Annotated in this window: 110 protein-coding genes and 1 riboswitch (1 of these 111 running past the window's edge); of the genes, 80 read left to right on the forward strand and 30 right to left on the reverse strand. The window is 42.6% G+C overall.

Annotated features, from left to right (window positions below; genetic code table 11):
- The 3 genes from LCM09_RS07475 to LCM09_RS07485 all read right to left on the reverse strand — a co-directional run.
- On the reverse strand, nt 1-974 hold a 974-nt coding region (locus LCM09_RS07475), incomplete at its 3' end, for an IS1182 family transposase (protein WP_224880248.1).
- A gap of 142 nt (nt 975-1116) precedes the next feature.
- Nucleotides 1117-1740: a class I SAM-dependent methyltransferase gene (locus LCM09_RS07480; RefSeq protein WP_224880250.1), complete on the reverse strand. Its 624-nt coding sequence runs from the start codon at nt 1738-1740 to the stop codon at nt 1117-1119.
- An 82-nt stretch (nt 1741-1822) separates the two neighbouring features.
- On the reverse strand, nt 1823-2026 hold the full coding sequence (locus tag LCM09_RS07485; RefSeq protein WP_224880252.1) for a hypothetical protein: 204 nt from the start codon (nt 2024-2026) through the stop codon (nt 1823-1825).
- A gap of 158 nt (nt 2027-2184) precedes the next feature.
- Here LCM09_RS07485 and LCM09_RS07490 point away from each other — a divergent pair, with 158 nt between their 5' ends.
- The gene (locus LCM09_RS07490; RefSeq protein WP_224880254.1) at nt 2185-2487 is read left to right on the forward strand and encodes a hypothetical protein; all 303 of its coding nucleotides are present in this window, start codon (nt 2185-2187) and stop codon (nt 2485-2487) included.
- Nucleotides 2488-2551: 64 nt separating this feature from the next.
- On the opposite strand, the gene LCM09_RS07495 is transcribed toward LCM09_RS07490, so the two are convergent.
- Both LCM09_RS07495 and LCM09_RS07500 read right to left on the reverse strand, forming a co-directional pair.
- Nucleotides 2552-3730: a S8 family peptidase gene (locus LCM09_RS07495; protein WP_224880256.1), complete on the reverse strand. Its 1179-nt coding sequence runs from the start codon at nt 3728-3730 to the stop codon at nt 2552-2554.
- A 414-nt stretch (nt 3731-4144) separates the two neighbouring features.
- Nucleotides 4145-7204: an efflux RND transporter permease subunit gene (locus LCM09_RS07500; protein ID WP_224880258.1), complete on the reverse strand. Its 3060-nt coding sequence runs from the start codon at nt 7202-7204 to the stop codon at nt 4145-4147.
- A 256-nt stretch (nt 7205-7460) separates the two neighbouring features.
- On the opposite strand from LCM09_RS07500, the gene LCM09_RS07505 reads away from it, so the two are divergent.
- A complete protein-coding gene (locus LCM09_RS07505; RefSeq protein WP_224880260.1) occupies nt 7461-8339 on the forward strand; it encodes a TetR/AcrR family transcriptional regulator in 879 nt (292 codons plus the stop codon).
- Nucleotides 8340-8461: 122 nt separating this feature from the next.
- Nucleotides 8462-8677 carry a hypothetical protein gene (locus tag LCM09_RS07510; protein WP_224880262.1) on the forward strand — a complete coding sequence of 72 codons (216 nt, stop codon included), beginning with the start codon at nt 8462-8464 and terminating at the stop codon, nt 8675-8677.
- Nucleotides 8678-8740: 63 nt separating this feature from the next.
- On the opposite strand, the gene LCM09_RS07515 is transcribed toward LCM09_RS07510, so the two are convergent.
- From LCM09_RS07515 to LCM09_RS07525, 4 genes are all read right to left on the reverse strand, one after another.
- Nucleotides 8741-9649: a DMT family transporter gene (locus LCM09_RS07515; RefSeq protein WP_224880264.1), complete on the reverse strand. Its 909-nt coding sequence runs from the start codon at nt 9647-9649 to the stop codon at nt 8741-8743.
- Between the two features lie 164 nt (nt 9650-9813).
- A complete protein-coding gene (locus LCM09_RS20730) occupies nt 9814-9945 on the reverse strand; it encodes a hypothetical protein (protein ID WP_263622896.1) in 132 nt (43 codons plus the stop codon).
- Between the two features lie 103 nt (nt 9946-10048).
- A complete protein-coding gene (locus tag LCM09_RS07520; RefSeq protein ID WP_224880266.1) occupies nt 10049-11293 on the reverse strand; it encodes a YeeE/YedE family protein in 1245 nt (414 codons plus the stop codon).
- A gap of 144 nt (nt 11294-11437) precedes the next feature.
- Nucleotides 11438-11833 (reverse strand): ion channel, encoded by a 396-nt coding sequence (locus tag LCM09_RS07525; protein ID WP_224880268.1) that lies wholly within the window; start codon nt 11831-11833, stop codon nt 11438-11440.
- A gap of 111 nt (nt 11834-11944) precedes the next feature.
- On the opposite strand from LCM09_RS07525, the gene LCM09_RS07530 reads away from it, so the two are divergent.
- The 13 genes from LCM09_RS07530 to LCM09_RS07590 all read left to right on the forward strand — a co-directional run bounded on the left by LCM09_RS07530 (nt 11945) and on the right by LCM09_RS07590 (nt 24279).
- A complete protein-coding gene (locus LCM09_RS07530) occupies nt 11945-12490 on the forward strand; it encodes a GrpB family protein (RefSeq protein ID WP_224880270.1) in 546 nt (181 codons plus the stop codon).
- Entirely contained in the window at nt 12483-12701 is a 219-nt protein-coding gene (locus tag LCM09_RS07535; RefSeq protein ID WP_224880272.1) for a hypothetical protein, read from the forward strand. Before LCM09_RS07530 ends, LCM09_RS07535 begins: the two co-directional genes overlap by 8 nt.
- A gap of 33 nt (nt 12702-12734) precedes the next feature.
- Nucleotides 12735-13907, forward strand: a complete 1173-nt coding sequence (locus tag LCM09_RS07540) for a hypothetical protein (RefSeq protein WP_224880274.1) — start codon at nt 12735-12737, stop codon at nt 13905-13907.
- A gap of 29 nt (nt 13908-13936) precedes the next feature.
- Complete coding sequence (locus tag LCM09_RS07545; protein ID WP_224880275.1) at nt 13937-14479, forward strand: GrpB family protein; 543 nt, start codon at nt 13937-13939, stop codon at nt 14477-14479.
- A 133-nt stretch (nt 14480-14612) separates the two neighbouring features.
- Nucleotides 14613-14798: a hypothetical protein gene (locus LCM09_RS07550; protein WP_224880277.1), complete on the forward strand. Its 186-nt coding sequence runs from the start codon at nt 14613-14615 to the stop codon at nt 14796-14798.
- Between the two features lie 364 nt (nt 14799-15162).
- Complete coding sequence (locus LCM09_RS07555; protein WP_224880279.1) at nt 15163-17079, forward strand: endonuclease MutS2; 1917 nt, start codon at nt 15163-15165, stop codon at nt 17077-17079.
- A gap of 108 nt (nt 17080-17187) precedes the next feature.
- Complete coding sequence (locus LCM09_RS07560) at nt 17188-19080, forward strand: M48 family metallopeptidase (RefSeq protein WP_224880281.1); 1893 nt, start codon at nt 17188-17190, stop codon at nt 19078-19080.
- A gap of 207 nt (nt 19081-19287) precedes the next feature.
- Complete coding sequence (locus LCM09_RS07565; protein ID WP_224880282.1) at nt 19288-20541, forward strand: MDR family MFS transporter; 1254 nt, start codon at nt 19288-19290, stop codon at nt 20539-20541.
- 36 nt (nt 20542-20577) lie between these two features.
- Nucleotides 20578-20946 carry a glyoxalase superfamily protein gene (locus tag LCM09_RS07570; protein ID WP_224880284.1) on the forward strand — a complete coding sequence of 123 codons (369 nt, stop codon included), beginning with the start codon at nt 20578-20580 and terminating at the stop codon, nt 20944-20946.
- On the forward strand, nt 20936-21442 hold the full coding sequence (locus tag LCM09_RS07575) for a GNAT family N-acetyltransferase (RefSeq protein WP_224882859.1): 507 nt from the start codon (nt 20936-20938) through the stop codon (nt 21440-21442). The genes LCM09_RS07570 and LCM09_RS07575 overlap by 11 nt, the downstream gene beginning before the upstream one ends.
- The gene (locus LCM09_RS07580; protein ID WP_224880286.1) at nt 21439-22608 is read left to right on the forward strand and encodes a winged helix-turn-helix domain-containing protein; all 1170 of its coding nucleotides are present in this window, start codon (nt 21439-21441) and stop codon (nt 22606-22608) included. The genes LCM09_RS07575 and LCM09_RS07580 overlap by 4 nt, the downstream gene beginning before the upstream one ends.
- Nucleotides 22609-22673: 65 nt before the next feature.
- A complete protein-coding gene (locus tag LCM09_RS07585) occupies nt 22674-23945 on the forward strand; it encodes an MFS transporter (protein WP_224880287.1) in 1272 nt (423 codons plus the stop codon).
- A gap of 127 nt (nt 23946-24072) precedes the next feature.
- Complete coding sequence (locus LCM09_RS07590) at nt 24073-24279, forward strand: DUF6366 family protein (RefSeq protein ID WP_224880289.1); 207 nt, start codon at nt 24073-24075, stop codon at nt 24277-24279.
- A 50-nt stretch (nt 24280-24329) separates the two neighbouring features.
- On the opposite strand, the gene LCM09_RS07595 is transcribed toward LCM09_RS07590, so the two are convergent.
- A complete protein-coding gene (locus LCM09_RS07595; protein WP_224880291.1) occupies nt 24330-25106 on the reverse strand; it encodes a 3-hydroxybutyrate dehydrogenase in 777 nt (258 codons plus the stop codon).
- 226 nt (nt 25107-25332) lie between these two features.
- Here LCM09_RS07595 and LCM09_RS07600 point away from each other — a divergent pair, with 226 nt between their 5' ends.
- The 3 genes from LCM09_RS07600 (at nt 25333) to LCM09_RS07610 (ending at nt 28442) form a co-directional block, all read left to right on the forward strand.
- A complete protein-coding gene (locus LCM09_RS07600) occupies nt 25333-27069 on the forward strand; it encodes a sulfatase-like hydrolase/transferase (RefSeq protein ID WP_404800827.1) in 1737 nt (578 codons plus the stop codon).
- 100 nt (nt 27070-27169) lie between these two features.
- Nucleotides 27170-27661: a hypothetical protein gene (locus LCM09_RS07605; protein ID WP_224880294.1), complete on the forward strand. Its 492-nt coding sequence runs from the start codon at nt 27170-27172 to the stop codon at nt 27659-27661.
- A gap of 277 nt (nt 27662-27938) precedes the next feature.
- Nucleotides 27939-28442 carry a DoxX family protein gene (locus LCM09_RS07610; RefSeq protein WP_224880296.1) on the forward strand — a complete coding sequence of 168 codons (504 nt, stop codon included), beginning with the start codon at nt 27939-27941 and terminating at the stop codon, nt 28440-28442.
- 65 nt (nt 28443-28507) lie between these two features.
- Here the strand turns inward: LCM09_RS07610 and LCM09_RS07615 are convergent, their stop codons facing one another.
- The 3 genes from LCM09_RS07615 to LCM09_RS07625 form a co-directional block, all read right to left on the reverse strand.
- Nucleotides 28508-30031 carry a BCCT family transporter gene (locus LCM09_RS07615; protein WP_224880298.1) on the reverse strand — a complete coding sequence of 508 codons (1524 nt, stop codon included), beginning with the start codon at nt 30029-30031 and terminating at the stop codon, nt 28508-28510.
- A 601-nt stretch (nt 30032-30632) separates the two neighbouring features.
- Nucleotides 30633-30896, reverse strand: a complete 264-nt coding sequence (locus tag LCM09_RS07620) for a hypothetical protein (protein WP_224880301.1) — start codon at nt 30894-30896, stop codon at nt 30633-30635.
- A 28-nt stretch (nt 30897-30924) separates the two neighbouring features.
- On the reverse strand, nt 30925-31107 hold the full coding sequence (locus tag LCM09_RS07625; RefSeq protein ID WP_224880303.1) for a hypothetical protein: 183 nt from the start codon (nt 31105-31107) through the stop codon (nt 30925-30927).
- Nucleotides 31108-31325: 218 nt separating this feature from the next.
- Here LCM09_RS07625 and LCM09_RS07630 point away from each other — a divergent pair, with 218 nt between their 5' ends.
- From LCM09_RS07630 to LCM09_RS07690, 13 genes are all read left to right on the forward strand, one after another.
- Nucleotides 31326-32183 (forward strand): ABC transporter permease subunit, encoded by an 858-nt coding sequence (locus tag LCM09_RS07630; protein WP_224880305.1) that lies wholly within the window; start codon nt 31326-31328, stop codon nt 32181-32183.
- Nucleotides 32180-33208, forward strand: coding sequence for a peptide ABC transporter permease (locus LCM09_RS07635; protein ID WP_224880307.1), 1029 nt, complete (start codon nt 32180-32182; stop codon nt 33206-33208). The genes LCM09_RS07630 and LCM09_RS07635 overlap by 4 nt, the downstream gene beginning before the upstream one ends.
- Before the next feature lie 18 nt (nt 33209-33226).
- Nucleotides 33227-34066, forward strand: a complete 840-nt coding sequence (locus LCM09_RS07640; protein ID WP_224880309.1) for a GNAT family N-acetyltransferase — start codon at nt 33227-33229, stop codon at nt 34064-34066.
- Between the two features lie 21 nt (nt 34067-34087).
- A complete protein-coding gene (locus tag LCM09_RS07645) occupies nt 34088-34714 on the forward strand; it encodes an NUDIX hydrolase (RefSeq protein ID WP_224880310.1) in 627 nt (208 codons plus the stop codon).
- Nucleotides 34715-34760: 46 nt separating this feature from the next.
- A complete protein-coding gene (locus LCM09_RS07650; protein WP_224882861.1) occupies nt 34761-35309 on the forward strand; it encodes a GNAT family N-acetyltransferase in 549 nt (182 codons plus the stop codon).
- A 146-nt stretch (nt 35310-35455) separates the two neighbouring features.
- Entirely contained in the window at nt 35456-35854 is a 399-nt protein-coding gene (merR, locus tag LCM09_RS07655) for a mercury resistance transcriptional regulator MerR (RefSeq protein ID WP_224880312.1), read from the forward strand.
- Between the two features lie 14 nt (nt 35855-35868).
- The gene (gene merF, locus LCM09_RS07660; RefSeq protein WP_224880314.1) at nt 35869-36093 is read left to right on the forward strand and encodes a mercury resistance system transport protein MerF; all 225 of its coding nucleotides are present in this window, start codon (nt 35869-35871) and stop codon (nt 36091-36093) included.
- Nucleotides 36094-36120: 27 nt separating this feature from the next.
- Entirely contained in the window at nt 36121-37770 is a 1650-nt protein-coding gene (gene merA, locus LCM09_RS07665) for a mercury(II) reductase (RefSeq protein ID WP_224880316.1), read from the forward strand.
- Between the two features lie 108 nt (nt 37771-37878).
- Nucleotides 37879-39225 (forward strand): dihydrolipoyl dehydrogenase family protein, encoded by a 1347-nt coding sequence (locus LCM09_RS07670; protein WP_224882863.1) that lies wholly within the window; start codon nt 37879-37881, stop codon nt 39223-39225.
- Nucleotides 39226-39384: 159 nt separating this feature from the next.
- Nucleotides 39385-40110: a MerR family transcriptional regulator gene (locus tag LCM09_RS07675; RefSeq protein WP_224880318.1), complete on the forward strand. Its 726-nt coding sequence runs from the start codon at nt 39385-39387 to the stop codon at nt 40108-40110.
- A 153-nt stretch (nt 40111-40263) separates the two neighbouring features.
- A complete protein-coding gene (locus LCM09_RS07680; RefSeq protein WP_224880319.1) occupies nt 40264-41685 on the forward strand; it encodes an alanine/glycine:cation symporter family protein in 1422 nt (473 codons plus the stop codon).
- Between the two features lie 140 nt (nt 41686-41825).
- Entirely contained in the window at nt 41826-42521 is a 696-nt protein-coding gene (locus LCM09_RS07685) for an ABC transporter ATP-binding protein (protein ID WP_224880321.1), read from the forward strand.
- Nucleotides 42518-43663: an ABC transporter permease gene (locus tag LCM09_RS07690; protein ID WP_224880323.1), complete on the forward strand. Its 1146-nt coding sequence runs from the start codon at nt 42518-42520 to the stop codon at nt 43661-43663. The genes LCM09_RS07685 and LCM09_RS07690 overlap by 4 nt, the downstream gene beginning before the upstream one ends.
- An 84-nt stretch (nt 43664-43747) precedes the next feature.
- Here the strand turns inward: LCM09_RS07690 and LCM09_RS07695 are convergent, their stop codons facing one another.
- Complete coding sequence (locus tag LCM09_RS07695; protein ID WP_224882865.1) at nt 43748-45217, reverse strand: flavin monoamine oxidase family protein; 1470 nt, start codon at nt 45215-45217, stop codon at nt 43748-43750.
- A gap of 207 nt (nt 45218-45424) precedes the next feature.
- Between LCM09_RS07695 and LCM09_RS07700 the strand changes: the two genes are divergently transcribed.
- From LCM09_RS07700 to LCM09_RS07715, 4 genes are all read left to right on the forward strand, one after another.
- Complete coding sequence (locus LCM09_RS07700) at nt 45425-46618, forward strand: hypothetical protein (protein WP_224880325.1); 1194 nt, start codon at nt 45425-45427, stop codon at nt 46616-46618.
- Nucleotides 46619-46785: 167 nt separating this feature from the next.
- Nucleotides 46786-47442, forward strand: coding sequence for a sigma factor-like helix-turn-helix DNA-binding protein (locus tag LCM09_RS07705; protein ID WP_224880327.1), 657 nt, complete (start codon nt 46786-46788; stop codon nt 47440-47442).
- A gap of 15 nt (nt 47443-47457) precedes the next feature.
- Complete coding sequence (clpP, locus tag LCM09_RS07710; protein WP_224880329.1) at nt 47458-48039, forward strand: ATP-dependent Clp endopeptidase proteolytic subunit ClpP; 582 nt, start codon at nt 47458-47460, stop codon at nt 48037-48039.
- A gap of 172 nt (nt 48040-48211) precedes the next feature.
- Nucleotides 48212-48628: a hypothetical protein gene (locus tag LCM09_RS07715; RefSeq protein ID WP_224880331.1), complete on the forward strand. Its 417-nt coding sequence runs from the start codon at nt 48212-48214 to the stop codon at nt 48626-48628.
- Between the two features lie 39 nt (nt 48629-48667).
- On the opposite strand, the gene LCM09_RS07720 is transcribed toward LCM09_RS07715, so the two are convergent.
- Both LCM09_RS07720 and LCM09_RS07725 read right to left on the reverse strand, forming a co-directional pair.
- A complete protein-coding gene (locus tag LCM09_RS07720; protein WP_224880333.1) occupies nt 48668-49627 on the reverse strand; it encodes a sodium:calcium antiporter in 960 nt (319 codons plus the stop codon).
- Nucleotides 49628-49856: 229 nt separating this feature from the next.
- On the reverse strand, nt 49857-50831 hold the full coding sequence (locus tag LCM09_RS07725; protein WP_224880335.1) for a DMT family transporter: 975 nt from the start codon (nt 50829-50831) through the stop codon (nt 49857-49859).
- 99 nt (nt 50832-50930) lie between these two features.
- On the opposite strand from LCM09_RS07725, the gene LCM09_RS07730 reads away from it, so the two are divergent.
- On the forward strand, nt 50931-51512 hold the full coding sequence (locus LCM09_RS07730; RefSeq protein ID WP_224880337.1) for a helix-turn-helix domain-containing protein: 582 nt from the start codon (nt 50931-50933) through the stop codon (nt 51510-51512).
- Nucleotides 51513-51556: 44 nt separating this feature from the next.
- On the opposite strand, the gene LCM09_RS07735 is transcribed toward LCM09_RS07730, so the two are convergent.
- A complete protein-coding gene (locus LCM09_RS07735; protein ID WP_224880339.1) occupies nt 51557-52009 on the reverse strand; it encodes an RrF2 family transcriptional regulator in 453 nt (150 codons plus the stop codon).
- Between the two features lie 191 nt (nt 52010-52200).
- Between LCM09_RS07735 and hmpA the strand changes: the two genes are divergently transcribed.
- From hmpA to LCM09_RS07750, 3 genes are all read left to right on the forward strand, one after another.
- A complete protein-coding gene (hmpA, locus tag LCM09_RS07740) occupies nt 52201-53415 on the forward strand; it encodes an NO-inducible flavohemoprotein (RefSeq protein ID WP_224880341.1) in 1215 nt (404 codons plus the stop codon).
- A gap of 167 nt (nt 53416-53582) precedes the next feature.
- Complete coding sequence (locus LCM09_RS07745) at nt 53583-54023, forward strand: pyridoxamine 5'-phosphate oxidase family protein (RefSeq protein ID WP_224880343.1); 441 nt, start codon at nt 53583-53585, stop codon at nt 54021-54023.
- A gap of 71 nt (nt 54024-54094) precedes the next feature.
- On the forward strand, nt 54095-54718 hold the full coding sequence (locus LCM09_RS07750) for an HAD family hydrolase (protein ID WP_224880345.1): 624 nt from the start codon (nt 54095-54097) through the stop codon (nt 54716-54718).
- A 62-nt stretch (nt 54719-54780) separates the two neighbouring features.
- On the opposite strand, the gene LCM09_RS07755 is transcribed toward LCM09_RS07750, so the two are convergent.
- Nucleotides 54781-54939 carry a hypothetical protein gene (locus tag LCM09_RS07755; RefSeq protein WP_224880347.1) on the reverse strand — a complete coding sequence of 53 codons (159 nt, stop codon included), beginning with the start codon at nt 54937-54939 and terminating at the stop codon, nt 54781-54783.
- 384 nt (nt 54940-55323) lie between these two features.
- On the opposite strand from LCM09_RS07755, the gene LCM09_RS07760 reads away from it, so the two are divergent.
- The gene (locus LCM09_RS07760; RefSeq protein WP_224880349.1) at nt 55324-55761 is read left to right on the forward strand and encodes a cell wall hydrolase; all 438 of its coding nucleotides are present in this window, start codon (nt 55324-55326) and stop codon (nt 55759-55761) included.
- Between the two features lie 93 nt (nt 55762-55854).
- Here the strand turns inward: LCM09_RS07760 and LCM09_RS07765 are convergent, their stop codons facing one another.
- Nucleotides 55855-56439, reverse strand: coding sequence for a cupin domain-containing protein (locus tag LCM09_RS07765; RefSeq protein WP_224880351.1), 585 nt, complete (start codon nt 56437-56439; stop codon nt 55855-55857).
- A gap of 174 nt (nt 56440-56613) precedes the next feature.
- The gene (locus LCM09_RS07770; protein ID WP_224880353.1) at nt 56614-57150 is read right to left on the reverse strand and encodes a hypothetical protein; all 537 of its coding nucleotides are present in this window, start codon (nt 57148-57150) and stop codon (nt 56614-56616) included.
- 92 nt (nt 57151-57242) lie between these two features.
- On the opposite strand from LCM09_RS07770, the gene LCM09_RS07775 reads away from it, so the two are divergent.
- From LCM09_RS07775 to LCM09_RS07795, 5 genes are all read left to right on the forward strand, one after another.
- Nucleotides 57243-57785: a kinase gene (locus LCM09_RS07775; RefSeq protein ID WP_224882867.1), complete on the forward strand. Its 543-nt coding sequence runs from the start codon at nt 57243-57245 to the stop codon at nt 57783-57785.
- 141 nt (nt 57786-57926) lie between these two features.
- The gene (locus LCM09_RS07780) at nt 57927-58193 is read left to right on the forward strand and encodes a hypothetical protein (RefSeq protein ID WP_224880354.1); all 267 of its coding nucleotides are present in this window, start codon (nt 57927-57929) and stop codon (nt 58191-58193) included.
- Nucleotides 58194-58384: 191 nt separating this feature from the next.
- Nucleotides 58385-58603, forward strand: a complete 219-nt coding sequence (locus tag LCM09_RS07785; RefSeq protein ID WP_224880356.1) for a DUF1659 domain-containing protein — start codon at nt 58385-58387, stop codon at nt 58601-58603.
- Nucleotides 58604-58640: 37 nt separating this feature from the next.
- Nucleotides 58641-58859, forward strand: coding sequence for a DUF2922 domain-containing protein (locus LCM09_RS07790; RefSeq protein WP_224880358.1), 219 nt, complete (start codon nt 58641-58643; stop codon nt 58857-58859).
- A 61-nt stretch (nt 58860-58920) separates the two neighbouring features.
- Nucleotides 58921-59070 carry a YvrJ family protein gene (locus LCM09_RS07795; protein ID WP_224880360.1) on the forward strand — a complete coding sequence of 50 codons (150 nt, stop codon included), beginning with the start codon at nt 58921-58923 and terminating at the stop codon, nt 59068-59070.
- 900 nt (nt 59071-59970) lie between these two features.
- Here LCM09_RS07795 and LCM09_RS07800 read toward each other — a convergent pair.
- Both LCM09_RS07800 and LCM09_RS07805 read right to left on the reverse strand, forming a co-directional pair.
- Nucleotides 59971-60153, reverse strand: a complete 183-nt coding sequence (locus tag LCM09_RS07800; protein ID WP_224880362.1) for a hypothetical protein — start codon at nt 60151-60153, stop codon at nt 59971-59973.
- A 130-nt stretch (nt 60154-60283) separates the two neighbouring features.
- A complete protein-coding gene (locus tag LCM09_RS07805; protein WP_224880364.1) occupies nt 60284-61969 on the reverse strand; it encodes a M20/M25/M40 family metallo-hydrolase in 1686 nt (561 codons plus the stop codon).
- Nucleotides 61970-62157: 188 nt separating this feature from the next.
- Between LCM09_RS07805 and LCM09_RS07810 the strand changes: the two genes are divergently transcribed.
- From LCM09_RS07810 to LCM09_RS07845, 8 genes are all read left to right on the forward strand, one after another.
- A complete protein-coding gene (locus LCM09_RS07810; protein ID WP_224880366.1) occupies nt 62158-62835 on the forward strand; it encodes a GntR family transcriptional regulator in 678 nt (225 codons plus the stop codon).
- Nucleotides 62836-62847: 12 nt separating this feature from the next.
- Nucleotides 62848-63294 carry a GNAT family N-acetyltransferase gene (locus LCM09_RS07815; protein WP_224880367.1) on the forward strand — a complete coding sequence of 149 codons (447 nt, stop codon included), beginning with the start codon at nt 62848-62850 and terminating at the stop codon, nt 63292-63294.
- A 32-nt stretch (nt 63295-63326) separates the two neighbouring features.
- Nucleotides 63327-63566, forward strand: coding sequence for a hypothetical protein (locus LCM09_RS07820; protein WP_224880369.1), 240 nt, complete (start codon nt 63327-63329; stop codon nt 63564-63566).
- Between the two features lie 63 nt (nt 63567-63629).
- On the forward strand, nt 63630-63803 hold the full coding sequence (locus LCM09_RS07825; RefSeq protein WP_224880371.1) for a hypothetical protein: 174 nt from the start codon (nt 63630-63632) through the stop codon (nt 63801-63803).
- Nucleotides 63804-63826: 23 nt separating this feature from the next.
- Nucleotides 63827-64723: a DUF4097 family beta strand repeat-containing protein gene (locus tag LCM09_RS07830; RefSeq protein ID WP_224880373.1), complete on the forward strand. Its 897-nt coding sequence runs from the start codon at nt 63827-63829 to the stop codon at nt 64721-64723.
- A gap of 111 nt (nt 64724-64834) precedes the next feature.
- Nucleotides 64835-65239 carry a VOC family protein gene (locus LCM09_RS07835; protein ID WP_224880375.1) on the forward strand — a complete coding sequence of 135 codons (405 nt, stop codon included), beginning with the start codon at nt 64835-64837 and terminating at the stop codon, nt 65237-65239.
- A 205-nt stretch (nt 65240-65444) separates the two neighbouring features.
- On the forward strand, nt 65445-75731 hold the full coding sequence (locus LCM09_RS07840; RefSeq protein WP_224880377.1) for a carboxypeptidase regulatory-like domain-containing protein: 10287 nt from the start codon (nt 65445-65447) through the stop codon (nt 75729-75731).
- 191 nt (nt 75732-75922) lie between these two features.
- A complete protein-coding gene (locus tag LCM09_RS07845) occupies nt 75923-76915 on the forward strand; it encodes an aminoglycoside phosphotransferase family protein (RefSeq protein WP_224880379.1) in 993 nt (330 codons plus the stop codon).
- 66 nt (nt 76916-76981) lie between these two features.
- Here LCM09_RS07845 and LCM09_RS07850 read toward each other — a convergent pair whose 3' ends face one another.
- Nucleotides 76982-78451 (reverse strand): FAD-dependent oxidoreductase, encoded by a 1470-nt coding sequence (locus LCM09_RS07850; RefSeq protein WP_224880382.1) that lies wholly within the window; start codon nt 78449-78451, stop codon nt 76982-76984.
- 193 nt (nt 78452-78644) lie between these two features.
- On the opposite strand from LCM09_RS07850, the gene LCM09_RS07855 reads away from it, so the two are divergent.
- Nucleotides 78645-79244, forward strand: coding sequence for a nucleotidyltransferase family protein (locus LCM09_RS07855; protein WP_224880384.1), 600 nt, complete (start codon nt 78645-78647; stop codon nt 79242-79244).
- 40 nt (nt 79245-79284) lie between these two features.
- Here LCM09_RS07855 and LCM09_RS07860 read toward each other — a convergent pair whose 3' ends face one another.
- Together LCM09_RS07860 and LCM09_RS07865 are read right to left on the reverse strand one after the other, a co-directional pair.
- Nucleotides 79285-80475 carry a NupC/NupG family nucleoside CNT transporter gene (locus LCM09_RS07860; RefSeq protein ID WP_224880385.1) on the reverse strand — a complete coding sequence of 397 codons (1191 nt, stop codon included), beginning with the start codon at nt 80473-80475 and terminating at the stop codon, nt 79285-79287.
- 125 nt (nt 80476-80600) lie between these two features.
- Nucleotides 80601-80702: riboswitch (purine riboswitch) on the reverse strand.
- A 342-nt stretch (nt 80703-81044) separates the two neighbouring features.
- A complete protein-coding gene (locus tag LCM09_RS07865) occupies nt 81045-81878 on the reverse strand; it encodes a YitT family protein (protein ID WP_224880387.1) in 834 nt (277 codons plus the stop codon).
- A 311-nt stretch (nt 81879-82189) separates the two neighbouring features.
- On the opposite strand from LCM09_RS07865, the gene LCM09_RS07870 reads away from it, so the two are divergent.
- From LCM09_RS07870 to LCM09_RS07885, 4 genes are all read left to right on the forward strand, one after another.
- Nucleotides 82190-83356, forward strand: coding sequence for a hypothetical protein (locus tag LCM09_RS07870; RefSeq protein ID WP_224880389.1), 1167 nt, complete (start codon nt 82190-82192; stop codon nt 83354-83356).
- 22 nt (nt 83357-83378) lie between these two features.
- Nucleotides 83379-83804: an NUDIX hydrolase gene (locus LCM09_RS07875; RefSeq protein WP_224880391.1), complete on the forward strand. Its 426-nt coding sequence runs from the start codon at nt 83379-83381 to the stop codon at nt 83802-83804.
- A gap of 30 nt (nt 83805-83834) precedes the next feature.
- The gene (locus LCM09_RS07880) at nt 83835-84041 is read left to right on the forward strand and encodes a hypothetical protein (RefSeq protein WP_224880393.1); all 207 of its coding nucleotides are present in this window, start codon (nt 83835-83837) and stop codon (nt 84039-84041) included.
- A 185-nt stretch (nt 84042-84226) separates the two neighbouring features.
- Nucleotides 84227-84937, forward strand: a complete 711-nt coding sequence (locus LCM09_RS07885) for an Ltp family lipoprotein (protein ID WP_224880395.1) — start codon at nt 84227-84229, stop codon at nt 84935-84937.
- Nucleotides 84938-85045: 108 nt separating this feature from the next.
- Here LCM09_RS07885 and LCM09_RS07890 read toward each other — a convergent pair whose 3' ends face one another.
- Nucleotides 85046-86119 carry an AbrB family transcriptional regulator gene (locus LCM09_RS07890; protein ID WP_224880396.1) on the reverse strand — a complete coding sequence of 358 codons (1074 nt, stop codon included), beginning with the start codon at nt 86117-86119 and terminating at the stop codon, nt 85046-85048.
- A 207-nt stretch (nt 86120-86326) separates the two neighbouring features.
- Here LCM09_RS07890 and LCM09_RS07895 point away from each other — a divergent pair, with 207 nt between their 5' ends.
- Both LCM09_RS07895 and LCM09_RS07900 read left to right on the forward strand, forming a co-directional pair.
- The gene (locus LCM09_RS07895; RefSeq protein WP_404800800.1) at nt 86327-86848 is read left to right on the forward strand and encodes a cupin domain-containing protein; all 522 of its coding nucleotides are present in this window, start codon (nt 86327-86329) and stop codon (nt 86846-86848) included.
- A 179-nt stretch (nt 86849-87027) separates the two neighbouring features.
- Nucleotides 87028-88017 (forward strand): Gfo/Idh/MocA family protein, encoded by a 990-nt coding sequence (locus LCM09_RS07900; RefSeq protein WP_224880398.1) that lies wholly within the window; start codon nt 87028-87030, stop codon nt 88015-88017.
- Between the two features lie 201 nt (nt 88018-88218).
- Here LCM09_RS07900 and LCM09_RS07905 read toward each other — a convergent pair whose 3' ends face one another.
- Entirely contained in the window at nt 88219-89073 is an 855-nt protein-coding gene (locus LCM09_RS07905; RefSeq protein ID WP_224880399.1) for a dimethylarginine dimethylaminohydrolase family protein, read from the reverse strand.
- Between the two features lie 202 nt (nt 89074-89275).
- Here LCM09_RS07905 and LCM09_RS07910 point away from each other — a divergent pair, with 202 nt between their 5' ends.
- From LCM09_RS07910 to LCM09_RS07960, 11 genes are all read left to right on the forward strand, one after another.
- Nucleotides 89276-91204 carry a fructose-1,6-bisphosphatase gene (locus tag LCM09_RS07910; RefSeq protein WP_224880400.1) on the forward strand — a complete coding sequence of 643 codons (1929 nt, stop codon included), beginning with the start codon at nt 89276-89278 and terminating at the stop codon, nt 91202-91204.
- A 415-nt stretch (nt 91205-91619) separates the two neighbouring features.
- The gene (locus LCM09_RS07915; RefSeq protein WP_224880402.1) at nt 91620-92558 is read left to right on the forward strand and encodes a metallophosphoesterase; all 939 of its coding nucleotides are present in this window, start codon (nt 91620-91622) and stop codon (nt 92556-92558) included.
- A gap of 452 nt (nt 92559-93010) precedes the next feature.
- A complete protein-coding gene (locus tag LCM09_RS07920) occupies nt 93011-94204 on the forward strand; it encodes an iron-containing alcohol dehydrogenase (protein WP_224880404.1) in 1194 nt (397 codons plus the stop codon).
- A 19-nt stretch (nt 94205-94223) separates the two neighbouring features.
- Nucleotides 94224-95684 carry a CoA-acylating methylmalonate-semialdehyde dehydrogenase gene (locus LCM09_RS07925; protein WP_224880406.1) on the forward strand — a complete coding sequence of 487 codons (1461 nt, stop codon included), beginning with the start codon at nt 94224-94226 and terminating at the stop codon, nt 95682-95684.
- A gap of 85 nt (nt 95685-95769) precedes the next feature.
- Entirely contained in the window at nt 95770-96294 is a 525-nt protein-coding gene (locus LCM09_RS07930) for a DinB family protein (protein ID WP_224880408.1), read from the forward strand.
- 28 nt (nt 96295-96322) lie between these two features.
- Nucleotides 96323-96709, forward strand: coding sequence for a nuclear transport factor 2 family protein (locus LCM09_RS07935; RefSeq protein ID WP_224880409.1), 387 nt, complete (start codon nt 96323-96325; stop codon nt 96707-96709).
- A gap of 29 nt (nt 96710-96738) precedes the next feature.
- The gene (locus LCM09_RS07940) at nt 96739-97446 is read left to right on the forward strand and encodes a DNA alkylation repair protein (protein WP_224880411.1); all 708 of its coding nucleotides are present in this window, start codon (nt 96739-96741) and stop codon (nt 97444-97446) included.
- Between the two features lie 42 nt (nt 97447-97488).
- Nucleotides 97489-97968: a GyrI-like domain-containing protein gene (locus tag LCM09_RS07945; RefSeq protein WP_224880413.1), complete on the forward strand. Its 480-nt coding sequence runs from the start codon at nt 97489-97491 to the stop codon at nt 97966-97968.
- A 60-nt stretch (nt 97969-98028) separates the two neighbouring features.
- Complete coding sequence (locus tag LCM09_RS07950; protein WP_224880415.1) at nt 98029-98454, forward strand: VOC family protein; 426 nt, start codon at nt 98029-98031, stop codon at nt 98452-98454.
- Between the two features lie 165 nt (nt 98455-98619).
- Nucleotides 98620-99540, forward strand: coding sequence for a DUF6843 domain-containing protein (locus LCM09_RS07955; RefSeq protein ID WP_224880417.1), 921 nt, complete (start codon nt 98620-98622; stop codon nt 99538-99540).
- A 160-nt stretch (nt 99541-99700) separates the two neighbouring features.
- Nucleotides 99701-100468: a TerC family protein gene (locus LCM09_RS07960; RefSeq protein ID WP_224880419.1), complete on the forward strand. Its 768-nt coding sequence runs from the start codon at nt 99701-99703 to the stop codon at nt 100466-100468.
- Nucleotides 100469-100754: 286 nt separating this feature from the next.
- On the opposite strand, the gene LCM09_RS07965 is transcribed toward LCM09_RS07960, so the two are convergent.
- Nucleotides 100755-102248 (reverse strand): M1 family metallopeptidase, encoded by a 1494-nt coding sequence (locus LCM09_RS07965; protein WP_224880421.1) that lies wholly within the window; start codon nt 102246-102248, stop codon nt 100755-100757.
- Nucleotides 102249-102424: 176 nt separating this feature from the next.
- Complete coding sequence (locus LCM09_RS07970) at nt 102425-103174, reverse strand: MurR/RpiR family transcriptional regulator (protein ID WP_224880423.1); 750 nt, start codon at nt 103172-103174, stop codon at nt 102425-102427.
- Nucleotides 103175-103340: 166 nt separating this feature from the next.
- On the opposite strand from LCM09_RS07970, the gene LCM09_RS07975 reads away from it, so the two are divergent.
- The 6 genes from LCM09_RS07975 (at nt 103341) to LCM09_RS08000 (ending at nt 112738) form a co-directional block, all read left to right on the forward strand.
- On the forward strand, nt 103341-105308 hold the full coding sequence (locus LCM09_RS07975; RefSeq protein WP_224880425.1) for a fructose-specific PTS transporter subunit EIIC: 1968 nt from the start codon (nt 103341-103343) through the stop codon (nt 105306-105308).
- Nucleotides 105309-105377: 69 nt separating this feature from the next.
- The gene (locus LCM09_RS07980) at nt 105378-108038 is read left to right on the forward strand and encodes a glycoside hydrolase family 38 N-terminal domain-containing protein (RefSeq protein ID WP_224880426.1); all 2661 of its coding nucleotides are present in this window, start codon (nt 105378-105380) and stop codon (nt 108036-108038) included.
- Nucleotides 108035-109702 carry an alpha-amylase family glycosyl hydrolase gene (locus LCM09_RS07985; protein ID WP_224880428.1) on the forward strand — a complete coding sequence of 556 codons (1668 nt, stop codon included), beginning with the start codon at nt 108035-108037 and terminating at the stop codon, nt 109700-109702. The genes LCM09_RS07980 and LCM09_RS07985 overlap by 4 nt, the downstream gene beginning before the upstream one ends.
- A gap of 14 nt (nt 109703-109716) precedes the next feature.
- Complete coding sequence (locus LCM09_RS07990; protein WP_224882871.1) at nt 109717-110862, forward strand: glycerate kinase; 1146 nt, start codon at nt 109717-109719, stop codon at nt 110860-110862.
- Nucleotides 110863-111027: 165 nt separating this feature from the next.
- On the forward strand, nt 111028-111771 hold the full coding sequence (locus tag LCM09_RS07995) for a hypothetical protein (RefSeq protein WP_224880430.1): 744 nt from the start codon (nt 111028-111030) through the stop codon (nt 111769-111771).
- A 76-nt stretch (nt 111772-111847) separates the two neighbouring features.
- Nucleotides 111848-112738 (forward strand): DUF7662 domain-containing protein, encoded by an 891-nt coding sequence (locus tag LCM09_RS08000; protein WP_224880432.1) that lies wholly within the window; start codon nt 111848-111850, stop codon nt 112736-112738.
- Nucleotides 112739-112791: 53 nt separating this feature from the next.
- On the opposite strand, the gene LCM09_RS08005 is transcribed toward LCM09_RS08000, so the two are convergent.
- Nucleotides 112792-113322, reverse strand: coding sequence for a GNAT family N-acetyltransferase (locus tag LCM09_RS08005; RefSeq protein WP_224880434.1), 531 nt, complete (start codon nt 113320-113322; stop codon nt 112792-112794).
- A gap of 209 nt (nt 113323-113531) precedes the next feature.
- On the opposite strand from LCM09_RS08005, the gene LCM09_RS08010 reads away from it, so the two are divergent.
- On the forward strand, nt 113532-114104 hold the full coding sequence (locus LCM09_RS08010) for a TetR/AcrR family transcriptional regulator (protein ID WP_224880436.1): 573 nt from the start codon (nt 113532-113534) through the stop codon (nt 114102-114104).
- Between the two features lie 78 nt (nt 114105-114182).
- A protein-coding gene (locus LCM09_RS08015) for a bifunctional cytochrome P450/NADPH--P450 reductase (protein WP_224880438.1) crosses the window boundary here: on the forward strand, nt 114183-115343 show its start. 2004 nt of this gene lie beyond the right edge of the window; only the first 1161 of its 3165 coding nucleotides appear in the window; it begins with the start codon at nt 114183-114185; its stop codon lies beyond the right edge, outside the window.

Genomic DNA, 115343 nt, shown 5'->3' on the forward strand with positions numbered 1-115343 from the left:
CAAACATATCGATCGAGGTTCTCATCATACTTGTATTTCCATTTCGGAAGAAATCCTTTTTTACTTTGGTAGCGACGATGAGCGATAACGCCAAATACGTTTCGTTGTTCGAGTCCATGGCAAATAGGGGCTGTTAAGTATCCTGCATCTAAACCGACTGCTTCCACTTTAAAACCGAAGCGTTTTACCTGGCGGTCTAACCGCTGTAAATAAGGTTTGGAGTCGTGAATATTACCTGGAGTAATATGGACGTCGGTAATGATGTTGAATTTCATATCTGTGGTGCGATGATCTAAGTAAAAGAAACCTTCAGGTTTATGTTCTCGATATAAATAACCACTCTCAGGATCAGTATGACTGACTTTAATTTCCTTCGTCTTATTCACCTCCTCCTTTTCTTTTAAAGGCTTTTTTCCATGATCGGACCTGTCCTGTTCCACTGCTTCATTGAGTTCATCTATATAGTCGGCTGTTTCTACATGAACGTCTTTCCTGGAGAACTTTTTCTTATTCGCACTCGCTTTTAGATGTGTGGAATCGGTGTAGAGAACACGTCCTGATACCATTCGATGGTTCATAGCCTGGTGGACGATTTCATCAAAAACCTCTTGGAAAATATTCGTTTCATTAAAACGCATTCTGCGATTCCGGCTTATTGTAGAGTGATGGGGGACAGCGTCGGTTAAATTCAAGCCGAGGAACCACCGGTACGCGACATTGGTTTGAATCTGACGCTCTAATTCGCGTTCAGAGCGAATGCCATAAATATATCCAATAAACATCATTTTAAATAATACTAGGGGATCAAGGGATGGACGCCCGTTGTCTTCACAATAATAAGGACGGACTTTTTCAGGGATAAAGGAGAAATCTATGTAGTGGTCGATCTTACGTAGTAAGTGGTTTTCAGGTACAAGCTCATCAATGGTTACCATTTCTAATTCATTCTGTCGATCTTTCTTAGATTGAAACATTTCATCACCGCCTAAAAAGAATCTACCTATAGCTTAACAAAAGGGCGAGATAAAAAAAGGCAAAAAAAACAGGTTGTCGAGACTTTCTCGACAACCTGAAGGCAAGTCCTCAAAGTGAGGGCTTGCCTTTTTTATAGTTTTATTACTTCACACCTTTAACAGCAATCATGTGATACCCTCTTGACTCAGGTCCTGATAATAGGTCTATCTGTTTAAAACCGCATAGTTTCATAGATGGGATGACTTCTTCATTGATCATTTTGGTGACGCCGCCCTTTTTGCTATCGTTTATTCCATTACATAAGGTGAGTATGACTGTTCCTTTTGGCTGTAGTACTCGATGAATTTCATTAATAGTTTTTGGAATGTCGTCCCAGAAGTAGATCGAATGGATACTAAACAATTTGGAGAAGGAGTCCTGTTTAAACGGAAGGTAATTCACATTCCCTTGAACAAGTGTCACTTTTCCATCATCGACATCTTTCCGATTTCGAATTGCAGCTGTCTTCAAAACAGAAAAAGAAAGGTCGAGAGCATGGATACTCGAAACAGCTTCTTCGTTACAAAGCATTTTAATCGCATAACCTGCCCCGCATCCAAGTTCTAGGATCGTTTCATCTCGATCCAAGTTTAGTTGATCGATTGTCCACATTGTCTCGATTCGATGCTGCTTCACCATCTTTTCACCAAGATACATACCTGTAATCCCAGTTGGCTCGCCGTACTGCTTGTCAATGAACGCTTGTAACGATTTCATTACCCTCATGTGAAGTCTCCTATATCATTAGTTTCCAAACTCTTTAATAAGATACTTATTTTAATAGAACGCTTTTAATACTAAATTTATCTTATTGAAAGAATTGACTGAAGTAAACAACAACCATCATCAGGCAAAAGAAAGCGATAAAGAAATACCCTAAATACCGAATGCCCTTTGGTAACTTTCTGAAGCTCGTTCGATTCGTAGGATACCCTTCAACTTTTGAGAGGTGATCCATCGCATCATTGAAAGGTTCTTTGTGTGGTGAATCGTCACGATCATATCGGTTCATTCGTTTCCCTCCTGTTACGATCTACCTTAAACTTTATCACATACTATCACTTGGAAGAAAAATGAAACGAATAGATAGCCAGTTTCGTAAATGGTAGTAGAACCTGAAGCGTGAAAGAGTTCATACATACACAGGAAAGATACGTACATAGGAGGCTTATGAATACAAAAACATTACTTACTAGGTTAGGATGGATTGGATTTGCTTCATGGATCCTTTATTTTATCCTTACGTTCATCGTGGAGTATCCACACAAGGAATGCGAAATTGACAGCATGGTTGGGGGTGTCATTTTCTTTCTTGTTGTGACTCCAATCTACTTTGTACTCGTCCACTTGTACTTCAATGATAAACAAAAAATGGCTATGTGGAGTTTGGTTTTCCTTGGATTAATTTCAATAGGCATGGCAGTTTTCCTCGGAATTACAACAGATGGAGAGACGAAATGTATAACCTATTGATTCCCGTTTACCAAGAAAAAAGAGGATGCCGAATCGATGGCATCCTCTTAATTAACAGATAAGCTTAGTAATTTACTGCACCTTCAGCGTCAACACGTCCGTTCTGGAATAGTGTACCCGTTCCAGTAACATAATCAGCTGTCTCTTCAAGGGCAGTTCGGATTTCTGATGCGCTGCGTCCTTGTGAAGCGAGTAGTCCAGCTACACCTGCAACGACTGGTGATGCCATTGACGTACCAGAAAGGTTGTCATAGCTGTTGCCAGGCATAGTGGAGTAAACGCTAGAACCAGGTGCAGCGATATCAACCCATGTACCGTAGTTAGAGTAGTACGCGATCGTATCATTTTGATCAGTAGCTGCTACTGCAATCGCGTTCGAGTAGTAAGCAGGGTAGCTTGGCTTCGGCGAGCTTTCGTTACCAGCAGCTGCTACAACCACAGAGCCTTTGTTCCATGCGTAGTTCACTGCGTCTTTCAACGTTTGAGATCCAAGTATACCACCAAGGCTCAAGTTGATAACCTGTGCCCCTTGATCTGCTGAATAGCGGATACCTTGAGCAACGTCATCTAGTGAACCACTACCACTTTCATCTAGAACACGTACTGCTAGGATAGAAGCATTTGGAGCAAGACCAGCGATTCCGATGCCGTTGTTTGTGTTGGCACCAGCAATACCAGCTACGTGCGTACCGTGGTAATGCTCATCCATCGGATCGTTGTCGTTATCAGCGAAGTCATAACCTTTGATAACTTTACCTGAAAGGTCAGGATGGTTGTAATCAACACCAGTATCGATCACAGCGATTTTTACAGATGAGGAGCTTTGCGATACATCCCATGCAGCAGGTGCTTTAACCTTTTGTGGAGCATATTGTTCTGAACTAAAGAATGGATCGTTAGGTGTATAGCTCACATGAAACATGGAGTTCTCTTCAGCATAGTCAACGTTCGGGTTCTTTTCTAACGCTTTAATCGCTTGAGCTGAGTTTCCGTTCACTTTTACAACGAAAAAGTCATCCGTTGTTTCGATAACGTTTCCGCCAGCTTTTTTAACGATCTCCTTTGCATATGTAGAATTGACTGATTCATTAAAATGGACGATCAATTCCTGTGGTGCAACTTGCTGTTGACTCGAATACGTGAATGGTGCTTCTTTTCCTTCCGTTTCCGCAGCTGATGCTGGTAGTGCACTTGAGAATAATAGTGTTGCCGATGTTGCGAGTGCAGCGACTTGCTTTAACATGATTCGATCACTCCTCTAAATTTTTCCCGAAAGCTTTAGCCGGGTTAGTGAGGAGATTCAACAAAATTCTACATAGCCCTTCATTATTTTCAGAAGATAATGAATAATAACTAGTAGAGAATCAAGGATATGGAAACTTTTTAGTTCAAAGTATTTAGCTGTTGGTTCGAAAGGTCTAGACTGTTTTGAATTATGGGTGTGAGGTTTGGCATGGTGGCTTTTTTGGTTGAAAAAGGGAGGAAGAAGCGTATGAATCAAAACAATGTAATCATCTTAGTAGGGTCATTTCATTTAGAAAACGAGGAAGGAATGGAAGAAAAGGATGGAGACGCACGTTTTGCTATTGTTACCATATAATGAAAAAAGAGCCTGAGGAGAATTTCTCCTTAGGCTCTTTCAATGGGTTGAAGCAGGTTATACTTCTTCCTGAGCTGTTTTTCGTCTTCTTAATCTATAGAAAACAAGGTATAGCATCGGCACCATGATCAGCGTCAGAATTGCCGAGAACAGGATACCGGAAATGATCGTAACAGCGAGCGGTGTAAAGAGTGCATCGCCTGATACAGCAACTGGAATCAAGGCAACGATCGATGTGATCGCTGTTAATAGGATAGGGCGTAAGCGTACGCGGCCAGATTCGATGACAGCGTCTTTTACATCCATGCCTTTCTTCAGTGCTTGCTCGATGAATTCAATTAATACAACTGAGTTCCGAACAACGATCCCTGTGAGCGACACCATTCCCATTACACCAAGGAAACTGATTGGCGTTTGGGTTACAAATAGACCGAGTATGGCACCTGCGATTGCAAGATATACTGCAACAAGTACAAGGAACGGTAGGGATAGTGAGTTGAATTGAAGAGCGATCAACAGATACACAAGGAAAAGTACGATAATGAAGAGGACAGTGATTTCTGCGAAGAAATCATTTTGTGCTTCATTTTCGCCACCAAGTGTGATGCTGTAGTCTGCTCCTAGCTCATCGCGCTGTTCCTCGACGATTTCCGTTACGTTCGCTTTGTAATTCTCTTCATTTTCTGGAAAAGCTCGAAGCGTTATCGCGCGTTCGCCATCAATGTGAGGAATGACTTGAAGCTTTTCATCTCTTTCTGTTGTAACGAGCTCATCGAGTGAAATGAGTTCAGGTGGCCCACCTGCAGAAGCGGCTGGAAGCTCTAAGTTTGTTAGATCGACCTTCTCTTCGCTACCTTCGAGCACGATGGTCATATCTCGTTTCACAACACCATTGTCGAACGCTTTTAACGGAATACCTGCTGTCGCAAGGCGGAGTTGCTGACTAATTTGGTTGACCGTTATGCCGTTTTCTTCAAGAGCTTCTCGATCTGGAACATACTTAAGCGTCGGTTCAAAATCACCAACATTGTCCACAACGAGATCGGTTTCTAGGTTTTGTATGTCGTTCGTTAGTTCATCTCTAAGTTCGATTAGTTTATCAATTTCAGGACCAGAAACAGAAACAGTCACTGGAGCACCAACTGGTGGGCCTTGTTGGATCGTCTCCATGAAGATCTTAGCATCAGGGTATTCCTGACGAAGCTTATCTGTCCAGTCGTCGATCAACCCTTGCGTGGTTTGATTTTCTCGGTCGACTCTCGCGACGATCTGCCCTGTGTTTTCTCCGGTATTTGATAGTGAGCTATTAAATAGCCCAGGTGTTCCTGTACCTGTAAAGACGCTCGTTTCATAAACGCCATCGTCTGTTTTCAGTCGACCCTCTATCTCCTGAAGTGTTTCATGCGTTTCCTCAATCGGCGTTCCAATTGGCAGGGTGATGTCGACCGTCACTTCTTCCTTATCAGCTGCAGGGAAGAATTCGAACGGTGTTAAGACAACCAATCCGAAGATCGCAGTTGTGAACACTAGTCCAAGAATTGAGACGAGTATTGGCTTTTTGGAAAATTTCCTAAGCAATTTATCTGCGTACACGTCAGCCAGTTTGTTTAACGGTTTTCCAAGAAGACCAGGTGCATCTGACATTGGTTTCTTCGATCTCTGGCTTAGGAAGTACCGTAAGATCGGTACGAAAATAAGCGCAACAAGTGTTGATGCTACGATCGTCGTTATGAGTACAGTCGGCAATGCGCGGATAAACGCACCGTTCCCACCTGATAGGAAAATGAGTGGAAGGAAGGTGAAGACGATGGCGAGTGAAGATGTCACGATCGACACCCAGATTTCTTTCACGCCATTTACAGCACCCATCAATCCTTTATCTCCAAGCTTGTATCTCCGCTGGATGTTGTCATTGATAACGATCGAGTCATCTACGATAATTCCGAGCGCTATGATGAGACCGATTACTGAGATTTGGTTAAGATCAACCTCTGCGAATGGTAAGGGAATGAATCCCATCAAGACAGAGATCGGAACAGCAAGTGCAACCACAAGTGCACCTGATCCAGATAGTCCGAGTGACGTTGCAACGATAACAGCTAGGACAGAGATCCCAAGTGAAAGGAAAAGCCCATCGAAAATATCAGTAACGATCGATGCTTGAGAGTAATATGACTCTAGTTCAACATCAGAAGGTAATCCTTCAGCGAGCTCGTCTACTTTTTCGCTCACTCGTTCATCAACGGTTGGAATATCCTCACCAGGCTCTACAAACGCTGTAAACGAAATGGAAGGTTTTCCTTCATATGTGATGATGTCTGTTTGCTCTTTCGGATTCACTTCGACGCTTGCTATGTCTTTAAGAAAAATAGAATCGCCTGCTGAATTCTTCCCAACGAAAAGTTCTTCCATCTGGTCAAGCGAATCGTAGTTTTCAACAGAAAGTTGGACGAGTTCATCATCGATTTCCTGTTTGCTAAGCGGTGTAGGGTAATACTCGTTATTGATGGCGTTTTGAACATCGATAACAGTAAGCCCTGATTCTTTCAATTCATCTTGTTTCAGTACTATTTCAATTTGTTCTTCAGGTAGGCCCTTTATCGTAACGCCTGAAACGCCTGATAGTTCGCTAACTTCATCTTTCCAGCGGTTTAATTCTTCTTGTATGGAAAGGAGGTTATCGCGATTATCACTTGTTAGATGATACGAAACAATTGGCATTTTGGCTGTTGATTCGTTTATTTCTGGTTCAAAAGCATCCTCTGGGAAAGATGTGGAAGCATCCGAGACAGCCTGTCTGACGTCACTAAATACTTCTTTCTTGCTTTCACCATCTGCAACTTCCACAACAATGGTGGAAAAACCCGCAGCAGACGAAGAGGAGATTTCAGCAATGCCATCGATCGAATCGAGAGATGACTCGATTGGATTCGTGATGGATCGTTCCACAGTATCGACTGTGGCACCTGGATAGACAGTGTTCACCGTCCCGATGTTAATGGTTGTTTCTGGAATTTCACGCTGGGGGAGTTGGATGAATGTAAACACGCCAACGATGACGAATAATAGGATGAATATGATGAATAGCTTTGATCGTTGTAAAATCCACTTTAGCATATAGAACCTCCTCAAATTAATTCCGACTGATTGGTCAATGTAGTTTGGTTAATACCCTCTATACACCTGAATATAAACTTTTGAACTTCTTGACTCATTAGTCATTTTACCTTGATAATAGAAGATGTCAAGATACGAGTGTGCTCGATAGGATCACTAGTAACGGATCAGTGAAAACATCTTTGAATTCGCTCTTTCTATGAAGAGACGTTATAATTTAGTTCAATGTCGTGTCGTCCACGAAGAGAACGTCGAGGTGAACAAGTTGGATAAAAGGAAAGCAATTTTAGAAGCTGCCGTTGAGCTCATTGGGGCCAAAGGCTATACACATACATCGATGCAACAAATTGCAGATAGCGTTGGCATATCAAAAGGCTCGCTTTATTCATTTTTTCCATCAAAGGAAGATTTGATCATATCGATCTACGAGCATTATCAGCAGCTTGTTTTTGAACGGGCTTTTGTAATAGGTCTTGATGGGGACCTCCCTCCTTACGAGCGATTTGCCAAGCAATTTCAGGTTCAGTTCGAAGGAATCCTTGAATACAAGTCTTATATGAAAATGCACATGCGGGGGGAAACCGCGCAAAGTAGTGAAAAGCTAGAAAGTATGGGGCACCGCATGAGAGGAAGGCTGTTCAGCTGGCTCGAGCGTAATTTGATCGATCTATATGGTGAGAATATATCCCCTTATAAGTGGGATTTAATGTGGATGACGCAGTCGATCTACACATCGTATACCGGATTGATGATTTCTTCAGAAAGTAACCTCAGTCCAAAAGAACTTGGGCAACATATCGTAAGGCAAATCGATATTCTTGCGAACGATTTCCTATCAGGAAACAGCCGTCCGTTACTTGATGACGACATGATGCGTCCATTCTCAGTAGGGATGGACCGAGAAGGCGCGTTCATGTCGTTTGAAAAGAGAGAGGAAGCCTGGAAAGCGATCTACGAGCGGGTTAATACACTTGAAGAGGAGAAGCAATACAACCTTGAAGTGACGAATCGCATCTCAGAGGAGTCGAGAAAATCAAATCCGGACGAGCTTGTGATGAGAGGGTTGTTTCAACTATTGAAGGAAAATCAAAAATTAAAAACAGCAGCAGAGGCATTAGAGGAACAGCTTCTCTAGTAAGGTTTCACAACGAAATGAAGAAAGACTAAAATGATAGGCGAAGAGCGCTACCTGTGAAAGGGTAGCGCTCTTAATATGGTAGAATAAGTTAGGAATCCGTACTTTAGGAGTTGAAACTGTTGCCTTTGCTATTTTTATTTATTGCGTTAGTAACCATGTTCTCTTATGCATTTATGTTATCGCCAATCTTTTTCCTATTGGCGATCGCGAGCGCTGTTTATTATTCGAAAAAGAGGAAGCACATTTTCGCCTCAGTCGTTACGTTTATCGTCAGTTTATTCATTTTAATTTCGATGGGGCTTTTGACACTCATTGTTACGTTTGGTCAAGGTTAATACGAAGTGTGATTAAATAAAGAGCTTGAAATGCATTGCAGCCTTTCAAGCTTTTCTTAATCCCTATGCATTAGCGTTATGGTAAAGTGTCGCATGTCGTTTCTTCGATTCCTGCACGATGATAACCGAACTGATGACCATGATCATTCCAACATACTGCCACAACGACAATGTTTCGTTAAAGATGAAAAAGCCAACAACAGACGCGACGACGGGTTCGATCGTTGCAATGATTGAGGCTCGGCTTGACTCTACATATTGAAGACCTTTCGTATAGAAAATAAAAGGAAGCATCGTAGAAAGAAAGCCAAGGCCTATGACGAGTCCTAGCACTTTTAAATCAGTGAATGTAGAAATCCTCGATCCTATCCCACTGAAAGGAACGATAGCGACCGCAGCAAAAAGAAACGTGTACACCGTCACGGTTAAGGAGTCATATTTCGAAAGGGCGGCCTTACCAAATATGCTGTATAGTGCATAGAAAAAACCAGATCCTAGTCCAACGATCAATCCATAGAGCGAAATGGATGCAGAGGAGCTAGAGAAAATGCCTACCACAAGGGAACACCCTATTAACGTAATCAGAAGTGCTGTAACCTTTCGAGCGGTCAGTGCTTCTTTGAATAGAATCCGAGATAGGATCGTCACAAACGCCGGAGCCGTATAAAGCAAGATAAAAGCTATTGAAATAGAAGACTCTTGCATAGAACTGAACAAACACCAATTGAATAGAACGATACTAATAATGCCGGTACCTATGAAATATCTGGAGTCTTTTACTTTTATTTTGAATAGATGACGATTCTTTATAAGAACATAAGGGACCATGAAGACGGAAGCAGTGAGCACACGCATTGCGACGACTTCAAACGGCGTAAATCCTATTTCATAAAGGTACGTTACGAAAACCCCGATTACTCCCCATAGGGAAGCCCCGATGGCAATGAGTAGCCATGCTGATTTACTGTCCATCAACATCCCTCCAATCTGTAATTCAATACATTCTAACATAGGGGTTAGTTCACAGTCTCAATCAATTCTGAATTAATGAAGTGTAACTAAACGTGTAGGTGTATTAATCAAATCAAAGGGCTATGCATAAAAAAAGCATAGCCCTTAATGGCTATGCCTTCCCTTCAAGATTGGTTCTTTTTAGCTTCCTGTTGCGCACTTTGTTCTTTCTTAGTGTCTACTAAGTCAACTTCGTTCGTATAAGATTTCTTGATAGGTCCTGGTTGATTTCTGAACCTTTTCTTATTCAATTTCATGTGAATCACCTCTAACGATTAGGATGACCCAAGTTGAAATGAACATACGTAAACGATTGAGACAAATTGTGACAAAAACCGGGTGGTGACAGGCACTATGTCGTTAACAGATTGAATCTTTTGGGTTCGGATTGGAGAGTCCGAACAATGGCCTTATGAAGAGTGCGAGGTAGGTTCCTGCCAGAGCCATGATCATCCATACCCATCCGTGTAAGCTTAAGGATGCGATACCTCCAAAGTAAGCACCGATGTTACAACCAAATGCAAGGCGAGCACCATAACCCATCATGACGCCACCGATCAACGCTGCCATCGTTACACCTGGAGTGAATGCTTTTAACTTGAACGTACCTTGAGACGTCGCTGCAATAAATGCGCCTAGGATAATGCCGAAGTTCATCACGCTAGTGGAATCAAATAGCACAGAGTCTGTTAGCTGCTGTGTACGTCCGGCCCAGTATCCCCAGCTGCTTACGTCAACGCCAAAGAACATGAGTACTTTTGAGCCCCAAAGAGCGAATGCTGATGTGATGCCCCAAGGATTTCCTCGAACTGCGAGTGTTAACGCATTTAGTATAGCTAACACGACCGCTGCAACGAGCAATGGCCATGACCCGCGGAAAAGCTTCTTCAAGCCTGTCGTCGTTGGGAGTGGTTTCATGCTTGGAGGGTTCTTTTTGCGAGCAATTTGAACCGTGATTCCGTAAATACCTGCAAAGACTGCGAGTTGCAACAGCACCCCTCCGACATAGCCGAAGCCAGTCGTTTCAGCAAGTGAGATCGCACCGAGGCTAGGCATCGCCTCACTCGTCCACCATGGGAAGTGTAGAGCACCGATCGTAGAACCGACGATGAATCCGACTAATGTTAGAAAGAGTGGCGCGTTTCCTCCCCCAACATTATAAAGCGTTCCAGATGCACAGCCATTTCCGAGCTGCATGCCGATTCCGAATAGGAATGAACCGAATACGACACTGACGCCGACAGGGAAGACGTAGCCTGTTGGTGCAATGCCTGAGAAGCTAAAGCCTGTTGCGAGAATGATTCCAAATAAAATCGTCGCAACGGCAAGCATACCTAAATGAGCTTGTAGCCCTTGAACGTTTCCTACAGATGTTAATCTTCTGAACGCTGATGTGAAACCAAATCTAGCGTGTAATAACGTTAGTCCTAATGCTAAACCGATGATGAAGAGCACTCCTTGTGTCCAAGAAACGGTCATCACAATCATGGTGAATAGGATGATCGAAGCAATAATCCCTAAAGTAACAAACGGTTTTTGTATAGGATTCAACGGTTTCACTACCGTTGTTGATAAGCTTTTCTTTACGTTTGTAACGGCTTCCATCGAATAAACACCTCAATCCTTATAAGTTTAGTATGAATTAATCTTTACGTATCATAATACGATTTATAAGATTTGTAAATCGTTTCGCTTATATAGGAGGTGTTCGACAATGTTCGAGCGCGTTCGGGCAGTGCCAGGCACTTTTTACTTCTTTGAAAGGTCTAATGATTTCATGAAGTATGCGGTTGGCAATAGGATTCCAAGCATCAATTCTAGGATGGCGAAGAACCTTGCAGGACCGACTGGGAGCATGTCTCCGTACCCGACGGAAACGAGCGTTTCACCACTGAAGTAAAGCAGGTTGAGGAACGTGATTTCAATCGGTTTCATTGAAGATAAGTTTTGCACTAAAATGACGTCTTGCAATGAAAAAAGGTAATAGATGACTGCAAATCCTACTAACATACTAAACATGACAAGAACGAGTTTAAGGAAAAGAGCAGAACTAAACGTGCTCTTTCGGTAGGTCTTATTCGTAAAGAAATAATATAGATTGATTACGATAAATACGATTGTAGCTCCAATTAAGAATGTCGACATTCTTTCACCTCCATTTCCTTTTTATTATCTTTTTCTTCGAAACGTAAACTACTATTTGTGGTATGGTAAATAAGTGGAAGTTATATGGAAAATACAGGTTGGAGGATCGCTATGAAAACACCTACTGTTCACCTTGTTGAATACGATGTAACTTGGAAAAAGACGTTTGAAGAGGAAAAGCAGTCCATCCTACATGCTGTGCAAGAGAAAGTCGTAGCGATCGAACATATCGGAAGCACCTCGATCGAAGGTCTTTCTGCAAAACCAATCATCGACATTGCCGTTGGTGTTCACCATTTAGATGAGGTCGATTCCATGAAAGAACCTCTAGAACGAGCTGGTTACGAGTATATCCATAAACCTGAGCTTGAAGACAGACGGTTTTTCAGGAAAGGAGGATGGGGTAACGGTAAGACGCATGTTCATGTGTGCGAGTATGGAGGATCTCAATGGAAGGAAAAACTAGCATTTCGAGATTACCTGCGTGCACATCCCGCTTTAGCGAAAGAATATGAAGAGTTGAAGCAGACTCTCGCATCTCGTTACAAAGACGACCGCCCTACATACACAAGTGAAAAGGAACCCTTCATCAAGAAAGTGTTAGAGCGTGCCAAGGATGAAGCTGGGAAAAATAGAGGAGTTGAATCTGATGAGTAGTAAAAGTAATAAGGTAACATTCTCTAAGTTCTATTGGGTTATGAATCTATCAGCTCTACTTCTTTTTATCATCGTAGGGATCATTCTTATCATGAACGATTTTCTTCTATCGTTTACGATACTCGCCATCGTTTATGGCTTTATGATGATGATCGGGAACCAGCTGTATATCCATTTTCGAAAGAAGGCTAGTAAATCATCTAGCGTGTAGGAACTAGAGTCTAAGGAGGAAGTTTTTAGTCGTATGATCGATACGTTTTTATTTATCATGACTGTAGTAGGAATTATCGTGTTTTATCGGAAATCAGAGGAGCCAGAGCCTTATTTATTGCTGAAGATCATCGGTCTTGTGATTCTAGGTGAATTTCGGTTGGAATTAGATCGTCTCGTTCTTCCTCTTGGGTTTCTAATATTCTTATTGTTTGCTAGAACGTTGAAGACGAATACCAAAGCAAAAAAAGGAGCTGCTTATTTTGGGTTCCTTATTTTTTGTTTATCGCTTCTTTTACCATTCATCGAAACGACCGTTTATGAATGGCCAAGAACCGTGGAGGTACAGAATACGAACTTCTACAAGGGGAGTATGGTTGAGGAATTCCGCCACTTACAAAATGAATTAGAAGGTAGGAATTTTAATGGGAGGATCTCAAAGTTTGATATGACCATAAGTAGCGCTGGAGATTTTGAAGATCTCACCATGCATGTTACGGATCGATATGGACCGGAAGATGTTAGCTATGATGTTACCCTGTCGGAAGATGATAAAGAATTTATTGTGAGACGAAAGCGATTTGAAAAAGAACCAAATGGAGTATCAAATACAAATACATGGAGGGAAGCGACGTTCTTTCTTGCTCAGGTTGATCTTCTAAACGAGCAGATGTTAAACCACGAGAGTGCTAATTATTATACGTTAAGGTCATCAGGTGAGCGGGAAGACTACGCTGTTGAAAATACCGAGAAATACATCATCGATACCGCTGGGAAACACAAGGTAGAGAATGATGACTTGCCTTTTGAAGCGATCGTTGTGGAAATATGCGATCAAGACTGCGACGTTCATGAGCATTTTCTTTTCGACGTGTTAGAAAGATACCATGACGTTACAGAAGAAACGGTTCTAGGTGTAGCAAGAGAAGATTCTTCTGATATCTCTGAATGGTTGAATGCGCATCATGGGTACGCGATCGGTCACGAAACGAACGGGGAGTACTTCTTGAAAAAAGACGGTGAAACGATCGAGGTGACAGAACGAGAGTATGTTGAAGCGTTAAAAGAAACGCCAATGATCGATATCGAAAAGGACGACCACATTTGGCAAGTAACGGTGGAGAATCCTTACGGGGAAGCGCCTCATACGATGGAATTTATGATGAATGTCGAGACGAGAGAAGTGATTAGTTTACATATCAGGTGAATTGAAAATGATTTAAGGAGGAGTATAGGATGCTAGGACTTGATAAAGGGGAAGTCAGGTTAGCACCACCCACTCACCATTGGAAAGAATTATTTCATCAAGAAAAAAAGATCCTGGAGCAACATATCGGCGAGTACGTTATCGATATTCAACAGTTTGGTAGTACCGCGATAGATAACATAAAAGCAAAGCCAATCATCGATATTCTCGTTGGAGTTGAAGAGATCGGGCAAGTAGACGCTTTTGACAAAAAAGCATTGAAGCGAGATGATTACTACCACCTACCAGGCGTCCAAATCGAAGGGAAAGTCGTGTTTGCGAAGTTTTCAGATTTAGAAAGGTTGACGAAAACCCACATTCTCCATGTTGTTGAATATGAGGGGGATTGGTGGAAAAAGCATCTTGCGTTTCGTGATTATCCTAATGGTCATGCCGACACTGCAAAAGAATATGAGCAGCTTAAAACGAAGCTCGCTCATGATTTTAGTGATGAAGAGAAATCTTATACAAATGGAAAGGTTAGGTTCGTAGAAGAAGTACTACGTGCAGCTCTACTGGATAAAGCAGATTAGTCGTTAATCTAGCTAGCGAGAGAGGGAAGGAGAATTAGTTATTACCGTACTAAAAGCAGTAAATATCATCATTGCCATCATTGCGTTCAGTGTTGGGATGTATGATTTATTCGTTGAAAGAATCGAAATGAATATGAACCTTAAAGTTTTGTTATTAGCGACATTGTTTTTAATGTTTGGGATAGAAAAAGCATTGAAACGAGAGGAAGGGAAGAAACCATTCAACCTCTTTCTGTTTACCGGCGTCATCCTTTTTTTGATGCTGGGGATTGAATTTATGTGGTATTGGATTGAAGTGAATTTTCTTTCAACAGTTTGACAAGAAAGATAAGGTCGAATATCATAATAAGCAATAACAGAACTTTTTACCGCCTAAACAAGAATAGGAGAATGATGTATGAGTGTGGTTGTTCTTAACTAATCCACGAATTGGATAGCACCTGTTGTAATGAAGAAAAAACGTGCCAGAGGGACGTTTACTTCGTTATGGAGCAACAGGGCAGTTAAGAACAAGCATAAGCATAGCTGATTTTTCATCATAGAACGCTATGACTGAGCTTATTCAGTCATAGCTTTTTTGATGTCTCGGGCGGTAAAAAGGGGATTCGTCTAGAATCCATCTGTTTATCATGAGCCACGATGAGCTAACAAGCTTGTCGTGGCTTTTTTTATAGGAGGAGAACATGAATACACAAACAATTGAAACACTAGAATTCAACGAAATTATTGAAGCGATCAGGTCATCCGCCTTAACAAATAGAGGAAAAGAATCGATCCGGAACCTGAAGCCTTCGACGAACCAAACCTTAATCGAGAGGTGGTTAGAAGAAGTCGAAGAGGGTATTGCGATCTTGAACGTGAGTGGAAGCGTTCCGCTCCACAGTTTGAACGACATTGGTCTGCTTATAGATCAGGGGAAAAAAGGACTTTTTATTCGAGCGATTCAATTTACTGAAGTCGTTTCGTTTTTAGAGCATTGTACGAAGCTTAAGCGGTTTATGAAGGATAAAGGAACGGTCGCTCCAACGATCAGTTTGTATGCTGAGTCAATCGAGGACTTAAGTTCGTTAGAGGAACAGATTCATGCTGTGATCAAGCATGGTCAGGTTGATGATTATGCATCAAAGAATTTGTTGAAGGTGAGAAAACAATACAGCGTGAAAAAAGAGAAGCTAAAAGAACGTCTCGAGACACTCGCAAAGAAATACGCGAAATGGATGCAGGAAGCTCGTCCAGTCGAGAAGAATGGACGGCAGACGCTTCCGATCAAACGGGAGTATCGCAAGAAGGTTACAGGGAGCGTTGTCGATCAATCGTCATCAGGCGCAACGCTTTTCATCGAGCCGAATGAATTATCGGCTATCCATGATGACCTTCAGCTCCTCGCGTTACAGGAAGAGCAAGAAGTGGAACAAATTCTATATGGATTGACTGGAGAAGTGCTCGCTTGTGAACGCGAAATCAACATTGCGCTAGAAACGATGCATCAGTACGATATCATCTTCGCAAAAGCAAAATACAGCAGAAGAATTGATGGCAAGACGCCAGCGTTCTCAAGCGACTTTAGAATCGATATCAAAGCGGCAAAACACCCGCTATTAGGTGAAAAAGCAGTTCCGCTATCGTTAAAAATGACGGAAGGCGAGCAAGCTCTTCTCATCACGGGACCAAATACAGGAGGAAAGACGGTAACGTTAAAAACGGTTGGGCTTCTCTGTATAATGGCGCAGTGCGGCATTCCGATTCCGACAAAAGAGACGTCTACGCTGCCAATCTATAAACAGATTTTCGTTGATATTGGTGATGGTCAAAGCCTTGAGGAGAACTTGAGCACGTTCAGTTCTCGTATGGTTAACCTCATCGACATCTTACGAAAAGCAAACGATCATTCGTTACTTCTTTTAGATGAAATCGGTTCTGGGACGGATCCTGGTGAAGGGATGGGACTCGCAACGGCTATTCTCGATCAGCTTGCAGCCAAAGGGGCAACGATTTTCGCGACGACGCATTATAGTGAGATGAAACAGTATGCGAAAGAGAAAGATGGGTTTATCAATGGTGCGATGGAGTTCGATCTCGAGACGCTGAAGCCGACATATCAACTGTTATTAGATACGACTGGGAAAAGTCAGGCTTTTGCAATCGCTCATAAGCTCGGGTTACACCCAGATATTTTGAAGCATGCGAGCAAGATCACGTATAACGAAGAGCAGGAATTCGAAGTAGACAAAAGCGAACTTACTACTACTGATTATCAGCAGCAAGTAACGGTGAATCGCTATGGTAGAAAAACGGCGAAGAAGGAAGAGAAAGCAGAAGTAACGCTCTTCCATCAAGGTGACAATGTGATTATTCAGGCAACAGAAGAGATGGGCATCGTGTACAAAGGACCTGATGATCTAGGGAACTATATCGTCCAGGTTCAGGGAGAGAAAAAGTCTTTCAACTATAAACGGCTAAAGCTGCACATCTCAGCAAGTGATCTCTATCCAGAGGATTACGATTTCGATATCATCTTCAAGTCGAAAGAATACCGTAAAACGAAAAAGGTGATGAGTCGGAAGTATGAGGATGGACTAACGTTGGAAGAAGAAGATTAGAGCGAGAAAAAAGTTTATCTAAGCCGATCACAGATGGGTAGATGTGCCCATCTTAATTCCAGAATCTCCTGATATAATTAGCTCAATTACGATGAGGGAGATAGAGGTATGACGAATGTTGCGTTTGAAAAGCTCGTTAAGGAAAAGGAAATCGAAGCAAAAGAAAACCGAGCCTCCTACAAGAGGAAGGTAGCTGCATTTTCATTAATCGGATATGGCTACCTTCTCTTGATGTTTGGCCTGATTTTAGGTTTGTTTTCATTTGCGATCGTGAACTTTGTTAGCGGATCCTTTACTTTTGGTGGGATGAAATTTGGGCTTATTACACTAGTCTTAGGAATCATCATGACACGTGCACTATGGGTACGGTTCGAACATCCTGAAGGGGTTACCCTATCAGAAGATGACGCACCTGATCTATTCGTAACCATTCGTGATATTCAACATAAATACAAAACCAAAACCGTGCATGAAGTGCTATTAACGAATCAATACAACGCGAGTATCGTGCAACATCCAAGACTGGGCGTATTCGGCTGGTACAAAAACTACCTCGTCCTCGGTCTACCGCTTATGCAGGCAATGTCAAGAGATCATCTCGATGCGATTATCGCACATGAAATGGGGCACCTAGCAAATAAGCATGGCCAATTCGGAACATGGTTGTATCGTGTACGTGAAACGTGGATCAATTTACTAGAGAAATTTGAAGAATCGGAAGTCTGGGGCGGGTTCTTGTTCAGGTGGTTTTTCCGCTGGTTTGTCCCTCGTTTTGATGCGTATTCACATGCGCTAGCAAAACAAGAGGAACACGCAGCTGATTGTTTTTCGAGTCACTATACCGAGCCGCACGTCGTTGCGGAAGCATTAGTGGTGACAGAAATAAAAGCGTATCTTTACGATGAGTTCTGGGATAGGTTGTATGATGAAGGGCTAGAAGAAAAAGAGTGTCCTCGTCCATTTCGTCGCGTTCAGCAAGTGCTCGATTACCATGATCCCGTTCGAAACGAAAAGAGTTGGAACAAGGCGATAAAGCGAGTAGCATCTGTTCATGATACACATCCTTCCTTAACGGAACGTCTTCAAGCGTTAACGGTCGAGATGAATGAGGTCCCATCAATCGTTGTCACTTACCCGGCCGCAGATTTTTATCTAGAAGATAAAGATCATTTCATCGAGTTCTTTGATGATGTTTTCGTTCGAGTCGAGAAAGAAGATTGGAAAGAACGTAAGTATGAAAAACAACAAATGAAGCTAGAGCTTGAAGAGCTAGGTGCAAACTCTACACTGTCCTTAGAGGATGCGATCAAAAGAACCACCCTTTTCGAAGATGTGTACGGACCGAAAAAAGCGCTACCGGTTTATGAGCAGCTGTTAACCACCTACCCTGAAGCGAAATTGAACGTAACGGTGTTGATGGGGATTGGGAATGCTTACTTTGAAAGTGAGGATGAAAAGGGATTCGAGCCCTTGGAAGAAGCGATGAAACGAGACTACAGAGTTGGTCTCGACGCGCTATCCCTAATGGCGAACTACTATGAATCAAAGGGTCTTCATGAACAGATTCTCACTCTTGATGAACGTGCAGCTGAATGGAGCGATTTAGTAGAGAAGGCAGATCAGGAGCGAAATGAAGTTGTGGCAGGCGATCACTATGTTTTACCAGTGTTGAAAACTGAAATCGCCAGGATGATCTCTCAATACCTTCGCTTATTTCCACAAGTGCGTGTCGCTCACTTGTTTGAAAAAGTGGTCACACACTTTCCTGATCAAAAGGTCTACGTGCTCACAGTAGAACTAGAAGAATCCTATGTTAACAATAAAAAACGAAATGAATTTATGGAACGTGTATGTGATGAACTAGAGGCTGATGAAGAAATCATCGTGCAAGTAACGAACGGAAACAGAATGATGAAAAAAGCGATTCAAACACTTCCAGAAAGTGTGATCTATGAAAAGGGGAAGAAGTTTATCGAACCTGAGATTCCGTCTGTGGGGTGAATCGAAAGAGCTTTGAAGCATGTTGCTTCGAAGCTCTTTTTTTCAGCTCGTTTTTTGTTTCCTGCTTTCAACAGTCTGAAAGTTTGGTAAACTACTATTATCAACTTTTTCCAATTGGAGAAAGCCATTCGTCTATTTTTATATCATACGAATCAGCTGTATCAAACAAATTATTGTACCATTCGAAAGAGTAGAAAGAAGGTTGTTATGAGGTTTAGAGATTTTCACAAGAACATCAAGATCCGAATCATTGAGTCATTTATAAGCCGTTTTATCGGAAGTATGATTTTCCCTTTTATGTCGATCTATTTAGCTGTCCATTTTGGCGCGAAGATTGCAGGGATTCTATTACTTATTAACGTATTTGTAGGGATAGGGATCACATTTGTAGGAGGGTATTTTGGCGATCAGTTCGGTCGTAAGAACATGATGCTAGTTGCTGAAATCCTGCGATTAGTTGCTTTTACCACAATGATGGTATGCAATTCACCTTGGTTTGAATCAGCTTCGATCACCTTTGCCATGATGACGGTGAATAGTATCAGCTGGGGACTCGCTGGTCCTGCAAACCAGGCGATGTTGATCGATGTTAGTACACCTCCTCAGCGGAAGTTAATGTATTCGATCACATACTGGGCAAACAACTTGTCTATCGCTATTGGAGGAATTATAGGCGCTTTTCTTTTCAAAGACTATTTGTTTCAGTTATTCATGGGACTGAGTGTATCGGCTATGGTCGTTGTGATCTTAGTCGCATTCTTCATTGAAGAAAGTCATGTACCAACTGCTTCGAACCTCAAGCCTCATCAGCATGTTCTTCAGTTGTTTGCTACATATAAAAGCGTATTGAGTGATAAGTTGTTCGTGATGTTTACGATCGCTGGCGTATTGATTCTTTCACTAGAGTTTCAGCTTACGAACTATATAGGGATCAGGCTTAGTGAAGAAATGGAGACGCAGCAGTTTCTGTTATGGGAAATTGATGGGGTGAAAACCATGGGATTTCTTCGGAGTGAAAATACGATCATGGTTGTGCTTCTGATGCTATTCATTACGCGCATTCCACATAAGCTTCAGGATAAGTCTGTCCTCGTGTTGAGCTGCTTGATGTTTACTGTGGGTTACGGTGCTCTCGCTTATTCAAACAACTTGATGATACTGTTTGTGATGATGGCGGTCCTTACAGTAGGTGAAGTGTTTCGGGTGCCAGTAGAGCAATCCTACATGGCTTCCATTCCACCTGACGATGCGAGGAGTTCTTACATGGCGTTCAACGGTTTGAAATTCAATCTTTCGATGTTAATTGCTTCAGTGACAGTCACTCTTGGGGCGATTCTACCTTCAGTTGTTATGGCATGGATGATCCTAGGTATTGGACTAGTAGGTACACTTATTTATCATCTGATCACGCCAGCTCTTGATAAACGGAGAGAACTTGCGGAAATGAAACAGGCAGTATAGCCGAATTGACCACTAATTTAGAAAGGATGATTCAACATGATCACACCGATTTTTCGAATCTTTGATAGTGAAAAAGCACATGCCTTTTACGTAGACTTTCTTGGTTTCCAAGTTGACTGGGAGCATCGGTTTGCGGAAAACTTGCCATTGTATGTTCAAGTTTCAAAGGATGACGCCGTGCTTCACCTTTCAGAACATCATGGGGATGCCACGCCAGGTGGTGCGATTCGAATCAATAAGATCGACCTGAAAGAGTATCATGCAGCGATTCAAGACAAAGACTATGCCTTTGCTAACCCAAGCATTGAAAAGAAACCGTGGGGGACGATCGAAATGACGGTCCTTGATCCATTTTCTAATAGGATAATCTTTTATGAAGAGGTTGCGGGTAGTGATGGAGATTAGGATTGATAAACTATCTGCTCTAGATAAAGATGACTTGTTTCGATTCGAAGTTGCGAATAGAGCGTATTTTGAAGAGATGGTACCAACCCGTGGAGATGAGTATTATGAGTTTGATCGTTTTCTAGAAAGGCATAACGCTCTACTTGAGGAGCAAAGCGTAGGCCGGACGTCTTTTTACTTGATTAGAGATCGAGAAAATAACATTGTTGGGCGGATCAACTTAGTTTGTGAGGAAGAGAATCGCTTCGATCTTGGTTATCGAATCGGGCGCGACTATACGGGCATGGGGGTTGCGAAACAAGCATTGAAGCTTTTGATCGATGAGGTGAAGGTGTCTGAGATTGAAGAAGTGCATGCGAAGACGACTTCAAATAACATCGCTTCACAAAAAGTGTTGGAAAAGAGCGGGTTCAATCGTGTTGGTCACGATGAGGAGTGTTTTAGCATGAATGGAGAACAGGTAAACTTTGTGTATTATTCTTGGAGGAATGCATGAAATCAGTAATTGCAGGTGAGAGGATGGAAAACATACAAATACTAAAAGGTGATCGTAAGGTGAGGTATCGTTCTGAAGAGATCGATTTGCTACCTAAGGAGTTTCAGTTATTCCTCTATTTATATGAGCGGCAAGCCCAGGTGTTTAACAGAGACCAGCTTCTCGAAGCTGTTTGGGCGATGGAAGCACCGACTGATCGAACCGTTGATGATCATGTTTACCGCTTGAGGAAAAAGCTATCTCCACTATCATCTGTAATAACTATTGAAACGGTGAGGGGACAGGGATACAGACTTCAGGTTCAAAAGAATGTACATAGTAGTCCACTGTTACATGACGACGAAGTGTACTCCAATGTGAAGACACTTTTTCACAAATATCACCTTTATGGACAAGGCGATGCGCTTAAGCTACTCGAAGAAAACCAGGCTGTGTTTGGTTTTGAGCTCGATCTTCAAAGTAAGCTCTACCTTCGTTTTATGAAAGGCGATTTCGAGTCTTTCCTCGACACGGAGGAAGTTTCATTTTGGGAGAAATGCTACTACCTTCTTCATCTGTATTCCTACATAACTAGTGATAAAAAGAAGAGTCTCGCTTATTTCACGAAAGCTTTGGACGCTAAAGAACTGCCAGAGCACCACCGGCTTGAAATTAGACTGTTGAACCGCTTGTCATTATTGATTCTTACAAAACAGCTTGATGAAGCGGAAAGGCTTCTTCTCAATTCAAAAAAAGAGGTACATGAACGGGAGCTTGAGGGATTCATTCCGATGCTGTTTCTAACCGAAATCTACCTCGCTTTTTTAAAAAGGGACCCTTCAGTCATTCAGACCAAAGTGGAGGAGATGGAGAAACTGCTCCTTCGGTATCCCTTCTCAAGAGAACAAGCGAGTTTTACAATCATAAAGGGTGTACAGTGTCTTACTTCTAAGAACATTGATAACGCGGAGGAACACTTTGATCAAGGAATACTCCTTTTCAAGGAAGCGAAATATGTACCAGGTATTTTGATCAGTTTAATGACGATTGTGTTTTTTGTTGAAGAGTTTCAGAATGAGTCCTTAGGAAAGCACTATCACCAAATATGGAAAAGCTATGCGGAACAATACAAGTTTGCCTCTCTTGAACGGAAGATTGAGAGCATGCTAGCGTTTCATCTTAACTAAAATTTCCCCTCTGATATTCCTCTGACATTCACTCGTTATACTCCAAGAAAAGGGAGGTAACGGATGTGAAGAAAAGGAAAACTCTTTGGAAAGATTGGAACTTTGTACGTTTTTTTGCAGCCAATACGCTTTCAAACTTTGGAAACTGGTTTGATTTTGTTGCAGTGCTCATTTTGTTTCGCTACACGTGGAAGGCAGATCCGATCATGATTGCTCTCATCCCAGTGATGTATGCGATCCCGAGTATTTTGTTAGGGCAGTTCGCAGGTGTGTTTGCGGACCGGAAGAATAAGTTACGAATTCTCATCACTTCTGACTGGATACGAGCAGGACTTACATTTTTACTTGTTTTTACTCCTTCACCACTGCTCGCATTACCCGTGCTCCTGCTTCGTAACACTGTGGGGGTTGTCAGTCTTCCCGCACAGCAAGGGCTGATGAGAAGTATCGTAGATGAAAAAGATATCATGAAGGCCGTGACGATAAACGGTAGTTTATTTCAGCTCGTGAAGGTGGTCGGTCCTCTCCTAGGAGGTTCTGTTGCAGGTGTGCTTTCGCCTGATTTTTCAATTGTTATAAATGCCGTTTCCTTTGCTATATCTGGATTGGTTTTGATGGGAATCACTTTGAAGAACAACGAGGTTGAGAGGGAAGAGCAGTCTCTTTCTATTAACGAGTCTGGATTCTTTGAGTCTTGGAAGGAAGGATGGAGGATTGTATTTCAGAGTAGAATCCTTACAGCGAGCATTCTGTTTGGGGTCGTGAGCACGCTTACCATTCAAATGATCGATGCACAGTTCGTCACATTGTTCAGTGAGGTCTTTCCAGACAAAAAGGAAATGACGGGCTGGGCGATTTCTGCGATCGGAATCGGCTCGTTACTCGTTGTACTGCTTCTGAATAGAATCGGAGCTATCTATAAGTATGGGTGGTACTTTGGTAGTGGAAGTTTGCTTATCGGAATCATGACAGGCGGGTTAGGGTTTCTTGGGGATTACAGTTTTATGGTTGTGGCAATTGGTTTTGCGTTAATCGGGGGCATCGGAAATGGGGTTATTTTTACTGCAGTAAACTATCTTATTCAAAAAGAACCACCTAAAGATGCAATCGGACGGGTTTCAGGAATCGTGGATTCTACTTTAAGTATTTTGTTTATTGTTGGTCCTCTTCTTGGGGGAATTCTTATCGAATTGTTTGGTGTCCTAATCGCTTTCAGGTGGATTGGAATAGTTCTGACGGTGATTGGCACGGTGGGGATTCTATTTCAGGAAGTTATCTGGAAACAGAAAAAAATCGTTGGTTCGAGTGAGGAAACCAAAAGCGGAGCGGTATTTTAATTGGATATAAAATGATTACTGCACCCATATAGTATTGTTGGTATTGGAAGTTGCGTGAAAATTTGTAACTAGTATGATGGTAATTTGGGAACTCTAAAGGCCAACCGTTAAGGAGGGCAAGTAAAGTATGACACATGACGTAAAGTCTTCAGAAAATCAAAGTAAAAAAGGTAAAAGTGAGAATGATAAGGAAGGGTCTGAAGGTACCACAAACCACGCCTTCAAAAGAGAACCTTGTATTTGGGATAGGGTAGATGGATTAGGTCCGAAAGCGGTCGGCTTGATTATCTTTGGAATCATCCTTTTATTTCTAATGCTTTCGTTTTTCATATAATAAGAAGAGAGCTTCCGGGTATGGAAGCTCTCTTCTTATTTAAAGAACTCTTACTGCGCAGTATATCCACCATCAATAACTGCTGCTTGTCCTGTAATACTCTTAGCTTTATCACTACAAAGGAAGATCGAGTAATCTGCCACTTCTTGAACTTGAATTAATCGTTTTTGAGGTACTAGAGGATAGATTACTTCTTCTAATGCTTTTTCTTTCTCGATATTTCGTGTTTTGGCAAGGTCTTCAAGCTGGTTTTGTACGAGAGGCGTGTCTACATAACCTGGGCAGATTGCGTTCACGTTGATTCCTGAGTCTGCTCCTTCTAGTGCTGTAACCTTCGTCAGACCGATTACTCCGTGCTTCGCACTGTTGTAGCCTGCTTTACCAGCGAAACCGATAAGTCCATTGATCGATGCCATGTTCAAGATGCGCCCGTAACCTTGTTTCTTCATGATTGGGAAGGCATGCTTGATGCCGAAGAAAGGTCCTTTCAGCATGATGTCGAGGATGAGTTCGAATTTCTCAGAAGGGAATTCTTCGACAGGTGCAACGTGCTGGATGCCTGCATTGTTAACGAGAATGTCGAGTCGTCCGAATTTCTCGACCGTCTTTTCGATCGCATTCTTCACATCTTCTTCCTTCGCAACGTTAGCCACAACTCCATCAACCGTGTGACCTTCATCCGTTAACGCTTTGATCGATTCGTTCAATGTATCCTCGTTAATATCGTTCAACATGACCTTCGCGCCAGCTTTTGCGAATTCTGTTGCGATTTCGAGTCCAATTCCCTGACCTGACCCTGTAATCAATGCTACTTTACCGTCTAACATTGTCATGAACCTCCTTGATTTCTTATATACTTTCTTATATTACCCAATCTTCCTTTTTTCACTAGAACGGATTGAAAGTTTTTGCATTCTACAATGTTTGAGCTTATTCGGGGAGTGACAGGCACCGTAAAGGGCACCAGGAAAGGGGTTATACATTGTGGAGAGTGAAGGAAAACGGTATACATCACTAATCGAGAACGGTAAGAAGCCTAATTTTCTCATATTGATGGTTGATGAGGAGCGCTATCCATCAGTTTATGAGAACGCGGAGCTTAGAGAGTGGCGGAGAAAGAACTTGATCACTCAAGAGCTCTTAAAAGAAAATGGCTTTGAATTCAACAAACACTATGTTGGTAGTACCGCATGTAGTCCGAGCCGAACAACGTTATACACTGGGCAGTATCCATCGCTTCATGGTGTGTCACAGACGAGTGGCGCAGCGAAAGGAGCATTTGATCCCGACATGTTTTGGCTCGATCGGAGCACGGTTCCGACGATGGGTGATTATCTTAGAACAGCAGGGTACCGAACGTTCTGGAAAGGGAAGTGGCATGCGTCAGATGAGGATATTCTCATTCCAGGCACAAAGAATGCCCTACCTAGCTATACGAACACAGGCCTTCCTGATGAAGATAACGTGAAAGAGTACCTTAACGCGAATCGGTTGAATGAGTTTGGCTTCAGTGGTTGGGTAGGACCTGAGCCGCACGGGACAGCGCCGCGTAATTCTGGGTCCTCGGCTGGAATCGGCATAAGCGGGCGAGATGTTATTTATGCTGAAGAAGCTGTAACACTGATTCAAACACTCGATAACGATTCGTGCGACACATCGCCGTGGATGATCATGGCCTCGTTTATTAACCCACATGACATCGCGCTTTATGGTGCATTCACACGAAATAATCCGATGTATAACTTTGAAGTCGATCCATCAGTGCCATTTATTCCTCCTGCACCAACTGCAAGTGAGTCATTATCAACGAAACCAAGGGTGCAAGAAAGCTATCGACTCACTTATCCAAAAGCAATCCAACCGCTGCACGATACTCTCTTTTATCGCCAGCTGTATTATTCTCTACAAAAGCAGGCAGATAATGAGATGTTTAAGGTTTTTGATGCGCTCAGGAACTCTTCTTTTTATGAAGATACGATCGTTTTGTTCTTCTCAGATCATGGAGATATGTTAGGAGCGCACGGAGGATTGTTTCAAAAGTGGTTCAACGCGTATGAGGAATCGATTCATGTACCGTTCATCATTCATAGTCCGAAACTTTTTTCTGGTCGAGAAGGTACGGAGATGCTGACGAGTCATGTGGATGTGCTGCCAACGATGTTAGGACTCGCTGGCATTAACGTGAAGGAGAGCGAACAAAAACTCAAGAAAAGTCATAACGAAGTGCATCCTCTTGTCGGACGCGATCTCACGCCTTTATTAGAAGGAAAGGATCACTTTTTTAGAGCGGACGAACCACTCTATTTCATGACTGACGATAACGTGACACAAGGGTTAAATCAGGTGACGATCACTGGTGACCCTTATGAAGCGGTCATCCAACCGAGTCACATCGAATCGATTATTACGAGGCTTCCGACAGGAGAAAACAGAGAGAGCGAGCTATGGAAGTTTTCTCGGTACTATGATAATCCTCAATTTTGGAGTAATCCAGGTGTTTCCGATGTTGTCGTACATGAACAAAAATCCGTACCAACTTCAGATAATGTGGAAGTCTCACTTTGTATTACAACAACGAAAGTGAATCCTTTACCAGATGAATATGAGCTATATAATGTAACAACTGATCCACTTGAAGAGAAAAACTTAGCTGATCCAGCGTTTCAAACACCAGAATCAATTGAGGTTATGGATATATTAATGGTCGCTTTAGATGAACAGTGTAAGCAGAAGAGGCTAACTCCATCTAGTGGAACTGTTCCAGGGATGCCCTCGTGTGAAGAGGGATAGAAGGGAAGAGAGCTGTTTTATATTTTATAAGCGAATCTTTTTCATTCATAGGGAGATAGTAAAAATGAATGAAATAAATTAGGTCGAGGTAGATTTACTTATGACATCAAAACGGCACGTTCTCTTTAATCTCTGTATGATCCTTATTCCGTGGTTATCACTTCGATTTATCGGCAAGCGTTATATCAAGCGGTTTTTCTTGGCGAGCTTTATCATTTTTGTTTTCGAAGTATTGAACCATTTGTATGGACGGAACCGAAAGTGGTGGAAGTTCTATGATAAGCCAAGTTCGTTTCTAAGAGATGAATTCCCTTTTGATATCGGGCCGTATATGCCGATGTCGATGTGGATTCTGAAATACTCTTACGGAAACTTTAAAAAGTTCGTAGCGATCAATGCGATTGCGAATGGCATGTTTGCTTTCCTGTACATCCCATTTTTAAAAAAGATAAAAATCGTTCGTTTGGATCGGTTAACGTATTTTCAATTCTTTCTCTATATCCACTATAAAGCGTACTTGCTGTATGGTGTGCAGAACTTGTATGAAAGGGTACGGAAGGTGAATAACGGAGAGGGAAAAGAGAGCATATAGTAGTTTGAAAGAAAATAATCGTCGTTAGAAGGAAGCATATTACTTAGAGTACCCTTGTCGTATTCTATTGTGGGTGCTTCTTTTTGGTTTAATTGGAATGTGAAACCATAAATACAAGCAATTAGTCCTGGATCGAAATAATGAATCCTAGGACTTTTTGATGAAGTATTCCTTTTCTTATTGACTAACATGTCTCTCATCGTTACTTTGAAGATGACGAATGTTTCCTAAGGGAAACTTTTTGTCTTTAGGTAAAAATGAAAGGGGAGAAAAGATATTGGTCATGAATTGGTTTAGGAATAACGCTGTTGCTGCTTCATTATTAGCAATTATTCGGGTATATGTCGGATATACATTTTTGACAGCAGGGTGGGGAAAGATTTCAGGTGATGAAAAATTTGATGCGAGCGGCTTTTTAGCTGGAGGAATCGAGAAATCGACGGGTGAGCATCCAGCTGTCCAAGGATGGTATGCGAGTTTCCTTGAAAACGTCGCACTGCCAAATGTTTCATTCATTAACGTGTTGGTACCGTGGGGAGAGTTCTTAGTTGGAATAGCGTTGATCCTTGGTATTCTGACAACATTCTCTGCGTTTATGGGATTGATCATGAACGTGAACTTTTTACTAGCAGGTGCAATAAGTACGAATCCAAATCTGATGATCATGGAGTTTCTATTATTAGTTGGCGGATGGAATGCAGGAAGGATCGGCTTAGATTATTTTCTTATTAAACTGAGAGAAAAAAGAGTTGGAAGTGAAGAAAGAGAAGTTGCTGCTTGATTTGCGGTGGGTTTCTGCATAAAAAATGAGCAAGGAGGCTACAAGCTCCTTGCTCTTTATATTTGTTATTTTTTGATTCCTTGTTCAGCTGCCATCTTTCTCGCGACTCTCGGTGCTAGCCACACCATCGGTAGAAGGAGGAGTGAAACTGGAACAGCTGTTACAACGATAAAGTTCTGAAGCTGCGTGATTCCACTGTCGCCAGTAATCAATAGGATAACTGCAACAGCGCCTAGAAGAATAGCCCAGAATACGCGTAACCAGCTCTTCGGATTTCCTTCACCTGTTACCGCCATTGCGATCGTGTACGACATCGAATCCGTCGTAGTTACAACGAATAGAATTGTTAAGAGCAAGAACAATGGTGAAACGATGGTTGCGAGCGGGAACTGCTCCGTAATCGCAAACATTGCAGCAGGATTTCCTGCAGCGTTCAACGCCTCAGAAATTGACCCTGGGTTTGTCAGTTCAAAGTGAATGCCTGATCCACCAAGGACTGTAAACCAGAATGTTGAAATCACTGGTGCGAAGATCGATACTGCAATGATGATGTCTCGAATCGTACGTCCACGAGAAATACGTGAAACGAGGATCGCCATCATTGGTCCGTATCCAATGAACCAGCCCCAGAAGAAGACTGTCCAGAACGAAAGCCAACCAGTGTCGCCACGGAACGTGGACATTGCGATAAATTCATTCACATAGTAACCGAATCCGGAAATGAAGTGGTCGAAGATAAAGCCACCTGGTCCGAAAATCACGATGAAGACCATCAAGACAATCGCGAGTTGAACGTTAAAACTACTTAGAATCTGAATTCCTTTGTAAAGGCCTGTTACCGCTGAGATCGTCGCGATCACGACAACCGCTAAGATGATAGAGAACTGTGTACTGAACTGATTCGGGATTCCGAAAATCTCTTGCAGGCCGTAGCTTGCTTGAAGACCTAGAAACCCAATAGGTCCAATCGTTCCTGCTGCAACTGCGATAACAGAGAACGCATCGATGACCGTTCCGATCCAGCTGTGGCGAAGACGTTCACCAAAGATCGGATAAAGAAGCGTACGAGGCTTCATCGGCATCCCTTTGTGATAATGACCGTACATCATCACGACAGCACTGATTGTTCCGAGAATTGCCCATGCGAGAAAGCCCCAGTGCATGAAGCTTTGAGCGAGTGCAGGGTCGATCGCAGCTTGTGTACCTGCTTCGATTCCTGATTGAGAAGGTGGAACAGTTAGGAAGTGGTACATCGGCTCAGCCGCTGCCCAGAATACCCCGCCACCTGCAAGAAGCGTCGCCATAATAATGGAAAGCCACTTGTACAAGCTTAGTTCAGGTTTGTCTAAATTACCCATTTTTATTTTACCGTATCGAGAGAAAGCTAGCCCAATTCCAACGAAGAATGTCGCTAACATCAGTACTTGCCAGAAAGCACCGAAGTATTTTGCTGACCATGCGAAACTATTGCTAACGATCATTTCTACAAGGCTTATATCAAATAGTGCAAGAAACACGAAGAGAACCAAGATTCCTCCGCTTATACCAAATACCGGCCAGTCAATCCGACCTGTCTCTTTATTTTCCATATCGTACTCCTTTAGATTTTCTATGTGTGCGCTAGGCACAAAGATTTACTCTACCACCTGAATAATAAGGATGCAAGAAATTCAGCGTTCTTTCTATTCAAAACCTCTTTTAGGATGTATCTTGCCCTAACTCCTTCCAAATCATGAGAAGAAATGGGAGAGAAAAGTAGCCGAGGCGAGTTATTTTGGAGTTAGCTGATTATGGTGGGGTTTTGGCTTATGATGCGTGTTAGTGGGTGCTCATTTATAGGAGGAAGTGCTGATGAAAGTGAGGTTTCACTGATATATTGGGGGAAGCGCTGATAAAAGTAAGGTTTCGCTGATATATTGAGGAATCGCTGATAAAAGTGAAGTTTCGCTGATATATTGGGAAATCGCTGATAAAAGTAAGGTTTCGCTGATATATCCTGAAAATCGCTGATAAATAGGTGGATTTCGCCGATATATTCAGAAAATCGCCGATAAAATAAAAATATCGCTGATATCCGGTCGAACGGCACTGTGTTTTGCCAGACGAAGTAACCACAGGACTAGTTGGTTACTCAAAAAGGGAACTTTCAAAGAGATGTGTTCGTAGAAATAGAAGAATATAGCAGATCCGCTACATAATAGGTAAGCTGAAAACCCACGGAACGATCTTAAAATTCATCTTCCGATCGATCGGTGCTAGATAGTGTTCATCGCTCGTGTCGATATAACGCTTGTTCATCAATCCGAAAACGACAAGCATAAGGATCGCCGTTGGAAACCCGATTGGAAATCCAAAAAAATAAAAGGCAGCGAAGAAACTGCCTATTAATAAGATGAAAAGCATAATCAAAAGAAGAAGTTGCTGACCAAAAGACATCTCGTTTTTCTTTGCCATGTACAAGCCTCCGATAATCAACTCAGGGTTATCGTTTTTTCGGTGTGCGTCTTTTCATGGTAACGAACATGTATCCAACTGCGATCGCGATTGAAAAAGAAACGAATGGTGACATCGATATGTCCTGATGTTGAAGGGAATCGACATAGACGATGATGGCTGCAGGGAATAAGAAGAGAAACAAAACAACATTCAGCAGAATTTCTTTCATGATCGTAACTCCTCTCTAACCTTTGAATCGATAAGACAGCCGAGAAACAGGTCACCACTTATACATTCTCTATCTTGATACTATCTTCTTACCTTTTATTTATGAAAGATAAACCAAAAAATGTAAGATGTTTTATGAAAATTTAACGCAATAATATGGGAACTTTTCGTTATTTTCTCCGTCTTAACTTTAATGGGGAATTTTATGGAGGAGATTGTATGAAAACGGGAATGAAGTTTATCTCAATCATTTTGAGTATTCTACTGATCGGCAGCTTTGCTGGCATGTTCCAAAATGGAATTGAGATGAGTCTCAAGGAATTTTGGAATCAATTTATCCATTTAATAGGAGCGATCGCTAACCTTAGGGAGCTAACATATGAACCGTTGTTTGGCAGCACGACGGTATATCCAGTTTTTCCAGCTATTTTTGAGTACTATGGCTATTCCCTTTTTATCTTGGTTGCAGGATTTGGTTTAGCGTTGATCGGAAGCTTAGGGTTAACTTATATCACGTTTCTTCTGCCATATCGATTAAGAAAGATGTTTATCAAAGTAACAGGTATCCTTGAGGCAATACCTGACCTTTTTATTATCGTAGTGTTTCAGATTGCGATTGTCTCGTTGTACAAAGAGACGGGACTCTTGATCTTTGAAGTAGTCGGTGGATTCGAACGTCCAATCGTTCTTCCGCTAATCACGTACGCTGTCTTGCCGGCTATTCTTCTTTACCGAATCATGCTGCTCACGTTTGAGGATGAATTAGTTACGCCTTATGTGGAACTTGCGAGGGGAAAGGGACTCTCTACGAGACGAATCTTGTTGAAGCACGTGTTACGAAATGCGCTTTTTACCGTCGTGAATCACTCCCGAACCATCATCGTTCTCATGCTATCGAACCTGGTGATGCTTGAGATTCTCTTCAATTTATATGGACTAACGTGGTTTATGGTGAACAATATTAGTGTCGAAATCGTTGTAATCGGGATACTGATGATTTTCGTACCGCTCTTTCTTATTGAGGCTTGCTCGAGATTTTTCATTCAGCGTATAACCGGAAAGGAGCTGGCTGAATGATGGGAAAGGCACTGTTAAAAAACGTTCAATTTATGCTAGGCTCGATTTTCTTATTCAGTGTTTTAGCAGCAAGTATTCTCTACACCGTATTTTTTCAAGATCACATCCCAGTTGCTGATTTAACGTATGGTGAAAATGGAGATGTTCTTGCGAGACCTCCCTATTCACCACTGGAGCACCCTCCATTCGGGACAGATAATGTTTCTCAAGATCTGTTTTTCTTGTTGCTCGTTGGTGCAAAGTACACATTGGGCATTGCCCTGTTAATCGCTTTTGCGAGATTTGCGCTGTCCTTTCTGCTCGGTGTTGGACTGCAACTGTATGCTGCGCCAATTTTGAAGAGAGTTAAACCGTTACTCGAGGGGTTCTTCTACTTTCCTGCACCACTCCTTGCTTACCTGATTCTAAGCTGGGTTTTAATGAGAGATTTGTTTATGGATAGTGAATTCTCAACAACATTTACAGAGCGAGTTGCGTTTGAAGTTGTCATCTTGATTCTTATTGGTGTGCCGATCACGATGACGACAATTGCGAGAGAAGTAGAGCACTTACAAGAAAGAGAGTTCATTACAAGTGCTAAGGTTCTAGGAGGAAGTCGTTTACATATGTTGAAGAAGCATCTGATGCCTTACTTACAACCACAGCTTTTCCTCGTCTTTATTAGAGAATTGATCCTCGTTTTGTTGCTGTTAGCTCACCTTGGCATTTTAAACGTTCTGTTCGGCGGTGTAGCGATAACAGAGGATATGTTCGGCAATAGCGTATTTGTTTCGTTATCAAATGAATGGTCAGGTCTGATCGGGAACAACCTTAAGTTCATATTCACAACATATGCTTGGATTCCGCTCGTTCCCATCATTTGTTTTACCGTGACGATCCTCTCATTAAAAATGATGGTGGAGGGCTTTCAGGTTGCTACTGAACGTGCTTCGAGAAAGCCTAGAGTTGTTCGAAAAGAGAAGGAAAATCAAGAGAGCTATAATAAGCAGATTAATAATCGTTCGTTCGAGTCGTTAGGCGGCTAGTTAGAAAGGGGCTTTTTAATGATACGGGATTTTAGGATTGAAGATGTAGATGAAGTAAACGAGGTGATTCAAACGAACGTAGCGAGTTTGGAGATTGGAAACGCTGAAGGTGTTAGCTTACGTTGCGATAAGTTTCTCGTTTTCGATCAAAACGGTACGAAAGGAATCGCTTACGTAACGATCTCCCGAAACGATGCGAACGAGAAGGAAGCACAGGTCAACGTATTCGTTAAACCAGCATTCAGATTGCAAGGAATTGGTACAGCGTTATATAAAGAATTGGAAGGTTACTTGATCGATCGAAAGCCTGATGTCATAAGTGCTTACACAAGAGTAGATATTGAAAATCATGAACGCTTTTGTAATAAGGTAGGCTTTCATAAATGGTGGGGTTCGCCTGAACTCGTGTATGAGGGAGAGCGATTTCCTGAAGGTGATCATGAATTTGAACGGTATGATGACGCCTACTTTGACCAGTTCGTCAAAATGGTGCAAGATGCTTTCTATGAAGTGAATAAGAGTAATGATATAAAACCCTATCTCGCTACAGAAGAGAGTGTTCGAAAGTATCAACTAGGAAATAAGGAGAATGTCTTTTTACTAGTAGAGAATGGCGAAATACTAGCATCTGTTACGATTGGGGATGGGTCGATTGTTAATCTGATGGTATCTCCTCGTCATCAAGGAAAGGGTTTGGGGAAGAAAGCTCTTCAATTTGGCATGAACCAGTTGCTTGATAGAGGGTATGAGAAAGTCAGCATCTGCTACATGGAAGGCAATAGGTATGCAGAGAAACTGTATGACTCGCTAGGGTTTAAACCTGTACAAACTACTCATGTATATAGAAAGTTTTTATAAACATAATTAAGGAGCTTACATATGGACCAAGAAAAACTAAACATCTACGATGAACACCGTAATCACATCGGTGTGGCATCACGTAAAGAAGTGCATGAAAAAGGTTACTGGCATGAAGCTTTTCATTGTTGGTTTGTGAGCTTAGAAAAAGAGAAAATTTCGATCTATCTTCAGCTTCGTAGTAAAGGTAAAAAGGACTATCCTGATCTTCTCGATATTACAGCTGCAGGTCACATTCTAGCAAATGAAACCGTTCAGGATGGTGTGCGAGAAGTGAAAGAAGAATTAGGAGCCGATGTTGCTTACGAAGAGTTAGAACAACTCGGTGTGCTAAATTACTGTGTGGAAAGAGGGTCTTTCATAGATAAAGAAATTGCGAATGTTTTCTTGTATCAGACTTCTATTGAGATGAAGGACTTCACCTTTCAAAAGGAAGAGGTCGCAGGGATGGTCAAAGCAGACTTTCAAGATTTTACATCACTTTGGAAAGGCGATGTCGATTCAATTATGATACAAGGTTTTAAGATTGATGAGGATGGAGCACAAGTCGATTGTAGAGAAGCGGTGGGGCGAGATAAGTTCGTTCCCCATGAAAAGTCGTTTTATTTAGAAGTTATTGAGCGAATCAAACAGAAATTGGGTTTGTAGTGGTCAGAACTAATAATGGTTAGACGTAGAGGTGCATGCAATTATGATGAACGAGTTTCCAGTAATTGAAACGGAACGATTGGTATTAAGGGAAGTAACCAGTAAGGATGCGCCAGATATGCTAGTCTATTTATCAGATCCAGACGTAGTGAAGCATATGGGATTAGAACCTTTTCAATCGATCGATGACGCATTAGATGAAATAAAATGGTACAAATCGATTTATGAGGAAGATACTGGGGTGAGGTGGGTGCTTTCGCTGAAATCTACTGAGAAGGTGATTGGAAGCTGTGGATTCTTGAATCGACATCCTAAACACAAGCGAGCTGAGATTGGCTTTGAATTGAGCAAAGATTTCTGGGGAAAAGGATATGCGAGTGAGGCGTTAGAAGCAGTCGTTGCATATGGCTATCACGAGTTGGAATTGGAACGGATTGAGGCGTTAATTGAGCCTGATAACTTGCCGTCTCAGAAGCTAGTGGAGAAACACGGCTTTATGAAAGAAGGAGTACTTCGGCATTACGAGTATACGTGCGGGAAGTTTGATGATTTGGCGATGTATTCGATGTTGAGGGGAGAATATTTTAAGTGTTGAATAACGAAAAGGAGATTAGGTGAGAATTTTAGTGACCGTCATTTTTTAAACAGATCAAGACAAGAATGAATAAGAATAAGTGAATCGTTAACGCTTGACCCTGTACCATGGTACAGGGTTTATTCTATATGAAGAGGTGATTTGCATTGAGACTTCAGGTAAGTGAATTAGCTAATCTTTGTAGTGTGAATAAAGAAACAATCCGCTATTACGAGAAAGAGAACTTAATACCAGAGCCGAGTCGTAATCAATCAGGGTACCGTATGTATGAGGAATCTACTGTGAAACGAGTCAAGTTTATTAAGAGAATGCAAGAACTTGGCTTTTCATTACGTGAGGTGCACAAATTGCTCGGTGTAGTTGATCATGATGATGTGCGATGTAAGGACATGTATGATTTTGTGTCAGAGAAAGAAAAGGAAATTGAGAAGAAAATAAATGATTTAGAACGCATGAAAGATGTACTGATCGATTTGAAAGGTCGATGTCCAAGTACAAAAGATCTTCATGAGTGTCCAATTATTGAAACACTAATTGTGGATTAAAAAGGGAGGATGAGATGAGTAGCAGCAAAACATTACTATCAGGAATAATTGGAACGATTATCACTATTATTTGTTGCACTTCTCCAGTGCTGGTTATTTTGCTAGGAGCTATAGGGTTAGGTGCTTTCACAGGCTACCTAGATTATGTTTTGATTCCGACACTGGTTATTTTTCTTTCCATAACGATCGTTTCTTATCGTAAAAGAACAAGTCGTTCCAAAAAAACGAAAACCGGATGAACGTAGAAGAGGAGGAGTCTTGTCTCGATGAAAACAGTTATGAAGATAACAGGTATGACATGCGATACATGTGAAGATCATGTGATTCAACTATTGAAAAGTCTCGGTGCTGAAGAGGTTGAAGTGAGTTTTCGCGATGGTCATGCTGTCTTTAGAAATTCAAATCATATAAGTGAAGAGGACCTGAAAAAGGCATTCGACAGATCACCGTATCGTGTCGTAGCCATTCATAATAATGAACAATCTTCACAAAAAGCTTCCGTATCAATGCCAACAAATGATCTAGATTATGACTTTATCGTTATTGGATCAGGTGGAGCGGCTTTTTCTGCTGCAATACAAGCTTCAGAAAAAGGTGCTAGGGTTGCGATGGTTGAGAAAGGAACTGTTGGAGGAACCTGTGTGAATATAGGTTGTATTCCCTCAAAGACATTGTTGCGTGCAGGAGAGCTAAACAACCTTGCTCAACACAACCCATTCAATGGCTTGACGCTCCAATCTTCACAGCCAGATTTGTCAAAACTTAAAAAGCAAAAGGATGAGCTCGTACAGAAACTTCGTAAGGAAAAATATGAAGATCTTATTGACGAGTATAAATTTCAATTGATAAAGGGTGAAGCCCACTTTAAAGATCGTCACACCATCGTTGTGAAAGGTAAAGAAATAACGGCTAGTCACTTTCTTATTGCTACTGGAGCCTCTCCTGCTGTTCCAGATATTCTTGGACTGAAAGAAAGCGAGTATTTAACAAGCACCTCAGTATTGAATTTAACAAATGTACCCAACCATCTTATAGTCATTGGATCAGGATATATAGCGCTTGAATTAGGTCAAATGCTTCATCAGATGGGCTCAGAGGTAACATTAATGCAACGAAGTGACCGTCTGCTTAAAGAATATGATCCTGAAATTTCTGAAGCCATGGAAACGTCTTTAGCTAAAGAAGGTATTCGGTTGCTCAAGAACGTTAAATACGAAAAAGTTGTTCAAAAGGGAAATGAAAAGGAAGTTCACATTAAAGTTGACGGATCTCATCAAGTGGTTAGTGGAGATCATTTGCTTGTTGCTACAGGCCGTATCCCAAATACAGCAGCACTTCAACTACAAGAGGCAGGAGTTGAGGTCGGGAATTATGGTGAGGTAGTCGTCAATGAGAGCTTAGAAACGAATGTCCCACATATCTATGCAGCGGGAGACGTCACGCTGAGTCCTCAGTTCGTTTACGTTGCTGCCTATCAAGGAAATATAGTGGCAAAGAATGTAGTAGGTCCTCATAAAAAGAAACAAGATTTGAGTACTGTTCCTGGCGTGATCTTTACGTCTCCCTCAGTTGCGAGTGTTGGACTGACTGAGCGACAAGCTAAAGAACAAGGCTACAATGTAAAAAGCGCTGTTTTACCATTAGAAGCCGTTCCTAGAGCACAAGTCAACCATCAAGCAAATGGCGTTTTTAAGTTAGTTGTGAATGAAGATAACCAGCAATTGCTAGGTGCTCATATCGTAGGAGAAAATGCAGGAGATGTCATTTACGCCGCTACATTAGCAGTGAAATTCAAACTAACGGTTGAAGATTTGCAGGAAACCTTTACCCCTTATCTAACGATGTCTGAAGGGCTCAAACTAGCTAGTTTAACGTTTGATAAAGTTGTATCGAAACTATCCTGTTGTGCAGGATAACTTTGTAGACTATTAATATATCTGTCCATTCAAAACCAAGTACATCGTTTGAGTAAATACAAGTAAGGAAATGAGTATCCATATCCAAAGTTAGTTTCAGGAGGTTAAATTATGAAATCATATGATCTTATCGTTATTGGCTCGGGTTCTGGTGGTTCCGTTACAGCAGGAAAGTGTAAGAAAGCTGGATGGAGTGTCGCTATGATCGATAGCAGACCTTTTGGGGGGACGTGTGCCTTAAGAGGATGTGATCCAAAGAAAGTGTTGGTTGGAGCAGCAGAGTTAATGGACTGGAATAATAGGATGGAGGGACATGGTATCCAATCAGAGGCTTCTATCGACTGGAATGAACTTATGAAATTCAAAAAGACGTTCACGGAGCCAGTTCCAAAAAAGAAAGAAGAATCTTTGAACGAAAGCGGCATCGATACGTATCATGGGAAAGCTTCTTTTGTTAGTGAAAACGAAGTCCAAGTCGGAGATGAAACGTTGAAAGGCAGCCGGATTTTGATCGCAACAGGAGCAGGACCATCTAAACTGAACATTGAAGGTGAAGAAAATTTTACGTATAGTGATGAATTTCTTGATTTAGAGGAACTGCCTAAAAAGATTATTTTTGTAGGTGGGGGCTATATTTCATTTGAATTCGCACATGTTGCAGCGAGATCAGGTGCTGAAGTACACATCGTTCACCGTGGTGAAAGGACGTTAGAAAACTTTGATTCAGACCTTGTCGACATACTGATGGAAAAGTCAAAAGAAATCGGAATTCAAGTGCATTTGAAAAGCTCAGTCGCATCTATTGAAAAGAGAAAAGAAGGGTATACGGTTACTGCTACACAGGGCGAAGATTCGTTCGAGTTAGAAGGCGATCTCGTTGTGCATGGTGCGGGAAGAAGGCCTTCTCTTGATATGGATCTAGAGAAAGCGAATGTAGAATATGACAAAAAAGGAGTTAAAGTAAATCGTTACTTGCAAAGTGTAAGCAATCCGCATGTGTACGCAGCAGGCGATGTTGCTGCGACAGACGGTTTACCATTAACACCTGTTGCTGGTTTAGAATCACATGTCGTTTCTTCCAACTTGTTAAAAGGAAATGAAAAAGAAGTTGAATACCCTGTGCTTCCTTCTGTTGTCTTCACTGTTCCAAAAATCGCGACTGTCGGTCTGAGTGAGCGTGAAGCAAAAGAACGAAACCCAAATGTGAAGGTCATTCATGAAGAAGTATCGAACTGGTTCACGTACAGAAGAACCAATGAATCCCATGCTGCGATTAAACTTCTTATCGATGAAGAAAACGACCTTGTTGTTGGAGCGCATCTAATCAGCAATGAAGCGGATGAACTGATCAATCATTTTGCGACTGCGATTCAATTTAAAATAACGACGAAGCAGCTGAAGAAAATGATCTACGCTTATCCGACTTCAGCATCAGATATTGCTCATATGTTGTAAAGGTAAAATATCTAGTTGTTTATGAAGTCTCACCTCAATCCGATTGGATTAGGTGAGGCTTTTTTAAAAGGCGAATATTTTGAAATACTAGATAAAAACCCATTGACCCTCACGTTGCGTTATATCCTATAGTAGCTAATAAGGAGGTGCAAATAGAGTATGAAGGTGAAAGAGGTAGCGGATCTTGTTGGAATAAGCGTACGCACGCTGCATCATTATGATGAAATCGGATTGCTAAGGCCAGAAACGACTGAAGCAGGTTACCGCATGTATTCGGAACGAGATTTAGAAACGTTACAGCAGATCCTTTTCTTTAAAGAGCTCGGGTTTTCGTTAAAAGAAATTCAGAAAATACTTGAAGACCCTGCTTTTGATCGAAAAGAAGCGTTGGAACTACAGCGGAAGATGCTCGTCGAAAAGCGAAGTCACGTTGATCACATGATCACCACAATCGATAAAACGATAAAACAAATGCTAGGGGAGATTGAGATGACGAACAAGGAGAAGTTTGAAGGAATGAATTTTGATCATAATCCTTATGAAGAAGAAGCACGCAGGCGCTGGGGAGATGAGAAAGTCGATGAATCGAATAACAAAATAAAAGGGATGTCGAAGGAAGATAAAAAGAAATTGTCAGAAGAGTGGGATGGTATCTATACGAGACTTGCTAAGCTACGTCATGGTTCACCTGATTCAGCAGAAGCGCAGGAAGCGATTCATGAATGGTATGAATTCTTGAATCACTTCGGGCAGTATTCATACGAAGCCTTCCGTGGGTTAGGACAGATGTATGTTGATGACGAACGATTCACGAAGAATATTGATAACTATGGAGAAGGGCTCGCAATATTCATGCGTGACGCGATGGCTGTTTATGCAGATTGAAAAGCCTAAAGGAGAGGGGTGTCTGTCGAGTGCCAGGCACCCCTCATAATTCGTCGAAAAATGTATTGCAATTGTCCTGATTACTTGTATAATAAAAATATACAAATTTCAGAAAATTTAAAAAGAATTAACAAAAAAGGGGCGATTGGGTAGATGGAAGGGTTTTTGAATGGGATTATCGATGCATCAAATGGCATTCTTTGGGGTTATGTACTCATTGCAGGATTACTCGGTATAGGTATTTATTTCACGGTGGCTTCTCGTTTCGTGCAATTCCGTTTCTTTGGTGAAATGATTCGAGTTATGACAGAAAAACCAGAATACAAAGATGGATCGAAAAACATCTCACCATTCAAGTCGTTCTGCGTGGGGGCAGCAACTCGTATTGGTACAGGTAACTTAGCAGGTGTTGCAGTAGCGATTACGCTTGGTGGACCTGGAGCAATATTCTGGATGTGGATTGTAGCATTACTAGGTGGCGCAACAGCATTCATTGAAAGTACATTGGCTCAGGTTTATAAGATTAAAGATACGAAGGCGTTCCGTGGCGGACCAGCGTACTACATAGAAAAAGGATTAAAGAAAAGATGGTTAGGAATCATCTTTGCAGTATTAATTGCCATCACATTTGGACTTATCTTTAACTCAGTTCAAAGTAATACGATCGCATTAGCATTCGAGAATGCGTTCGGAATGAATCGTATCGTTGTTGGGTTAATCATTACAGTTGTGACTGGACTAGTTATCTTTGGTGGGGTACACCGTATCGCAAACTTATCGAGTGTGATCGTGCCAGTTATGGCGATACTTTATCTTACAATCGCGACAGTTGTCATGTTTATGAACATAACAGAACTTCCTTCTGTTATCGCACTTATCGTAAAGAGTGCGTTTGGATTTGAACAAGCTGTTGGTGGTGCAATTGGTGCAGCGATTATGAACGGTGTAAAACGCGGGTTGTTCTCAAACGAAGCTGGTATGGGTAGTGCGCCAAACGCAGCGGCTACTGCAACGACTTCACACCCGGCAAAGCAGGGGCTTATCCAATCGTTAGGTGTATTCGTAGATACCATTCTTGTATGTTCTGCAACAGCGTTCATCATCTTGCTTGCTCCACAGTTCAGATCTGGAGATGTATCTGGAATCGAATTGCTTCAGAACTCTCTTAGCTCTCATATCGGTGGCTGGGCAGCGATTTTCATATCAGTAGCAATCTTCTTGTTCGCATTTAGCTCCATCATCGGATCTTACTACTATGGTGAAACAAACATCGAGTTTATTAAAGAAAGCAAAACAGCGATCCTTGGCTACCGTATCGCTACGATGGCATTCGTAATGATCGGATCTGTTTCAAGTCTTAGCCTTGTATGGAAGATGGCAGACTTGTTCATGGCATTGATGACGATCATCAACTTGATCGCGATCGGAATGCTCGCAAAAGTAGCGATGAAAGTACTGAAAGATTACGAAATGCAGCGTAAAGCAGGGAAGAATCCAGTATTCAACCCTACGGCTCTAGGAATTAAAGATACGGAAGCATGGGAAGAAAAGCGCCAAGAAAAGAAAGTCGGTTAATAGGAAGTGAAGAAGCTGTAAGAGCCTGTATTTCAGGCTCTTTTTTTAATTCGACAAAACCTGAGTAGTGCCAGGCACCCCATCGAGATAATCCGAAACCTTCTTCCATTGTGAATCGTACTACCTTGTGAGGTGAGGACATGCTGAACGTAGCAATCGAGAGTGCTGGGTATCAAGATAAACAAAGAGCGATTCAAAATATATCATTTGACGTAAAGAGCGGAGAACTCGTTGGGCTGCTCGGAGGAAACGGTGCAGGAAAAAGTACAACGATTAAAGCGTTGCTAGGCTTATTAAGAGATTATAGAGGTAACGTTGATTTAAAAGAAGGAACACGTTACGCCTACATACCAGAACAACCTGTTCTTTATGATTATTTAACGTTCTACGAACATCTTGATCTTGCCGCATCTTCTTCTCTTGAAGACGGTGAATGGGAAGAGCGTGCGAAAGAATTGATCAGGTATTTTCGAATGGAGAACGTAATCGATGATTATCCATCGAGCTTTTCAAAAGGCATGAAACAAAAAGTTATGCTGATCACTGCCTTTATGCTAAAGCCAGATCTGTATATTATCGATGAGCCCTTTCTTGGACTGGATCCTCGAGCAACGAAGGATTTTCTTAAGCTTATCGAAATGGAAAGAGAGCGTGGAGCAGGCATCTTAATGTGCACGCATGTGTTGGATACAGCTGAACGAATTTGTGATCGATTTATTCTGCTTTCGGATGGTTCGCTGTTATCTCAAGGTACGTTAAATGACTTTCAGTTAAGGTCAGGAGAAAGAGCAGGCTCCTTACTCGACTGTGTAGACACATTGCTGGAGAGAGAATGATGAAAGCACGACTGATATTGAATAAACGAATTAAGAGCGATGCTCGCTACAAGTATCGTGATCTTCAAACGGCAATCGACTGGACCGTACTGCTGTATATCCTTATTCCTGCTGTCGCTATTTTCATAGCGATGTATACCTCATGGTGGAAAGAGGCTCCTGAATGGACTGCTAGCATACCTGAAGAAATCTCGTTGATATTTCTGTACTTCTTTTCCACAGCATTATCATTTAGGACGTATGTAGAAGAAGCGGACCAAGTGTTTGTCATGCGGGATGAGCATGGGATGTTGAATTATAAAAAGTGGTATACGCTTTACTCACTTCTAAGAACGGTGATCTGGACGATAGTAGGTATCTGCATTTTGCTACCATTACTAGTTGTTGGATGGGGATGGAACGGTGAAGAAATAATAAAGCTCTGTCTCAACCTAATTTTAGTAAGTTTGAACGTGACGCTAGGAAAACACTTGATCAAACTTATCATATCGTTTGTCTTGTTTAGGTTGATGACGATCGGGTTACTGAATGTAGTAGGGCTAGCTTTCATCTACATTGTAACTAATGAACTATACGGTAATGCTCTTTATGTTTTCCTTCTATCGATCAGTTCGATCAGTCTCGTTCTCTTAATCCGTATTCGCATGACATTGAAGGGTACGTTCTTTCAAGACATCATAATGGAAAGAGGGTACAAGCAGCATTTTACAAAGTTATTTCTCGGTCCGAGTGGGAGTGTGTCGACACCTCTCATTCAAAGAAGGAGACCGTTTCTTTTCAGAGGTACTCGACTTGTATTTAAGAAGAACGATCCGGTTTCGAGGATACTGGATCTATACGTGAAGTGGCTATTTCGCTCGTTTGATAAATTTCAATTTTATCTCCAGGTTGTTGGATGGAGCCTCGTAGCAGTCATCATGCTTCCGCTCGTAATCAAACTCATCGTTTTAGGATTCTCGTTCTATGCACTTATAGGTCTCTCGCATGCTGACTGGAAAGAATTCAGTGATCACCAGTACATGAAGTTATTTCAATGGGAGGAAAGCGTTCGAAGTGATGCGGACATGAGAATATGGAAGATTATCAGCTTGCCATGCTTTTTGTTGCTCTGTACTGTGACTGGTATAGCAATTTGGGTGTAGTTGTTTTGAAGAAGAAAGGCAAAGGTTCCGGAGGTGCTCTTCGGAACCTTTTTCCGTTAGCGGGTACCAAGCATCAAATGCGAATCAACAGCTTTCGTTCACTTCATACGCTGCTCGTATACCTGATTGGATCGCGCCTTCCATCCAGCCGTGGAAGGAGGAGGTGTGCTCTCCGGCGAAGTGGAGCTTTCCTTCTGGCTGCCTGATAATTTCACCGAGGTTTTCTTCTTGTCCTGGAGTGAAAAGGGTAAAGCATCCAGCGGAGTATGGGTTTTCAGTCCAGTTGAACGAGAGAGATGTTTTGTAGGCTGAGTAAACTTTACTGCCATAAATCTTTGCTAGATCTTTTAGGACCATTTGAATTCGTTCTTTCTCAGGCAAGCTTCCCCAAAGCACTGCGTCATTTCCCCAGCTATAGCTCGCTAATAAGACACCAGATTCAGAAGACCCTATGTTATGGCTTGGTACATAACTAAAACGCGTAGGTAAATCGCTCAATGCGTTTCCAACGTCATCCTCTTCCCAGAACCGTCTACTAAATTCGATCCCGATCTTCACCGCAGGCACGTTGATCAATTCGCGAATGGCCTGCCATTTCTTGAACGATATCGAATCGTATGGATACACATCTATGAATTGAAACACAGGAAACGGTACGGTTACGATCGCAGCATCACCGGAATAGGTGAAACGTTGGCCGTTCAACGGATTTTCTGCTTGAACAAGCACACCATTCTCGCTCTGAACAATCTTCTCGACTTTCCGATTGAGGTGAATATCTGATTGCAATTTACTCAGAAATGAATAGGGAAGACGGTCGTTGCCCCCTTTAATCTCATAGAACTCGATTTCCTCACCGAAAATCGGATAGATTATGTCAGTCAAAATATCAGTAAAAGAAAAATTCGGAAACCCTTCGATTCCTAACATAACAGCAATGCTTCTGATCGCATTGAGAGAAAGAGGACGTCCGAGGGGGTTTTCACTTAGGAATTCGCCCATCGAATAATCACCGTATTCCTTCACTAATGCTTCTTTTTCTTCATCCGAGCTATTCTCATAAAGGTCGATAAAAGGTTTTGTCGCTTCTAAAAAAAGCTCTGTAGCCGTTTTTCCTTTTTCGTCTTCATCCACTGGAAAGCCTAGAATATCTGGGTTTTCCTCATAATCTTTCCTTGTTGTAAGCACATTGTTTACAAAGATTAAATCGTTAGGTGAGGAGTTGAGGAACTTGTTAATTGGAAGACCAAACTGCCGAATGTATTCGAGAACAAGTGCATGGTTGTTTGGGATTCTCATCGCACCGACATCCATGTATTTGTTCTTTGAAAAGGGCTTTCTGATCGTATACACTCTTCCGCCAATTCGATTGTTTCCTTCAAGAATCGTGACGTGATGACCAGCTCGTTTTAATAATGAAGCTGAGACTAATCCGGACAAGCCGCCCCCAATAATGATGACCCTTCGCGTGGGACATGATTTCGGCAATCCGTTTCGAATAATCGCCACTAAGTCTTCTGGGTATTGCAATGAGGAGAACGCTTCTTCGACCATACTACGCACCTACCTTCCCACCTATACCTATGTCAATAAGTGAACGGATATGAAGTCAGCTCTGCGTTTGTTCACGATTACGTAAATGGAAAATAGTAAATAAAAATGCTTTCTAAGAGTCGTTGACAGTGAGAATCATTCTCTGTATAATAATCTTTGCAAATGATACTCATTTTCAATTAACTTACATACAGGGGGAAACACACGATGGTTTTAAAAAGTAAACTTACTTATCTACTATTAGTTTTTGTTCTTATTCTATCTGCATGTGGCCAGAACGAAGAAGGCGCATCTGAGGAAAACAGTAAAGAAGAAGAAACTACCCAGCAAGATTCTAACGATGGTTCATCAGCTGAAAAAGAAGGTGAAAATACGGCAGAAGAAGATGCTGATTTCGTAACTGCTTATAAAGAAGGAAAAGATGAGCTTGCAAAAGCAAGTGAAGGTGAAGAAGTTGACTACCAATCTGTGATTGACCTCTACACAAATGATCTACAACCACTCGTTGCAAAGAGAGATGAAAGCATTGACCAACAGATCACTACTGCTCTAGAAGCAGGTAAGAATGGTGAGATGGACGGAGCAGTCGTAAAGCAAATCTTTGATAAATTAACGCAAAAAGTTTTCTATCTAACTGTTAAACACGAGTTTAACGAGATCAACGAAAACTGGGGCAATACTGAAGAAGTTAACGCTGAAATCGAAGAAGCGAAAGAATACTATGCAGTTTTGAAAGAAACAGTTGAAAAGCGCGACGCAGCGTATGAAACAACAATGGTAGACCAAATTGATGCAGGCTTTAGTGAAATCGAAAAAGCGGTTGAAAATGACGACCAGCTTGGCTTCCAACTTGGAAAACAACTTGTTGATAAAACATTGATGAAGACGTTCTACCTTGCTGCAGGAGCGATGCCAAACGGCTACGCAACAAAAGCGGCTGAAGCAGCGAAAGAAGATGTGAAAGAAGCGAAAGTACAGCAAGCTGAAGGTTGGGCATTCTATCAGTCGATCTCAAGCTACCTAAATGAGTATGCGAAAGAAGATGCTTCCATTATTGAAGAGAACTTCAATCTTGAAAACGATGTGAAGAACCTTGACCCAGAAGCTGTAAACCATGCATTTGTACGCGGTTTTGCGAAGGTTGCTCTTCACGAGTATGAAGAAAGTGAAGAAAACTGGGGCGAAGATAAGTCTACGATCACTGCACTTGAAGGCGCATTGTTCATCGACTTAATCGCTAGCGACATCAAGAGCATGGAAGGCGAAGAAGCGTATACAACATTGAACGAACTCGCTCAATCTTACCTAGAAGCTGTGAAAGCTGATGAAAAAGAACAAGCGATGGAAGATCTGAAGAAACTTGAAGAGCGTTTGAACACAATTATCGAAAACGCACAATAATTGCGATGAAACCTTGTCCCTCGTGGGCAAGGTTTTTTTCTGTTGATTAGAGGAGTCCAAGTTTCAGTGAAAGAATGATGAATAGAATAGTAGAAAAAGTTTCTTTACCCATATCTTTTATGAACGTTTATCCGTTATAGAGGTGAGAGGATAAAGGAGTGATGAAGGTGGAAAAAAGATTTACTTCAATGAACCATGAAGGTATTTCTACAGATGAGCGGCTTGAAATCTTGTTGCCGAAGCTCTATTCTTACTGCATGTTTCTCACAAAAGACAGGTGGCTTGGTGAGGACCTCGCACATGACGCTGTGGTAAAAGCGTATAAGAACTATGAGGAAAGCAAGCTTACCTCGGCCCTTTTAAAGAAAATCGCCTACCATTCTTGGATCGACCATGTGCGAAGGAACGAGAAGGAATCTCTCGTGACAGGTGAAGGCATAAGTAGCTTAACACGTGATGAAATCGAGTGTGATGAAGACTTGGTTGAGAAGTTAGTCGGAGCATTGACTTCAAAACAGCTCATGACATTCGTGTTAAAAGAAGCGTTTCAATATAAAATCTCAGAGATCGCTCAAATGTTAGAGATGTCAGAAACAGGAGTGAAAGCCCTATTGAATCGCGCCCGATCAAGAGTGCGGAGCATGTCCACTTCATCAGAGTCTAACCCCCTTGAGGTTGATGTGGTCCTGTACCGGTCCCTTGTTAGAGCGATTGCAATTCAAGATCCAACAGGACTGATCACCTTGATACCAACACTCATACCAAAAGCGATAACACCGTCTCGTCCATCCACACCTTCTATGATCCTCTTATCAGCAGCATAGTGAAGGAGGAGTACCATGAATACGATACCGTACGTTGTGGAACAAACGGGGAGAGGTGAGCGGTCGTATGACATCTATTCGCGTTTGCTTAAAGACCGCATCATCATGGTGAGTGAGGAAATTAACGACCATATGGCCAACAGCATCGTGGCGCAGCTATTATTTCTAGCAGCAGAAGATGCTGAGAAAGATATTTCGTTGTATATCAACAGTCCAGGTGGTTCAACGTCAGCAGGGTTCTCTATTCTTGATACGATGCAATTTATCAAACCAGATGTCCAGACGATCTGTACTGGAATTGCGGCATCTTTTGGAGCGATGCTGTTACTTTCCGGAGCAAAAGGAAAACGATTTGCTCTACCGAATAGTGAGGTGATGATTCATCAACCGTTAGGGGGAGCGAAGGGGCAAGCGACAGATCTAGAGATATCCGCAAAACGAATCATCAAACTCCGAAAGCATATCAATGAAATCATCTCTGAACGAACTGGTCAGCCTTTCAAGAAAGTCAGTCAGGACACGGACCGCGACTATTTCATGAGTGCGCAAGAAGCAAAAGAGTATGGGATTGTAGATGAGATATTAAAGAAAAAATAAGAATGTGTATGACAACAGTTTTGCGCTGTTGTCTTTTTGCGGTAAAAAAATAAAGTATCGTGCCGAATAAAAACAGATAGGTATGGATGTGAATCAGGCCGAATAATATGGGTAAGTCTTGAATTACACAAGGTGCGTAGTCCAGGCTTACCAATACAGTTTCACGAAGGGGTTGGAAACGATATATTGGATCTTGTATGCTCTCATCCTACTGTCCCTTTTACTGTTTGCTCCTGTTGAATTTGCGTTTATCTTCATGATCGGTGGGTTTTTTGTTATCCGCCATCTACCGCGGAAAGCACCTGCTACTCAGAATGTTGCTGCTACGCATGAACGTGTTACGCCAACAAAACAAAAGCACTCTAAACTGGATGTCGATTTTGACGACGATGATGACGAAGAATATGAGCCTGGTATTCTAACGAAAGAGTATGATGATGACCATTATCGTGCGCTGCAAGAAACAGAAATTTTTGAACGTAATCAAGAGGAAGAGCGACTTCATGAGGCAGAGCATTATGAACAGGATGAGCCTTCTCAAGAAGTGGAAGAGGACGACAGAAGCAATGACGATAACGATGATCGATAAATGAAAAAGCGTGCTGACAATGTGTCAGCACGCTTTTAGTTAGAACAATACATACGAAACAACAAGATACAAAAGTGCCATGACGAGGGATGGTGCTGCATAGCGCCATTGATTGAGCGCATTTGCCGGACGCACTAATAAATAGAGGATCACGATGGTCATGACAAGCCCAAGTCCTGCTATGAAGATGTTTGAGGCATCGAGAGCAGCAAGAATTGGTCCTTTTCGGTAAAGAATGTCTGTTAAGGCGAGCAGCTGGATATTGAATAGATTGCTCCCAAGTATAGAACCGATCGCCATGTTGTAGTTTGCTAGTTTAAAAGCAGCAAGAACCGTCACAAGCTCTGGTAAAGAAGTAGATGCTGCGATAAGGAAACTTCCTACAAAACTTGCGTTCATCCCTGTTGCTACTGCAAGCCGGTCACCAGTGATCGATAATAGACTACCAGAAAGGAATACGACGATGGCCGCTATGATAAACCCAATCACCGCTGTTCGAAGAGAGAAGTCTTTCGTAGGTGCTTCTTCTTGTTCTTCACCATCACTTGAAATGTACTTCATACTGAATACATATACGAGAACAACGAGAATCAATTCGATTCCGACACCAAAGATCGAAATGGAGCCTGGAATTAGGAATGACGCAATGATAATGATGAAGAAGAGTAAGCCAATGAGCGCGGACGGCACATTCGCTTTTGTATCGATCTGTTGATACAACCTTCTTCGTCTGTAGATCAAATCAACCACAGCCAAGATCAAAAGGTTAAACCCGTTACTTCCTAACATGTTTCCAACTGCGATGTCAGGATTGTCGATATAGACGGCAGTTAAGCTCGTTGTTAGTTCCGGTAGCGAGGTTGCTCCTGCAATTAAGAATGTTCCAACGGCTGCACCGCTTAAAGAAGATTTCTTACTGATGACATCACCGAATTGATTTAGATAGATAGCGGCTGCTACAACTACTGCTGCTGCGAGTAAAAAAACTAGAATAAGCATGTTAACTCCTTCCTGCCAGTGCATACAAAAAGACCCTGGCACAGTAAATTGTACCAAGGTCTTGCGTACTAAACGTTTAGCGTGATGGACCAGGTATCGAAATACCGTAATGGTGATCCACCAACCGTATCGGCCGCTACTCCCCTTGTTAAAACAAATATAGCTTGGATGGGTGTGGAAGTCAATTAATTGGGGTCAGGTACGTTCCAGGTACGTACCTGGAACGTAATCAATGCGCTTTCGAAGTTCTCGTTACAGCAATCGTGTTCATCTTCTTCATATTTAAAGTGTGTACGATGATACCTACTATAATAAACATAACCCCTACGAGTGCTACTCCAGATGGCAATGGACTTGCTAAGAGGGCTGTTTCACCAGCTATTACAAATAGAATTTGTGTAGACTGTGTTGCTTCGACTGTCGCGAGTTTCCCCTGATGGTGTTTCACGCGATTCGTTGCAATGAAGAATAGTGTCGTCGCGATAACGCCCGAGCAGATGGCAACGATTAACGATTGCGTAACCTGGCTCGTACTTGGGAGGCCAACTTCTACTATCGCAACACCACTAATAATGACCCAAAATGGTAGACTAGCAATCGTCATGCCTAGTATTCTCTGAAATGTATCGAGCTTTCCTTTACATAGCTCCATCATTTTTCGGTTTCCAAGTGGATACGCAAATGCAGCTAGTATGACAGGACCTATACCGATGATGATCTCGACGATCGTTAAGTCACTTGCTTTTTGTTGTTGGATCAACAGAACGCCAATTAAAATGATCAACGAGATTGCGAGAGATTTCATTTGGATACGGTGGCGTCGTTTTACGATTCCGTTGGAGGTTTTTTCTACTTTGAAAAATAATGGGGCGACCAGTAGCCCGCCAACGATCGTGAATTGCCATGTACCGGCCACTAACCAGCCTGGTCCATACGTTGCTGCGTATGTTAAAGGTGCGTAGAATAAAACGAATCCAACGAAACTCCACGTGAGCCAACGTAGTGGTTCTTTTTTTAGTTCAACGAAAACTTGTTTTATATTCCTTCTCATCAGTACAATAAGAAGTAGGAACGGAAGCATGAAGAGAAATCGTAAGGAAGAGCTCCACATCCAACTTCCACCTGCGAGTTCCATCGAGCGGTTTAAAATGAAGGTTACGGCAAAAAACATAGATGATAGAATACCGAGGGCTATCTCTTTCAAATAAATCGCTCTTTTCTGTATAGTATAGTAATTGTTATGTATATTATAATATATTATTTGTTGGTGCATGTAAAAATATTTTCATTGTGAGGTTACGATATGAACGAACAGAACACTTGGGGAGATCCGGAGAAGTTATCAAAACAGGTTGGGGCAACGCTGCGATCGATAAGAAAGGAAAGAAAGCTTTCTTTAATTGATCTCGCGGAATTAACCGATGTAAGTAATTTAACGTTGGGGAAGATCGAAAGAGGAGAAGCGAATCCATCCTTAACGATTATATGGAAGATTGCGAATGGGCTCGCCATACCAATATCTTCATTGCTCGTTGAGAAACAGGATGTTGTAATTTCTAAGAAAAATGAGGGGCAAAAAGTATTGAGTGCAGATGAGTCTCTCGTCCTTGAACCAATGTTTAATATGAAAGGATATGGCTCATTAGAAACGCATCGAGCTTTTTTGGAACCGAAAAGCGAATATAAAGCAGATGCTCACCAACCTGGCGTCATCGAGTACATCACAGTGATGGAAGGTCGCGTAAATATCAGGGTTCAGGATGACATTTATGAACTAGATGAGTACGATTCGATCAAATTTCACGCTGATAAAGAGCATGGCTATATCAACCCTCAATCAACAGGTGCTGTTCTACATTTTGTCATGATTTATACACAGTCCTAATCCAAGTAATAAGACAAAAGACTCGTCATCGACGAGTCTTTTAATCATTGATCAGCTTTCTGGTTCATATCAAACAGCTGCCTTAGCGTGTCATCATTTACAATCAGGTCATCGAGCGTATAGCCATCGAGTACTTCAAAATAAGCTTGGAGCGCTTCGTGCAGTACGTGCTTTAATCGACAGGCTGGCGTGATGATACATGTATTGGTTTCTCGATCGAAGCATTCTACTAGATGAAAGTCTTCTTCCATGCCTCTGACAACTTCGCCAACGTTGATGTCGATAGGTAGTTTAGCGAGTCGTAATCCACCGTATCTTCCTCGGATCGTTTTGATATAATTCTTCTTTCCAAGTTCATGTGCAACTTTCATCAGGTGATTTTTCGAGATATTGTAGGCATCCGCAATTTCCTGGATGCTTGCTAATTTATCGTTCTTCATACTCCCAAGATAGATCAACAGTCTTAATGAGTAATCCGTATAATTTGTTAAACGCACGTTCTTTCATCCTCATTTCAATCCGCTTTATACTTATTTTAGCACATCTCTAACGATGAATACTTCTGTAAGGTTTTATAAGAAATGTGAACACTTTCGTAAAGATGTATTTTATATATTGCTTTAAAAAGTGAAACCCTTTACCATAAAGGTGTATTTAAAATACATCTTTAAAACATGGAGGTTTTCTTATGCTATCACCTAAAACGATTACTACAATTAAATCAACTGTGCCTGTTTTAGAAGTTCATGGGGAGGAAATCACAACGCGTTTCTATGACATGCTTTTCACAAATCACCCTGAACTTTTAAATATTTTTAATCATGCAAACCAAAAGCAAGGCCGTCAGCAGCAAGCTCTAGCAAATGCCGTTTATGCAGCAGCAAAACACATCGATCAGTTGGAGTCGATCCTTCCAGTCGTGAAGCAAGTTGCACATAAGCACCGTAGTCTTGGTGTGAAACCAGAACATTATCCGATCGTAGGCGAGTACTTATTAAAAGCGATCAAAGATGTTCTAGGCGATGCCGCGACGGATGAAATTTTGAGTGCATGGGAAGAAGCGTACGGAGTAATCGCAGGTGTCTTCATCGAAGTTGAGGAAGAGATGTATAAAGAGGCAGAAGCACAGTCAGGTGGTTGGCGTAATGAACGCACCTTCATTGTTGATCGAATCGAGCAAGAAAGTGATGTGATCACTTCATTCTACTTAAAGCCTCTTGATGGCGGTGCTTTGGCGACGTTTAAGCCTGGACAATATATCAGTGTAAAAGTAGAGATTCCTGGAGATGAGTTCACGCACATTCGTCAATATAGCCTTTCGGATGTACCTGGTAAACCCTATTATCGAATCTCTGTGAAGAGGGAAGAAAACCCTTCGAAGCCTGATGGCATCGTTTCGAATTATCTGCATGGACATGTAGAAGAGGGCGATCAACTAAATGTTACCGCACCAGCAGGAGATTTCTATTTGGAAGATGGTACAAATCCGATCGTCCTGTTAAGTGGTGGCGTGGGGATTACACCGCTGATGAGTATGGTAAAGGTTAGTGCCGAACAGGAACGAGATACGACGTTCATCCATGCGGCGATCAATGGGGATGTTCATGCTTTTGATGAAGAAGTTAGAGAGATAAACCATTCATCACTTTCTTATTATACGTGTTATGAATCGCCAACAAGTGAAGATCGCAGCAGAAGGAAGTTTAACAAAGAAGGGTACGTCACGAGTGACTGGTTAAAAGATACTCTACATCTTAATCCAGAAACTCACTACTATTTCTGCGGTCCCTTGCCATTTTTGAAAGCTGTGAGAGAAGCCCTTGAGCAACTAGGCGTTAAAGAAGAGCAAATGCATTATGAATTCTTCGGACCTGCAGTAGCACTTGAGCCTTCGATTCACTAAGATAAAATCCGGTATACAAGTAGGGGTGTTTCCAAATAAGTGGAAGCACCTTTTTCTAGTATTGAGATAGGATTCATTGTTTGAAATAATCGATAGGAAACGGGGGTCAAGCACGTCCCAGGTGCGTACCTGGAACGTGCCTGACCCCCCTGATTAAGGAGGAGATCATGAAAATCATCAACGGACAGCGAACGTTCGAGCTACGAGAGCTACTTCAGAAACCATTATTCGCACATCTCTCAACACAATCAGTAGACGGTCCAAGAGAATCACCCGTTTGGTTTCATTGGGAAGATGAATGCTTATGGTTCATCGGAAATCCAGGTAACACCTTTCCGTTACGAATTAAGGAAGAACCCAAATGTGCGATCGGCATTGTCGATTTTGATCATCATACAGGGGAAGTGTGGCATGCAGGTTTCAGAGGAAGAGCAACGGTTGAACCGTTTGATACAGCATTAGCGGAACGATTACTATCAAAATATTTAGGTGTGAACAAAGAGAAGTGGGATCCACGATTTAAACATCAAGACGAAGAGAATGTCCTGATCCGCTTCGTACCAGAAACTGTCGTAGTAAGAGATCAGTCATATTCACCCGTTAACTGATTTCCAAAACGAGGAAAATGCTATATACTGAACGACAATAGCGTTTTACATAGTAAGGAGAGAATGATCATATGGATAGCATTATCTTTGATTTAGACGGTACGATATGGGATCCGATCGATACGGTGATCGACTCATGGAATAGGACGATTAAGGAGAATCCCCACATCAACAAAGAGCTTACGCGCGAAGATTTCGAGAATTCAATGGGATTACAGATGGATGAAATCAGTCGAAGGTTCTTTCCTGATGTTGAGGATGACGTGCGAAAACAGCTTATCGATGCATGTGGCAAAAGCGAATTACATACGATTGCAGAACAAGGTGGGGCTCTTTATGAAAACGTCCCGGACGTATTAAAGGTTCTCGCAAATAAATACAAGTTGTATATCGTTAGTAACTGTCAAGATGGCTATATCGAAGTGTTTTATCAATATCATAAGCTCCACGAACATTTCTTGGATTATGAAAACCCTGGTAGAACTGGGCTTTCAAAAGGTGAAAACATCAAGTTGATCATGGAACGTAATCATCTTAAAGATCCTGTGTATGTAGGCGATACAGAAGGCGACATGAAAGCAGCCAAATTCGCTGGGATCCCGTTCGTATACGCAAAGTATGGATTTGGTCAGGTGAATGAGTATGATGAGGTGATTGAGCGGTTCGATGATCTTTTGGAGTTGTATGGTGAGTAAGAGTGTCTAGAAAATAAAACAACCGCACGATCGACAGGTGCGGTATCCATTGGTTGAAATCATTATCTTGTTGAAAATTTAATCGTAAATGAAGGGAACTGAGCTTTTTCAGCATATGACGCCGCTTCGTTGAACGTGCTAAAGCATACATCCAGCATGGTACGAACACCGTTGTCATCAAGAACTGTAATCACCCACACAACGATCATCTCCAAGTTCATTATTAGTTATTTTATGCACTACGTACCATCATGTTCGGTGATTTTCGCTAACAATATACATGGACTGACCATTTATTTTTTTGGTGCGGACATGTTCAATTGGCATGGTTCTTGATAATGAGTCGTTCTCTTTGGAAAGAATAATCGTACGTATGTTGCGAAAGGTGAGGAAATGTGAAAAGAAGACGCATGGACCGAAGGCTGATCAAAAACATGAAACTATTTTATGGCATTGTGTTGGTATTGTTTTTAATTCTGATCGTTCGGTTATTTTACATACAAATGATGTAGAAGACAGGTGAACAAAGCTTGTCAGCTCGTTAATTTTCATAAATAGTGACATCAGCATAGGCATCTTTCATACACTATCTTGGGGTGAGGAAAATGCCAAGAATAAAGTACAAGGATTCAGATGTTGCCTTAATGGCAAGGATGATGAGAGCAGAGGCCGAAGGTGAAGGGAAACAGGGGATGCTCTATGTTGGAAATGTTATCGTCAATCGTGCGCAAGCCGATTGTTTGGATTTCCAGGATTTAAGAACTGTTCCTCAGGTCATTTACCAGGTACAAGGCGGAAATTATTCATTTGAAGCTGTTCAAAAAGGGAATGTTTTCTATAACAGAGCACGGGAATCCGAGAAACGATTAGCAAAGCGGAATTTGGATTACTGGAGACAACAACCTGGTAAATATGCGCTATGGTATTTCAATCCTTATGGGCCGTGTCCTTCGACTTGGTATGGTCAACCATTTGCCGGTCAGTACTTAAACCACTGTTATTATGAGCCGGAAGCCGGAACGTGTGCGAGTGTTTATCGATAGAAGTAAGCTTTAACGATACTTCTAAAAAACTCTTACGAAAAACGCTAGCGAACAAGGGGGATTCACCTCGTTCGCTAGCGTTTTATTATGCACTTATCTTCGTCTACTTGAAAGGGGTGGCGGCGGTCCGATGACGACTGCTCCAGCTCCTTCAATTGGTTCGAGCGCGGCTGCCATTTTCTTCGGATCAATATTGTACGCTTGTTCATAAACAGGGAGTGGTGTTTGCGTTAACATCGTCGAGCCTTCTTGCGTTTGAAATTGGTCGTTGTTGAAGAATAACAGCATTTTCGTATCATCTGAATCTGCTGAAATCCAATGCCAATACCCCATCGGGATAAATACTGTTTCTCCAGGGTTTGTTAGTTGATACGTTTGTAGTTTATTGTTGTTTGGATCAAGAATTCCGACTGTTGCTGAACCTGATACAAGGTAGTCCAACTCCCAAGCGTTCGGATGCCAATGAGGTTCGCGGATAAACCCTTTCGACATTCGGAGGTCAGCAATTGAACCACCGATCATCGCAGGCATTTGAGTCGATGATAATAAATAGACGAGGTTCTCTGGATCTCTTTCAAATAGCAAACTATCCTCTATATCATAAAATAGATTTGGAGTACCCTTCCCACCTACTAAATTTCGATTATCGGTGATATAACCTGATACCGGACTTGTCATAGTTTTTACCTCTTTTCTTGTCTACCATCTCTATCATCATATGAAAACAACTAGTGTTGGACTAGATGAAGGTCTAGTTTCTATAAAACTTTTATCCATATGTATACGAATCCATCTTCAGCATAAGAGAGCTTATCCTGATCAGGATAAACGCTCTTATAGGAAGATGTTATCTTACTTATTACCTTTTAACGCATTAGGTCTGTTAGAGCGTCTTCTCTGCCTAGACTTTTCTTTACCCACCTGTTTCGTTTTCACCTGCGGGCTTTGGTCAGTTTCTTTGGTTGCTTGCTTTTTCGTACTCTCATCACTTTCAGTATGTTGAACGGTTTGATTGACATTAGTACCACTACTCTCACCAACGACGCGCACAACTTCCGAAATTGTATCGATCGGTGCATTCGTTTTTTCTTCTAACAAAGCAAAATTAAATTTGTAGTCTCCTGGCTCTCTAAATGTTCCTAGAATGGTTGCGCAACTATCAGCAGTAACACCCTGGAACTCGAAGGTACCGACCTGATCAAATGTAATGGGTGTTCCATCAGTAAAGTATAAATCTAGATACTGAGCCTGATTAGGATTCCCTAATGAAACTAAAACGTTCGTGTTCAACGTTGGATTGCAGTCTATTGAGAATACACAGATAGACATGATGTTTTGTACATCCACGTCTACAATAGTAGGATTTCTGACAACTAAATAAAGGGACAAACGAATTACCCACCTTTCTTAATTTACCTTAAGTATATGCAGGAGGGATTTCATTGGATTGGATAGTAGGTAACCATTTTTGTTGGATAATAATGTTACTATTAAGTAGGACAAGTAACAGAACGAACGGAGTGAGACCCATATCCAAACTAATCATCTTACGAGGCAATTCTGCTAGTGGAAAATCAACGATTGCGAAGGCGCTTCAAACCTATTATGGAGATGGCACGCTATTAGTCTCTCAAGATACCGTGCGCCGCGATATGTTAAAGGTTCGAGATCGAGAAGGGAACCTTTCGCATGATTTGATCCGTCAAATCACTGAATATGGAAAAGGGAAATGTGACGTTGTTATTTTAGAAGGCATTTTGAATAATAACCGGTATGGAGAGATGCTGACCGACTTAATAAAGTTCTATGATGGAAAAGCATACGTCTATTATTTTGATCTAACTTTTGAAGAAACGTTTAAACGGCATAACATGCGCTCGAAGAAGAATGAGTTCGGGAAAGAGGCGTTGAAGTCATGGTGGAGTGAGAGTGATTACCTCGGTATAGATGGAGAAGTGATGGTTACCGATGAAATGAGTGAAGAAAATATCTTAAAGTTGGTAGTGGAGCAAGTACAGGTGTGAATCTGTAAAAAAGAAATTCATGCCATCTTTTGTGCTTTCGGAAGCATTAGATAAATGACAGGCACTTCGTTCGAAACTTTCTAATAAGCAAAGTCGTATATACGGTAAGTTATGGAATGAAGGTTTGAGGGAGTGACGTTTATGTTGTCAGTTATCATGTCGATCGTACTTATGGTATTTCTTATCGTTTCTATATTCATCGTTATTAAGAAAAGGAAAAAGGCGGGTCAAACTGGATTGAAAAGTGCACTAACACCAATCTGTTTTTTCGCAATTTCGATTATCAATTTGTTTGGTATTTGGTTTCATTCCCTTGGAGTGGTCATTTGGTCACTTAATGTTGTTCTCTTAATTATGGGCGCATACTTTACGAAGTACTCACTTGTCGCTGAGAAGCACAACTCGTGATCTACATGTAGAATTAATAGCAGAGGATGTCTTGAGAAATTTCTCAAGGCATCCTCTTTTTTGTGTGTTCGACACGATTCGGGGAGTGACAGGCACCGCTCAGGCACCGCTCAAAAATTTATTTTTTGGAGATGCCCCTTTTTGCGTTTTTGATTCGATATATAGGGTGAAAGCGAAAGGAGGTGGCAAACATGGCAACAGCTACTCTTAACAACACGCAGCTTCGTATGGTGCTCGATGTTGGAGTTGATGCGAAAGGTAAGACGATCTTTCGTAACAAGAACTTCAACAACATCAAAGTAGAAGCATCGACTGACGCACTATTCACAGTCGCTGCAGCGCTAGCTCCACTTCAACAGCATTCAATGTTCGCAGTTGAGCGTAATGATTCTTCTGATCTACTTGGCTAGTAACTAGTCAAAATAATGATGAAAGGAGGTACCCGACATGGCAAAAACCCTTGAACTTCAATTTCTAAATGACGACAACAAGCCGTTCTCGATCACACTTAGCGATCCGGTTGAACCAGTTGATCCAGCAGCAATTTCTGCTGCGATGGACACGTTGCTTGCACAGAACATTTTCACAACAAGTGGTGGTGATCTAGTATCCAAAAGAGGTGCTAGAATCGTAGAGCGCAACACGAGCGACATCGTCATCATTTAATAGAAGAAAGAGAGGGCTGATAGCTCTCTCTTTTTCCAGTATCCAATTAGGAGGGAATACCATGGAGTCTTGGATGTCACTCATCAGCGACGTCGGCTTTCCGATCGTTGTGACGCTCTATTTGCTTCACCGGATCGAACAGAAGCTCGACACGCTAAACGACACGATCCTACAGCTGCCAGAGAACATTTCTTTGCGTCATGATCAGTAAAAAGGAGGAAGGTGAGGATACCCTCACCCCCTCTAACTTTCTACATACATAGTGTACTGCCAACAACTTCATAGTGAACAGAACCTCGGCCAATTCAGAAAAATTGAATGTTACGAGGCGTCTTTCGTAATGTCTTTTTTCCGAAAGCTGTTCAGAACGTGGAATCCCTAGTAACACGTTCAGAAACTAAAATTGACAGGTTAGCTGAAGCCGATGAAGTAAATTTAGCGTTCCCGCAAAACACACAGTTCCCGATTTCTGTGGCGGGAGACTATGGCGTGAACAGCCCTAATGGTTCGGTAAGGTAACCAGTCGTACTACGGTGCGGGTAGCAGAGAGCAGAATACGCACATGGGACTGGTTTCATGTGTAGAAAGCTCTTTGTTGAAGAAATTCAAGCGTTCAAATCGGGTGATACGGTGGCACCCTCAGGCAAACTCAGTACCATTCAGGACGTCTGCTTTTTCTACAGCACTGCTTTTGGTGCTGTAGAAAAGGTAGTCTTTCTTTGTCCAATGTTTCCTTATCAAATCTAGTTCATTCAGGGGATTCAACGGCTTAAAGTCAACTAGGAATCGAATGTTTTACGTGAAAGATAGTGTTAACAGGTAGGTTGGAAAGTGATCGGTGATAAGCTGGAGGAGAGTAGAGTGAGAGAATGAGGTTGGATGGTACAAGTAATAGGTGAAAAAGAGAACAAGTAACAGATGTGTTTGTAGAGGAAAAGAAATTCAGGTTCGATTAAAAGTAAGAGAAATGAAAAATGATAAGAAGCTGAAGGGGAAATGAAAGGTAGTTGTGAGCTTACGAGAGGGCAGAGGGAGAAAGATAAACGAGAGTTAAAGGTGTAAAGGAGCATAGAAGCCGTTTACACCTTGGTGTACTGATCAACACGCCATATCAAAAATGGCTCTCTCGTTTTTTAGAAAAGTAATTATAAAGCATATAACCGACTACTGCCGTTGCCCCGATTGCTTTGAAAAAAAAGTAGCCGATATCTCCTGTTATAATGTCATGCACGGCGAAACCTATGAAGATAAATCCAGCAATAATGATGAACGCTACCTTCCCTTTTTTGCTCATGTAGACACCCTCTCATCCTTTTCTTTCCATTACCCGCTCCTGGTATAAAAAAACAATTTTATGTAAGGAAATGTAAAGAGGCAAAAGAGCTCTTACCTCCTTTGCCTCTTTTAAACTAGTAAGTTCTAGTCTACTCCACTACTAATTCCTTCCCATGCAGTTCATTCGATTGATCGAGCAACATCTTGGTTGTATCGCGAATGAGTGTAGGCAAGACATCGAATGAATAAGGTTTATACACACGCTCAGTCCACTTGTGCCCATCCTTTCCATACACACCCATGTTCACAGAAGGAACGTTCAATTCCCGAATGTCTTTGATCTGAATTGGATAGGTTTCGGAAAGCGCAGGGAAGTTCTTCACGAGAGTATCGATTTCATCGTCACTTTCATGAAGCGATAAGAAGCTTCCATCAGCAAGGTAAGGGAAGAACTTCTTCACTGTGAACGTTTCACCTGTGCGTTTCGCTGTTTCTTCAAGATTTCGTTCCACAACTTCTAACAATAATTGATCACGCTCACTGTCACCCAAATAGTTATGAGGAAGGTAAGGTGGGCCGTAGAAGATAATTACTCTTGGTTTCTTGTCTGGGTCTAATTGCTGGAGAGCTTCTACGATTTTGAAACAGATCATGCGCGACTCGAGCCCTCTGTTTCTCTCGATTACCTGAGCTGTCACCGTTTCAACGTCTGCGCCTTTTTCTTTTAACTCATCGATAAATGATTCTAAGCTCGTTACTTCTATATGCCAGGAGAGGTTTCGAGTTGGTAGTCCCGTTCGCTTAATGAATTCTTGATAGTTCGCTGAAAGCGAATTCTCAACCTCGAGGCAAGACTCCACAGTGAGCGCCTCAAGCTTCCTCATCACATCTTTCGCCGTCGCTTCATAAATAAAATAGTTAAAATACAAATAGCTGCTCTTTGCAGTCTGAACGTTGTATGTCTCTTTTGTGTCTTTCTGATACAAGCATGATGGAGGGAGAATGAGTTCACCCTCGATATTCTCCGTTAAGTTGATGTTGTTATTGATTCTTCGATTGATTTCAGCTGAGATCAATGTGGAGTCGATTCCAGACAACGTGTCCCCAACATGCGTTTCTCTCCCATAAATATAGAAACTAGGTAAAAGCTTTCCTGCAGAACCAGTATATATATAGCGCTCACGATCGCCATCATACTGAGGCGTGATAAAGTCTGCATTGATCGCACATACGAAGTTCAATCCTTGCTCTTTCTTTAACGTGTTTAATTCAGAAATAGCGGACGTAATCCCTTTATGCTGACTTTCTTCATCAGGGTTTCCCATATAGAGAATGTTTCCTGAAAGCTCTTTAGGGTTCATTGAGAAATGAAGGAGGTTCACGAGATGAACAGCAACGCCGCTCTGCATGTCGAGTGCCCCTCGTCCGAACAGCCACTCACCGGACTTCGCATCTCTCTGTACATCTTGATCGAATTCGTAGCCCTTGAAGAACGTTTCTAATTTATCAGGGTTTAGGGCATCTTTTTGTAAGCTACCGTAGTCATCGGTTCCAACCGTGTCGAGGTGGCCATGGTAGATGATCGTGTTCGTTGTAGGCTTTGGACTTTTCAGTAGTGCGAAGATATTCTTTCTTCCGAGCTTTTGATCGACAACTTGCTCCCAAACAAGGTGAGGGTGCTTTTGAAAATATGGAAAGGAAAGGATTGTTCTCTTTATAAAATCAGCCACAGCAGCTTCTCCTGATGTGCCGTTGATGCTTTCGATTTCAACTAATGCGCGAGTAAGCATTTCTACTTGCTCTGATATCGTTCTCTCGATTAATTTGTGATACATGAGCGTTGCGCCCCCTTGCCTTATAAAATAATGTAGTTCAAAATTGTACTACAATTATATTGTAAGCCCTTTCCTTTCATTTGAATAGCCTATAATTTCTAGTTCATTCTTGAAGGGTATTGGAATAGGGGCTTGGGTCGATTATGCTAGAAGGTAAGATTGTATTTTTTTAGTAGAGGGGATCGAAGATGAAAACGAAGAAGTCTGCTGAACAGATGATTATCGATAAGTTAAAACAGGCGATTTTACGCAGGGAGCTTGCGCCTGGGACTAAGCTAGTGGAAGCGACCATATCTGAAAAGTTGAATGTAAGCAGGACCCCAATACGAAATGCGTTTAGAAAACTAGTAGAAGAAGGATACGTAACGCTCGTTCAAAATAAAGGAGCGTACGTTGTCCAGCCAGATATAAAGGAAATCATCCAGGCTTTCGAGCTACGGATCGAGCTCGAATGTATCGCTGTAAAGTTCGGTCTAGATAAGGTCACTCATCAAGATATCTTGAAATTAGAAGATACGCTTGAAGAAGAGATCGCTGTTTACAAAAAAGAAGATATTCCTCAGTACATAGCGCTCAACAAACGATTTCACATGCTTCTTGCAGACAGAAGCGGTAATAAATACATCAGTGAATTTTTACAAAAAGTAATCGAGCAAATCGATATGTACTTAAGAATTTATGATGTTGTCGATACGAAGAGTGAAGAGAAGAACAAAAGTCTTGAAGAGCATCGGAAGATCATCGATGCGATCAGGAGTGAAAACGTCGAAGAGGTGCAATCCGCCATCCGGCGCCACCTTCAGAGTACGCTCGAAACGTTGAAAAAAACGGCAGAGGGCTATAAATCACTCGATGACATGTTGTAGAGGAGGAAAGAGATGACGTATCAGTTTGTTCCAATGACATTAGAGTACGCACGTGAAATTGATGAATGGCATTACGATGGACGTTTTGACGATCTATTCATGACGCCTTATTTCACTTCCTATGAGAAAGATGGTGTTTTTGTAGGACCTGGTGGCTGCGAAGGATTTGTGGCTCTTTCGGAAGACAAAATCGCTGGGTTGTTTGAGTTCACAATCAAAGGAAATGCCATGGAAATCGGACTTGCACTCGAACCTAGTCTAGTAGGAAAAGGACTCGCCGTCGATTATGTGAACGAGGGGATTCAGTTCGGCTTAGATTACTATGACACGCATTTTGACGAGGTCAGACTTGAAGTGGAGAAAACGAATAAACCCGCTATTCGCGTTTACGAAAAGGCAGGATTCAAAAGGGTTAACGAAACCGATGAAGAAATTAAAATGATAAGAGAGTTGGTTTAACAAGAGTTTAATGGGAAGGTGCGTTTTATCAGTTGAGTAAGCAGAAAGATTCGAAGAACTTCTATGTCTCAATAATGGTTGGGTTTCTTATTCTGATTACGCTCGATAGGTTTGTGATCGATGGGAAGTGGTTTGACTACCTCTATTATTTCTTCATGCTATCAGTGATTACTCTGTTAGTCGTGATTCATTTCAAACAGAAAAAATGGGTGTATGGGAGTATCTTCAGCCTCTTATTATTCTGGTATTTATATGGATTTCAGTTTATGTGATGAAGACGGGAATACGTAAGTAGCAATACTATTTAAATAAAGCATTATGAAAGGATATGGAAGATGGGAAATCGATTAAAGTTATGGGCAGGTGCCGTCATCATGGCCCTGATTGCGTTTTTTATCACGAAGCTCTTTTGGAGTGAGGTGCCGACAGCGTTTCTACTCGTCTATTTACTCATTGGGTATTTGGTGATTTTCTTTCTAACGCTGATCGTACAAAGTAAGAAAACGTAAGTTAAATAGAGGGAGGTGGGTTCGTGAAACTGATTATTGGATTAACGCTAGCCTTACTTCTTATCATAGCAGGTTATGTCTATTTCAATGAAGTGAAGGCAGAACAAGTGTCGTTACAAGTAGAAGAAGAGGTTATGGTTGAGGGAATGGAGACGCTCGATGTAAGAGCGACTTCTGCAGACGTGATCTTCGCTTCGATTCCATCAGACAAGCTTTCAGTAAAGTTGGTTGGAAACGTAAATAAAGACAATAAGAAAAACCACCAAATTGAAGTGACGGAGCAAGGTGAAACGCTTAACGTCACGTACATACCGAAAAAGAAAAATGAATTCGGCTTTAATTTTGTTAGTAGTAATGTGAGAGTACTTGTTAGTTTGCCAGAGAAATCTTTTGATACGTTTACCGTTCGCACAACGTCAGGTGATATTGAGGGTGAAGCAACCGCTACAGATAATCTATCACTTGAGTCAACGTCAGGGTCGCAACATGTGAAAGGATTGGCATCAAACGAAGAGGTAGCATTAACGTCCACTAGTGGGAATATCACACTTAGTCAGAGCGAGGTGAAGGACCTCTCGATTGAAACGACGAGTGGGAATATCGAGATGGAAGACCTTGTTGCTGCATCGGCTGAAGTCAATTCAACATCAGGGAACGTCTCGCTTGAAACAAAAGATGTGAGTAAGGAATTCGAGATAACGACGACGAGTGGTAATGTAGAGACAATCTACAAGAAGAACCCTAGTAATCTTCGAATCTTGTTTGAAGGAAATTCAGGAGAAGCAGACATTAACCTGGAAGAGATGCTCTATAGAGTGAAAGAAGAAAATGAGCTGGACGGGGAGATTGGAGCAGCAACGAATACACTAGCAGTCGAAACAACATCAGGTGATTTGAAAGTTGAGTATGAGAGCGAATGACTGCCTGGTACTCCCATATCAAATGTCGAACAATATTTTTTGAGCAATAAAGGGATAAGAATTCATTTATAGAATTGTGTGGTGAAGAAAACTAGTAGATGAGGTGATAAGATGGCGTTTCAAGCAAATCAAGTGTATATCAACATACCAGTCAAAGATGTCGATCAGTCTGTTTCTTTCTTCAGTGAGCTAGGTTTTGAATTTAACGCTGAATACACAGATAAAAATGCTGCGTGTTTAATTATTAATGATCGTACGTTCGTGATGCTATTGGTTGAAGAATACTTTAAGTCCTTTACAAAGAAAGCTATTGTGAATGCAAAGGAAAGTACGGAATCGATCTTAGCTATAGCTGTCAATAATAAAGACGAGGTCGATTCACTTGTGAAGAAAGCACTGGACTATGGTGGCGAAGCTCCTTCTGATCCTGTCGATCATGGATTTATGTATGCAGCGAGCTTTCAAGATCTTGATGGTCACCTTTGGGAAGTCATGTCGATGGAGAACAAGGTTTAAGGGCTGTACGTAATTAAATGATGTAAATATGAAAGCTCTTCCAAACTGGAAGAGCTTCTTTATATTGGAAAAAATCAAGTCATGGAATCTTATTTCACTCATATCGTTAATACGTAGAAGTTTAACTTTTTCTAAAATTTCACTTCCGTATTGGGCGTTTCTGCGTATAGTGAATGGAATGATTTAACACATTGGAGGTGTTCAAGTGTCATTTCCTAATAACAATCAGTTTACGCCAATCCTGGTCGGAGGGAAGGTGTATGAAGATGTAGTAAAAGATATTAATCCTTCTCGGACGGATATTGTAGGGGATGAGAATTTTCCTTCGTTCTATTACGCCTATGATACGATTAACGTTTATTTTCGTATGCGTGTCAGAGCAGACCCTCGTAACCGAGCTAAGACATCCTTTCAAAGGAATGCGTGGGGAGTGCTGCTTAATACAACAGGTGTAGCTGGAACATACGACTGGATGCTAGCGATTAATGGTTTAAAGAATCGCGTGAATTTAATTCAAAACGTCGATAAAGAGTTTAACTCCTGGACAGATGCGGCAGAGGGCACAAATGGCAAGGGAGAGCCAAATTTCTCGCGTCAAATCATAAACTTTGACGTGGCTCGTGTCGTTCAGGCGGATAGTACTCTAGGAGATTCTCAGAACTATTTCATTGATTTTCTTTTCCCTGCTTCAACGTTTTTCTCGTATTTGGATATCACGCCGAATGATCCGATTCAGATGGTTGCATTTACAGCGACGAACAACAACAACTACAACAAAGATTCTCTTAGAAGATCTGAAGACTATGAGTTTAAGGATGCGCTTTCTGATCCTACGACAGTAAATACTGGGAACGTGAAGGCAAACTTACAAATCTCCAAAACGATGCTAACAGGTCCTACTGATCCTATGGCAGGTCAGAACTATGAGTGGACTGGAAGAATCACGCTCACAAATATTGGGAAAAGTCAGGCGACGATTCTTAATGTAGTCGATGTCGTCGCATTGGACGTTGTCTCTGTCTTTGAAGCGACTTCCGTTTCGCAAGGATCTACCGCTTATAACGAGGGGAACAAAACACTCACATGGACGGTTGGAGACCTTGAAGCTGGAGAAAGCGCAACCTTAGATTTTATAGAGAACGGTTTGTTCTATACTTCAGGAGACCAAGTCTTAAACGCCGCGACAGGAATTGGGTTCGATTTGTTCACTGGAGGACAGCTTGTTCCTGTTAGGTCAGCAGTGACAGTCGATGTTCAGGCTACTGGTGGTGTAGCAGGTAACGTCCTCAATCAAGTGAACGGACTCCCTGAAGAAAATGTGACGGTTCGCCTGATGGATGGTGCTACAGAAGTCGCCACGACACAAACGGACGCTTTTGGAGATTACAATTTCACAGGGGTCACTCCAGATACGTACACGGTTGAATTTTCAAAGGCAGACTTTACTGATGTGACCCGAATTGTTGAGATCACGGCAGATAATGTCACAATCGTAAATCTCTATATTGCGCCTGCATTAGGAAATTTAGCCGGAACGGTTACTTCTGGTGGTTCTCCAATAGATGGAGCGAAAGTAGCCGTTTCCAATAACATCGGTCAAGAAATTCTTGCGACGACAACCGATGCAGCTGGTGAGTACACGATTAATAATGTACAGCCGGGTCACTATGTCTTGACGGTTACTGCTGATGGCTATCAGTCTCAGTCGATTGGAAAAGACGTGAATTCGAACGATACATCTGTCGAGAACTTTTCGCTTGCTCCAAACCCTGGAACGGTTGAAGGAACGGTTACAAGTGGTGGTTCTCCAATAGAAAATGCAACTGTTGACGTGATCGGTTCGACAGGGCTTGTGGTAGCTTCAGCAATTACAGACGCAGCAGGGAAGTGCGTGATCAACCGATTAGCACCAGGCTCTTATCGTTTCAGGGCAAAAGCAAATTCCTATCAGACCTTTAACGTAGGTTTCTCGGTTCTAGCCGGTCAAACTGCTGATGTAGATGTCAATCTCCTCCCTAACCCAGGTTCAGTTGAAGGTCGCGTGAAAGACGAAGACGATGAAGATGATCTAGAAGGCTGTAATATTAAAATAACCAATTCCTTTGGGTTAACAATTGCAAACGCCATCACCGATGCGAATGGTCGTTTTAACGTTGGATCTCTTGCACCTGGAAATTATGTCTGTACGTTTGCTTCAAATGGACACGGCTCAAAGAACTTTGGATTTTATGTGCGACCTGATCTATCTACAGTTCTAGATTGTTTCCTTAGGAGACTAACAGGAGTGCTTGAAGGAACTGTAGAATCTGACGGTAGTCCTGTAAGTGGAGCTAAAATCGATGTTGTTTCTAACAACGTCGTCGTTGCAAAAACGGTCGCAAACGATGATGGAACATATAAGATTAGGGGCTTATCTCCAGGAAGATACACATGTATTTTCACAGCGGATGGTTATTCAACCACCACCTTAGGAGCACTTATTCGAAATAACCGAACATTCGAATTGAATGCCGAGGTGAAACAGATCTTTGGTTCTGTAACCGGTAGGGTTACGACTGATGGAGGTGATCCGTTAGTTGGTGCGGTACTTCTCGTGAACAATTCGGATTCTGATGTGCTCGTTTCCAGAAGAGTGACAGATTCGAATGGGGAGTATACGGTCAATGAACTCAAGCCAGGTAGTTACTCCATCACGGCGTCATTCACGAATTACCAATCCTTATTAGGTGGAGCGATTGTCACATCAGGAAATGTGTCAGAGCTAGATTTCTCACTTACTGCAGATCCTTCAACAATCGTAGGAACGATTATTAACGAAGAGACGGGAGAACCGATTAAGGGAGAATCGATTCAGATGCAGCTGATCGATTCGAATGGCGTTCTCCTAGCAACGACGTTCTGCACGAATGAAGGTGAATTTACATTTGAAAATGTGCTTGTTAACACGTACACGGTCAACGCCAATACGGATGCATACCGAAGCTTATACGCAAGTGTGAAAACAGAGCCAGGTCAAGTGACGACGACGAGAGTAGGCCTTGTCCCATTACCAGGGTTTATTACCGGTACGTTAAGAGACGCAGATACATCGGTTCCGATTGCGGGAGCAACAATCAACATTAGTAATGCGCTAGGGTTCCAGGTCGATTCGTTGATTACGAGTACAGATGGTGAGTTCCTAACAGTTGGGCTTCCTGCAGGAATCTACACGATGGCTGTAGTCGCGGAAGGATATGAAACGAACCTGATCGGAGAAATCGTTCCGTGGGGCTTTACGAAAAGCATCGATATCGAGTTAAAAGCGAATCCTGGTTCGATTAGTGGCATCGTCACACCTCCAGCTGAAAATTTAATCGTTCAACTTTACTCGTTGGATAACCAGTTGGTGAACGCAACTGCGGCTGATCCGACAGGTGCTTATCAATTCGAAAATTTAGCACCTGGAAACTATATTTTAAAAGCCGCAGCTCCGAATTATTCGGTTGCGTGTACAGGTGCATCCGTAAAGTCGAATATCGTATCAAATATACCTTTGACGATAAAACCGAATCCTGGTTCAATCAGTGGAAACATCGTAAATGACCTTGGAGAAACATTATCGAACGTCACGATTTCTCTACTTGATGTAAACGAGACACCGATCGCTTACGGAAATACGGACGTCGATGGGAACTACTTTATCAGTAATGTTCCTCCTGGTAGCTATGCACTTATTGCCAAACTGATGATGCATACGACAACAACGGGTACAGTGGCGGTTGAAGCGGGTCAAGAGGTTCAAGATATTGACTTCGTTATGGCTAGATTGTTAGGAACCATTTCTGGTGGGGTATCAGATTTTCAAACAGGCGAGGTTATTACTGGAGCTTCCGTTCTACTTAGAAATAGTCTCGGTATTCTTATCAAATACACGACGAGTGACCAGTTCGGTAAGTTTCTGTATCGAAATGTTGGACCTGACTCTTATACAGTTACATGCTCAGCTCCAAATTATTCTACTGAAATCACAGGAGTCATCGTACCTGCTGGAGAAACGTCTGGAGCGAATGTAAGGCTGAAAACAACGGTTGGTGACATTGAAGGTCAGGTTGTTGATGAAACCGGCGATCCGATCAGTGGAGATAACATTCAACTGAAGTTACTCGGGGCAAATAAAGAATTACTTCAAGCCTTTTTAGCGAATCCAGACGGTTCTTTTGTCGTTCCGAGCTTGTCTGAAGGAACGTATTTCGTTACGGCTACACTCGAAGGGTATACCGCAAATCTTGTATCTTCAATCATTACAGCAGGCGAAGTTAACAATGTGGTCATTCAACTGTCTCCGATTCTCGCCACTGTAAGCGGAACGGTTCTTGATGCGAATACAGGAAGTCCGATTACGGGAACAGCTGTATTCTTATCGTTAACCAGAAGTACTGGGGTGTTTGTGTCGAGTCTCTATCCGAGTGAAAACGGTGTGTTTACATTTGATTCTGTACTGCCGGGCTCGTATTTATTAAATGTGAATGCAGAAGGTTATGGGAACGAAGTGCTCACAGTTACGGTGCCGCTTGATGGGATTGAAGTTGATATTTCCCTTAAACAGAATCCAGGTGCAGTAACGGGGTACGTAACGAATCAACTCTCAAGTGAACCATTAAATAATGCAGTCGTTACAGTCAGTAATTTTGGGAAAACGTTAGAGAGTAAAGTTGTAACAGATAGCTTCGGTCAATTTACGTTTCCGAACTTATCACCAGGTTCTTACCGTGCAATTGTGTCTGCAGAAGAGTTCTCAAGTCAAAGTGCTACGTTTGAAGTCTTGCCAGATCAAACCACTTCTCTAAGTTTCATATTAACGCCTGAGCCAGGTGACTTGATCGGGACTGTCACAGAAGTTGAAACGGGAAATCCTATCCCTGGTGTTAACATCCAAGTGCGTTATTTAACACCGACTGGGCCTGTGTATGCAACGACATTGACCGATGAAAACGGAATTTACCGTACGGAAGGTTTGTTCGCAGGAACATACACGATCATTGCTTTCGCTGAAAGTGGCTATGGATCATCGAGTGCTTCTGTCAAAGTTCCTGCAAATGGCTCACGTACCGTGGACTTCGAACTTGAGCCGTTTCCTGCTATTGCAGAAGGGACGATTCGAGATGAAACGACTGGTGAACCAGTCGCGAATGTATTTGTACGATTATTAGATATACACGGAAGTTCCATTCAAACGGTGAACTCAGATCGAAACGGGTTCTATCGTTTTACAAACTTTACAGCGAGTCAGTACCTTATTTCAGCGATTTCTCCTAATTACCAGCGCGTGCAAGTATCGATCAATCCGAAGCCTGGCGAAACGGTGGTCAGTGATATCTTCTTCACACCTGAACCTGGTGCGATTTCGGGTATCATTCTCGATGCAGAAACTGAATCTCCACTAGTAGGGGCACAGGTAGAAGTGTATTCACCTGGATCAACTGTTCCAGTAGCACGTCGGACGGCAGGAGCAAGCGGTGACTTCTTAATCACAGGGGTGTTCCCAGGTTCGTTCACGATCAATGCATACACGCTTAATTATAGTCAAGAAATTAAAGGGATCGTCGTTGATGCAAACGCTACGACGGAGTTAGAATTCCGCCTCGTTCCTGATCCTGTCACGATTTCTGGAACGGTTGTAGACGATAACGGTCAGCCTCTTGCGAACGTCAGCGTTCGAATCATCGATGAATTTGAAGCCGAAGTTGGGAATGGGATTTCGGATATTGATGGGAACTTCTCGGTAGGGAGTTTGCCGAGTGGAGCCTTTACGATTATTGCCGGGATCGATGATTATGCAGAATTTACAACAGGTGTTTCGGTACTTCCGGGAGATGAGTACAGTGATCTTAATGTCGTCATGATTCCTCTTGGTGGCACGTTTACTGGGAGAGTTGTGAATGCAGCAACAAGTGAAGCCATCCCTGGTGTGTTGATTTCCGTTAGTACACCTGAGGGCGTTCCGATCATTTCGACGAACTCTGAAACGAACGGTGAATTTGTATCGCCGCTGTTATCACCTGGCATGTATACCGTCATCGCGAGCTCACCTTATTTTGTTCAAGATCAGACTGGGGTTATTGTCGTATCGAATCAAACGTCGGAAGTACTCTTCTCATTAGAAGAAGTTGGCGGTACGATCTTTGGAACAGTGTTGGGTATGGACGGTGACCCGATCCTAAATACGTCCATTGCGATCAGAGTGTTAAACGATAATGGCGCATTGTTGCAAACCCTCCAGGCATTATCTGAAGGAACGTTTGAAGTTCTTAACCTTCCTTCAGGATCTTACCGAATTAATGTTATCGCTGATAAGTATCAAGCATCTACCGTCGGTGCAATCGTCGAAAACGGAGAAATATCTGAGTTAACGGTTCCTCTTGTTTTAGCAGGTGGTTCAATTCAAGGAACGATTACAGACACGAGTGGGGCATCGCTTCCGGGTAGTTTTGTTGAGCTAACAGATGTGAATGGCATCTTAGTTGCAACGATTACAAGTGATCAAAACGGAGAGTTTCTCTTCTCCGATATTAAGGTCGGACAGCTAAACGTAAAAGCAACAGCCCCTGACTATGGTGTTTCTTCGATCGGTGTGATCGTTGAACCTGCTGAAATATCAACTGTTCAACTTTCCTTGTCTCAAATTACAGGTACGATAACTGGCGTTGTAACAGATACGGATGGTAATCCGATTAGTAATGCGACGGTTGCTGTAGCTGACGCGACGAACACATCAGTAGCGACAGTTATCACAAATAGTGATGGAACGTATACAATTCCACAGCTTGATCCTAGTGAATATACGATCACAGCTAGTGAAAGTAGTTCTGGAGCAAATGTGGTGTCAGGCACCGTTATACCTGGTGATGAAAGCATTGTGGATATCACGTTGATTCCATTAGGTGCTGTTGTTCAAGGGACGATATTGGATATCGGTGGGGAAGTTGTTGTAGGTGCAACGGTTGAGCTCAGGTCTGTCAGTCCATTCGGTCCTATCGTCAGCACGGTCTTAACGGATAGTGATGGCAACTATGACTTTGGAACAATTTCAAACGGAACGTACACCATCGTTGTGACAGCAACCAATTATGGAAGTGAAAGTGGCTCGGTTCTCATTGAAGCTGGCGTACCAACGATCCAGCAATTTGTACTCACACCAGACCCTTCTAGTGTAGAAGGCGTTGTCACGACGGATGGTGTGGCAGCTCCAAACACTGTCGTTAAACTTTTAGACATTACAGACACGAGTATTTTTGAAGTGCAAACGGATGCGGATGGGCGCTACCTCATTCAAAATATTAACCCAGGCATCTACACACTTTTAGTAAACAATCCAGATTACCAATCTGAAAAGCAAGGGTTTACGATCGGTGCGGGTGAGTCGACTACTGTTAATTTTGATCTCGTACCACAGCCAAGTGAGATTTCTGGTACGGTGATCAATAACCAAACGAATTTCCCAGTTGTCGGGGCAATTGTCCAAATCTTTTTCGGTGATAGCGTGCAACCATCTGAGCGAGCGGTTACGAATGCAGCAGGGGAATATACAGTTACGGGTCTTGCACCTGGTGCGTATACGATCTTAATTACGTCACCAAACTTTGATACGTTCACAGCAGGTGCGACGGTCAGAGCGAACGAAGCAACGACAATCGATGGTTTCCTTACGCCGGATCCTGGCGTCGTCACAGGAACTGTTACGGGGCCAGAGGGGGCTGTTGCCGGGGCTGCTGTCAAAGTTGTCGCGCCGAATGGCAGTGTGATTGGTTCTGGCGTAACGGATGCAAATGGAAATTGTTCCATTGGAAATCTACCAGTAGGAATTTACGTCGTTTCGTGTTCTGCACCACTACACGAAAATGCGAAACAAGGTGTGGATATTGAACCAGGAGAAGTCGTATCCGTTTCCTTTGAACTTGGTTCAGAACCTGGGTCGGTCGATGGCATCGTTACCGATGAAAATGGTAATCCTCAACCAGGAACCGTTGTAAATGTGATATCACCAGATGGTACGATTGTGGATTCCGTTGTAACAGATGAAGAAGGATTCTATACAATCCAAAATCTTGACCCGAAAACGTATCAAGTTATCGCAGATAAACCAGGCCAACCAACTACTTCTGTTGGGGCTATTGTCGAACCAAATGATACGGTAACGACAGACGTTGTAATCCCCCAAACCTTTGGTACTATTACGGGAACAATAACAAATGCAGATGGAGACCCACTCACGAATCGTACGATTTTGATTAACTTGTTCGACCAAAATGATGCGTTCATCACATCTGTTCAAGCTCAAACGAATGGCACGTACACGATTCCTGATGTTAAAGAAGGAACCTATTTCCTTACCGCCATTACGAAAGGATTTAGCCCTGGCCAATTTGCCGTTACAGTAGAAGCTGATGAGGTGAGCACGCTCAATGTTCCTGTAAGCCCACAAAGTGGAGGGCTAACGGTCCTCGTTGTTGACGAAATAACGAGTACCCCAGTGACTGGCGTTGTAACAAGTATCAAAAATGAAACAGGAATCCCGCTCACATCTGCTGTTACAGATCAAGAGGGGAAGGCGGTTGTTGAAGAATTAGACCCTGGCACGGTTATTGTATCTGCTGCTACACCGAATTACACCAACTCATCTCAAGGAGCGATTATCGAACCTGGCGTTACGAAAGAAGCCGTTCTATCGATTTCACCAGAAACAGGAGACTTAGCTGGTGTCATCACAGATCCAAATGGCGATCCAATCGCAGGAGCGACGATTCAAATTCTCGATTCCAAACGCTCAGTTATTACGACGGTGTTAACGCAAAGCGATGGTGTTTATAAAGTCTTCGATCTTGCGTTAGGTATCTACACGATGTTGATCAACAGCCCTGGATATGAGCAGCAATCGCTGAGTGCGGACATAACATCAGGTGAAACGACAGCAACAAGTATGTCCTTGCCGCCTGTTCCAGGAAAAATTACAGGAGTCGTGACAGATTCAGCAACGGGTGCTTTCCTTTCGAGGACCAACGTGGAGTTACGTTTGATCAGTTCCTCTGGTCCAGTCATCGCATCGACACTCACCGATTCACAAGGAAAATATACTTTTGCGGATATTGAAAGTGGTAGCTACACCGTTGTGGCAAGTAGTCGTTTTTATGGTGATGATGCAGATTCGGTAACAGTAGAACCTGGGAATACGACATTTGCTGACTTACAGCTTACCGTAACGGAAGCAAGCGTGGAAGGTCGTGTGACAGGGGATGGTACGGAGCCATTAGCGAATACGCTTGTAAGGATATCAGATCAAAACAAAACGGTTGTGGCAGAAGTTCAGACAGATGCCGATGGGAACTTCCAGTACCAAGGGTTGAATCCAGGTGAGTACAATCTTGCTGTGATCAACCCGGATTATCGAGCGAAAGTTGTCACGTTCCAGGCAGAACCGGATACACCTACCGAAGTGAATAACTCACTCGTGCCGATACCGAGCACGTTTACAGGTATCGTCACTGATGCTGACACAGGGCTTCCCATCGTCGGTGCGATCGTCGAAGTGTTGGATTTGCTCAGCCGTCCGGTAGATGTGGCACTGACGAACATTGAAGGAAGATACACGGTTACTGGGCTAAGTGATGAAACGTACGCGCTTAGAGCGTCAGCACAAGCGTATGGCTCTGAAGGTAGACAGTCAACGCTGTTCGTAAACGATACGAATGTCGAGAATTTTGCGCTTGGAGAGGTTGCAGCTTCTATTTCAGGTACGGTTACCTCAGCACCAACCGGTGATCCGATCAGTGAAGCGAGTCTTAACGTATACGATGACGAAGGTGTTTTAGTAGGAAATGCATTCACTGAGCAAGACGGAACGTATAGGGTTGGAAACCTTAGTGCTGGAACCTACACTGTAGCGGCGGATGCAGTAGACTATTTAGAAGCAAGACGGAATGTCACGTTAGCAACCGGTGAAGATCGAAAAGGGGTCAATTTTGAACTTGCTCGAGGCGAGGATGGCGCAATCGTTGGTCGAGTGTCTGACAACAATACCGGTGTTCCGATCGAGGATGTCCTGATACAATTATACAACGAAGATGGGACTTTGTATCGCCAAGTAAGATCGAACGAGGAAGGTGTTTATTCACTTTCTGGGCTTCCTGTTGGAACGTATGAAATCAGGGCTACGAAAGCAGGATATGAACCTTTCTTTAGCACGGTAAGGGTTATTGCAAATCAAACGGTTGAGTTCGAGATTAGGCTTACTTCAACTACGCCAGTGCCGCCACCAGTTCGTGGCTCGTATTACATTACGACAAGTCGTGGTGAATTCTTACAGTTAGATGGAGGCACTGTTCCAACACTGTTTAGGATGTTAGAAATAAATGAATCAAGGGGATGTGGAACGTTCTCATATGAAAGTGTGAATGGAGACACGAGAATAATCACGCTTGATTTAAGTTCTGTCACCCTCTCACCAGTAAAAGAATAGAAAGGAGCTCGGGGGCTTATGTCCCCGAGCTTTGTTTTTGCTATAGTAAAACTTACATAGTGAATGAAGCGAGGCTTCGATATACGATTTGATTCGTCTTCTAAGACAAAAAGATGTATGCTACAGGATAAGGGAATCTTGCGTGAGCTGTTCGGAAACTGAGTTCATTGCAAGACGAAGGAGGTGAGCGAATGGATGATTTTCTACATAACGTAGAAAAGATGTGCGAAGCATGTGAGGCTGGTAACGTGATCGGTGTGCCTGAACCAATTCATGGCGGCCTTTTGCATCACATGTATGCAGTTGAAACGACAACAGGAAAGTATGCGATCAAAGTATTGAATAAAGAAATTATTAGCAGACCTTCTGCGATGCAAAACTATATCAACTCAGAGCGTATAGCGACTGTGGCCAGGAATCGAATACCTGCTCTACCAGCCATACAAGTGAATGAGTCGTTCATCCAACATTTAGATGGTCATTTCTTTCTTATTTACGAATGGATAGAAGGGAGAAGTCTAAACGCAAAGAACGTCACGTGTGAGCATAGCGGTAAGGTGGGAGCGATTCTTGCTGAGATTCATCGTACTGATTTCTCGATGTTAGGGATTCATTATGAAAGGGTCGAAGTCGAACAAGACACGCATTGGGAGATCTATCTCGAGCATGGAAAAGAAGCACGAGCAGACTGGGTGGCTCTATTAGAGAAAACCATGAAAGACCTTTACGAGTGGAGTGCGATCGCGAATAAAGCAGCAACATTACTTGCACCTGACGTCGTGATTAGTCACCGCGATCTCGATCCGAAGAACGTCTTGTGGCATCAAGGAGAACCGGTCGTGATCGACTGGGAATCAGCAGGTTATATCAACCCGATGCAAGACCTCCTAGAAACGGCGATCTACTGGGCAAAACCTGATGAAGGCACCATCGATAAAGATCGATTCTTTTCTTTTTTTGAAGCGTATAAGGAACGGTGTGGAAAACAGCACGGTGACTGGAAGAAGGTACTCGCAACTGGATTTTCAGGAAAATTAGGATGGCTCGAATACAACCTGAAGCGCTCGTTGAGGCAGGGTCAAGATCAAAAGTTAGGCACAGATCAAGTGTTTCAGACGATAATGGAATTGAAAGAATACAATGAGTCGATTCCGATGTTGGAACAGTGGTTAAGCGAGGATTGAGGCTGCAATAGGAAAATATAAAATGTACAAAAAAGCACGGGAGAAGCTCTCGTGCTTTTCTTATCGTTACCTTTTCCCTGCAATAGACTGATACACATGATACCCGCTTGTTGAAACGCCGATTGTACCTGCGCCAGGAAACACACTATCACCACAAAGCCATAATCCTTCGAGGCCCGTTCTGTGTGAGATGCTATTGAACAAGCTGTATTCATTCGTCTGTGGAAAGCCACCGACCATGCCGTTCGGTCGTTTCGTGAACCGCTCCCATGCACGTGGAGCACCTGTGAGCATCATATCGATGCCGCTTCTTACGTCTGGAATCACGCGCTCAACGCCATTCAGCACTTTCTCGGTTAGGTGCTCTTTGTAGCGATCATACTTTTCCTTTGTATCCCAGTGGTGAAGCTCCGTATGCGTGCTAACGGTGAGCGTGCGATACCCTTTCGGAGCACGGATGTGATCCATTGAGCTAGAAAGAGAGAGAAAGAGGTGATCGCCTTCTGTCATCGTGCCGCCTTCAACTAAAACTTGATTGAATAAAGCGGTGTAGTCTGGAATCACACTCTCATCGATCGCAAGATACAAGGTGAAGGCTCCCCACTGTGAAATCGTGCTTCTTTTTTGAAGCTTGTTCGGCAGTTCTAGTTTAAGAGGTTCTGGGAGGAGTGGCACAAAGCTTTGGACAGGAAGGTTACAAACGAGATGGTCAGCTTTCCAATTCTCACCGCGCTGATCGACTGCGACCCACTTGTTTTTCTCGTTGCGAATGGTTTGAATATGCTTTCGTTTAAACGTTTTGCCGCCATGATCTTCAATATACGCCTGGAGCTTTTCAGCGATTGAGTAGAGGCCGCCTTCTGTGTAGTACGCGCCTTCATGGTAGATATCAAGCGCAAGGGCACCCATGAGCGCGGAACACTCACCGCTCGTTGCCTGCATGCTGTCGATCAATTGGCCATCGATAAAATGGCGAAAATGGTGTGATTCCTCGAGGTCATGTTTCTTTAGAAGATCCCCCATCGTTTTACGTAAATAAGGGAAAAGTTTTGGTGTTCCGATATTGATGGAGAAGAGAAGCTTTCTCCATTCAGACATCGTCACAGGTGGTAGGACAGGGAGAGGTTTAATTAATTTTCGTACCTCGGCGCCCATCTTCCATATTTCTTGATAAAAAGAGACGATGCGCTCCGCATGGTCAGGAAATTGAGACGTACATTCAGCAAGATGACGGTTTCGATCAGCATAATATGGCATAATGGACGACCCGTTGTACACGCGCATGATCTCATCTAATTTCAAAAACGGCACAGAAATGCCGAGCTCTTTAAAAATACGATAATGGATGCCGCCCTCTTCAAACCCCATGCCCATCGTGGCACCGACTGGGAACAGGTAATCCTTCCTGCTGAACTTACCAGCAGAACCGCCCCATTCATTCGACGCTTCAAGCACGGTAACATGATAGCCATCTTTTGAGAGTAACGCCCCGGCAGTTAATCCACCGATACCGCCCCCGATGATAATGATATCCAAAGAAATCCCTCCAAGGTATGCCGAAACTTATATCTTCTATTATAAGGGTGAACAGAACGAGTTGCATGGTTAATGTGTTGCTCGGTGTTCTCGAAAGGTAAGGGAATGTATGGCTAGGTACTGAAAATTTGGAGCTAGTACGAGATAATGGAGGGGGAGTTTAAAAGATACATAGCTAAAGGAGGCGTATCAGATGACCGTTCGCGGAGTAAACGAAGACATACAGAGTCAGATTGAACGGCTAGAAGAGATCATACATAAAAACGACAGCATTCAAAAAGTATTGAACGTCGCGCATGCAGAGTTCGATCACTACTATATTGGCGCGGGTAGTATTGTTCAAACGGTATGGAATGACTTATCAGGAAACCCGCTGAATTATGGAATCAATGATATTGATATTATTTACTATGATGAAGACTTGAGTGGAGAGAAGGAAAAGAAAATCGAGCAGCGTCTTCAACACTTACTGTGTGACCTGCCGCTTGAAATCGACGTGAAAAATGAGGCACGCGTGCACCTTTGGTATGAAGAGAAGTTCGGGAGGAAAATAGAGCAGTACCAGTCGCTTGAAGACGCGATCAACAGCTGGCCGACGACGGCAACGGCGCTTGGTGTTAGAAAAGATGATGAGGGGACGTTCAAGGTGTACGCACCGTATGGGTTGAACGATCTTTTTACAATGACGGTTCGAGCGAATAAAGTGATGATCACACGTGATGTGTATGAAGCGAAGGTTGTAAAGTGGACGAGTAAGTGGGATTTAAATGTGATTCCGTGGAAAGATTCGTGAATAGATGAAAAAGCCTGGTCCGTTGACCAGGCTTTTCTTATTACATAAACATCCCAACAAAAATCGCTGTGATAAACGATGCGAGGGAACCCCCTATAATGGCTTTTAGACCAAGCTTCGATACTTGTGAGCGTTTTGTGGGTTCAAGTGAACCGAGTCCGATAATCAACTGACCGATCGAAGAAAGGTTCGCGAAGTTACATAGCGCAACAGAAAGCATCGCGACTGTTTTCTCTGAAAGCTGTCCTTCCTGAGACGTTAAGTCCTTAAATGCAACGAACTCGTTGATCGAGACCTTCGTTCCGATGATGGATGCCGCTCGGAATGCTTCATCAAGTGGAATACCAACAAGGAGAGCAAACGGATAGAAGATATAGCCAAGGATCGTGCTGAGATCTGTACCGGCCATACCGAGCATGCCGTTAAGGAGCGCTAGAATACTGATGAATGCGATCAAGAGACCACCAATATTAAGGGCGAGCATGACACCACTAACCGTACCTTCTGCGATCGATTCGAACACGTTCGCATGTTCAGAACGCTTCATTTTCACGTTGTCGTTCGTTTGTGATACTTCGGTTTCAGGTTCCATGATCTTTGCGATCACAAGCGATACGAATGGAACGCTGAATACGGAAATCAAGAGATATTTGATGTCGACGCCCATGAGCGAATACCCGACGAGGATCGCGCCACTCGCTGAGGCAGTTCCGCCAACCATCACTGCGAAGATCTCAGAACGCGTTAAGATCTTTAAGTATGGTTTTACAAGAAGTGGTGCTTCTGCAAGTCCAAGGAATGAGTTGCCGACGGCGTTAAACGATTCAACCTTTGTCGTTCCCATCAGCTTACCGACCGTTACACCGACGAGTTGAACGATGAATGGAATGACCCGTAAATAATAAAGAGCAGAAACGAGTGCTGAGATGAAGATAATAACCGACAGCACGTTGATCGCAAATACAAAAGTTAAATCCGTTTGTTCGTAGAAGCCACCGAAAACGAACTGAATCCCTTCGTTACTATAGTTGATGACGTTCTGTACGGCTGCTGACGCTTTTTGAAGAAATACCTTACCGGCTTCAACTTTTAGAACGAAAAGAACGAACGCACCCTCGATCGTGAGACCTACCCCGATCGTACGCCAGTTGACTGACTTCTTCTTGTTGCTGAGTAACCATGCGATTCCGAGGACTCCCGCGATGGATAATAAACCTAAGATGATGCTCATGTTGATTGACTCCCCCTGATAGAAAAATGTTGCTTCACATAAAAAGAATCTATAAAACATAAAAAACCGCACTTAAGGAAAGTCCGGTTTCAGGAAGAATGAGTAACAATTGGTGTATAAGACACCAGTTCTGCTTACTTCCCTATAGTCCAGCAATTCATGGTTGCAGGGTAGAAACTTATCGGACCATATTTCCAAAATATATAGAGAGTAGATGTGAAGTTGTATTTTAACAATCTAGCAGATGAAAAAGGGGGTAGCAATACCTAGTCTAATAGTAACAATGTTAGAAAAATTCGATAGGGATATGTAAGCGTTCGACAAAATGTGAGTTTCTTTGATGGTCTGTTTAATGGGAAAGTGAGTGGTAGAAAGGGAGAGAACGGTTACATTCATGTGGGAAAACGAGTGAGTGAGGGAACAAATTTTTTATATCATAAATGTTCAACTTTTTTTAAGATAGTAGGGTTACTCGTTTCTCTGAACCTCCATAAATTAAAACCCCTCTAAGTGTGAGAGGGGTTTTGATAGAATAGGTTTGATTTTATGAGAATCGATGGAGTTTTTTTTTACGTTTTCGGGAACGTAAATCCTTCCCCAAATACATCACGAACATCGTGCACAACGACGAACGCTTTATCATCAGCTTGTTGGATCATCTTCTTCAACAAGAAGAGTTCTTGTTTGTTGATAACAATATATAAGATATCTTTCGATTCATTCGAATAGTGACCTCGTGCGTTGATGATGGTAACACCGCGGTCCATCTCAGCGCTAACTTTCTCAGCAATCGCTACTGTGTCTTCCGAGATAATCGTGACGGCTTTTCTCGTATCGAAGCCATCGATCAAGTAATCTAATATCTTCGTACTGATATAGATTGAAATACCTGTGTACATTGTATTTTCGATTCCAATGATAAAGGATGAGCCCATCACAACGAGAATGTCGAACACGAACATCGACGTACTCACACTCCAGCCGAAGTGCTGATTAAGCATGCGCGCAACGATCGTGGACCCACCGGTCGTCCCGCCTGAGCGTAAGACAAGACCAAGCCCAATACCGATGAACACACCGACAAAAACCGTTCCAAGCATGATGTCGACCGGATTCCCCATGCCCTCTGTTAAATGTATGAAAAGGGACGTGAAGAAGATCGCGATCATCGTATACCACGTGACGCGTTTATTTAGAACTTTATAGCCGATTGCGAGAAGAATCCCGTTCATAAGGAAGTTTGTGAGTCCTGGTGACCAACCGACCAAATAGTAAAGTGCCATCGAAATACCTGTAACGCCGCCTTCACCAAGTTCGTTTGGGATGGCGAACCAGTTTACGCCAAGCGCAAAGAACAGGGACCCAATGATGATGAGTGTAATTTCTTTCCCTGTATGATTCATAGTATCACTCCGTTCAAATCTAGTACGTAGGATAATATATCATAGTGGGGAAGTGGAAACAGTAGTTTTTTGTAAAGAAAGTATGATTTAACCTTGATATGGAATTACGTATTAGAATCAAAAACACAGGGGAGTGCCGTAGGCGTGAATATCGCTCGCTTTCCGCGGACGTACGCCCGAGCCTCGTCATCCTTCCGGGTCTCGGTCGTCCGTTTACTTACTTATTAAGGAAATAAGCATTGCGGGAACTTAGTTCGTTTGAAATAATTGGTATAAAATACATGTTTGATGACGCTGGGAGATTGGTAGTTTTGAAAAGAAAGAAATTGAAGAAGATCTTTGTTCAAATCCTTATCGTGACAGTCACATTTTTTGTAGTTAGAGGGATAATAGAGTTCACACCGATTAAAGGATACTTGGGACATTTTACATCCAACGCAGTCATACAGATGTACCATTATAAAGATCCTTCAATAGAAGTAGATGGCATTGAACTCACGTATGACAATGTTCAAAAAGAATTAGCGAATGAACTAGCTAATGAAATAGAAGCGTTTGAGGAGTTAGGCATTGCCTGGTTTGGCGAGAACGACCTGCCTCAGTTAGAAGTAATAGTCACAAAACAGGGTAAGTTACCACACCCCATACTATTGAACCGTAATGGTCTTTATCTTCCAAAAAGCAACGTCATCGTGATTAATGGAGAATTATCTGCTGAGGAAAGAGTGCACGCACTTTCGCATGAATATGCTCACTATTATTTGATGAACAGCATGAGCCAAGAGATGGCGATCACTGATCTACCAGACTGGTTTCATGAAGGTGTAGCCGAAGCGTTCGCGCATCGATTCGCTCCGCTTCCATTCTATGAAGCGATTGGGAATTGGGACGTTGTGCCATATGCAGAAATGGTTATGAAAGGTCCAGGTGCCAGCGAGCGGTATGTGATGGCGCAATTTACTGTGGAAAAGCTACTAGAGGATCATGGGGAGCAAGTCATTTCTAAGATAATTACTCAAACGAAGGAGCAAGGCTCGTTTGAAGAAGGGTTTATGGAAATTACGAAACAACCTCTTTCTGGTTATCATGAGTGGCTGATTCCAGATAAAGAGTTTCTTAAAGAAGCTTCAGCTAAATTAGAAGAAGGATATAATCGTAAACAGCTCGAGAAAGAGTTAAACGTGTTTGAACAGTCAAAAGGGCCATATTTTTATGAAGCGCCTTCAATTTATTATATTTTAAACACCATCTATGTCGAAGAAGAAAATTGGAAAGCAGCTAGTTCGACTATGCTGAAGAGGATGAACTACATCCGACATTTCCCAGGAGAGTGGAAAATGCTTTCTGAATATGCTTCTAACATGGGGGATACAGATCGAGCGATCGAGTATGCGGAACATGCGGTAGCTCTTACGGATTCAAGCAGTGTCGATTCTTTTGAAGAGTGGTTAGCAGAACTCCGGGATAGAGAAGAGTAAGCTTTAAAAAGGAGGTTTTTTATTGAATAACAGCGAGCAATTCACGCCACCAAAACACATCGTCTCAGCTGCAACGATTGTCTTCAATGAGCAGAATGAAATTCTATTAATCAAAGGCCCGAAAAGGGGCTGGGAAATGCCTGGAGGACAGGTTGAAGAAGGTGAGTCCTTGAAAGATGCAGCCATTAGGGAAACAGAAGAAGAAACAGGGATTATCATTGAAGGATTGAAGTTTTGCGGGATCTTCCAGAACGTAAGTCGATCCATTTGTAATACCCTGTTTGTAGCTCACGCTGTTGGAGGCACATTAACCACCTCTGAAGAAAGTTTGGAGGTAGATTTTTTTCCGATCGAGCAAGCATTAGAAATGGTATCATATAAAAATTTCAGAGAAAGAATTGAATTGTGCTTGGATGAAGAATCCCAACCATTTTACATAGATTTTTAGTTGTAATCGACCAAGTTAAGTAGAAAGGGAATGGATGACGTGAAGTACTTAATAGGTTTTTCTTTCATAGTAGGATTAGTCGCTCTATCGATTTCATTTATGATTATTACGACCAGCTACTTTCATAGTAAAGAGATCGCTTTGCTAACGTCGAAATGCAATGACGTCAATGGAGAAGTGATGTTAGAACTTCATAATTATTTCACAAACAGTTATTCGTTTGAGTGCAAGAAGTAATTTGTCATAACGGAGAGGACACGGGGACAGGTCCAGTGTCCCGTACCTATTTGATTGTGAAATTTCTTAATTTTATTATTCTCCACCGCAACGAAAGTGTTGCGGTTATTTTTATCCTTTAAAAGGCGTATGTATCCATTATGTGGAAGACGCAACTATAATAAAGGAAATGGAGTTGGTTTACAATGAGTTTATTCATCTTTGCCATTAGTCTGTTAGGCATGATCATTGTAAGCATCATCACTCTTGTTGGATTAGTGAAGCGAAATGGAAAAGGAAAAAGAAACGGATTTATCTTACTAGCGTTCGCTATTGTTTTTATCTTCAGTGTATCCGTTCTAGATGCTGGTGAGACAGCATCGACTCCAACGGAGCCACCAAAAGAGGTAGAAGCAGAAAAGGAAAATGCTGCTGAAGAAGCAAAAGCGAAAGAGGAGGAAAAGAAACTAGAGGAAGAGGCGAAAGAAGAACAACAGGCTGCTGATGCTAAGAAGAAAGAGGAAGAAGCTGTAGCTGCTAAAGCTGCTGAAGAGAAGGCTAAGAAGGAAGCAGAGGAGAAGGCTAAGAAGGAAGCAGAAGAAGCTAAAAAAGAGGCTGAAAATGAGCCTACATTGGCACAACGAAACGCAATCTCACAAGCTGAGAATTATCTAAATTTTACTGCATTCAGCAAAAAGGGGCTAATCGAACAATTAGAATTTGAAGGATACAGCAATGCTGATGCAGCGTTTGCTGTCGATAGCATCAAAGTTGATTGGAACGCACAAGCCGTCCAAAAAGCGAAAGACTATCTCGATTTCAGTGCATTCTCTAGGAGCGGATTAATCGATCAACTCATTTTTGAAGGCTTTACAGAAGAGCAGGCAACTCATGCAGTTAATGAAATCGGACTTTAATGAGTCAGGTTGAATCAAGACGTTTGATGAATGGCGCCAGCAAGTGAATGGTCAAATGCGACCGAAGCTCTAAAGATAAATGCCAACCTCGACCGAGGTTGGCATATTCTATCTGTTTTCTACTGGTTCTTCCCGCGTTTTCTCCCCTTTCGTTACAAGGAAAGGGACGAGCATTGGGATGAAGAGGATGAGGATCAATAGTCGTATGACCTGCATGGCTGCGACGACGCTTCCATCGAGGTCGAGTGATGCGGCGACGGATGCCATCTGCGGTGCACCCGCAGGAACGATTGCGAGTAGACTCGTGATGAAGTCGAGCGGTGTCATGAGATAGAAAACATACGTCACGACAAACGTAAGGAAGAAAAAGGACACGAGTATCCAGAGACTTGTCCATCCGATCTGCTTAATATCTGATAGTGACTTCCGATCGAATCGGACTCCGATAATCACACCGAGCATCGCCATCCCGAGTCCAACGCCTAAGTTTGGCATTGAAGGAAGTGGCTGGACGAAAGCGTGAAAAACGAAGGCGAGAACGATCGAATAGAGGAAAGGAGCGATTGGAATCCTCCATTTCTTAGAAAGTAGAAGCGTAACAACAACGAGAACTAGATAAAAGATCATAGCGAGCCACATCGGTGCTGCACCTTCAACAGCTTTATTTAGTCCGCTCGATTCCACTTCCTTCGTGTTTAGATAAGAAGTCATGAATCCAGCGACGATTGGGATCGTCGCAACGAGCATCATAATGCGGACGGTTTGAAAGGCAGCGACCATGCCCATGTTCGCTTTGTACTCTCGGCTGAGTGCCATCATGACAGAAGCTCCTGCAGGTAGACAGCAGAAGAGAGCTGTCTTCCGATCGAGGTTCGAATAACGTCCAAGCACCTTCCCAAGAATCCAGCTCGCAACGAGCAGGATGACGAGCGACACTGCTAGTGGGAAGAGGTAACTTGCAACCTCTTTAAACATCGACACTTTTATACTGATTCCGATACTTACGCCGATTACAGCGAGTGATATATCAAACAGTAGGTTCGGGTAGGAAATCTCATTGATCATGAGACGGTAATACACGCCGACAAGCATCGCGCCGAGTAACCACCCGGCGGGAATGTTCATTAAGTCGAATAAATATCCAACTCCGAACGCGATCATAAGCAAAAACACTTTTATCATAAACTAGCACCTTCAATAATTGAGAATGTTCATACCGGTTGAAAGCTTCTTTTTCAGCATAGCGAAGCTTATTTCAATTAGTTTAGCACAAGACATGTGAAGAATTCAGAGGTGAGAGCTTGAGGAGAGCCAATAGTCTATGAAACGATCCAAGTAATTGTCTAGGTACACTCCCATACCAATGTGAATAGCATGAGGTTAGAAACTGTGAAGGGAATGAGTTGGATGTCCTATGATCCAGGATCGTTTAGTTACGATAGAAAGTCACACAAACCGGCTACTAAAGGGATAGGAAGAATTCCTCTACAAGACTATGGACCGAAACCATTCGTGGTTGATATTAATGAAGCTACGCTCAAAAACAATACGTTTCGGACAGCGTTATGGACAGGAGAATATCTACAGATTACGTTGATGAGTATCGGTGTAGGAGAAGACATCGGTTTAGAAATGCATCCGAATCTAGACCAATTTATACGTCTCGAACAAGGGCAAGGTCTTGTTCAAATGGGAATGACGAAAGATAATTTGCCGTTTGAAGTACCTGTGTATGATGATTATGCAATCGTCATCCCAGCTGGAACGTGGCACAATCTAACAAATACAGGGAAAGAGCCGATTAAGCTTTATTCCATCTATGCTCCGCCAAATCATCCGTTTGGAACGGTGCATCGTACGAAAGAGGAAGCGATGGAGATGGAAGAGGGGTATGGGCACCACCACGAGTAAATGTGAAATGATAGCATTAAAAAGAATCACACCTAATCTGAGGGTGTGATTCTTTTATCTGTACTTTCGTGCACCATCTCTATCAATCTGTAATTTTCTAGTGTAAGATCAATCTAATCTGGGTATCGTCCCTAAAGCATTCATACTAAGCAGACCTAGTATTCATAGGAGGTATATAGATGAAAAAAATAAGATGGGGAATCATAGGGTGTGGCAATGTTACTGAAGTCAAAAGTGGCCCCGCGTTTCAACTGATTGTACAAAGCTCCCTTGTCGCTGTTATGAGAAGAAATGGGGAGAAGGCGAAAGATTATGCGGAACGACACGGTGTTCCTAAATGGTATGACAAAGCAGAAGATCTAATCTATGACGACGAAGTCGATGCTGTTTATATTGCTACTCCGCCTTCTACACACAAACAGTACACCCTTATGACTGCAGAAGCCGGGAAGCCTGTGTATGTAGAAAAGCCGATGGCAAATAGTTTAGAAGAATGTGAAGAGATGGTAGAAGCCTGCGAGAAACATAACGTCCCGTTATACGTAGCGTACTACAGAAGGTCACTTCCAAGATTTCTTAAGGTGAAAGAGTTAATCGAAGACGGTGCGATTGGAGACGTTCGATTTGTTTCAATTCAACAGACGCAGCAAATTGTCCAAAAAGATGAGGAAGGCAATTGGCCGTGGCGCGTCATTCCAGAAAAAAGTGGAGCTGGATTGTTTTACGATGTCGGTTCTCATACGTTAGATTTATTCGATTATTTACTTGGACCTTTAGAAGAGACGAAAGGGTCAGCATATAATTTAGCCGATTCTTATCCAGCAGAAGATACAGTTAGTGGTGTATGGCGATTTGAGAACGGCGCTGTCGGAACAGGCGTATGGAACTTCTCTTCCTATAAGAATGAGGATGATAACCGCATCGTCGGAACGAAAGGAGAAATCCAGTTTTCAACGTTTGATCATAAGCCGATCACCTTACTAACGGAATCAGGAGAAGAGTCTTTCGAAATCGAGCACCCGACACATATTCAGCAGCCCCATATTCAAAATGTGGTGAATGAATTGCTTGAAAAAGGAACTTCTCCAAGTACCGGAACGACAGCGCTTCGCACCAATAAAGTCATGGATGAGCTTGTGAAAGAGTATTATAAGGAAAATAAGAGGTAAATGCTGCTATACAAAGATAACCCCCTACACCGAGTAGGGGGTTACGTTATTTTATAATTTAAGGGGGGAAGGAATTTGGGGGAAATTCCTTGATTCATACATTATCATAAACGGACTGAAATTCTGAGATTGTGGGAGAACTTTGATAATTGAAATCCGATTGTAACGAGTTAATCCTTTAACGTTGTTTGGTGCTACATACTATCCTCGCACAAGTGGTAAGGTACAACAGCGAAAAGAACCGCCTGATTTAATGATTTCTGAAAAATCGATTGGAATGACGTTGAAGCCATTTGATTTCAATACAGAATTCAATCGATCATTCTGAGGAAGACTCACAATTTTCTTGTTACCAATCGAGAGAACGTTCGGGCCCATTTCGAACTGCTCATCTTTCGTTACCTCGATGAGTGTATTGAAGCGAGCGGAAATCTTTTTTAACCCGTCTTTGGTGAACGATTCTGGGTAGATGAGCGCCGTGTCATCGGAAATAATATTAAAGACACAATCAAGGTGTAAAATGTCGTTATCCAAAGCGAGTGGCTCGATTTGATACTGAGGTAGGCGACGTTGTAGTTCTTTGATCGCTCGTTGTGATGTTCTGCCACTAACGCCAACCCAGATCGTAGAACCGTCGATGACGACATCGCCACCTTCAATTGAGCCGGGGAGACCTTCTTGATATGAGATGTCACGATCAGTGAGCCAAGTTTTTAAAATGTTAGTTTCAGCCTGACGCACACGCTCATTCATCGAACCAACGAATAAGTTATCGTTGATGGTGAAGCCAATGTCTCTTGTGAACACCTGTTCAGGCAAATGAGGGTCCGTTGGAAGCTCACTAACATGGACTCCGTTTTCTTGTAAAACGGAAACAAAGTTCTCGTGCTGCTTAAGCGCGAGCGGGACGTTGATGTTGCTAGTTTCGTAGTGCTTCTGTGTTTCATTTATAATTTCAGTTATCCTCATAAACGTGGGTTTAACAACAAGAACATGTGTTAGATCGTTATATTCCGTATCGCATTGAACGCTTTTTGTGATTGCAATTCCATTCATTTCACTAACCTCCATCATACAGTTAGTCCACTATTCCCACAGGGGAATGTGGTGAAACCTACTAACTGATAGAACAGAAAATGATAGAATGGTGGATGTTGGGCTATTTTTTAACAAAACAAAGGTTTAATTTCAATTTCATTATCTCTTATAATAGAGACATACATAAATCGTAACTGATTTTGAAAGGGGTTACATCACAGTGAACACGAAATACTTAGATCTTCTAGCTCAGAAATATGATAGTGAAGAAAAAGTCGTGACAGAAATCATCAACCTTAAGGCGATCTTGAATTTGCCGAAGGGGACAGAGCATTTTGTTAGTGATTTACATGGAGAGTATCAAGCCTTTCAACACGTGTTACGAAACGGTTCAGGGAAAGTGAAAGAGAAGATCGAGGATCTTTTTAAAGGTGAATTATCAGATGACCAACTTGATGAATTCGCTACGCTCGTCTATTACCCTGAAGAGAAAATTAAGCTTATCAAGAATACGTTCGGCAATGAGAAAGAACTATACGAGTGGTACAACGATACGATCGAGCGTATGTTCAGGCTTATTTCGTACGCATCCTCTAAATATACACGTTCAAAGTTACGAAAAGCATTGCCAACACAGTTTGTGTACGTGATCGAAGAGCTGCTCTATAAATCCGATGACGCGAACAAGGAACCATATTATCAAAAAATCCTTCAACAGGTGATCTCGCTCGGTCAGGCGGATAAGCTCATCATCGGTCTTTCCTATACAACGCAGCGGCTAGTCGTTGACCATCTGCATGTGGTCGGAGATATTTACGATCGTGGACCAGAGCCTGATAAGATTATGGAAACGTTGATCAACTATCATTCCGTCGACATTCAGTGGGGGAATCATGATGTTCTTTGGGTTGGAGCGTTCGCTGGGTCAAAGGTGTGTCTTGCGAACATCATCCGGATATGCGCGAGATACAATAACCTCGAGATCATTGAAGATGCATATGGGATTAACCTTCGTCCGCTCTTAAACCTAGCTGAGAAGTACTATGATGACAACCCTGCTTTCAGACCGAAAATAGACAAAGACGATCAAACGTCAGAAGAGGAACTTTTACAAATCACAAAGATTCATCAGGCGATCGCGATGATTCAGTTTAAGCTAGAGAGTCCGATTATTAAGCGCCGTCCTTACTTCAATATGTCAGAAAGACTTCTGCTTGAAAAGATTGATCATGAGAACAGCAAAATCACGATTCATGGAAAAACGTATGACCTCGAGAATACGTGTTTTGACACGATCGATCCTGAGCAACCGGAAAAGCTTTTAGAGGAAGAGCAGGAAGTGATGGACAAGCTATTGTTCTCACTTCAGCATTCCGAGAAGCTCGCGCGTCATATGAAGTTTCTTATGAAAAAAGGAAGCCTCTACTTGAGATACAACGGCAACCTCTTGATCCACGGCTGCATTCCGTTAGATGAAGAAGGAAACATGGAGAGCATGACGATTGAAGATAAGTCGTTTGCTGGGCGTGAACTTCTTGATGTGTTCGAGCGATATTTGCGTGATGCATATGCTCATCCGGAGAAGACAGATGACCTCGCGACAGATATGGTCTGGTATTTATGGACCGGGGAATATTCTTCTCTGTTTGGGAAGCGCGAAATGACGACGTTTGAACGTTACTTTATTAAAGACAAAGCATCTCACAAAGAGAAAAAGAATCCTTATTACTATTTACGTGAAGAAGAAGAAACGTGTCGCAAGCTTCTAGCGGAGTTTGATCTTAATCCTGACCAAGGTCATATCATCAATGGTCACACGCCGGTTAAAGAAATCGAAGGAGAAAATCCGGTGAAAGCGAACGGAAAGATGGTCGTAATTGATGGCGGCTTCTCGAAGGCGTATCAATCGACGACAGGAATCGCAGGATACACATTATTGTTCAACTCATTCGGAATGCAGCTCGTCGCTCATAAGCATTTTAACTCAAAGGAAGAAGTGCTCTTAGATGGTGCAGACGTGCTATCCGTTAAGAGACTAGTTGATAAAGAGCTTGAGCGGAAGAAAGTTCTCGAGACGAATGTCGGGGAATCCTTATTGCAAGAGCTTCAGATCCTGAACAGCTTGATGGAATATCGCTACATCAATTGATGGTAGCCTGACCATAACCTATAAATAACATGAAAAATGCCCTGTGAATTGACACAGGGCATTTTGTTATGTTCAAAGCCAGGATTGTGGAAGACTCAGTCGAAAGCAATCCTCTTTTCGTCATAAGTTTCGTCGAGCTCTTACACTCAAGTTCTGGATATTCTGCCTCGTTTTGTACTGAATCTTCTTCTGGGTTTTTTCTCTATCTTTTTCCAAACTACCATAATACGTCTCAATTACTATTAAAACTATATAGCCCAAATAGATAGTGATAATTTACTTTCGTGAGGATAAGTAACGTGATGTGGGAAGCAATATGAAGGTTAACAACACTTAGGTTTTGGCTGTTCATATATGGGAAGAGTATAAAATATCAAGAAAGGTCCTAATATGTCGGTTATTTAATAATTAGTAGATGGATTATTCTTTAAAATGGAAGATAGGGGAGAAAGCTTTGAAATCAAAAAGAAGATTAACATTGTACATCGCTTTGGCAAGTTTAGTGATATTTTTAACATGGGGAATGGTGGAGCCTTACACCATTGATGTGGAAAAGGAAGAAGCTACAATTCCTAATCTTCCTAAAAGCTGGGAAGGGAAAAAAATCATTGCTTTAGCTGATTTTCAAGTAGGTATGTGGCTAGATAATGCAAGAATTATGGAAGATATAGTGGATAGAGTCATAGAACGGAAACCGGATGTAGTGGTCCTGCTTGGGGATTATGTCTACCATTCCGTAAACGACCATCAAAGTGAGATGGACAAAGTACAATCTTATTTGAAACCTCTTACAGATGAAGACATTCCTGTTTATGCAGTTCTGGGCAATCATGACTATAATATGAGTGCTCGTAAGGTAAAGCCCAACATGGATACAGCAGAACGGGTGCAAGAAAAGCTAAGGGAAATCGACATCGAAATTTTGCACAATCGTTCGGTATCTCTGGAAACAGAAAATTCCGAGGAAGCGCTTTCTATTACAGGTATCGGTGCTCGGTGGCCGGAAAAAGACAATATCTCCCTTGCCTTTGAAGACCTAGGTGATGAAGAAGCGCGGTTTGTGATCATGCATAATCCAGAAACGTTTGATGATATCCCACAGGGAGACGCGCCAACCGCGGTCGCTGGTCATACTCATGGCGGTCAAATTCGTATTCCTTTTACACCTCATTGGTCATGGAAGAATCTTATTACCAAAGGCGAAGCACATGTAGATGGGTGGATAAAAGAAGGATATGGAAAAGAAGAGAACAACCTTTATGTCAATCGCGGCGTGGGAGTGAGCATTATTCCGATAAGGTTCAACAATCCTCCAGAAATTACAGAGTTCCATTTATCGGGAAAGGAGGAGTAAAGTGAAAGGATAAGAAGGCTATATGGAATAAAGCTTTTTTTTCAATATACCGTATGGGCGTCTCTTTCAATTCGAAAGTCTTCGACATAAGAGAATTTAATGGAATAAAAAGAAATAAAAATCACTATCTGTTATGACAAAAGACTCCGTTGATGATAAGGAGTCTTTTTTTATGCGCTATGTCTGTCAGTTAGATTGTCAAAACGTGTGTATTATGACCCTCATTTTTAATGATTTTGCACCTCTAAACTAAACCCTTTGAAATACAAATCTACGGGTCTTTTTTTCGACAGAAGTGTAACATGACTTCCGAAGTCTTGTAATCGTTAATCTAAATTTTCTGAATAAGTAGGAATGACATCCCTTTATCAAGAAGATAGTAAAGCGAGACTTCATATGTAAGAAAGCGCATCCAGAACGGTCTTACTTCTGTCAGAAAAAGGAGAGATGTTGTGGAACACTTTGCTGTATTTCGTACCCCTCAGACGATCCTGTATGGAAGAGAGTCGTTTAAAAAGGTTGGCGAACAAGCTGCCTTAAGGGGAACGAAAGCACTCATCGTAACGGATGAAGTTATGCTGAAACTTGGATATGTGGATGAATGTGAAGTCCTCCTTCGGAAGGAAGGCATAGAGAGTGAACGGTATTCGGGTGTTGAATCTGAACCTACAGATCTCTATGTGAGTGAATCACTCGAACTACTGAAAAAGACTGAATGTGATGTTGTCATTTCGATAGGCGGTGGAAGCTGTATCGATACTGCGAAAGCGATCGCGGTGCTCGCAACAAACGGAGGATACATAGGTGACTACAGGGCAAACAAAATGACTGCGAAGAAAGCCCCATTACCGCACCTTGCCGTCCCCACAACGGCTGGGACGGGATCAGAAGCAACAGATGTGACGGTTATCACGAACACGGCGGATGATGTGAAGATGATGATGAAGCAGCCAGCGTTCATGCCTGATGTTGCCATCGTCGATCCACTTTTAACCGTTTCGTCACCAGAGCACGTTACTGCTGCGACCGGCGTCGATGCGCTCAGTCATGCGATTGAAGCGTATTTATCGAAACGTGCGCATCCGATGACAGATACGATCGCGCTCTCAGCTATGAAACTGATCGCGTGGAATATCGTGCCTGCTTTCCGTGATGGAAACGATCTCGATGCTCGTGAAGCGATGAGCCTCGGGGCACTTCAAGCTGGGATGGCGTTTACGAACGCATCTGTTTGCCTTGTCCACGGGATGTCGCGTCCGATCGGAGCGCTTTTCCACGTGCCGCATGGCTATTCGAATGCGATGCTTCTACCAGCCGTACTCGAATACAGCAAAGACAGCTGTACGGATCGGCTTGCTGATCTCGGACGTATTTTCGAACCTGCTCAGGCGAACCTTTCGGACAGTGAAGCAGCGGAACTCGCAGTTACATCCGTGAAGAACCTTTGTTCCACTTTGAAGATTCCGAACTTAAAAGCATGGGGAATCGATGAAAAAGCTTTTAAAGAAGCGATTCCGAAGATGGCCGAGGATGCGCTAGATAGCGGCAGTCCCGAGAACAACCCACGCCTGCCATCTAAAGAAGAGTTAGAGGCACTTTATCACACGTGCTATGACTATCAATTTCAAGAAAAAGTAACGCGCTAAAACGAAGGGAGACAGAAACATGACGACGACAGCGACAAACGTATTGAAGAACTATATAGACGGTGAATGGGTAGATGCAAAAACGGATCAGTTCCAGTCTGTACCGAATCCGGCAACTGGTGAAGAAATCGCTCAAGTTCCGATCTCGACGAAAGCTGACGTAGAGATGGCTGTACAAGTAGCGAAAGAAGCATACGAGTCCTGGAGTCAGGTTCCGGTTCCAAAGCGAGCGCGTATTCTTTTCAAATACCAGCAGCTTCTCGTTGACCATTGGGAAGAGCTAGCGAAATTAATCACGAAAGAAAACGGGAAGAGCTATAAAGAAGCGTATGGTGAGGTACAGCGAGGCATTGAATGCGTGGAGTTCGCGTCTGGCGCGCCAAACTTAATGATGGGGAAACAGCTTCCGGATATCGCAACGAACCTTGAATCCGGTATGTATCGTTATCCTGTTGGTGTAGTAGGAGGCATCACGCCGTTTAACTTCCCGATGATGGTACCGTGCTGGATGTTCCCACTTGCGATTGCGATGGGGAATACGTTCATCCTGAAGCCATCTGAGCGCACGCCACTTCTCGCAAACCGACTTGCGGAGCTTTTTAAAGAAGCTGGGTTACCTGATGGTGTTCTGAACATCGTTCACGGTGCACATGATGTTGTGAACGGACTTCTTGAGCACAAAGATGTTCCCGCGATTTCGTTCGTAGGTTCTCAGCCTGTTGCAGAGTATGTCTACAAAACGGCTTCCTCGCATGGGAAACGTGTACAGGCACTAGCTGGGGCGAAAAATCACTCCATCGTGATGCCTGATGCTGATCTTGATGCTGCTGTAAAAGAAATCATCGCAGCTTCATACGGCTCTGCAGGTGAGCGATGCATGGCATGCTCGGTGGTTGTTGCGGTCGATGAAGTGGCTGAACCACTCATTCAGAAGCTGAATGAAAAAGCGGATGAGATCAAGATCGGTAACGGTCTTGAAGACGACGTGTTCCTCGGTCCTGTAATTCGAAAAGAACATAAACAAAAGACGGAGAGCTACATCGAGCACGGCGAGAATGAGGGCGCAACACTCGTACGTGACGGCAGAAAAGATGAAGCGTATCATGAAGAAGGTGGCTACTTTATTGGACCGACGATCTTTGATAACGTGAAGCCATCGATGAAAATATGGAAAGATGAAATTTTCGCGCCAGTGCTATCGATCGTGCGCGTTAAGAGTCTGAAAGAAGCGATCGAATTAACGAATGAATCTGACTTTGGAAACGGTGCTTGTCTCTTTACACAAAACGGTAGTCATGTACGTATGTTCCGTGAGAAAATAGAAGTCGGAATGCTAGGCGTAAACATCGGAGTGCCGGCACCAATGGCATTCTTTCCGTTCTCTGGATGGAAGAATTCATTCTATGGTGATCTTCACGCGAACGGATCAGATGGCGTTGAATTCTATACGAGAAGGAAAATGCTTACGGCAAGATGGTAAGAGATTGGATAAGAATAAAGAGGATGGTGTAGAGGAGTAAAAGCTTCTCTACACTTTTTATCGACACGGATGGGGGAGACAACAGATGGATTTTAATCTAAAAGAAGCGATTGGGATGCTAGAGCGTACACCAAAAACACTGGATAGCTTTCTTTCTGGTTTATCGCATGCATGGCTGACATGCAACGAAGGAGAGGGTACGTGGAGCCCTTCACAAGTGCTCGATCATTTGATTGAGTGTGAGAGAAGTAATTGGATTCCCAGGTTGCGTACGATTGTAGAGGAAGAAAATAAAGATTTTCCGCCTTTTGATCGCGATGCTCATTTAGCGAAGGCTTCTGACAATTCGATTAATACGAAGCTTGCTACGTTTAAGCGCCTGAGGTCACAGAACGTTCTGATCGTGATCGGCCTGATTAAATCCGAAGAGCAATTTGAACTAACAGGAAACCACCCTGCATTCGGTGAAGTAAAGCTTAGAGAATTGCTTTCCACATGGGTCGTGCACGATTTAACCCATATTTCGCAAATCGTACGCGTCATGGCGGAACGATACAGAGAAGATGTGGGCCCGTGGGAAGCGTATTTAGGTGTGTTGAAAAAGGATTAACTCTTGAGCGAAAGGGTGACGATAAAAAATGAAACCAAATCAGCAGCTGTCCAATAAAGATAAAGCAGTATCGTTTCTAGAGCTCGTTGTGGCAGGCGAGGTCAGAGTCGCATTCGATAAGTACATAGGAGAGAACTTTCTTCATCATAATCCGTATTTCAAAGGTGATCGAGATTCATTGATGGTTGCGATGGAAGAGAATGAAGAAACGGCCCCTGATAAGATTTTTGACGTGAAACGCGTAATCGAGGACGGAGAGGAAGTTGCCGTTCATTCACATATTAAACAAAACCCTGAAGACCTCGGTGCCGCTGTTGTTCACATATTCCGTTTCCAGGATGGTCGCATTGTTGAAGCGTGGGATATCGGTCAGGCAGTGCCTGAGGATTCTCCAAATGAAAATGGTGTTTTTTAGACGGTAGCAATCAAAAAGGAGTGTAAACCATGGATGCACAAATGGTCATGCAAGAACTAGAAGCACTCGGCAAAGAACGCACGAAGAAAATGTACATCTCAAGTGGTGCACATGAGCCGGTTTTTGGTGTCGCTACAGGTCAGATGAAGCCGATCGCGAAGAAAATCAAGAAGGATCAAGAACTGGCTGAAAAGCTCTATGCTACGGGGAACTACGATGCGATGTACTTTGCTGGCATCATTGCAGATCCGAAAGCGATGACGGAGGAAGATTTTGAGCGTTGGATCGATGATGCGTACTTTTTCATGCTTTCGGATTATGTGGTTGCAGTCACGTTAGCTGAGACAGATATTGCGCAGAGGGTTAGCGACAAGTGGATCAATAGCGGAGAAGAGCTGAAGATGTCTGCAGGCTGGAGCTGCTACTGCTGGCTTCTTGGGAATCGTAAAGATGAAGAATTTGATACGGACAAGCTCTTAAAGCTACTCGATCAGGCGAAAGAGACGATCCACGACTCTCCAGAGCGCACAAAGGCTTCGATGAATAATTTCATCTCTACTGTTGCCATTTCCTATGTTCCACTTCACGAGAAGGCGGTTGAAGTCGCGAAAGAAGTAGGGCCGGTCGAAATTAAGCGCGAGAACAAAAAGAACAGTATCCTAAACGCTTCTGAAAGTATCCAAAAGGAAGTGGATCGCGGGAAGATTGGATTTAAACGTAAATATGTGAGGTGTTAGTTTCTACTGCTCACCTAAACCTTTACAGGAGGGAAATTCTCGGTGGAGAAAACTGATTCTGTGAAACTCAAGGGAATAGAAGAAATCGATCAAAAGAAGCTAGTGGGCTTTCGTGTCGTGTGCAATGATATGACAGGATACGGGCAGGAAATCCCAAAAGCTTCGCAGTCATTAGCTCGTCGAAAAGGTGAGATCAAGCATGTCGTCGAACCGGTCAAGCTCATCGGAGCATTTAAAGCGGCTGAGACTTCAGAAGAAGACGATGGCTACTGGGTTTGTTTTGAGGTAGAGAAGTATGAGGATATTCCAGAAGGCATGGTTACTTTAACAGTTCCTAAAGAAAAGCGAGCCGTCCTTCAATTTAGAGGTCATGCTTCTGAAATCTTCAAGGTGTATTCCCACTTACATGAGTGGATTGAAGAGAATGGTTACACGAGGGTTCCTGAAAAATGGACGTTAGAAATGTATTCATCATGGACGGAACATGAGGATATCGTAGATCTTTGTGATCCAGTGCGCTAATGTTTCGTCTCTAATAAATTCAACATCGTTAGTATAATAAAAAACTAGGAGTTGATGGAAATGACACTGAAAATTACCCCTTTTATCAATTTAAACGGCAAAGCCAAAGAGGCAATAAAGTTTTATGAGAAAGCGCTCGGTGCAGAAGTCCTTTCACTAATCACTTACGGTGATATGCCTGAAGTGCCGGATATGCCGATTACAGACGAGCTGAAAGATCTTGTCGCATCCGCAAAGCTCCAGATTGGTGAATCTGAAGTCATGATTTCTGATGTTCCTGATCCTACACATGTACAATCAAGTAAACAAATCACAATTGGCATTACAACGAACGATGTAGAAAAATCAAAACGGATTTTTGAAGCGCTAGAACAAGATGGCCGAGTCGACATGCCATTTGGCGAACAACCGTTTAGCCCAGGTTTCGGAGATGTAACAGATAAGTTCGGTGTGAGCTTCTTGGTATATACAGAAGTTCAAAATTAGAAAAACTGGAGTGTAAGCTTAAAGGCAAACACTCCAGTTTTCACTTCCTCTGCACGACTTATTTCCCCTTTATTAGGCTGAATTTTTTAATGGAAACCTTTTCTATTTATGATACAATTAATGTGAACTAATTCACATACTTAGAGAGGGTTATGGGGGAGGAAGATGAGGGTAAAGACTAAGGTATTATCAGCATTATTTTCTACTTTAATTATAGGCGCGGCATGGTTGATTTTTGGAATTATTAATGAAGGGCGTTTACCGGGTATAGAGGATTTTGGATTTGTCATGATGGTCATGGTACTTACGGCGGTAGGTAACTTCGTTTATGGCATCCCTATATCCCTTTTATCTGATTGGATTTCAGACAGAGTCCCGTCGTTTCGCTTCATCATAGCGGCATTTATTCATTTGTCGATGGCAGTTGTTACATTTGTCGCAATTGAAGGGTTGTATGTATTTGCAGTTATAGCGGCCGTGTTTTTCTTCATAGCGGAAGAGTGGCAGCATCGGAAGTTACGAACTTTTCGAGTAAAGATGGCGATAGGTAATACGCTGGTAGTATTCGCATTGCTATTTGGTATATGGGAGCTTCCACAACTAGAGATAGCAGAAAAAACGATACTTTCTCAACTAGACATCATTGAAGAAACCAACAGAACGTACTTAATTCCTGAAGGGTATGAAGGAACGATCGTCGTTCTATACAACATGCCAGGTGAAGAAGAGCTAGAAAAAGAGAACGATCGAGACGTGGTTTCGTTACATATAGCAGAACAGGTCTACACATATGTGGGAGATGTTGTTCAATATGCAGAGGCACGAACATCATCTGCTAGAACGGAAGGCGAAGTAACCGATACGTACTATTATTCGGATGAAGAAGATGAGCGAACGGCTATTGATGAAGAATGCATTCATCGCGGGATAGTAGGGGATGTCGGTCCATATGAAGAAAATGCAGAATATGAAATTCTGCAAGTGACGCACAGTTTCTGTGGACTTGATTTCATGAGATATGGTAGTGATGTCTATGAGAGGCAGGAAGAAAAGATTATGAGTGAGTTGTTTACGGAAGAGGAATAGCCTATTTCAATTTATCTAAACTCTATGGTGTATCAGAACTCATTATTTGAGGGGCGCTTGCGCTCCACATTACCTTTAAAGAAGACAGAATGGAATCTTCTATGGTTTAATAGGAGAATCTAAACACAGCACACCTTTGATTGTGAAAGGAGAGAACGAAATGGAGTCAACAATTTGGCTAGAGTATGGGTGGGCCTTATTGATCCTAATCGGATTAGAAGGGCTTTTATCTGCCGACAATGCACTCGTACTAGCTGTAATCGCAAAGCACTTACCGGAAGATGAGAAGAAAAAGGCGATTAATTACGGAATCATCATGGCATTTGTATTTCGATTTGGTGCACTCTTTGCGATTTCGTTTATCGCAAACGTATGGCAGATTCAAGCGATTGGGGCAGCTTACCTTCTGTACTTAGGATTAAAACATATTATTAAGGCTCGCATTAAGCATGAACCGCCTTCTAAAGAGGAAGAAGAGAAAGCGGCTGGGAAAGGCTTTTGGCCGACAGTAGGGAAGATCGCTCTCGCTGACCTCGCGTTTGCAATCGACTCAATCCTAGCGGCGGTTGCGATCGCTCTCGGTCTACCAGATTCCCCACTAGGCGACTTTGGTGGGATGGACGGCGGACAGTTTACCGTTGTCTTGATTGGCGGTATCGCTGGGCTTATCCTCATTAAGTTTGCTGCCACGTGGTTCGTGAAGCTTCTTACAAAACGTCCTGCACTTGAAACAACAGCATATGCAATCGTTGCTTGGGTTGGTGTCAAACTCGCGATCATTACCCTTGCGCATAAGGATATTGGGATCATCGATCATCATTTCCCACATAGTCTACTTTGGACGCTGATCTTCTATGGCGTGTTAGTCGCAATTGCACTGATCGGATGGTTCTCACCTACGAAAGAGCCAGTTCAGGAGGAGTCCTGAGATAGTAATTTGATCGAGCTAAGATTTCTTCGTGAGGAAGAAATCTTGGCTCTTTTTTTGGTTGGATTCTTCATGGTGGTAGAGGTAGATTACTGAAGTGATCGTTCTTTCTGTGCCAAACAAACGGTAAACCACACGAATTAGGGTATAACATGTGATGGAGGTTAGTGGTGGGAGGCGATATCAGCGAAAAATTCAAGTTTATCAGCGGAATATCAAATATATCAGCGATAATTCCACTTATATCAGCGAAAACACCACTTTTATCAGCGAATTCGAGAATATATCAGCGAACTTCAGCCAATGTTACAGGACGATTATTCAACCATTCATTGAAGTATTCTTCAGCCTCAGGTCCGATTGTCATTTTGAATGCTTCAATCAGGTCCTCTTTTTCAGCAAATTGATCCTTGTTAGCTCTATAATAATGTGCCAAAGCTTCGTTCATCTTTTCCACTCCAATTTCTTCTTCTAACTTATAAAACATTTGGGGTCCGACTGCATAGACAAGGTCCACATATTCCTTAGAATTTGAGTATTCGGTAGTGGAAGAAGTAATGGATTGTCCGTTTTTCTTAAGTTCATCTAGATTATCGGTTTTTTCCTCATATTTTTTCAACTCATCGTTAGCGTGGTTTGGATAGTACTCTGATAAAAATTGAAGCGTGGAATATGAAGTCAAACTCTCGTCCAACCACGGATCGTCAATCGTGTGATTTCCAACCGCCCCATACCACCATTGATGGGCCACCTCATGCGCGATGGTTTTAAGGAGTTGGTCAGGGTAATGGTTATACAGTCTCTCATGCACCAGTGTGAAGCCGGGATATTCCATCCCTAAGAAAGATCTTGCTCCTGGTACGATTTCAAACTCTTTATAGGGATATTCACCGAATGATTCATTGAAATACTGAATGGCATTCTTTGCTGTTAAATGAAAGCTCGAATATTGAAATTTAGATTTGGGTGTATACCAAGTGCGTAGAGTGATTCCGTCTACTTTCTCGCTATGTACCTTAAACGTTTCATCCAGTACACTCATAGCAAATTCTCTCACCTTTTCTGCATGAATCGAATAAGTCTTTTTATCTTTGCTTACTTTTGGTTCCGCCGTTTCCTGTCCAGTACTTGCTAGATGATGGTCTTTTGGGATAGTGACGGTTACTGAATAATCTGCCATATCATTATAGGATGGATCCCCGATCGGCGGGAACTCATTCATGTACCAGCCATTTTCATTATAGACGGCCCGAGTCGGAAGCCAGCTTGCGAAATATATACTATTGTTGTTATAAGAAAAAAGCCCATCATTGTAAGGAACCTTAAATGTAAAGTCCATGGAGACGTTAATGACTTCACCAACATCCCATTGATCCAATGGAATTTCGAGCATTGTATCTGTTATGGTGTACTCGCTATCCTTCCCATCAACCTGTATTCCTTCAAATTCAAGTCCACCTGATTCATAGTAAGGTCCTAGCATTCTTTTCCACTCGTCTCCCTCAAGTGTATCTGAGTCTAGGAACTTATTGGCTAACACTTGGAAGAATATTCGATCTTGTACTTGACCGGTATCATTCTTTGTATGAATCGTCATAGTTCCAGTCCCCGTTTTAGTATCCGGATATACCTCGACCTCAACCTCGTAGTTTGTGTTGACATCGGTTAGTTCTGGTTCATCTGCAAAAGAGACCCAGGCACTTAAACTAGAATTTAGGCCAAAGACAACAACAATGAGCAGTAGTAAACACGCACCTGAAAACAAAAATATTTTTTTCATTGAACCCCTCCAATATTTTATCTGTCTACTACTTCTCTTATCTACATAAAATCCCTTTCATTTATTGAAAGTAGTGCCATTGTGGCATTTTGAAGGTGCATTGATTTAAATAATTTCTTTTTGAGAGTAAAAAAAAAGCTACGCAGTCAACTGTTGACTGCGTAGCTATCTCCCGCTCAACCCTCCATGCTCTTCTTCAAATAACTCTCAAACAATAAATCGATCAACAGCATCAACGTTGACCTTGCCGTTATATCGTATCCAGCGAACTTCACTTTTCCTACAGTCATGCTGAGGTTCGTGTTGACCATTCGACCGAGTGTTGAATCGGACGAATTCGTGATGGCTGCGGTGTCAGCGACCATGTAAGATAATTTTTCAGCTGCTTGGATGAGGGTTTTGGTTTCGCCGCTCGTTGAGATGAAAAACACGAGATCGTCTGACTTCACCATATTTGGAAGGAGATCGATCATGTGGGATTCGTATGTATAATGCGTCTGCTTGTTCGTTTGCATAAGTAACTTACTAAAGTACTCTGCCATCATTTTTGATAAGCCAACGCCGACAACAATGATGCGATTCGCCTGGTTGATCCTATCACTAAGACGATCGAGTTCGTGAAGCTGAATCGTTTCAAATGCTTGAACGAAGCCTTGTTTATAGCTTTCGATCGGGTTCGTGTCCACTTTCTCGATCTCTTCATCCGTGCTCTTTAATCGATATTTAAGCTCTGAGAAGCCTTCTAAACCGAGCTTGTGAGACATGCGAACGACCGTTGTTGTGCTCACGTTATTCACTTTTGCGATTTCTGTAAGCGAGAGGTTCTTTGCCTCGTTTAAATGTTGATCGATGTAATAGAGAACCTGCTTTTCCGTTGGCGTCAGATTGGCGAGGCTATTACCGAAATGATCAATGATCTTGCCCATGTGATTGCTCCTTTTCTCGAAAGATCTTCGTACAAGTATAGCATGCTACCGCGTCAGTCTGTACAATTGTACAGACAATGTACAGAAACAACCGTTGTTTTCATGATAAAACTAGATTATAAGAGCTTGTAAGTGTTTTCATTTTACAAGAGATAGGAGTGACGAGATGCAACTTAGACAGATGACGGATCCAAATTTAATTCTGTTCGATGTTGAAGCAGAAAGCAAAGAACAGGTTATAAAACAACTTGTTTCAAAATTAGCGAAAGAAGATTATCTAGAATCAGAACAGCCATTTTTGGAAGCGGTTTTACAACGAGAAGAAGTATCCCCTACAGGAATGGAAAGAGGACTTGCGATTCCGCATGGAAAATCAACAGCTGTCAAGAAAGCAGCGTTCGCGGTGGCGAGATTGAAGACGCCACTTGAAGATTGGGAAAGCATCGACCCTACGAATAAAGTACAACTCGTATTTTTGATAGCGATTCCAACAAACGAAGGTGGATCAACGCATTTAGAAGTATTGTCCACATTAAGTACGAACTTAATGCGTGACGGCTATATGGAAGGCCTCATGGCGACTAACAGCAAGGAAGAGTTTCTATCCAGACTCGATATCGAGGAAAAAGTAAAGTCCAACAGTGATAAGAAGTACGACAAAACAGTCGTTGCGATTACAGCTTGTGCAACAGGCATCGCACATACGTACATGGCAGCGGAAGCACTTGAAAAAGCCGGACATGAGCTTGGTGTTAACGTACTTGTTGAGAAGCAGGGTGCGAACGGAATTGAGGATGAACTCACACCTTCTGTGATTGAAAAAGCAGATGCGGTGATCTTCGCTACAGATATCGCGCCTAAACAAAAGGAGCGATTTGCAGGAAAATCGTACGTACAAACGCGTGTAGCTGAGCCGTTACGACAAGCAAAAGAGATGATTCAAAAAGCACTTTCGAATCCAGATGGCGTAGTTGAAGAAAACGATAGCGAAGAGGCGTCTCAATCTTCTTCTAGCTCAAACGGTAGCGGTGGATTCCTAAAAGACGCGGTTCAAGCGGTTATGACAGGTATCTCTTACATGATTCCAGTCATCGTTGCAGCTGGTCTTATGATGGGAATCGCAAAGCTCGGCGCGATGCCATTTGGTCTAGTGAATGAACTTCATGAAGCGAAGTACGCGACACACTCGAATGAACTTTTCGTGATTCTACATCACCTCGATAAATTTGGTGTTCTGATCTTTAAGTTCATGTACCCGATCTTTGCGGCATTCGTTGCGTATTCATTAGCTGACCGTGTTGGTCTTGTAGCAGGATTTATCGGAGGCGCATTCGCTGGTGGCCTTCACCATACGTTCTGGGGAATCGAAGGCATTCCTTCCGGCTTCTTAGGTGCATTGATTCTAGGACTCGCCGCAGGTTATATTTCACGCTTCTTGAACCAGAAGATTCAACTCAGTAAGAACTTCCAGGCGATGAAACCAATGTTTCTCATTCCTGCGATCAGTGTGTTATCGACCTTCTTTTTAAACTTTTATGTAATCGATCCCGTATTCGGTGGATTGAATGTTGTCCTACGTAACTGGATCGAATCAGCTCAAGGTACAGGTGACGTTGTGCTTGCGTCAATCATCGCTTCCGCAACAGCATTTGACCTTGGTGGTCCAATCAATAAAGCAGCAGGTGCAATCGCAATCGGTCTTGCGGCAGATCAAGTTTATCCATTAACAGCGCGTGTTCTTGCGATCGTAATTCCACCGATTGGTCTTGGACTTGCGACTGTTATCGATAAGTACGTTGTCGGTCGTCGCGTATTTGAAGCAGACCTTCGCGTCGCTGGTAACACAGCGCTACTTCTAGGATTCATCGCAATCAGTGAAGGAGCGATTCCGTTCATGCTTCGTAATCCTTTGATCACGATTCCAATCAACATTATCGGTGCCATCGTAGGGGCAAGTACAGCGGTATTATTAGGTGCCGTGCAATGGTTGCCACTACCAGCATTCTGGGGTTGGCCACTAGTCGATAACCTATGGGCATACCTTTTAGGACTAGTCGTTGGTGCATCATTCATCGCTTTCGCAAACATTTTCATCCGTTTTGCGATGATCAAGAAAAGAGAACTAGCAGCGTAAATCAAATAGTGGGGCGCATCTTGAAAAAGTGTGTCCCTTTTTCTTTTATAAATACTGGAGGGAAACCCATTGAAACAGAAAAAAGTCTACGTCGTGCCACACTCCCACTGGGATCGTGAATGGTACTTTACAATAGAAGATTCGAACCTTTTACTCGTTGAAAATATGGATCGATTGATGGATGTGATGGAGAACGATCCGAACTACAAGGGTTATGTATTCGACGCACAATCATCTATCATCGATGAATACTTACGAATTCGTCCAGATCAAAAAGAGCGTCTAAGCTCCTTGATCAAAGACAAGCGCATATACGTTGGCCCATGGTATACCCAGGCAGATTCACTACTCGTTCATAAAGAATCACTTATTCGCAATTTGCTTTATGGAACGCGTATTGCTGAAAGCATGGGTCACAGCATGAACATCGGGTATCTCCCAGATATCTTCGGTCAAAACACGTATTTGCCATCGCTTTTCAAAGGATTCGGCATCGACTACAGCATCCTGCAGCGAGGAATCTATACGGATCAACTGAACGGTGACCTTAACTTCATGTGGAAGTCTCCGGACGGCGAAACCGTGAAAGCAAACAATATGTATTTCGGCTATGGACCAGGGAAGTTCCTTTCGTCAGATGACGAGTATATGGAAGAACGCTTACTTCCGATTTTAGATAAAATTGCAGCGCTGAACGAAAGCACGAACAACCTTCTGCTTCCTTCTGGCGGAGATCAGGTTCTCGTACGTGAACATTTCCCTGAAACAGTAAAAGCGCTGAACGAAAAAGACGAGAAGCACGAATACGTTCTATCCGACTTTGAAACGTTCATGGAAGAAACATTTGCGGATGCTGAATTCACAAATGAAATCGAAGGCGAGTTGATCGCAACGCAGAAATCTCGTATCCACAACACAATTCGTTCACAGCGTTATGACATCAAGAAGCTGAATGATATCGCTGAAAAGAAAATCATCAATGAGCTTGAGCCACTCGGCAGCATCGCGAGTACGCTTGGTTTCAAGTATCCAAAAGTATGGCTCGATGAGATGTGGAAGATGCTTTTCGACGTTCACGCCCATGACAGCATCGGTGGCTGTAACTCTGACGATACGAATCAGGAAATCGTAAACCGTTTGACGAAGGTCATCCGCATGGCGGACGGCTGCCTGAATTTGCTTAAGAAACAGATGACTGAAGCGGTTAGTCGAAAGCTTGGCAAAGACTCAATCTTGGTACTATTCCACTTGATGCCAAGCCACTATGAAGGCTCACAAAAAGCAGTTCTTTTCACAAGAGAAAAAGAGTTCTCTGTAAAAGATCTGAACGGTGAACGAGTTGCGTTCGATAACTTGAATCAAGCGTACATTAGCGGCGGTAAGACAATCGTCGTAACAGCTGAAGGTGAAAAACAGGTTGAAGCACCTGGATACTACCGTAGTGAAGTGCTGTTGCAAGATCTCACTCTACCTGCGATGGGGTACAAGACGTATGAAGTTGTGGATGGAGTAGAAGCAGCACCTCAAACGAAAGAGGAAGCTGAACGAAATGAAATCGAGAATGATTCCTTCAAGATAAGTGAAGAAGGCGGCGCGCTTCAGCTTCACATCAAATCGAACGACAAGACGATCGAGAACTTCTTACGATTTGAAAACGTAGCTGACGCTGGTGACTCGTATGATTTTTCACCACTCGAAGGTGATGAGCCGATTCTTACTTCTCGTGTAGAAGAAGCGAGTGTGACGAAGCTTTCAGGCGTTGAAATCATGAACGTCACGCATTCACTTAACGTACCGGAGGATCTTGAAAAGCGTGAAAAGGGCATTACATCAAAAGAGCTTGTGATCGCATCACGCCTCGAGTTACACGAGAACGAAGCGTTCATCAGAGTGACTCACAACATCGATAACGACGTGAAGGATCACCGTGTGAGAGTCCTCCTGCAAACGTCACTCGATCAGCCAGAGCATTCCTTCGGAGATCAAGCGTTCAGTATGATTCAACGGCCGACAGTAAATCCATACATGGAGAACTGGAGAGAGCAGGACTTCAAAGAAGCACCTGTGCCGATCTATCCGCTTGAAAACCTTGCTGGGGCAACGAACGGAGCGTTCACTTCAGCTATTGTGACGAAAGGGATCAAGGAGTATCAGCTTTTAAAAGAAACGGGAGAAATGGCGCTGACATTGTTCAGAAGCGTTGGATTACTTGGGCGAGATGATCTCGCATGGCGTCCGGGGCGCGCATCTGGTATCAACAATAAAGTTGTGTACACACCTGACGCAGAGATGCAGTGTGAGATGACGTTCGAGTATGCGCTTCACTTTTCTGAAGGGTACGATGAGTCTTCCCTCTTCCGCTTAGTGGATGAGTACAATGACCATGGTGTGAGTTACCAGAAGCAAACGCTGAACACGTTTGAAGAGCGATTGGATCGCTTTGAAATTCCGTATCCGGTTGATGCGCTACCTTCAGAATTCAGCTTGCTGAATCTATCGAACGAAGAGGTGTTCTTCAGTTCGATGAAACAGGCTTATGATGACAACTCGATCATTGTGCGCGTTTTTAACCCGACTAATGTTGAACAACGTGTTACCGTATCGAGTGATCATGTCACGAGCATCGCAGAAACAACTTTGGATGAGAAGAATGGTAGAGCTATTGAGGAATACGCAACAGTGAAGCCAAAAGGGTACGTGACGCTTAACGTAAAGGTGGATGTGCAATGAATTTCACAAAGAAAGTAGAGAGTCTACTCCAAACCATTTATGGTGAGGAGTATTCTCCATCATACAAAGAACAAGTTGTGAACATGGTCAGGGAATGGAAGCAGAAGAACTGGCAAGATATCTCGCCATTAACAGAAAAGAACGTTTATCTTATCACGTATGGTGATGCGATTCGAAAAGACGATGAGCCAACGTTACAAACGCTCAACACATTCATTAATGAATACGCGAAGAATGAAATTACTGACGTTCACTTACTGCCGATGTTTCCATACACGTCTGACGATGGTTTTTCAGTCGTCGATTACCGTGAAATTCATACGGATTTAGGAGACTGGTCAGATGTCGAACGCCTTTCACAGAACTACCGCCTCATGTTTGATTTCGTGACGAATCACATGTCGAAATCGAGTAAATGGTTCCAAGGGTATTTGAACGATGATCCGACGTATGCGAACTATTTTATAGGTGAAGAAGAAGGGTTCGATTCGTCGAACGTGGTTCGTCCGCGTACATCGCCATTGTTCCATCAGTACGATAACGGGAAGACGGCTTGGACGACGTTCAGTGAGGATCAAGTCGACATCAACTTCAGGCATTTCCCAGCTCTATTTGAGATGACGACGATTTTACTTGAGTATGCCTACCGCGGTGGCACGAGCATCCGGTTAGATGCGATCGGATTTATGTGGAAGGAATCTGGCACAACGTCGATCCACCTTCCGCAAACGCATGCTATCATTCAACTGTGGCGCGAAATGTTAGAAGAGCTTGAGCTCAACACGATTCTAATCACGGAGACGAACGTTCCGCACAAAGAGAACATCAGCTACTTTGGAAATGGGAAAAACGAGGCGCACATGGTGTATCAATTTTCGCTACCGCCACTCGTGCTCCACACGTTTACGACTCACAATACACGGACGCTCACAGACTGGGCGAATACAATCGATAAAGTATCTGATCGAGCGACATACTTCAATTTCCTAGCAAGTCATGACGGAATTGGCATGCGTCCGACAGAGGGGATTTTAGAAGAGGAAGAACGCGTTGCTCTTGCGGATAAGGTGCTTGAGAACGGTGGACGCGTGTCGTATAAAAGTAATCCAGATGGCACAGAGTCACCTTACGAGCTGAACATCAACTACATGGACGCGCTTATCAATCGTGACGAAACTGATGAAGATACGCAGATTCAAAAGATGCTTGCTGCGCATTCGATTTTGTTTTCTGTGATGGGGGTGCCTGCGGTTTACTATCATTCTCTGCTAGGTTCCGAGAATGACTATGAGGGGCTTGAGTCGTCAGGCATCAACCGACGAATCAACCGTGAAAAGTTCGAGTATCATGAACTTGTTGAGCAGCTCACGTCTTCAAAAAGAAGAAGTGACGTGTTCAATGGCATGAAGACCTTGATCCGTAAGCGTCAGAATGAATCAGCCTTTAATCCTTTTGCAAATCAGGAAATCATCAACGTAGATGAAAAGGTATTTTCGTTGATTCGTAGAAATGAAGAGACGGGAGAATCGATACTTTTCGTTGTGAACGCAGCGAATGAAGAAGTAACGATCGACCTTCCATTTAGCGGGTATGACCTTATTAGTGAGGAAAATGTTGAGGCAAAAGCTACGCTCGGACCATATCAATACATGTGGATAAAATAGTAAAGGGTGATGAAATGAACATCGTCATCGCACCAGATTCGTTTAAAGAAAGCTTAACAGCGAAAGAAGTATGTGCTGCGGTACAAGCGGGATTCGAAAAAGTATATAGTGATGCAACGTATATCCATCTTCCGATCGGTGACGGTGGGGAAGGGACCGTCCAGTCTGTTGTTGATGCGACGGGTGGTGAGTTCATCACGATGAACGTGACGGGCCCACTCGGTTATGATGTACAAGCATTCTATGGACTTACGGGTGATGGAAAGACAGCCATCATCGAAATGGCAGCAGCGTCCGGACTGCACCTCGTTCCAAGAGGAAAGCGAAATCCGCTTGTCACGACGACGTTTGGAACTGGTGAATTAATCTTAGACGCTCTGAACAAGGGGGTCGAACGGGTTGTCCTTGGACTTGGTGGCTCCGCGACGAACGATGGTGGCGCAGGCATGGCGCAAGCGCTCGGTGCGAAGTTAGTAGATTCTGATGGTCGCGAACTTCCGCATGGAGGGAAGGCGTTGTGTAAGCTTCATTCAATCGATGTTTCTAATCTCGATTATCGATTAACAGACGTCGCGATCGAAGCAGCATGTGATGTAACAAACCCTTTGACGGGTTCAACTGGTGCTTCAGCTGTTTTCGGACCTCAAAAGGGTGCAACGAAAGTGATGGTTGAAGAACTTGATGAATGCCTGGCACACTATGCAGATGTTATTCAACGAGACCTTGGGAAGTCTGTGGATTCTGTTCAAGGAGCTGGAGCGGCAGGTGGTCTTGGTGCTGGAATCTTTGCCTTTTTAGACGGGGAGTTACGGAGTGGAATCGATCTTGTGCTCGACGTTATCTCGTTTGAGGATGAAATTAAGGGAGCGGACCTCTTGATTACAGGTGAAGGTCGTATCGATTCACAAACGATTCATGGAAAAGCGCCTGTTGGCGTTGCAAAACGAGCGAAAGCACTTCAGCCTGATCTCCCTGTGATTGCGATCGCTGGCAGTATTGGAGAGGGTTATGAAGCTGTTTATGATCATGGCATCGACGCTGTATTAAGTGTGGTGAATGGTGTTGTGACGCTTGATGAGGCGCTTGAAAGTGGTGCTTCTAATGTGGAGAAGACGGCGGAGAATATTGCGAGAGTGTTGAAGGTTAAGAAGAATTTATAGTTACACGTAAAAATGATTGTTTAGTAGTGCCTGTCTTTAACTATGTTTTATGAGCATAGTTGAAGATGGGTGTTTTTTTGCAGGATAACTAACGAAACTTTTCTATTACCCATGCGTAATAATAGTGAGGTAGTTAATATAGTTTTAAGTTAATGGAGGGTATCAATGTCAATCGCCACTTATTCAAAGTTTGCTCGCTTTAAGGAATCCATTTACTCTTTACCTGAGCACCCTGTTGAAGAAGATCTAATACATGAAGATTTTTTACTTGAACGGGTAGAACAGAAGAAGCTTGAAGTGTACTATGCTCCATTTGAACATGTGAATGAGAATGCAAAAGTTGTAATAGTAGGGATAACTCCAGGTCTTCATCAAATGAAAAAGTCATTTGAGACGGTGAGAAATATGAGGGACGAAACAAAAGAGGATAATGCCATATTAAAACAAGTGAAAAATAATTCTAGCTTCGAGGGGCCGATGAGAAAGAACCTAGTTAATATGTTAGATGAGCTGAATGTCCATCATTATTTAGGCTTGTCGTCGACGATAGAATTGTTTGGTAGTGCTAGTCATCTAGTACAAACTACTTCTATACTTCCTTATCCAGTTTTTCGAGATGGGAAGAATTACAGTGGAGCAACTCCCCAGATATTAAAAACACCATTACTTAGAAGCTATGCTCTCGAGAATTTCCCTACAGAATTAAGCAAACTCTCTAACCCACTTATCATTCCATTAGGGGTCAATGTGTCCCGAGTATTAAGTTACCTTTCAGACAATGGCTATATTTCTAGTTGTTCGGTATTAACTGGGTTTCCACACCCATCAGGAGCGAACGGTAATCGCGTAAAACAATTTGAAGAATATAAAGAATCTATGAAAAAAACGATTGAGTTATATTTCAGGTAATTAACTTGAAGGACTAGTAGAAAGTTATCCTGGCACTGATTTTTTGATAAAGAGAAGAAAGATGAGGTGTAATATAATGACCGTATCTAGTGAAAAAGGGAAGTATGGAGCACTACAAGATTACTTGCGAAGTAAAATCACAGAACAGGAAGAAATATGGTTAACCTTTGGAGAAATTGAAAGTATCTTGGGATTCCCCCTACCTAGATCAGCTTCTACATATAATGCCTGGTGGGCAAACGAAATGAAGTCTCACTCACATGCAAGAGCATGGCTTGAAGTTGGCTTTAAAGTGGAAGGTTTGAAATTAGGGGAGTCGGTAAAGTTTAAATATATAGGAAAAAGTGAGACACCAAACCAAATCTGTTTAAAGACTGCGTATGATACATATACTTTTGCCTATACGTCCTTACACTTTAATAATATAAATGAAAAGGATATCTTTGCTCGGAAGAACAATCGTACTGTGGAACAAACAATTGACCATCATCGTTACCATAATCTTAAAGATGAAGTGAAAAACCTGTATCCATCTAAGTTATCTCTTCCCTTAGGAGAGTTTCTACTAGAATTAAAAGAGTCTGATGATCTATTTTATCAAAACTTCCTCAATCGCTATGGTGATTTAGAGTATAGTAGCTTCTCAATTGAGAGCAAAGAAGAAAAGAATCTTAAAGGCTTGTACACTTATATTTCACAAGGCGAAGTGAAATATATCGGACGCTGTCTTGATGATTTCGGTAAGAGAATAAATAAAGGGTATGGTGTAATTCATCCAAAGAATTGCTTTAAAGATGGACAAGCTACCAATTGTCACCTCAATGCTCTTATCACTAAGGAACAAAAAAGTAACGAGATTTCTCTCTATTTATTGCCAATGGAAAACGAGGCAGACATCAAAGAAACAGAGATGGCATTAATAAGTGCCTATAATCCTGAGTGGAACATAGTTGGCAAGAAAGGATAGAATTTAGAATGGATAAGAGGTCAGGAAAATACCTGACCCCTTAGTGAAAATAATTATAAGATGTATTCCAATTGAATATCTCGAGGTTCCCTCATATAAATTTCCTCATTAATCTCTTCCGCAAGCACACATCCCATACGAGAATAGAAACCTTGCGTTTCGATTGAAGGGTGTGCGCCTATGTATAATTTGTCTGCACCTAATTGGATCGCAACGCTGGTTACCACTTTGAAAAGTTCTTTTCCGATTCCTTTTCCGCGATGTTCATTAGAAACATGGATATAAGATAGTTCACGGTAGCAGGAATGCTGTCCAAACTCTCCAGGCTCGATTACCGCAAATCCTACAACGCCCGCATCATCATTTGCCACAATCACTGCGCCACCCTGATCGATGACATGTCGAAAGTGTTGGACAATCTCACGTTTTCGAGCTAGGTGCCATTCATCCTCGAAGGTATCTTCTTTTTCTACTAAACTTCCAGACTCGTTAACAAGGACTTTCGTCGTTGCTTGATCTCTTTGGAAGGAGTCTAGCATGGTGTCTTTTATTTTAGAACTGTCTAATCGTTTAATCGTAACCATTTCTTAGCTCCTCTGTTGTTCATTCACTATTATTATAAGTCATGAAGCCTAGATTCTCACGGCATCATTTTCTATCTTTATCGCCTCGTTTGTTTACAATACCTTCACTCTTTTTAGGTCTTACGATTCATTGTTAATGTTTTCCACTGGGGTTACGATAGAGAGGAATGAATGTTCATTCCGCGTAGAAGAACGAAAGGGTGAAGGGTATGAATCCGGAGAACAAACGGGACAGCGTCCTATGCAGTGCGCTTGCTTTATTCGCAGAGCGAGGATTTGATGCGACAACGATTCCAATGATCGCGAATTCAGCGAATGTTGGTGCTGGCACGATCTACCGTTATTTTGAGAATAAAGAAGTGCTCGGCAACACGTTGTTTCAAAATTATGTTGTTACATTTATGAAAACGATCGAGGCGCATTATTCAGAAGAGCAGTCGATTCGTCAGCAGTTTCATCATCTTTTTAGAGCGATGGTGTTGTTTACGAACGAGAATGAACATGCCCTCTATTTTATAAAAAAGCACAGCGGCGCTCATTTTCTAAATGAGGAAAGTCGTGAGGATTTCGTGCAGCTGCTAAACCTTTTCAGGTCTTTCTTTGAAACTGGTAAGGAACAAGGTGTGATTCGAGAGCTACCTTCTGAAGCACTGATCGCTATTGTTTATGGGGCGTTTCTTGAACTCCAAAACCTTGTTAGAGTCGGTGAGCTAGTCCCTGATCCAGAGCTTCTTTCTGGAGTAGAAGAAAGTTTATGGGACTCGGTTAGACATCACTCGTGAAGAGGACTTACTCTTCATACTACAAACTGAATGAACGTTCATTCCGCGCGCAATTATTTTAGATGAGGTGATAGATCCATGACAGTGAAGAAATCGATTCCACAGCCGAAAACGTACGGCCCTTTAGGAAGTCTCCCTCTTATTGATAAAGAAAAACCAGTACAATCCTATATGAAACTCGCAAAAGAGCTTGGCCCCATATTCCAATTTCAGTTTCCTGCAAGAACGAGCACATTTATTTCAGGAGCATCCCTTGTAGCTGAGATCAGCGATGAATCTCGTTTTGATAAAAAAGTCGGACCCGTTCTTCAAAAAGTTCGCGCCTTCGGTGGAGACGGCTTGTTTACAAGTGAAACGGAAGAGCCGAACTGGCAAAAAGCTCATAACATCCTGCTTCCTAGTTTTAGTCAGCAAGCGATGAAAGGCTATCATTCGAAAATGGTTGACCTTGCGACGCAGCTTGTTCAAAAGTGGGCGCGGCTCAATCCTGATGAAGAAGTCGATGTGGCGGAAGATATGACACGCTTAACCCTCGATACAATCGGACTTTGTGGGTTCAATTTCCGTTTCAATAGTTTCTACCGTGAAAACAATCATCCGTTCATCGATTCGATGGTTCGTGCGATGGATGAAGCGATGTCTCAATCACAGCGTCTTGGTGTCCAAGATAAATTGATGGTTCTTTCAAAGAAGCAGTTTCGAGAAGATATTGAGTATATGTTTTCGCTTGTCGATGACTTGATCGCTGACCGGAAGAAGACCGGTGATGGAGAGGAAGGCGACCTTCTCGCATATATGCTTCAAGGCAAAGATCCTGAAACCGGTGAGCCTCTTGATGATGAGAACATTCGCTTTCAAATCATTACGTTCCTTATTGCTGGCCATGAAACGACAAGTGGTTTGCTATCGTTTGCGCTTTATTACTTAATGAATAACCCAGACAAACTAGCGAAGGCACAAGAGGAAATGGACCGTGTGGTTGGTGACGATATTCCTGATTATAAGCAGGTGAAGCAGTTAAAATACATCCGCATGATTCTAAATGAAACGCTCCGATTATGGCCAACGGCACCAGCCTTTTCCCTATACGCGAAAGAAGATACGACGCTTGGAGGGGACTATGATGTTGCAAAAGGGGATGTGTTTACGCTCCTTCTCCCAGAACTCCATCGTGATACATCCATATGGGGCGAGGACGTCGAATCGTTTATTCCTGAACGGTTTGAAGATCCTTCATCG

Origin of the sequence: Guptibacillus algicola, assembly GCF_020171805.1 — a bacterium.
GTDB classification, from domain to species: Bacteria; Bacillota; Bacilli; order Bacillales; family Guptibacillaceae; genus Guptibacillus; species Guptibacillus algicola.

Bases quoted from the DNA above. Each gene is read 5' to 3' on its own strand.
- LCM09_RS07480 (WP_224880250.1), bottom strand. From the start codon at position 1,740: ATGAGGGTAATGAAATCGTTACAAGCGTTCATTGACAAGCAGTACGGC.
- LCM09_RS07485 (WP_224880252.1), bottom strand. From the start codon at position 2,026: ATGAACCGATATGATCGTGACGATTCACCACACAAAGAACCTTTCAAT.
- LCM09_RS07490 (WP_224880254.1), top strand. From the start codon at position 2,185: ATGAATACAAAAACATTACTTACTAGGTTAGGATGGATTGGATTTGCT.
- LCM09_RS07495 (WP_224880256.1), bottom strand. From the start codon at position 3,730: ATGTTAAAGCAAGTCGCTGCACTCGCAACATCGGCAACACTATTATTC.
- LCM09_RS07500 (WP_224880258.1), bottom strand. From the start codon at position 7,204: ATGCTAAAGTGGATTTTACAACGATCAAAGCTATTCATCATATTCATC.
- LCM09_RS07515 (WP_224880264.1), bottom strand. From the start codon at position 9,649: ATGGACAGTAAATCAGCATGGCTACTCATTGCCATCGGGGCTTCCCTA.
- LCM09_RS20730 (WP_263622896.1), bottom strand. From the start codon at position 9,945: ATGAAATTGAATAAGAAAAGGTTCAGAAATCAACCAGGACCTATCAAG.
- LCM09_RS07520 (WP_224880266.1), bottom strand. From the start codon at position 11,293: ATGGAAGCCGTTACAAACGTAAAGAAAAGCTTATCAACAACGGTAGTG.
- LCM09_RS07525 (WP_224880268.1), bottom strand. From the start codon at position 11,833: ATGTCGACATTCTTAATTGGAGCTACAATCGTATTTATCGTAATCAAT.
- LCM09_RS07530 (WP_224880270.1), top strand. From the start codon at position 11,945: ATGAAAACACCTACTGTTCACCTTGTTGAATACGATGTAACTTGGAAA.
- LCM09_RS07535 (WP_224880272.1), top strand. From the start codon at position 12,483: ATGAGTAGTAAAAGTAATAAGGTAACATTCTCTAAGTTCTATTGGGTT.
- LCM09_RS07540 (WP_224880274.1), top strand. From the start codon at position 12,735: ATGATCGATACGTTTTTATTTATCATGACTGTAGTAGGAATTATCGTG.
- LCM09_RS07545 (WP_224880275.1), top strand. From the start codon at position 13,937: ATGCTAGGACTTGATAAAGGGGAAGTCAGGTTAGCACCACCCACTCAC.
- LCM09_RS07550 (WP_224880277.1), top strand. From the start codon at position 14,613: ATGAACCTTAAAGTTTTGTTATTAGCGACATTGTTTTTAATGTTTGGG.
- LCM09_RS07555 (WP_224880279.1), top strand. From the start codon at position 15,163: ATGAATACACAAACAATTGAAACACTAGAATTCAACGAAATTATTGAA.
- LCM09_RS07560 (WP_224880281.1), top strand. From the start codon at position 17,188: ATGACGAATGTTGCGTTTGAAAAGCTCGTTAAGGAAAAGGAAATCGAA.
- LCM09_RS07565 (WP_224880282.1), top strand. From the start codon at position 19,288: ATGAGGTTTAGAGATTTTCACAAGAACATCAAGATCCGAATCATTGAG.
- LCM09_RS07570 (WP_224880284.1), top strand. From the start codon at position 20,578: ATGATCACACCGATTTTTCGAATCTTTGATAGTGAAAAAGCACATGCC.
- LCM09_RS07575 (WP_224882859.1), top strand. From the start codon at position 20,936: ATGGAGATTAGGATTGATAAACTATCTGCTCTAGATAAAGATGACTTG.
- LCM09_RS07580 (WP_224880286.1), top strand. From the start codon at position 21,439: ATGAAATCAGTAATTGCAGGTGAGAGGATGGAAAACATACAAATACTA.
- LCM09_RS07590 (WP_224880289.1), top strand. From the start codon at position 24,073: ATGACACATGACGTAAAGTCTTCAGAAAATCAAAGTAAAAAAGGTAAA.
- LCM09_RS07595 (WP_224880291.1), bottom strand. From the start codon at position 25,106: ATGTTAGACGGTAAAGTAGCATTGATTACAGGGTCAGGTCAGGGAATT.
- LCM09_RS07600 (WP_404800827.1), top strand. From the start codon at position 25,333: ATGGTTGATGAGGAGCGCTATCCATCAGTTTATGAGAACGCGGAGCTT.
- LCM09_RS07605 (WP_224880294.1), top strand. From the start codon at position 27,170: ATGACATCAAAACGGCACGTTCTCTTTAATCTCTGTATGATCCTTATT.
- LCM09_RS07615 (WP_224880298.1), bottom strand. From the start codon at position 30,031: ATGGAAAATAAAGAGACAGGTCGGATTGACTGGCCGGTATTTGGTATA.
- LCM09_RS07620 (WP_224880301.1), bottom strand. From the start codon at position 30,896: ATGGCAAAGAAAAACGAGATGTCTTTTGGTCAGCAACTTCTTCTTTTG.
- LCM09_RS07625 (WP_224880303.1), bottom strand. From the start codon at position 31,107: ATGAAAGAAATTCTGCTGAATGTTGTTTTGTTTCTCTTCTTATTCCCT.
- LCM09_RS07630 (WP_224880305.1), top strand. From the start codon at position 31,326: ATGAAAACGGGAATGAAGTTTATCTCAATCATTTTGAGTATTCTACTG.
- LCM09_RS07635 (WP_224880307.1), top strand. From the start codon at position 32,180: ATGATGGGAAAGGCACTGTTAAAAAACGTTCAATTTATGCTAGGCTCG.
- LCM09_RS07640 (WP_224880309.1), top strand. From the start codon at position 33,227: ATGATACGGGATTTTAGGATTGAAGATGTAGATGAAGTAAACGAGGTG.
- LCM09_RS07645 (WP_224880310.1), top strand. From the start codon at position 34,088: ATGGACCAAGAAAAACTAAACATCTACGATGAACACCGTAATCACATC.
- LCM09_RS07650 (WP_224882861.1), top strand. From the start codon at position 34,761: ATGAACGAGTTTCCAGTAATTGAAACGGAACGATTGGTATTAAGGGAA.
- merF (WP_224880314.1), top strand. From the start codon at position 35,869: ATGAGTAGCAGCAAAACATTACTATCAGGAATAATTGGAACGATTATC.
- merA (WP_224880316.1), top strand. From the start codon at position 36,121: ATGAAAACAGTTATGAAGATAACAGGTATGACATGCGATACATGTGAA.
- LCM09_RS07675 (WP_224880318.1), top strand. From the start codon at position 39,385: ATGAAGGTGAAAGAGGTAGCGGATCTTGTTGGAATAAGCGTACGCACG.
- LCM09_RS07680 (WP_224880319.1), top strand. From the start codon at position 40,264: ATGGAAGGGTTTTTGAATGGGATTATCGATGCATCAAATGGCATTCTT.
- LCM09_RS07685 (WP_224880321.1), top strand. From the start codon at position 41,826: ATGCTGAACGTAGCAATCGAGAGTGCTGGGTATCAAGATAAACAAAGA.
- LCM09_RS07690 (WP_224880323.1), top strand. From the start codon at position 42,518: ATGATGAAAGCACGACTGATATTGAATAAACGAATTAAGAGCGATGCT.
- LCM09_RS07695 (WP_224882865.1), bottom strand. From the start codon at position 45,217: ATGGTCGAAGAAGCGTTCTCCTCATTGCAATACCCAGAAGACTTAGTG.
- LCM09_RS07700 (WP_224880325.1), top strand. From the start codon at position 45,425: ATGGTTTTAAAAAGTAAACTTACTTATCTACTATTAGTTTTTGTTCTT.
- clpP (WP_224880329.1), top strand. From the start codon at position 47,458: ATGAATACGATACCGTACGTTGTGGAACAAACGGGGAGAGGTGAGCGG.
- LCM09_RS07720 (WP_224880333.1), bottom strand. From the start codon at position 49,627: ATGCTTATTCTAGTTTTTTTACTCGCAGCAGCAGTAGTTGTAGCAGCC.
- LCM09_RS07730 (WP_224880337.1), top strand. From the start codon at position 50,931: ATGAACGAACAGAACACTTGGGGAGATCCGGAGAAGTTATCAAAACAG.
- hmpA (WP_224880341.1), top strand. From the start codon at position 52,201: ATGCTATCACCTAAAACGATTACTACAATTAAATCAACTGTGCCTGTT.
- LCM09_RS07745 (WP_224880343.1), top strand. From the start codon at position 53,583: ATGAAAATCATCAACGGACAGCGAACGTTCGAGCTACGAGAGCTACTT.
- LCM09_RS07750 (WP_224880345.1), top strand. From the start codon at position 54,095: ATGGATAGCATTATCTTTGATTTAGACGGTACGATATGGGATCCGATC.
- LCM09_RS07755 (WP_224880347.1), bottom strand. From the start codon at position 54,939: ATGAACTTGGAGATGATCGTTGTGTGGGTGATTACAGTTCTTGATGAC.
- LCM09_RS07760 (WP_224880349.1), top strand. From the start codon at position 55,324: ATGCCAAGAATAAAGTACAAGGATTCAGATGTTGCCTTAATGGCAAGG.
- LCM09_RS07765 (WP_224880351.1), bottom strand. From the start codon at position 56,439: ATGACAAGTCCGGTATCAGGTTATATCACCGATAATCGAAATTTAGTA.
- LCM09_RS07775 (WP_224882867.1), top strand. From the start codon at position 57,243: ATGTTACTATTAAGTAGGACAAGTAACAGAACGAACGGAGTGAGACCC.
- LCM09_RS07780 (WP_224880354.1), top strand. From the start codon at position 57,927: ATGTTGTCAGTTATCATGTCGATCGTACTTATGGTATTTCTTATCGTT.
- LCM09_RS07785 (WP_224880356.1), top strand. From the start codon at position 58,385: ATGGCAACAGCTACTCTTAACAACACGCAGCTTCGTATGGTGCTCGAT.
- LCM09_RS07790 (WP_224880358.1), top strand. From the start codon at position 58,641: ATGGCAAAAACCCTTGAACTTCAATTTCTAAATGACGACAACAAGCCG.
- LCM09_RS07795 (WP_224880360.1), top strand. From the start codon at position 58,921: ATGGAGTCTTGGATGTCACTCATCAGCGACGTCGGCTTTCCGATCGTT.
- LCM09_RS07800 (WP_224880362.1), bottom strand. From the start codon at position 60,153: ATGAGCAAAAAAGGGAAGGTAGCGTTCATCATTATTGCTGGATTTATC.
- LCM09_RS07805 (WP_224880364.1), bottom strand. From the start codon at position 61,969: ATGTATCACAAATTAATCGAGAGAACGATATCAGAGCAAGTAGAAATG.
- LCM09_RS07810 (WP_224880366.1), top strand. From the start codon at position 62,158: ATGAAAACGAAGAAGTCTGCTGAACAGATGATTATCGATAAGTTAAAA.
- LCM09_RS07815 (WP_224880367.1), top strand. From the start codon at position 62,848: ATGACGTATCAGTTTGTTCCAATGACATTAGAGTACGCACGTGAAATT.
- LCM09_RS07825 (WP_224880371.1), top strand. From the start codon at position 63,630: ATGGGAAATCGATTAAAGTTATGGGCAGGTGCCGTCATCATGGCCCTG.
- LCM09_RS07835 (WP_224880375.1), top strand. From the start codon at position 64,835: ATGGCGTTTCAAGCAAATCAAGTGTATATCAACATACCAGTCAAAGAT.
- LCM09_RS07845 (WP_224880379.1), top strand. From the start codon at position 75,923: ATGGATGATTTTCTACATAACGTAGAAAAGATGTGCGAAGCATGTGAG.
- LCM09_RS07855 (WP_224880384.1), top strand. From the start codon at position 78,645: ATGACCGTTCGCGGAGTAAACGAAGACATACAGAGTCAGATTGAACGG.
- LCM09_RS07860 (WP_224880385.1), bottom strand. From the start codon at position 80,475: ATGAGCATCATCTTAGGTTTATTATCCATCGCGGGAGTCCTCGGAATC.
- LCM09_RS07865 (WP_224880387.1), bottom strand. From the start codon at position 81,878: ATGAATCATACAGGGAAAGAAATTACACTCATCATCATTGGGTCCCTG.
- LCM09_RS07880 (WP_224880393.1), top strand. From the start codon at position 83,835: ATGGATGACGTGAAGTACTTAATAGGTTTTTCTTTCATAGTAGGATTA.
- LCM09_RS07885 (WP_224880395.1), top strand. From the start codon at position 84,227: ATGAGTTTATTCATCTTTGCCATTAGTCTGTTAGGCATGATCATTGTA.
- LCM09_RS07890 (WP_224880396.1), bottom strand. From the start codon at position 86,119: ATGATAAAAGTGTTTTTGCTTATGATCGCGTTCGGAGTTGGATATTTA.
- LCM09_RS07900 (WP_224880398.1), top strand. From the start codon at position 87,028: ATGAAAAAAATAAGATGGGGAATCATAGGGTGTGGCAATGTTACTGAA.
- LCM09_RS07905 (WP_224880399.1), bottom strand. From the start codon at position 89,073: ATGAATGGAATTGCAATCACAAAAAGCGTTCAATGCGATACGGAATAT.
- LCM09_RS07915 (WP_224880402.1), top strand. From the start codon at position 91,620: ATGGATTATTCTTTAAAATGGAAGATAGGGGAGAAAGCTTTGAAATCA.
- LCM09_RS07925 (WP_224880406.1), top strand. From the start codon at position 94,224: ATGACGACGACAGCGACAAACGTATTGAAGAACTATATAGACGGTGAA.
- LCM09_RS07930 (WP_224880408.1), top strand. From the start codon at position 95,770: ATGGATTTTAATCTAAAAGAAGCGATTGGGATGCTAGAGCGTACACCA.
- LCM09_RS07935 (WP_224880409.1), top strand. From the start codon at position 96,323: ATGAAACCAAATCAGCAGCTGTCCAATAAAGATAAAGCAGTATCGTTT.
- LCM09_RS07940 (WP_224880411.1), top strand. From the start codon at position 96,739: ATGGATGCACAAATGGTCATGCAAGAACTAGAAGCACTCGGCAAAGAA.
- LCM09_RS07950 (WP_224880415.1), top strand. From the start codon at position 98,029: ATGACACTGAAAATTACCCCTTTTATCAATTTAAACGGCAAAGCCAAA.
- LCM09_RS07955 (WP_224880417.1), top strand. From the start codon at position 98,620: ATGAGGGTAAAGACTAAGGTATTATCAGCATTATTTTCTACTTTAATT.
- LCM09_RS07960 (WP_224880419.1), top strand. From the start codon at position 99,701: ATGGAGTCAACAATTTGGCTAGAGTATGGGTGGGCCTTATTGATCCTA.
- LCM09_RS07965 (WP_224880421.1), bottom strand. From the start codon at position 102,248: ATGAAAAAAATATTTTTGTTTTCAGGTGCGTGTTTACTACTGCTCATT.
- LCM09_RS07970 (WP_224880423.1), bottom strand. From the start codon at position 103,174: ATGGGCAAGATCATTGATCATTTCGGTAATAGCCTCGCCAATCTGACG.
- LCM09_RS07975 (WP_224880425.1), top strand. From the start codon at position 103,341: ATGCAACTTAGACAGATGACGGATCCAAATTTAATTCTGTTCGATGTT.
- LCM09_RS07985 (WP_224880428.1), top strand. From the start codon at position 108,035: ATGAATTTCACAAAGAAAGTAGAGAGTCTACTCCAAACCATTTATGGT.
- LCM09_RS07990 (WP_224882871.1), top strand. From the start codon at position 109,717: ATGAACATCGTCATCGCACCAGATTCGTTTAAAGAAAGCTTAACAGCG.
- LCM09_RS07995 (WP_224880430.1), top strand. From the start codon at position 111,028: ATGTCAATCGCCACTTATTCAAAGTTTGCTCGCTTTAAGGAATCCATT.
- LCM09_RS08000 (WP_224880432.1), top strand. From the start codon at position 111,848: ATGACCGTATCTAGTGAAAAAGGGAAGTATGGAGCACTACAAGATTAC.
- LCM09_RS08005 (WP_224880434.1), bottom strand. From the start codon at position 113,322: ATGGTTACGATTAAACGATTAGACAGTTCTAAAATAAAAGACACCATG.
- LCM09_RS08010 (WP_224880436.1), top strand. From the start codon at position 113,532: ATGAATCCGGAGAACAAACGGGACAGCGTCCTATGCAGTGCGCTTGCT.